The sequence below is a fragment of the Nocardioides hungaricus genome, assembly GCF_054782915.1.
The window spans coordinates 1-110,853 of sequence record NZ_BAAGRO010000003.1 but is presented as its reverse complement, the minus strand read 5'-3'; the positions used below and the strand labels follow the sequence as shown (position 1 = coordinate 110,853).

Below are 110,853 nucleotides of genomic sequence, written 5' to 3'. Positions count from 1 at the left end.
CACTCCGATCGCCGCTGGCGACAAGGTGGTGCTCTGGTACATGTCGGCGAACCGCGACGAGACCGTGTTCACCGACCCCGAGCGGTTCGACGTCACGCGCAATCCGAACCCGCATGTGGCGTTCGGGGGTGGCGGCAGCCACTTCTGTCTCGGCGCGAACCTTGCCCGGGCCGAGGTGCGCGCTCTCCTGGAGCTTCTCCTGGTCCGCGCGCCCGGACTCCGAGTCGCGGGATCTGTGCGCTACGCGGCCAACGACGCGTTCAACGTGGTCGACGAACTCCCGATGACCATCGGCACCTGATCCTCGCGAGCGACGTCGACGAGCCCCGCCCGGCGGAGTTGAGAGCCACCACCAACCGACGACCGGCGCCAGAGAAGAAGCTGCCGTCGTGGCGGGAGGGTCGACCTGCCGTCGCCCGATCTGCAAGGACGACAGTTCTTGCTGCGAAAGCACGAAACCCCCACCGATGAGTGGGGGTCCGCAGCCTCAACGACTCTCGCTGAGTGGCAGGTGAAGGATTCGAACCTTCGAAGGCAAAGCCGACGGATTTACAGTCCGCTCCCATTGGCCGCTCGGGCAACCTGCCGGGGAGTCGCGCCGCGGCCGTTTGGCCCGGCGACGACAAGGCGAAAGAATAGCGCAGCCCATGTGGCGGACGAAAACCAGACCGGAGGAGTGCAGATGGCCGACTCGTCGTTCGACATCGTCAGCAAGATCGACCGCCAGGAGGTCGACAACGCGCTCGGCCAGACCGCGCGCGAGATCGCGACCCGCTTCGACTTCAAGGGGACCGGCGCGACCATCGAGTGGCAGGGCGAGCACGCGATCGAGATCTCCGCGTCCGCCGACGACCGGGCGAACGCCGTACTCGACGTGTTCAAGGGCAAGCTGGTCAAGCGCGACGTCAGCCTCAAGGTCCTCGACGCCTCCGAGCCGCGGCAGTCCGGCCAGCAGAGCAAGATCTCGATCGCGCTCAAGGAGGGCATCTCCTCGGAGAACGCCAAGAAGGTATCCAAGCTGATCCGCGACGAAGGCCCCAAGGGCGTCAAGGCGCAGATCCAGGGCGACGAGCTCCGGGTGTCCTCGAAGAAGCGCGACGACCTGCAGGCCGTGATCGCGCTGGTGAAGGCGCAGGACTACGACTTCGCGGTGCAGTTCACCAACTACCGGTGAGCGAGCGACGGCTCACCCGGTCGCGGCCGCCATCGCCGGGACGGTGGCGGCGCCGGACGCCGGTGTCACCCAGGCCCGGCAGCCCTCCGCGACGCCGAGCTGGCGCGCGTGCGTCCGGGTCAGGACCACGCCGACCTCCTCGCCGTCGTCGGTGAGCACGGTGACCCGCACCTCGAACCCGACTCGCAGCACCCGCGACACCACCCCCTCGGCCGCGCCCGCGAGCTCAGGGGCGAGCGAGATGTGGACGTCGTGCGGTCGCAGCAGTACGCCGTTCAGGCGGGTCGTCTCGCCGAGGAAGCCCATGACGAAGTCGTTGGCCGGCTCGTCGTAGAGCTCGTCGGGCGAGCCGATCTGCTCGACCCGGCCCTCGTTGATCACCACGATCTCGTCGGCGACCTCTAGGGCCTCCTCCTGGTCGTGGGTCACGAAGACCGTGGTCACGTGCACCTCGTCGTGCAGCCGGCGCAGCCAGTCGCGCAGCTCCTTGCGGACCTTCGCGTCCAGCGCGCCGAACGGCTCGTCGAGCAGCAGCACCGTGGGCTCCACGGCCAGCGCCCGGGCCAGCGCCATGCGCTGTCGCTGTCCGCCGGAGAGCTGGGAGGGCAGTCGGTGCGAGAACTGCGAGAGGTGGACGAGCCTGAGCAGCTCGTCGACCCGCTCGGCGACCTCTGCCCTGGGCCTCTTGCGGATCTCCATGCCGAACGCGACGTTCTTCGCGACCGTCAGGTGCTTGAAGACCGCGTAGTGCTGGAACACGAAGCCGACGTTGCGCCGCTGCGGCGGCAGCCTCGTCGCGTCGACGCCCTCGATGCCGACCGTGCCGGCGTCTGCGACCTCCAGGCCGGCGATTACCCGCAGCAGCGTGGACTTGCCGCCGCCGGAGGGGCCGAGGAGCGCGATCAGCCGCCCGGTCGGGATCGAGACGCTGACGTCGTCGAGGGCGACGAAGTCGCCGTACCTCTTGGTGACGTGGGTGATGTCGATGCTCATGCCTGTCTCCTCTTCTCGCGTCGGCGTTCGTCCTCGGCCCGGAGCACGGCGACGACGACCAGGCAGGCGACGCACACCATCACCAGCAGGAAGGCGATCGCGTAGGCCGAGCCCTGGGCGAAGTTCTGGTACTTCTCCTCCACCATCAACGTGGCGGTCTGGGTCTTGCCGCTGATGTTGCTCGACACGACCTTCACCGCGCCGAACTCGCCGACGGACCGGGCGAGGCTGAGCACCACGCCGTACCCGACCGCCCACTTGATGCTGGGCAGCGTGATCCGCCAGAACGTCTGCGGCGCGCTCGCGCCGAGGCTGCGGGCCGCCTGCTCCTGCTCGTCCCCGATCTCCGTGAGCGTCGGGACGACCTCGCGGATCACCAGGGGCAGGGCGACGAAGCAGGTGGCCATGACCAGGCCCGGCGTCGCGAAGACGACCTGGACGCCGCCGTCCTCGAGGCCCTGGCCGAGCCAGCCGTCGCGGCCGTTGTAGACCAGGACCAGCGCCAGGCCGACGACGACGGGCGACACGGACAGCGGGACGTCGACCAGCGCGGACAGCAGCCGCTTGCCCGGGAACCGGTAGCGGACCAGCAGGATCGAGACGGTCACGCCGAAGACGAGGTTGATCGCGACCGCGATGCCGGCCACCTGGGCGGTGAGCAGGAGGGCCGAGACGACGTCCTCGTCGCCGAGCGCGTCCGCCAGGTTCGCCAGGCCGCCCTCGAAGGTACGGCGGACCAGCATGCCCACCGGCCAGGCCACGAGGAAGAGCACGTAGGCGACGGCCACCAGGCGCAGCGTCCAGCGGACGGGGGCCGAGACCTCAACCACGGCGCGACACCCGCCTCGAGACGATGTCGAGCACGACGATCACGAACAGCGCGACCGCGAGCATGACCGAGGCGACGGCCGCGGCCGAGGCGTAGCTGCCGTTCTCGATGAACGACAGCACGCGCACGGAGACGACCTCGGTCTCGTTGGGCCGGTTGCCACTGAGCAGCACCAGCGAGCCGTACTCCGAGATCGCCCGGGCGAAGCTCAGCGCCGCACCGGCCGCGATCGCCGGCACGAGGCTCGGCAGGATGATCCGGCGGAAGATCGTGCTCCGCCCGGCGCCGAGGGAGGCCGCGGCCTCCTCGACGTCGGCCTCGAGCTCCTCCAGCACCGGCTGCACCGCGCGCACCACGAACGGCAGGGTCACGAAGGCGAGCGCCAGCGTGACCGCGCGGGGCGTGAACGCCCAGTGCACGCCGATCGGGCTGTTCGGCCCGTAGAGGGCGAGCAGCACGAGGCCGGCGACCACGGTGGGCAGCGCGAACGGGACGTCGATGACGACGTCGAGGATCACCCTGCCCGGGAACCGGTCGCGGACCAGCACCCAGGCGATGACCGTGCCCATCACGACGTTGACCAGCGTGACCACGATCGACTGGGTCACGGTCAGCCTGAGCGCGCTCCAGGTCTGCGGGTCGCGGAGCACGTCGACGTAGCTGCTCCAGCCACCGGCCGCGGCCGTGGCGACGATCGCCGACAGCGGGACCAGCACGAGCAGGCTGAGCCAGAGCGTCGCGACGCCGAGGCCCAGCCCGGCGGCGGGCGTGAGGGTGGTGCGCGGGGCCGTACGGCGGACGCGGCGGGTCCGGCCCGCGTCCACCGTCGCCCCGGAGAGAGCGCCGGTCACTCCTCGCCCTCCTTGCCGAGGCTCTGCTGGAGCTCGGTCACGATGCCGAGGGGGTTGCCCTCCTGGCCGTCGCCGAAGAACCTGTCGGCGGCCTCGCCCCAGCCACCGAAGTCGTCGATCGTGTACAGCGTCTTCGGGGCCGGGAACGGGTCGCTCGGGTCGTTGGCGCCCTCGACCTCGGGGATGTCGACGCCGTCGACGACCGGGCGGAATCCCGAGGCGGCGTAGTCGGCCTGCGCCTGCGGGCTGGTCATGAACTCCAAGAACGCCTCGGCGGCAGCGCCGGCGTCCTTGGTGACCGCGGCGGGGTTCTCGATGAGCAGCGTCTGCGGCGGGACGACGTAGTCGACGTCCGCGCCGCTCTGCCTGGCGAGGATCGCCTCGTTCTCGTAGGACAGCAGGACGTCGCCGCTGCCGTCGGTGAACGCGGTCGTCGCCTCACGGCCACTGGCGGGCAGCGCGATGGTGTTCTGCAGCAGCTTGGTCAAGAACGCCTTGCCCGCCGCCTCGTCGTCGGTGCCGCGGGTGGCGTAGGCCCAGGCCGCCAGGATGTTCCAGCGCGCCGAGCCGGAGGAGCCCGGGTTGGGCGTGATGATCTCGACGCCGGGCTTCACCAGGTCGTCCCAGGTCCGGATGCCCTCGGGGTTGCCGGCGCGGACCACGAAGACCACCACCGAGGAGGTGGCGATGCCCTTGGTCGGGTTGTCCCTCCAGTCCTCGGCGACCAGGCCCTCGTCCACGAGGCGGGTCACGTCGGTCTCCAGGGAGTAGTGCACGACGTCGGCCGGCGACCCGGCCACGACGGCGCGGCTCTGGTCACCCGAGGCGCCGTACGACGGCTCGAACTGGACGCCGTCGCCGGCGTCGGTGCTCTCGAAGTCCTTGAAGACGGGCTCGTTGGCCGCCTCCATGACCGAGAAGGCACTCAGGTTGATCGTCTCGCCGCCGTCCGAGCCGCTCGAGCTCGAGCATCCGGCCAGGGCCAGCACTCCGGCGGCCGCTGCCGACACGACCCTGGTCGCAGTCTTCATCATCGTCCCCTTCCGGCCCACCACTGTGGACTTTTTGTCTAATGACAATCAGATTACTGCATTTAATCGGCGGAGCCACTCGGGGGCCTGGCGACACGCAGGCCGTGGGTGCGACTCAGCCATCCGCAGTCAGAGACGGCTCCGGTGCGGCCGGGCATCGGACTATCGTGAGAGGCCGTGACCAGGACCCCGCTCGCGGGTGGAACAAGTCCCTCCGCCGTACCGCGAGTACGATCGGCGGCGACGTACCGGGACCGGTCGCGACCGGTGGCACGACGAGCACGACGAGGGAGTGGGCGCGAGGCCGTGGTGAACGAGCAGGGCAAGCAGGTCAAGCAGCTGGATCGGGTGGTGATCCGGTTCGCGGGTGACTCCGGTGATGGGATGCAGTTGACCGGCGATCGGTTCACGCAGGAGTCGGCGGTGTTCGGCAATGATCTGGTGACGCTGCCGAACTTCCCGGCCGAGATCCGGGCGCCGCAGGGCACGCTGCCGGGGGTCTCGTCGTTCCAGGTGCACTTCGCCGACCACGACATCTTGACCGCGGGGGATGCGCCGGACGTGCTGGTGGCGATGAACCCGGCGGCGCTCAAGGCGAATCTGGGCGACCTGCCCAAGGGTGCGACGGTCATCCTCGACACCCACGACTTCACCAAGCGCAACCTCGACAAGGCCGGGTACGACGCCAACCCGCTCGACACTCTCGGCGACGCGAACGACCCGCTGGGCGAGTTCAACGTGCAGCCGGTCGACCTGACCGGGATGACGGTGGCGGCGGTCAAGGAGTTCGGGCTCTCGCGCAAGGACGCGGCCCGGGCGAAGAACATGTTCGCGCTCGGCCTGCTGTCGTGGATGTACGGGCGACCCACCGACCCGACGGTGGCGTTCTTGGAGCGGCGGTTCGCGAAGGTCCCCGAGATCCGCGACGCCAACGTCACGGCGTTCCAGGCGGGCTGGAACTTCGGGGAGACCACCGAGACGTTCGCGGTCCAGTACGAGGTCAAGCCGGCGCCGATGGCGCCGGGGACCTACCGCAACATCACCGGCAACCTGGCGCTCGCCTACGGCCTGATCGCCGGCGGGGTGCGGTCCGGGCTGCCGGTGTTCCTGGGCTCCTACCCGATCACCCCGGCCTCCGACATCCTCCACGAGCTGTCCAAGCACAAGGCGTTCGGGGTGACCACGTTCCAGGCCGAGGACGAGATCGCCGGTGTGGGCGCCGCGATCGGCGCCTCCTTCGCCGGATCCCTCGGGGTGACGACCACCTCGGGTCCGGGGATCGCGCTGAAGTCCGAGGCGATCGGGCTGGCCGTGATGACCGAGCTCCCGCTGGTCGTGGTCGACGTGCAGCGCGGCGGCCCCTCGACCGGCCTGCCGACCAAGACCGAGCAGGCCGACCTGCTGCAGGCGATGTACGGCCGCAACGGCGAGGCACCCGTCCCGATCCTCGCGCCCCAGTCCCCCGGCGACTGCTTCGACGCCGCCTTGGAGGCGGCCCGGATCGCGGTCACCTACCGCACCCCGGTCATGCTGCTCTCCGACGGCTACCTCGCCAACGGCTCCGAGCCCTGGCGGATCCCCGACGTCTCGACAGGGTCCGCCGACCTCCCGAGGATCGACCCCGACTTCGCCCAGCCGCTCAACCAGAACGGGGCGGACGGGGAGGCGTTCCAGCCGTACGCGCGCGACCCCGAGACGCTGGCGCGGCCGTGGGCTCCGCCGGGCGTGGCCGGGCTGGAGCACCGGATCGGGGGCCTGGAGAAGGCCGACATCACCGGCAACATCTCCTACGACCCGGCCAACCACGACTTCATGGTCCGCACCCGGCAGGCCAAGGTGGACCGGATCGCGGAGTCGCTGCCGCCGCTGACCGTCGACGATCCGTCCGGTACGGCGAAGGTGCTGGTCGTCGGGTGGGGCTCGACGTACGGCCCGATCGGCGCCGGCGTGCGCCGGGTCCGCCGGGCCGGCCACCGGGTCGCGCAGGTCCACCTGCGCCACCTCAACCCGTTCCCGAAGGACCTCGGCGAGATCCTGTCCCGCTACGACAAGGTGCTGGTGCCCGAGATGAACCTCGGCCAGCTCTCCCTGCTGCTGCGCGGCAGGTACCTCGTCGACGCGGTCGGCTACAACCAGGTCCGCGGCCTGCCGCTCAAGGCCGCCGACCTCGCCGAGGCCATCGGCGGCCTGGTCGCCGAGGCCGAGGGCATCTCCCCCGAACAGATGCAGACCGACCTCACCACCCCTGCCGAGGAGGCACTGCAGTGAGCACCACCGATCTCGGCCTGCCCGGGCTCCGCTCCGGCGTCGAGCTCGTCCCCCGCGTGGACGAGGGCGACCAGCCACAGACCGGCAAGGACTTCACCTCCGACCAGGAGGTCCGCTGGTGCCCCGGGTGCGGCGACTACGCCGTACTCAAGGCCGTCCAGGGGTTCCTGCCCGACCTCGGGCTGCGCCGGGAGAACATCGTCTTCGTGAGTGGGATCGGCTGCTCCAGCCGGTTCCCCTACTACCTCGACACCTACGGCATGCACTCCATCCACGGCCGCGCGCCGTCGATCGCGACCGGCATCGCCACCGCCCGCTCCGACCTCTCGGTCTGGGTGGTCACCGGCGACGGCGACGCGCTCTCCATCGGCGGCAACCACCTCATCCACGCACTGCGCCGCAACGTGAACATGACCATCCTGCTGTTCAACAACCGGATCTACGGCCTCACCAAGGGCCAGTACTCCCCCACCAGCGAGGTCGGCAAGGTCACCAAGTCCACCCCCCTCGGCTCCCTGGACCACCCGTTCAACCCCGTCTCCCTCGCGCTCGGCGCCGAGGGCACCTTCGTGGCCCGCACCATCGACTCCGACCGCAAGCACCTCACCGCCGTGCTGTCCGCGGCCGCCGCGCACCGCGGCACCTCGCTCGTGGAGATCTACCAGAACTGCCCCATCTTCAACGACGGCGCCTTCGACGCGATCAAGTCCAACGACACCAAGGCCGACGCGATCATCCCGCTGGTCCACGGCGAGCCGATCCGCTTCGGCGCCCCCGACGATTCCGGGGAGGGCGCCAAGGGGCTCGTCCGCGACAGCGAGACCGGCGGCGTCAAGGTCGTGCTCGTGGCCGACGTCGGCGAGGACGCGATCCTCGTCCACAACGCCCACAACCCCGACCCGACCACGGCGTTCGCGATCTCCCGGCTCACCGCCGCCGACTACCTCCACCAGGCGCCCATCGGCATCTTCCGCCAGGTCCAGCGCCCCACCTACGACGACCAGGCCCGCGCCCAGATCGCCACCGCCCACAACACCACCCCCACAGACCCCACCGACCGCCTCGCCGCCCTCATCAACAGCGGCGACACCTGGACCGTCGACTGAGCGGAGACGCGCCAGCGGATCCGCTGGCGGTGGTTGGGCGAGCCGCGCGACCGAGGAACGAGGTCGCGACCGGCGTGTCGAAACCGAGTCGTGCGGTGAAGACCTGGACCCCTATTCTGGCGCGGTGCCAGAAGCGCGTCGGGGATTCGCCTTCGGCGTCGCGGCGTACGTCCTGTGGGGGCTCCTCCCCCTGTACTGGCCGCTGCTCGCGCCCGCCGGCGCCGGCGAGATCCTCGCCCACCGGATCCTGTGGTCGTCGATCACCATGGCGATCGTCGTCGTGGCGCTCCGGCGCACTCGCCGGCTGCGCGCCATCTGGGACGACCGGCGGGTGCGGATCCTGCTGACGACCGCGGCCGCGGTGATCACGGTCAACTGGCTGACCTACATCTGGGGCGTCAACAACGGCCGCGTGGTCGAGACGTCGCTCGGCTACTTCATCAACCCGCTGGTGACCGTGCTGATGGGCGTCCTCGTCCTCGGCGAGCGGCTGCGGCCGCTGCAGTGGGCCGCTCTCGGCCTCGCGGCCGGCGCGGTGGTCGTGCTGACCGTCGACTACGGCCGGCTGCCCTGGGTCGCCCTCGTGCTCGCCTTCTCCTTCGGCAGCTACGGCCTGTGCAAGAAGACCGCGAACGTCGGCGCCACCGAGTCGCTGGCCTACGAGACGGCCGTCATCGCACCCCTCGCGGCGGCGTACCTGCTCTGGCTCGGGGCGACCGGCGGGTCGAGCTTCACCGACCGGGGCACCGGGCCCGCGCTGCTGTTCGTGGCCACCGGTGTCATCACCGCGGTCCCGCTGATCTGCTTCGGCGTGGCCGCGACCCGGGTCTCGATGGTGACGCTCGGCCTGCTGCAGTACCTGGCTCCGGTCCTGCAGTTCGTCCTCGGCGTGCTGTGGTTCCGCGAGGACATGCCGGCCGGCCGCTGGGTCGGCTTCGTGCTGGTGTGGATCGCGCTGGCCATCTTCACCGTCGAGGCGGTCAACCACCGTCGCCGGCAACTCCGGCTCGCCGTCGAGGCGTCCGCCGCGTAGTACGTCCCTCGGTGATCGGGTCGTCCGCCTGTGGGCGGCGTATCAACCCGCGAGAGGCGGACGACCCGGTCAGCTGGAGCGGACGGCGACGATGTCGGCGAACGCCTCGAGGGCGTCGCGGACCGGCCCGGGGGGGACGACGGCGAGCCTGGCCTTGGCCTCCTGGGCCTGCGCGACGACGTAGGCGCGGGCCTCGTCCAGCGCGGGGTGCTTGCGGAGCAGGTCGAGGGCCTCGGCGTGGCGGTCGTCGTCGGCGAGGTCGCCGTCGAGCAGCTCGATCAGGCGCGCGTCGGCGGGGTCGCCGGCGGCCCGGGCCATCAGCACCGGCAGCGTCGGGACGCCCTCGCGGAGGTCGGTGCCGGGGGTCTTGCCGGACTCGCCCGCGTCGGAGGCGACGTCGAGGATGTCGTCGCTGAGCTGGAAGGCCGAGCCGACGATCTCGCCGTACGCCGTGAGCGCCTCCTCGACCTCCCGCGAGGCGCCGCCGAAGCGGGCGCCGTAGCGGGCGGAGGTGGCGATCAACGAGCCGGTCTTGCCGGCGACGACCTCGAGGTGGTGCGCGATCGGGTCCTCGCCGGGACCGGGCGCGACGGTCTCGAGGATCTGCCCCTCGACCAGCCGGGTGAACGTCTCGGCCTGGATGCGGACCGCGTCGGCGCCGAGCCGCGCGGTGAGCTCGGAGGAGCGGGAGAACAGCCAGTCGCCGGTGAGGATCGCGACGTGGTTGCCCCAGCGCAAATGCGCCGCATCGGCACCACGGCGCAGCTCGGCCTCGTCCATGACGTCGTCGTGGTAGAGCGAGGCGAGGTGGGTCAGCTCGACCACGCACGCGGCCGTGATCACGTCCTCGGAGTCCGCGCGGTCGCCGGTCTCGGCCGCCAGCAGCACCAGCAGCGGCCGGAACCGCTTGCCGCCGGCGGCCATCAGGTGGCTCGCGGTCTCGGTGACGAAGCCCGCCCGGCTGACCACGTGGCCGGCCAGCGCCTCCTCCACCACCGCCAGCCGCTCGCGGAGTCGCGAGGCCAGCGCCTCGTCGGTGACGGGGAGGGCCAGGCCGGCGGTACGGGTGGTCACCTGACGAATTGTCCCGCATTCGCCGCGAGGTCGAGAACCGGGCCGGGCACGATGCCCAGGACCAGGGTCGCCGCCGCCCCGACCAGGATGGTCGCAGAGGTCAGCGCCGACGGCTTCGTGACGGTCGCGACCTCGCCGGCCGGAGTCGCGTCGTCGACGAAGAACATCAGCACGATCACCCGGACGTAGAAGAACACCGCCACGATGCTGCACGCGATCGCCGCGACCACCACCGGCCACGCGCCCGCGGAGAGCGCGACCGCGAAGACCGCCCACTTCCCGACGAAGCCCGCGGTCAGCGGGATGCCGGCCATCGAGAGCAGGAAGAACGCGAACAGGCCGGCGACCAGGGGCGAACGGCGGCCGAGCCCGTGCCAGCGGGCGAAGCCGGTGGCCTCGCCGCTGGAGTCGCGGACCAGGGTGACGACCGCGAACGCGCCGATCGTCGCGAAGCCGTACGTGGTCAGGTAGAACAGCACCGCCTGCAGCGAGGTGACCTGGCCGTCGGACAGCTCCGAGGCCTGCTGGACGCCGAGGACGCCGGTGAGCAGGAAGCCGGTGTGCGCGATCGAGGAGTAGGCGAGCATCCGCTTCATGTCGGTCTGCACGACGGCGAGTACGGCGCCCACGACCATCGTCAGGATCGCGACGATCCAGAGCATCGGCTGCCACGACCAGCGCTCGGAGCCGAACGCCACGTAGAAGATGCGCAGCATCGCACCGAACGCGGCGATCTTGGTGCCGGCCGCCATGAACGCCGTGACCGCGGTCGGGGCGCCCTGGTAGACGTCGGGGGTCCAGGCGTGGAACGGCGCGGCGCCGACCTTGAACAGCAGGCCGACGGCGAGCATGCCCAGGCCGATCAGCAGCAGGGTCTGGTTGCCGTCGTCGTTGCGGGTGGCCTCGTTGATCTCGGCGTACCCCATGGAGCCGGCGAAGCCGTAGACCAGCGCGACGCCGTAGGCGAAGAAGCCGGAGGAGAAGGCGCCGAGCAGGAAGTACTTGAGCGCCGCCTCCTGGCTGAGCAGCCGGCGCCGGCGGGCCAGGCCGCACAGCAGGTACAGCGGCAGCGAGAGCACCTCGAGCCCGACGAAGAGCGTGAGGAGGTCGTTCGCGGCGGGGAACAGCATCATGCCGCCGACCGCGAACATCATCAGCGGGAAGACCTCGGTGTGCTCGAGGCCGCGGGTCGAGGCCTGGCGCTCGGCCTCGGTGCCGGGCAGCGCGGCCGCCTGGCCGGCGAAGGCGGTCACGCCGCCCTCGAGCCTGCGCTCGGCGAAGAGCAGCGCGCCGCCGAGCGCGAAGACCAGCACGATGCCCCAGAGGAAGACCGTCGGGCCGTCGACGGTGATCGTGCCCTCCATCCTGATGCCGCCCCTGGCGGCACCGTCGCCGACGGAGCCGAGGTCGGTGGCGAGCCAGACCGTGGCCGCGAGCGCGGCCACCAGGCCGGCGCCGGCGAGGATCGTCTGCACCCGGAACCGCAGCGACCGCGGCACGAACGCCTCGACGAGCACGCCGGCGCAGGCGACACCGAGGACCAGGAGCAGCGGCAGCAGCTGGCCGTACTCGATGGTGGGCTTCACGAAGTCCATCAGTTGCCCTCCTCGGCGGTGTCGGCGGCGGGGACGCTCGGCGCGTCGTCGGAGACGCCGACGCGCGCGAGGACCGTGTCGACGTACGGGTTCGCGGCGTCCAGCAGCGGCATCGGGTAGAGGCCGAAGACCACCAGCGCGACCATCAGGGGTACGACGGCGGCCAGCTCGCGCCGATTGAGGTCCGTCATCCCCTCGTCGGTGGGCACCGGCGGCCCGGTCATCGTGCGCTGGTAGAGCCACAGCACGTAGACCGCGGCCAGCACGATGCCGGTGACGGCGACGACGCCGACCCACCAGTGGTAGTCGAACGCGGCGATCATCACCAGGATCTCGGACACGAACTGGCTCAGGCCGGGCAGGCCGAGGGTGGCCAGGCCGGCGACGAGGAACAGCCCGGCCAGGACGGGCGCGCGGCTCTCGACGCCGGTGATCCGGCTGATCAGCGAGGTGCCCTTGCGTTTGATCAGGTAGCCCGCGATGAGGAACAGCGCGGCGGTGCCGACGCCGTGGTTGACCATGTAGAGGATCGAGCCGGAGGCGCCCTGGCTGGTCAGCGCGAAGATGCCGAGCGTGATGAAGCCGAAGTGGCTGAGCGAGGTCAGGCCGATCAGGCGCAGGATGTCGTCCTGGCCGATCGCGAGGAACGCGCCGTACACGATCGAGATCAGCGCGAGCACGACGACCACCGGCGTCGCCCACTGCGAGGCGTTCGGGAAGAGCCCGAGGCAGAACCGCAGCATGCCGAAGGTGCCGATCTTGTCGAGCACGCAGACCAGCAGCACGCTGGTGCCGGGCGTGGCCTTCTCGGTCGTGTCGGCCAGCCAGGTGTGCAGCGGGAACAGCGGCGCCTTGACCGCGAAGGCGACCATGAAGCCGACGAACAGCCAGCGCTCGGCGTTCGTGCCGAGGTCGAGCTGCTGCAGGTCGCCGATGAGGTACGACGGGCTGCCGGCGTCGGCCGAGACGACGTAGAGCCCGATCACCGCGGCGAGCAGCACCAGGCCGCCGGCGAGCTGGTACATGAGGAACTTCACCGCGGCGTGGGCGCGGCCCTCGCGGCCGTAGCGGCCGATGAGGAAGTACGCCGGGATCAGCGTCGCCTCGAACACCACGTAGAACAAGAAGACGTCGGTGGCGAGGAAGACCGCGAGCGCGAACGCCTCGAGCGCGAGCGCCCACGCGAAGAAGCTCGCCGGGCTGCGGCCGTCGCCCTCGTGCCAGGACGCCACGATCACGATCGGGACGAGCACGACCGTGAGCAGGATCATCAGCAGGCCGAGGCCGTCGACGCCGAGGGCGTAGTGGATGCCGAACGCCGAGATCCAGTCGTAGGTCTCGGTGAGCTGCATCCCCCCGCCGTTGTCGTACTGCAGCGCGATGGCGATGCCGACCAGCAGGGTCAGCAGCGAGACGCCGAGCGCGACCTGCTTGGGCAGGACGGCGTCGCCGCGGCCGCGGCCGAGGAGCGCCGTCACGACCGCGCCGACGAGCGGCACGGCGACCAGGACGGTGAGCCAGGGGAGGTCGTTCATTTCCGGGGTCCCCGTTCAAGGCGGAGCGAAGCGAGCATTCGAATGGGGTGGATCATGAGACGGCCACCGCCAGGAGGGCCGCGAGGACGATCAGGGCGCCGACGAGGAGGGAGAGTGCGTAGGAGCGGACGAAGCCGTTCTGCGCGCGTCGCGCGAAGCCGGCGAGCCCCCCGAGGGCGACCGGGCCGCCGGTGAGGACGCCGTCGACGGCGTACCTGTCGGTGGCGAGCAGCGCGGTGGTGAGGTGCCGGCTCGGGTCGACCACCAGGGCGTCGTTGATCCGGTTGCCGTAGAGCTCCTCGCGCGCGGCGCGGGTCGCGAACGAGACGTCCTGCGGGGCGGTCCGCGGCACCTCCCGCCTGCCGACGAGGAGCCACGCGGTGGCGACGCCGGCGGCGACGACCAGGACCACGATCGAGGTGATCGCGAGCGGCGGGATCGGCGGGGTCTCGTGCGGCGGCGTGCCGACGACGGGCGTCAGGAACTCGACGATCCAGTCGCCGAGCACCATCACGCCGCCGAGCACCGACAGCGCGGCGAGCACGACCAGCGGGACCGTCATCACCGAGGGGGACTCGTGCGGATGGACGTCCTCCTCCCAGCGCTGGTCGGTGAAGAACGTCATCAGCATCATCCGGGTCATGTAGAAGCCGGTGATGCCGGCGCCGAGCAGCGCGAGCAGGCCGACCGGCCAGCTCTGGACGAGGGCGACCTCGATGATCTTGTCCTTGGACCAGAAGCCGGAGAAGCCCGGGAAGCCGATGATCGCGAGGTAGCCCATCGCGAAGGTCAGGAACGTGACCGGCATCAGCCTGCGCAGCCCGCCGTAGTGGCGCATGTCGACGTCGTCGTCCATGCCGTGCATGACCGAGCCGGCGCCGAGGAACATGTTGGCCTTGAAGAAGCCGTGGGTGAGCAGGTGGAAGATCGCGAACGCGTAGCCCGCGACGCCCAGGCCCGCGCCGAGCATCATGTAGCCGATCTGGCTCATCGTGGAGCCGGCGAGCGCCTTCTTGATGTCGTCCTTGGCGCAGCCGATGATCGCGCCCCACAGCAGCGAGATGACCGCGATGACGACCACGACGGTCTGGGCGTCCGGCGCGAGCTCGAAGATGAAGTTGGACCGGACGATCAGGTAGACGCCGGCGGTCACCATCGTCGCCGCGTGGATCAGCGCCGACACCGGGGTCGGGCCCTCCATCGCGTCCAGGAGCCAGGCCTGCAGCGGGAACTGCGCCGACTTGCCGCAGGCGCCGAGCAGGAGCAGCAGGCCGAGGACGGTCAGCTGCGTCTCCGACGCGTTGCCGGCGGCGGCACTGATGGTCGAGAAGCTGGTCGACCCGAACAGCACGAAGAGCATCATGATCGCCAGCGAGAGGCCCATGTCGCCCACCCGGTTGATCACGAACGCCTTCTTGCCGGCCGCGGCCGCGGAGGGCTTGTGCTGCCAGAAGCTGATCAGCAGGTACGACGCCAGGCCGACGCCCTCCCAGCCGAGGAACAGGCCGAGGTAGTTCTCGGACAGCACCAGCATCAGCATCGCCGCGACGAACAGGTTGAGGTAGCCGAAGAACCGGCGGCGTCTCGGGTCGTGTGCCATGTAGCCGATCGAGTAGACGTGGATCAGCGACCCGACGCCGGTGATCAGCAGCAGGAACAGCGCCGACAGCGGGTCGTAGAGCAGGTCCATGCCGACGTCGAGGCGGCCGGTCTGGAACCAGGTGTAGAGCTCCTGGACGACCTGCCGGTCGCCCTCGTCGCGGCCGAGCAGCGAGACGAACATCGCCAGCGAGATCGCGAACGAGCCGATCGGCAGGGCGGTGCCGAGCAGGTGGCCCCACCTGTCGGTGTACCTGCCGCCGATCAGCAGGATCGCCGCACCCGCGAGCGGCAGCGCGATCACCAGCCAGAGCAGGGAGAACACCCCGTCGGCCGACGTGGGGTCGACCACCGGGATGGCGCCCTCTTCGAACGCATACATCGACGCGATCTCCTAGTACTTGAGGAGGCTGGCGTCGTCGACCGAGGCCGAGCGACGGGTCCGGAAGATGGTCATGATGATCGCGAGCCCGATCACGACCTCGGCCGCGGCCACCACCATCACGAAGAAGGCGGCGACCTGGCCGTCGAGGTTGCCGTGCTGCTTGGCGAACGCGACCAGCGCGAGGTTCGTGGCGTTGAGCATCAGCTCGACGCACATGAACACGACGATCGCGTTGCGGCGGGTCAGGACGCCGACGCAGCCGATCGTGAAGAGGATCGCCGAGAGGACGACGTACGCGGTGATGTTCATCGGTGGTCGTCACCCCCGGTGGCGGGCGTCTCCTCGACGGTGGACGCGGGGACGGCGCCCTCGCGGCCGGCGTGCGTCGAGCCGCCGAGCTGGGCCTCGATCTCGTCGACGTCCTCGGCCATCGCCGGCCCCGAGCGCACGGTGCCGCGGGCGGCGAGCACGCGGGAGACCGAGGACTCCGCCGCCGTACCGTCCGGGAGCAGCGCGGGCGTGTCGACCGCGTTGTGGCGGGCGTAGACGCCCGGTGGCGGCAGCGGGCCGAGGTGGGTGCCCTTCTCGGCGTAGTCGCGCACGCGCTGGGCGGCCTGCTCGGCCTGGCCGGCCTTGGGCGTCAGCCGCTCGCGGTGGGCGAGGACCATGGCCCCGACGGCCGCCGTGATGAGCAGGACGCTGGTGATCTCGAAGGCGAAGACGTAGCGCGAGAACAGGATGTTCGCGAGCGCCTGGACGTTGCCGCCGTCGTTCGCGTCGTCGAGCCCGACCGCGGCGCCGAGCGAGATCTGGCCGAGGCCGGCGACGAGCACCAGGCCGAGCAGCAGGCCGCCGACCATCGCCGTCGCGCGCTGGCCGCGGATCGTCTCGACCGTCGAGTCGGAGGCGTCGACGCCGACGAGCATCAGCACGAACAGGAACAGCATCAGGATCGCGCCGGTGTAGACGATGATCTGCACCGCGAACAGGAACGGCGCGTCGAGGCCCGCGTAGAGGAACGCGAGGTTGATCATCACGACCGCCAGCAGCAGCGCGGCGTGCACGGCCTTGCGGACGAACAGGATGCCCAGTGCGGCGAGCACCATGATCGGGGCGAGGATCCAGAACTCGATCACCGGCTCTCGCCTCCCCGGGTCTCGACCGGCTCGACCACCGGCGCCGGCGCGGAGTACTCGCCGCGGTAGTAGGCGCCCTCGTCGTCGCCGAGCCGCATCGGGTGCGGCGGCTGCTCCATGCCCGGCAGCAGCGGGGCGAGCAGGTCCTGCTTCTCGTAGATCAGGTCCGCGCGGTTGGTGTCGGCCAGCTCGTACTCGTTGGTCATCGTGAGCGCCCGGGTCGGGCAGGCCTCGATGCACAGGCCGCACAGGATGCAGCGCAGGTAGTTGATCTGGTAGACGCGGCCGTAGCGCTCACCGGGGCTGAAGCGCCCCTCCCCGTCGGGATCGTCGCTGTTCGACGCGCCCTCGACGTAGATCGCGTCGGCCGGGCAGGCCCAGGCGCAGAGCTCGCAGCCCACGCACTTCTCGAGGCCGTCGGGCCAGCGGTTGAGCTGGTGCCGGCCGTGGAAGCGTGGCGCCGTCGGCATCTTCTCGAAGGGGTACTGCTCGGTGACGACCTTCTTGAACATGGTCCGGAAGGTCACCCCGAACCCGGCGACCGGGTCCCAGAACTGCGCCTTGAGACTCTTGGACTGCTCGTCGGCCATCAGGCGTCCCCTCCCGTGACGGTGGAGCTCGAGGTGAAGGTCAGCGGCTGGGCCGCACCGCGGACGGCGCCGCCGGCCGGCATCGGCGGGACCGGGAAGCCGCCGGTGGCCGGCGCGGCCTCGGGGGCGGCCTCCTCCTCGGCGGCCTTGTCGCCGACGAAGAACAGCACCAGGAAGATCAGCGCGAGCGCGCCGACGCCGATCAGGAGGTACTGCCGGTCGATGCCGCCGTCGAGCGTGACCGAGCGGATCGTGGCGACCGCGACGATCCAGACCAGGGAGATCGGGATCAGCCGCTTCCAGCCGAACGCCATGAACTGGTCGTAGCGCAGCCGCGGCAGCGAGCCGCGCAGCCAGATGAAGATGAAGACGAAGAACATCACCTTGCCGAGGAACCACAGCACCGGCCAGTAGCCCTGGTTGGCGCCCGCCCAGACCTCGTCGATCCAGAACGGCGCGGCCCACCCGCCCAGGAACAGCGTGGTCGCGAGCGCGGACACCGTCGCCATGTTGATGTACTCGGCGAGGAAGAACAGCGCGAACTTCAGCGAGCTGTACTCGGTGTGGAAGCCGCCGACCAGCTCGCCCTCGGCCTCCGGGAGGTCGAACGGCGCGCGGTTGGTCTCGCCGACCATCGAGATCACGTAGATGACGAAGGACGGCACCAGGATCAGGCCGAACCACAGGTCGTCCTGGGCGGCCACGATCTCGGAGGTCGACATCGAGCCGGCGTAGAGGAACACCGCGACCAGCGCGAGGCCCATCGCGACCTCGTAGGAGATCATCTGGGCGCTCGAGCGCAGGCCGCCGAGCAGGGAGTACGTCGAGCCGCTGGACCAGCCGCCGAGCACGATGCCGTAGATGCCGATCGACGCGATCGCCAGCACGAACAGCACGGCGACCGGCATGTCGGTGAGCTGGAGCGGGGTCTCGGTGTCGGTGAACGGGATCGTCACCACCGGGCCGAAGGGGATCACCGCGAACGTCACGAACGCCGCGGTGGCCGAGATGACGGGGGCGATCACGAAGACCACCTTGTCGGCGGCCTTGGGGACGATGTCCTCTTTGAGCGCGAGCTTCACGCCGTCGGCGAGCGACTGGAGCAGGCCGAACGGGCCGTGGACGTTGGGGCCGATGCGGTGCTGCATCCGCGCGACGACGCGGCGCTCCAGCCAGATGTTGAACAGCGTGAGCAGCACGAGGATCAGGAAGATCAGCACGGCCTTGACGATGACGACCCACCAGCTGTCCTGCCCGAACTCGGACAGGTCGTCGGCCATCGGGATCAGCAGGGTGTTCACCGGTCGGCTCCCTTCGTGACCTGCACGCGACTGCCCGGCGAGGCGAGGTCCGCGAGCACGCCGTTGCCGAACGAGTTGGCCGGCACCCACACCACGTCGTCGGCGAGGTCCGCCGGCTCCGCGGGCAGCGTCACCGAGCCGCGGTCACCGGTCAGGGTGACGGTCGGGCCGTGCGCGTCGTACACCGCCCGGCTCAACCGCGCGACCGGCGTACGACCGGTGGCGCGGTAGGCCTTGTCGCCGTCCTGCATCGAGCCGTTGTCGACCATCAGCTTCCACGTCGCGAGCGCGAACCCCCCGGTGGTCGAGACCGTCGAGCCCGCGGCGACGGCGGTGTGCGCGGCGCGGTCGCCGTCCCACGGGCCCATCTCCTCCATCTGGGCGCGGACCTCGGCGACGGTGCGGAAGCCCAGCGGGTGCCCCGTCCCCATCGAGCTCAGCTCCTCGGCGATGCCGGCGAGGATGCGCAGGTCGGGCAGCGAGCTCGCGCTGGAGAACACCGCCTCGAACGGCCGCGGGCGGCCCTCCCAGGTGACGAACGTGCCGGCCTTGTCGGCGACCGGCGCGACCGGGAACACCACGTCGGCGGCGCGGGTCACGTCGGTCTCGCGGACCTCGAGCGCGACGACGAACGACGCCGCGTCGATCGCCGCGCGGGTGGCCGCCGGGTCGGTCGTGTCGTCGGGGTCGACGCCGCCGACGACGAGCCCGCCGAGGGCGCCGTCGGCGAGCGCGGCGACGATCGCGTCGCCGTCGCGTCCGGCCGCGTCGGGCAGGTGCTCGACGCCCCAGGCGGTGGCGGCGTCGACGCGGGCCCGGGCGTCGGCGACCGGGCGGCCTCCGGGCAGCAGGTTCGGCAGGCAGCCGGCCTCGACCGCGCCGCGGTCGCCGGCCCGGCGCGGCACCCAGGCCAGCCGGGCGCCCGTCTTCGCGGCCAGGCTCGCGGCGGCGCTCAGCGCACCGGGCACGGTGGCGAGGCGCTCGCCGACGAGGATCACGGCGTGCTGGTCGACGCCCTGGTCGATCAGCCCGTCGATCGCGGCCGGCTCGTCGCCGGGCGCGGTCGCGATGAGCGTGCCGCGCATCTTCTCCAGACCGCGCGAGGCGTACGGCGCGACGGAGACGACGCGGGTGCCTCCCCCCGGCCGGGTGGAGCCGGCGGCCTTGCGCAGCCGCAGGAAGACCATGCCGGCCTCGTCCTCGGGCTCGAGCCCGGCGAGCACGACGGTGGTGGCCGACTCGAGGTCGGCGTACGAGACGTCGTTTCGCAGCACGACCTCGCTCGCGAGGAACGACGCCTCCTCGGCGGAGTGCGGGCGGGCGCGGAAGTCGATGTCGTTGGTGCCGAGCGCGACCCGGGCGAACGTGCTGTAGGCGTAGGCGTCCTCGGCGGTCAGCCGGCCGCCGGTGAGTACGCCGGTGGCGCCCGCGGCCTGCAGGCCGCGGGCCGCCACGGCGAAGGCCTCGGGCCAGGACGCGGGCCGCAGCTCGCCGTCTCCCCCGTCTTCCACGCGGTCGCGCACCCGCGGGTAGGAGAGCCGGTCGGCCTCGGTCGCGTAGTGGAAGGCGAACCGGTCCTTGTCGGTGATCCACTCCTCGTTGACCTCGGGGTCGTTGCCGGCCAGGCGGCGCATCACCTTGCCCCGCCGGTGGTCGACGCGGATCGCCGAGCCGCAGGCGTCGTGCTCGGCGACGCCCGGCGTGGAGACCAGGTCGAACGGGCGGGAGCGGAAGCGGTAGTCGGCGCTGGTCAGCGCGCCCACCGGGCAGATCTGGATCGTGTTGCCGGAGAAGTAGGAGTCGAACGGCTCGCGCTCGTAGATGCCGACCTGCTGGAGCGCGCCACGCTCGACCAGCGCGATGAACGGGTCGCCGGCGATCTGCTCGGAGAAGCGGGTGCAGCGAGCGCAGAGCACGCAGCGCTCGCGGTCGAGCAGCACCTGCGCGGAGATGTTGATCGGCTTGGGGTAGGTGCGCTTGACGCCCTCGAAGCGGGTCTCGCCGCGGCCGTTGCTCATCGCCTGGTTCTGCAGCGGGCACTCGCCGCCCTTGTCGCAGACCGGGCAGTCCAGCGGGTGGTTGACCAGCAGGAACTCCATGATCCCCTGCTGCGCCTTGTCCGCGACCGGGCTGGTGGCCTGGGTGTTGACGACCATGCCCTCGGCGACCGGCAGCGTGCAGGAGGCCTGCGGCTTGGGGAAGCCGCGGCCGTTGCCGGCGTCGGGGACCTCGACCAGGCACTGGCGGCAGGCGCCGACCGGCGCGAGCAGCGGGTGGTCGCAGAACCGCGGGATCTGCACGCCGACCTGCTCGGCCGCGCGGATCACCAGGGTGTCCTTGGGGACGCTGACCTGGACGCCGTCGATGGTGAGGCTGACGGTGTCCACCTTCTCGGGTGTCTGCGTCATGCGGGTGCCCCCTCCGGTGCGAACAGGGTCGAGGCGGCCGGGTCGAACGGGCAGCCGCCCTGGGCGAGGTGCGCGACGTACTCGTCGCGGAAGTACTGGATCGAGCTCACGATCGGACTGGTCGCGCCGTCGGCGAGCGCGCAGAAGGAGCGGCCGAGGATGTTGTCGCACTGGTCGAGCAGCAGGTCGAGGTCGGCCTCGCTGCCCTGCCCCCTCTCCAGCGCGGACAGCACCTGCACGAGCCACCAGGTGCCCTCGCGGCACGGCGTGCACTTGCCGCAGGACTCGTGCTTGTAGAACTCCGTCCACCGCAGCACGGCGCGCACCACGCAGACGGTGTCGTCGAAGATCTGCAGCGCGCGGGTGCCGAGCATCGAGCCCGCGGCGCCGACGCCCTCGAAGTCGAGGGGTACGTCGAGGTGCTCGGCCGTGAGCAGCGGCGTGCTGGAGCCGCCGGGTGTCCAGAACTTGAGCTCGTGGCCCTCGCGGACGCCGCCGGCCAGGTCGATCAGCGTGCGCAGCGTGATGCCGAGCGGCGCCTCGTACTGGCCGGGCCGCCGCACGTGGCCGGAGAGCGAGAAGATGCCGAAGCCCTTGGACTTCTCGGTGCCCATCGAGGCGAACCAGCCGTGGCCGTGCTCGATGATGCTCGGCACCGACGCGATCGACTCGACGTTGTTGATGACCGTCGGGCTGGCGTAGAGGCCGGCGACCGCGGGGAACGGCGGGCGCAGCCGCGGCTGGCCGCGGCGGCCCTCGAGACCCTCGAGCAGCGCGGTCTCCTCGCCGCAGATGTAGGCACCCGCACCCGCGTGGACCACGACGTCGAGGTCGAAGCCCGAGCCGTGGATGTCCCTGCCGAGATGGCCGGCGGCATAGGCCTCCTCGACCGCGCGCTGCACGCGGCGGATCACGTGGAGCACCTCGCCGCGGATGTAGATGAACGCCTTGTTCGCGCGGATGGCGTAGCTGCTGATGATCACGCCCTCGACCAGGGTGTGCGGGCTGGCCATCATCAGCGGGATGTCCTTGCAGGTGCCCGGCTCGGACTCGTCGGCGTTGACGACGAGGTACTTGGGCTTCGGGTTGCTCTGCGGGATGAAGCCCCACTTCATGCCGGTCGGGAAGCCGGCGCCGCCGCGGCCGCGCAGGCCGGACTCCTTGACCGCCTCGATGACGGCGTCGGGCGCCATCGCGAAGGCCTTGTCGAGCGCCCGGTAGCCGCCGCGGGCCGCGTAGGACGCGAGGGTCCAGGCGCGGTCGTCGCCCCAGTTGGCGGTGAGGACGGGAGACAGCGTCACTTGGAGTCCTCCGTTTCAGTCTCTTGCTGCTGACTCTCGCTCTCGGCGCGGGACGTGTCCGCCTGGGATACGGCCTCGGCCTTGGTGTCAGCCGTACGGCCGCTGCTGGCCCTCTGGCTCGGCGGATCGTCCGGCGAGGGGGCAGTCCAGCCCTTCTCTCGGGCCAGCCTGAGGCCGACCAGCGAGGCCGGGCCGGCGGCCGGGCCGTCGTCGGCGAGGCCGTCGGGGTAGCCGGCGAGCACCCGCTCCGCCTCGCGCCAGGTGACCACGCGCGGGCCGCGGGTCGAGTGGACCTCCCTGCCCTCGCGGAGGTCGTCGACGACCTGTACGGCGGACTGCGGGGTCATGTTGTCCAGGAACTCCCAGTTGACCATCATCACGGGCGCGAAGTCGCAGGCGGCGTTGCACTCGACGTGCTCGAGGGTGATGCTCCGCCTGCCCGGGGCCTCCTCGGTGGTCTCGTCGTTGCCGACGCCCAGATGGTCCTGGAGCCGCTCGAAGATCGCGTCGCCGCCCATCACCGCGCAGAGCGTGTTGGTGCAGACGCCGACGTGGTAGTCGCCGACCGGGCGGCGCTTGTACATCGTGTAGAACGTCGCGACGCCGCTGACATCCGCGGCCGAGATGTCGAGGATCTCGGCGCACGCCTCGATGCCCTCCGGCGTGACCCGGCCCTCGACCGACTGCACGAGGTGCAGCATCGGCAGCAGCCCGGAGCGCGGCTCCGGGTAGCGGGCGGCGATCTCGCGCAGCTCGGCGTACGTCTTGTCGTCGATCACCGGTCGACGCCTCCCATCACGGGGTCGATGGACGCGATCGCGACGATGACGTCGGCGACCATGCCGCCCTCGCTCATCACGCTCGTGGCCTGGAGGTTGGTGAACGACGGGTCGCGGAAGTGCGCCCGGAAAGGGCGGGTGCCGCCGTCGGAGACGACATGCGCGCCGAGCTCGCCGCGCGGCGACTCGACCGGCACGTACGCCTGGCCGGGCGGGACCCGGAAGCCCTCGGTCACCAGCTTGAAGTGGTGGATCAGCGCCTCCATCGACTCGCCCATGATGTGCCGGATGTGGTCCAGGGAGTTGCCCATGCCGTCGCTGCCGATGGCGAGTTGGCTGGGCCAGGCGATCTTCTTGTCCGCGACCATGACCGGGGCGCCGTCCAGCTTCGCGAGCCGCTCGGCGGCCTGCTCGACGATCCTCAGCGACTCCCACATCTCGGCGAGGCGGACCCGGAACCGGCCGTAGGAGTCGGACGTGTCCCACGTCTGCACGTCGAAGTCGTAGGTCTCGTAGCCGCAGTAGGGCTGGGTCTTGCGCAGGTCCCAGGGGTAGCCGGTGCTGCGCAGCACCGGGCCGGACAGGCCGAGCGCGAGGCAGCCCTCGAGGTCGAGGTGGCCCACGCCCTCGAGCCGGGCCTTGAAGATCGGGTTGGCGTTGCAGAGGTCGGCGTACTCCGGGAGCCGCTTGCGCATCAGCGCGATGAAGCCGCGGATCTCGTCGAGCGCGCCGGGCGGCAGGTCCTGCGCGACGCCGCCGGGGCGGATGAACGCGTGGTTCATGCGCAGCCCGGTGATCAGCTCGAACAGGTCGAGCACCAGCTCGCGCTCGCGGAAGCCGATCGTCATCACGGTGAGCGCGCCGATCTCCATGCCGCCGGTCGCGATGGCGACCAGGTGGGAGGAGATCCGGTTGAGCTCCATGAGCAGGACCCGCATCACCTGGGCCTTCTCCGGGACCGAGTCATCTCCTTGGCCATCGATGCCGAGCAGCCGCTCGACGCCGAGCACGTAGGTCGCCTCGTTGTAGAACGGCGAGAGGTAGTCCATCCGGGTGCAGAACGTCGTGCCCTGCGTCCAGGAGCGGAACTCCATGTTCTTCTCGATGCCGGTGTGGAGGTAGCCGACGCCGCAGCGGGCCTCGGTCACCGTCTCGCCCTCGAGCTCGAGGATCAGCCGGAGCACGCCGTGGGTCGACGGGTGCTGCGGGCCCATGTTGACGACGACGCGCTCGTCGGCCTCCTCCGCGAGGCTGTCGACGATCGAGTCCCAGTCCTGCCCGGTGACCGTGAACACCCGGCCCTCGGTCGTCTCGCTGCTGCCGGCGTAGAGGTCCTGGCTCATCAGCTGTAGCTCCTCCGCTGGTCGGGCGGTGGGACCGTGCCCCCCTTGTACTCGACGGGGATGCCGCCGAGGGGGTAGTCCTTGCGCTGTGGGTGACCCGGCCAGTCGTCGGGCATCAGGATGCGGGTGAGCGCGGGGTGGCCGTCGAAGACGAGGCCGAACATGTCGAACGCCTCGCGCTCGTGCCAGTCGTTGGTGGGGTAGACCGACACGATCGACGGCACGTGCGGGTCGGCGTCCGGCGCGGTGACCTCGACGCGGATCCGGCGGTTGTGGGTCATCGACAGCAGGTGGTAGACCGCGTGCAGCTCGCGGCCGGTGTCGTCGGGGTAGTGCACGCCGCTGACGCCGGAGCAGAACTCGAAGCGCAGCCGCGGGTCGTCGCGCAGCACCTTCGCCACGGCGAGCAGGTCCTCGCGCCGGACGTGGAAGGTGATCTCGCCGCGGTGGATCACCACGCGCGGAGCGGCGACCTCCAGCCCGTCGTCGCCTTCCCGTACGTCGACCAGCGCGGCCTCCAGCGCGTCGGCGACCTCGTCGTACCACCCGCCGAACGGGCGCCGCGCGTCGCCGGGGTAGGCGATCGCCTGGGTCAGGCCGCCGTACCCGCTGGTGTCGCCGGTGCCGCGGGCGCCGAACATGCCGTGGCGGACGCCGACCCTTCGGACCTCGCCCGTCGGCGCCGGCACGTTCTCCGGGGTCTCGTCGGTGTGGTCGCGCTCCGTCATCGCAGCTGGCCCCTCATCTCCGAGGTGGGCAGCGCGGCCAGCGCGGCGGTCTCGAGCTCGACGATCTCCTTGGCGCGGTTCGGGCCGAGCTTGGTGTGCTGGACCTGGTCGTGCAGCTTGAGGATCGCGTCGATGAGCATCTCCGGGCGCGGCGGACAGCCGGGGAGGTACATGTCGACGGGGACGACGTGGTCGACGCCCTGGACGATGGCGTAGTTGTTGAACATGCCGCCGCTGCTCGCGCAGACGCCCATCGCCAGCACCCACTTGGGGTTCGGCATCTGGTCGTAGATCTGGCGGAGCACCGGCGCCATCTTCTGGCTCACCCGGCCGGCGACGATCATCAGGTCGGCCTGCCGCGGGCTGGCGCGGAACACCTCCATGCCGAAGCGCGCGAGGTCGTACTTGGGGCCGCCGGTCGTCATCATCTCGATGGCGCAGCAGGCCAGGCCGAAGGTCGCGGGCCAGAACGACGCCTTGCGCATGTAGCCGGCGACGCCCTCGACGGTCGTCAGCAGGACGCCGCTGGGGAGCTTCTCTTCAATTCCCATCGTGGTGACTCCTCAGTCCCAGTCGAGGCCGCCGCGGCGCCATACGTAGGTGTAGGCGATGAACACGGTGGCGATGAACAGGACCATCTCGACCAGCCCGAACAGCGCCATCTGGTCGAACTGCACCGCCCACGGGTAGAGGAAGATGATCTCGATGTCGAAGACGATGAAGAGCATCGCGGTGATGAAGTACTTCACCGGGAACCGGCCGCCGCCGAGCGGCTGCGGCGTGGGCTCGATGCCGCACTCGTAGGAGTCCAGCCGGGCGCGGTTGTAGCGCCGGGGACCGACGGCGGTGCTCATCACCAGGGAGAAGACCGCGAACAACGCGGCCAGGGCGGCCAGTGCCAGCACCGGCGTGTAGAGCTCCATCCCTCGCCTCTCTTCCGAGCCACAGCCGGACCACCCATTGTGACCTTGTGAACCGAATCACTAAGTGGCCCGACCAACATCTAACCACTCTCGAAACGCCCTCGCACCCAGGGGTCGACAACGAGGACCAAGGTCCCGAAATCCGCGCTGACCTGCGGAATTACACAATGGGGACGTGCGCTAATTCGCAGCTGCAGGGGTGGTGGCGCGGTGGAGGGCGACGATGCCGCCGGAGAGGTTGCGCCACTGCGGCGCCTGCCAGCCGGCGGCCGCGATCATCGCGGCCAGGCCGGCCTGGTCGGGCCAGGCCCGGATCGACTCGGCGAGGTACACGTAGGCGTCGGGGGACGACGACAGCGCGCGGGCGATCGGCGGGAGCGCGCGCATGAGGTACTCGACGTACGCCGTGCGGAACGGCGCCCAGGTCGGGTGGCTGAACTCGCAGACGACCAGCCGGCCGCCGGGCCGGGTCACCCGGCGCAGCTCGCGCAGGCCCGCGAGCGGGTCGACGATGTTGCGCAGCCCGAACGAGATCGTCACCGCGTCGAAGGTGCCGTCGGCGAACGGCAGCCGGGTGCCGTCGCCGGCCGTGAACGGCAGGCGCGGCCGGGTCCGCTTGCCGACCCGGAGCATGCCGATCGAGAAGTCGCACGGGACGACGATCGCGCCCCGGTCGGCGAACGGCTGGCTCGACGTGCCGGTGCCGGCGGCCAAGTCGAGCACGCGCTCCCCCGGCCTCGGGTCGACGGCGACGAGTACCGCCTGACGCCACCGGCGGTCCTGCCCGAGCGAGAGGACGTCGTTGGTGACGTCGTAGCGGCGCGCGACGGCATCGAACATCGACCGGACGTCGGAGGGCTGCTTGTCGAGCTCGGCGCGGACCACCCGCAGAGACTACTGGCGGCGACCACTGGCTGCCCCTGGCGTGGTCGGCTACTGGGCGTAGCCCTTCAGGATCGCCCGGGCGAGCGCGACCAGGTCGGCGCCGGCGACCTCGGCGGACTGCACCTGCACGGTGATCCCGCCCTGCGTGAGCTGGCACTGGGTGGACGTCGGGTCGCCGGGACCGGCGTCCTGACTGGTGCCCTGGCTCTGCCCGTAGCTGAGGATGCACGCGGCGCCGTCGATGCTCTCCATGGTGACGCCGCCCGCACCGCCGGTGGACTGCGGATCGGTGAGCGAGCCCGGCGCGAATGCGCCGCCCTCGGCCTGGAACGCCTGCACGAACACCGCCTTGGTGCCGTCGGCGACGTAGCTGCGCGTGACCGCCGGAGCGCCGAGGACCTCGGGCAGCACCTGGTTGCCGTACTCCGTGCTCGCCGCCTGCTGCTTCGCGATGGCGTCGGCCTGCGCGGCCAGGTCGCCGTCCGCGAAGGACGCGGCGAGGTCGGCGGCGGCGTACCCGCCCGGCAGCGTGTCCGGGAGGCTCAGGTCGACCTGCGGCGTGGGCTCCTCCGCCTTGGCCGCCTTCGGCAGCCCGATCGCGAAGGCGGCCATCAGGCCCAGCAGTACGACGCCGACGGCGATGCCCGCCCAGGTGGCGGTGCGGCCGGAGGAAGTGCTCGTGCTCACGCTCCGCGACGCTACCCGTCCGCCCCTCGCCGGGTCCGGTCGGGTCCGTGAGTAGTCTCGGCCCGTGACGTTGACCGTCCGCACCGTCCGCCTCGACCTCGAGGAGGCCACGCGGCTCCTCGACCTGGTCCCCGGCGACCGTCCGGTGACGTGGCTGCGCCGCGGCGACGGCCTGGTGGGGTGGGGTGTCGCCGCCGAGGTGCGCACCCGCGGCGCGACCCGGTTCGCCGACGCGGACAAGTGGTGGCGCGAGACGACCGCTCGCGCGACCGTGGTGGACGAGGTGAACGAGCCCGGATCCGGGCTGGTCTCGTTCGGGACGTTCGCGTTCGCGGACGAGCCGGGCGACCCGGGCGACCCGGGCGGCTCGGTGCTGGTGGTGCCCCAGGTCGTCGTCGGCCGGCGGGGCGGCGTTGCCTGGCTGACCACGGTCGACGTACCGACCCCGTCGCTGTCGGCTGTCGAGCCCCCGGCCGCGCCGGTCGGCGTGAGCTTCGCCGATGGCGCGCTCAACGGCGAGCAGTGGATGTCGGTCGTCGCCGACGCCGTCGCCCGGATCGGCCGTGGCGACCTGGAGAAGGTCGTGCTCGCGCGCGACCTGGTCGCGACCGCCGACGAGCCGATCGACGTGCGCTGGCCGCTGCGGCGGCTGGCCGAGATCTACCCGATGTGCTGGACCTTCCACGTCGACGGCCTGTTCGGCGCGACGCCGGAGATGCTGGTGCGCCGCGAGCGCGGCCTGGTCACCTCCCGCGTGCTGGCGGGCACCATCCGGCGTACCGGCGACGACGAGCGCGACCTCGCGCTGGCCGCCACCCTGGCCCGCTCGTCGAAGGACCTCGAGGAGCACGAGTACGCCGTCCGCTCGGTCGCCGACGCCCTGGAGCCGCACTGCTCCTCGATGAACGTGCCCGAGGCGCCGTTCGTCCTCCACCTGCCCAACGTCATGCACCTGGCGACCGACGTCGCCGGCGTCGTGCACGACGCGGCCACCGTCTCCTCGCTCCAGCTCGCCGAGGCGCTGCACCCCTCCGCGGCCGTCGGCGGCACCCCGACCGCCACCGCCACGGCCCTGATCGCCGAGATCGAGGGCATGGACCGCGACCGCTACGCCGGCCCGGTCGGCTGGATGGACGCCACCGGCGACGGCGAGTGGGGCATCGCGCTGCGCTCGGCCCGCATCGCCGGCTCCACCGTGCGCCTCTTCGCCGGCTGCGGCATCGTCGCCGACTCCGACCCCGAGGCCGAGCTGGCCGAGGCGCAGGCGAAGTTCGTCCCCGTGCGGGACGCGCTGACGGCGGGCTGAGCTGCCTGTCGGTTTCCCCGGTCAGCCGGGGATCCCTGACGTTGTCGGCCGTTGCAACCCCTGACAACGTCAGGGACGGCCTGACCAGTCGCTCACGCGATGCCCAGCGGCTCCCGCCACCGGCCCCGGACGATCTGCCACCCGACGACCCGGCGCTCGGAGATGACGCCGGCGTCGTGGAGTGGGTCGCGGTCGAGGATCGCCTCGACGTCGGCCGCGGACTCGCCCTCCCAGACGAGTACGGCGCCGCCGGCGTCGGTCGGGCCGCTGGCCAGCAGCTGCGGCTGCTCGGCGAGCCAGTCCCGATGGGCCGGGCGGAGGCGGTCGAGGGCCTCGGTCGCGGCGGGGTCGTACTCGTAGGTCGCGCAGAAGATCGCCATGTCACAGATCCTGCCCGGCACCCGGAGCGCGACCGTTGGCGGGTCCGCCGCATGCGAGTCGCCTCGTGGTCACAGGTCCTGCCCGTCCGCGCGGCGGACGTACTCGAGCCCCTCGTTCGGCAGGAACGCGCTCATGTGCGTGTCCACGATGCCCAGGCCGGCCTCGCTGTAGACCCGGTCGTGGATCGCCAGGTTGCGCGGGGCGCGCACGGCGCGCGCGAAGTCGATCGCCTCGGACGCCTTCAGCCACGGCGCGGACACCGGCACGCACAGCACGTCGACGGGCTCGCCGGGCGCGGTGAGGGCGTCGCCCGGGTGGTAGACCCTCGTGCCGCCGAGGTCGAGGACGTAGCCGCTGTTGGCGATCCGCTCGAACTCCGGGTGGATCACGGCGTGCAGCTCGCCGACCGCGCGCACGGGTACGCCGACGTCGAAGGTCTCCCCCGGCGCGACGACGGTCAGCCGGTCGGAGAGCGATGGCGCGTCGGCGCGGATCTTCTCCGCGACGGAGGCGATCGTGAACACCGGCGCGTCTGCGGCCAGCAGGTGGTCGAGCAGGTAGTGGTCGGCGTGCTCGTGGGTGATCAGCACCGCGTCCACGCCGGCGACCGCCTCGGCCTGGCTCCAGACGCCGGGGTCGAGCACGACCGTCGTGCCCTCGTGCTCGATCCGGACGCAGGCATGGCCGAACTTGGTGATCCGCATGGTGCCTACGATGCCACCGTGCCCCGTCCCGACCGGATGACCGTCACCCTGCGCACCGCCGTGCCCGCCGACGCCGCGGCCTGTGCCGCGCTGCACGCCGCCTGCTGGCGCGAGGCCTACGGTCCGTACGTCGACGGCGACCTGCTCGCCGAACGGCTGGCCGACACCGGCCGCTGGATCTCCGCCTGGACGAGGCACCTGGCCCACGGGCCGCCCCGGATGCTGGCCGAGGCGGACGGCGAGCCGGTCGGGTTCTCCGTGGTCGGCCCGAGCCGCGACGAGGACGGCGCGACGCCGTACGAGCTCCATGCGATCTACACCCGCGCGGCCTGGTGGGGCACCGGCCTCGGCCAGCGGCTCTGGGACGCCGTCCGGCCCGACGGGCCGTGCTCGCTGTGGGTGCTGGAGGCCAACGAGCGCGCGCGGGGCTTCTACCGCCGCAACGGGTTCGCGCCCGACGGCGCCCGCGAGCACTACGCGGGCCTGGACGCCTGGGAGATCCGGATGGTGCGATCGTGACCTCCTTCGACCTCTCCGACCCGGCGTTCGACATCACCCAGCAGCGCCCGCCCCACCACGGCTTCGGCGCCGGCATGCACCACTGCCTCGGGCACTTGATCCGCTTCGTGCCGAGCATGTAACGCCGGGTTACCCACTCTTCCCACCAGGTTGCAACACCGTGGGAACAAGCAGTAACCCGGCGTTACATGCGCGCCCAGACCCACCTACGCCGTCAGGTGGTGGACGTAGCACCACCGCCAGTCCTCGCCGGGCTCGGCGGACTGCATGACCGGGTGCCGGGTGTCGTGGAAGTGCTCGGTGGCGTGCTGGAGCGGCGAGGAGTCGCAGCAGCCGACGTTGCCGCACTCCAGGCAGCGGCGCAGCGACACCCACTGGGTGCCGGCGTCCAGGCAGGCTTGGCAGTACGTCGACGGCGCGTCGTCCGACGCCGGGAACCTGTCCAGATCGGCGCAATTGTCCCCGATCTGCCAGCGGCGGGCGGCGTACGACGCTGTCTCGTCGCGCTCCTGCTCGGCGCTGTCGAGCATCGACTCCTCGACGTCGAGCATCGCGAGCACGTCGGCGACCACCTCGGACGGGACGTTGCCGTCGCTGCGGATCTCGAGGATCCGGCGGCGCTCGGCGTCGATCAGCTGGCTGCGGATCCGATAGTAGAGCGCGGCCGGCGACTCCCGGTCGGCCTGGGTGCCGAGCCGCTCCCAGGCGGCGAAGTTGCGCTGGTCCAGCCGCTGCCGGATCAGGTCGACGACACCGGCGTGGTCGTCGTACTCCAGCTCGTCGAGCTCCTCCAGCGCGGCCTTGGACGCCTGCTGGAGCAGGGTCGCGCGGGCGAGCGCGTCGTCCAGGGGGTCGGGCGCGGGGACGCGGAGCCGGCGCGCGAGCATCGGCAGCGAGAGGCCCTGGATGAGCAGCGTCCCGGCCACGACCGTGAACGCGATCATCAGCAGCACCTCGCGGTACTCGGTGTCGACGGGGATGACGAACGCGGCGGCGAGCGTGACGACGCCGCGCATGCCGGCCCAGCCGAGCAGGAACATGAACGACCACGGCGGCGCGCCGTGGCTGGCGTCGGGGTCGCGCGGCCGGCGGAACAGCACCCACCGCGACCCGAGCACCCACACCAGCCGCAGCACGATCACCGCGGCCAGCGTCGCGAGGCACACCGCGACGATCCGGCCGGCGCCCAGGTCGCTGTCGGCGAGGTCCTGGAAGAGCCACTGCGCCTGGAGGCCGATCAGCGCGAAGACGGCGTTCTCGAGCAGGAACGCGATCGTGCGCCAGTTGATCCGCTCCGCGATCCGCGACTGGGCGGTCTGCAGGACCGGCGCCCGGTGGCCGAGCAGCAGGCCGGCCACGACGACCGCGATCACGCCCGAGGCGTGGATCTCCTCCGCGAGGAGGTAGCTGGCGAACGGCACCACCAGCGAGAGCGCGACGTCGACCGCCGGGTCGGTGATCCGGCGGCGGATCCGGGCGACCAGCCAGTACGCCGCCAGTCCGACGGCCGCGCCACCGACGGCCGCCACCACGAAGTCGAGGCCGACTCGCCAGGCCTCGACGCCGACCAGCGTCGCGCCGAGCGCGGTGCGCAGCAGCACCAGCGCGGTGGCGTCGTTGAACAGCGACTCGCCCTCCAGGATCGTGACGATCTTGCGCGGCAGGCCGATGTGGCGGCCGATCGCGGTCGCGGCGACCGCGTCCGGGGGTGCGACCACGGCGCCCACGGCGAACGCCACCGGCCAGGAGATGCCCGGCACCAGCGCGTGCACGAGCACGCCGACGCCGAGGGTCGTGAAGAGCACCAGGCCGACCGAGAGCAGCAGGATCGGGCGCCGGTAGGCGTTGAAGTCCACCAACGACGAGGAGAGTGCGGCGGCGTAGAGCAGCGGCGGCAGCAGCCCGATGAGGACCACCTCGGGCTCGAGGTGGATCTGCGGCACGAACGGCAGGAACGACGCCGCCACGCCGGCGACCACGAGCAGCAGCGGCGCCGGGACCCCGATCCGGCGCGACACCACGACGCCCGCCAGTACGCCGACGGCGAGCGCGATCAGGAAGAGCGCGACGTCCACCGGCCCATTCTCCTATGGCCGCAGTCTCCTACGGGCGCAGGGCGCGGATCCGCTCGTCCAGCTCGCGGCGGTTGTCGCGGCGGACGACGGCCTCGACGACCTCGACGCCGCCGTTGGGGCTGGCGAGGGCCTGCTCGAGCTCGGGCAGGGACGTGACCCGGAGGTGTGGGGTACGCGTGGCGGCGCAGAGGCTCGCGAGGTCGACGCCGTGCGGGGTGCCGAAGAGGCGCTCGTACTGCTCGGCGTACTCCCCCGCGCCCTGCTCCAGCATCGCGAAGATCGAGCCGCCGTCGTCGTTGACCACGACGATCGTCAGGTCGGGCACCGGCTCGCCGGGGCCGACGACGAGGCCGTTGGCGTCGTGCAGGAAGGTCACGTCGCCCATCAGCGCCAGCGCGCGGGTGGAGTCCGAGCGCGCCAGCGCGGCTCCGATCGCGGTGGAGACGGTGCCGTCGATGCCGGCCAGACCGCGGTTGGCGAGCACCTTGCGGCGGGCGCCGACCCGGTAGCGCGGGACCATCAGGTCGAGGTCGCGGATCGGGCTGGACGCGCCCACCACGAGCAGCCCGCCCTCGGGGAGCGCCCGGGCGACCGCGCCGGCGACCTCGTGCGGGGTGAGGTCGGGCTCGGCGGCGAGCAGCGCGTCGAGCCGGCGCGACACGGACCGGTCGGCGGCGTGCCACTCCTCCAGCCAGGCCGGGTCGTCCGGGGTCTCGACCGTCGGCACCACGATCAGCCGCTCGTCGACCGGGAACGGCCGCTCGCTCCAGACGCCGTACGCCGGCGTGTCGATCACCTGGACGTCGGGCCGCGCGAGCAGCCGGCCGACCGGCCGCGACAGGGTGGGGTGGCCGCAGACGACCACCCGCTCGATGCGCTCGCCCAGCTGGGAGGCCAACAGCAGGCGGTAGGTGCGGATCGCGTTCTCGCCGGTGCGCGAGCCGCTGGACGGCTCGGCGAGCAGCGGCCAGTGGGCGTCCTGGGCGAGCACCCGCGCGGGCGGGCCGGCGTCGTCGCCGGCGACCACGACCGTGCGCGGCCCGGTCGGGATCGTCACGTGGATGGCCGGGCGCGCTCGCACGACGCCCGGGCCGGGCGTGACGTCGGGCGTCCACCGGTCCCCGGGCACCAGCGGCTCGTCGAGCGGCACGTTGAGGTGCACCGGCCCGGCGGTGAGCAGGTCCATCGCCCGACTGGCGTCCTGGGTGGCGACCAGCGGCCCGAAGACGCCCACCTGGTCGGTGGTCTGGTTGGCGCTGGTGCCGCGCAGCCGGGCCGGCCGGTCGGCGGTGACGACGACCAGGTCGACATCCGCGTGGGCGGCCTCGAGGACCGCCGGGTGCAGGTTGGCGACGCCGGTGCCGGACGTGCAGACCACCGCCGCGCGGCGGTGGTTGCGCGAGAGCCCGAGCGCGAGGAATCCGGCGGTGCGCTCGTCGATCCGGGTGTGCAGCCGGACCAGGCCGGCCGCGGCGGCGTCGTACGCGGCGAAGGAGAGGGGAGCGTTGCGCGACCCGGGCGCGACCACGATCTCGGTGACGCCGGCCTCGACCAGGGCGGCGACCACCCGGCGGGCCAGCGCGGTGGAGCTCATCGACGCCGATCCTGCCGCACCGCGCGGACCGCGGCGAGCCGGGCCTCCCAGTGCGCCACTCGGTCGGGCTCGGCGGCGACGAACGACTCGTCGACGACCGGCACCCGCACCGGCAGCACGCCGTCGACCGGCAGCAGCGGATCGACCACGACATCGCGCTCGAGCAGCTGCACGGTCGCCAGCCCGCACGCGTAAGGCAGCTCCGGCAGCGCGGCGGCCAGCGCCACCCCGGCCGCGATGCCGACGCTGGTCTCCAGCGCCGACGACACCACCACCGGCAGACCGATGTCCTCGGCGATCCGCAGGCAGGCGCGGACGCCGCCCAGCGGCTGCACCTTGAGCACGGCGACGTCCGCGGCCTCGAGGTCGCGTACGCGGTAGGGGTCAGCCGCGCGGCGGATCGACTCGTCGGCGGCGATCGGCACGTCGACCGCACGGCGTACCGCAGCGAGCTCCTCGACGCTCGCGCACGGCTGCTCGACGTACTCCAACCCTCCGGCGGCGCGGTCGAGCACGGCGATCCGGGCGAGGGCGGTGTCGACGTCCCAGCCGCCGTTGGCGTCGACGCGCACCCGGCCGTCCGGGCCGATCGCGTCGCGCACCGCCTCCAGCCGGGCCTCGTCCCCCGCGAGCGACTGGCCGGGCTCGGCGACCTTCACCTTGGCGGTGCGGCAGCCGCTCTCGCGGACGATCTCATGCGCCCGGTCGGGGTCGACCGCGGGGACGGTCACGTTGACCGGGACGCTCTCGCGCAGTGGCGCGGGCCAGTCACCGGCGGCTGCCTCCTCGGCGCAGCGCAGCCAGGGCTCGGCCACCTCGTCGTCGTACTCCAGGAACGGGCTCCACTCGCCCCAGCCGGACGACCCCCGCAGCAGCACGCCCTCGCGGACCGTGATGCCGCGGAAGCGCGTGCGCATCGGCAGGCTCCAGACCCTCATCGCCGCTCCGTGACGGAGGCTTTCAGCGCGAGCCGGTCGGGCTTGCCGTTGCCGAGCAGCGGGATCGCGTCGAGCACGACCAGTTGCCGAGGCGCCCACGACCGGGGGTGGGCCGCGGCGACCCAGTCGCGGGCCTCGTCGGCGCCGATGCGGCCGACGACGAAGGCCACCACCCGGTGGCCCCACTCCTCGTCCGGCACGCCGACCACCTCGGCGGCCTCGACCGCGGGATGTCGGCGCAATTGCGCCGCTACGGCAGTCGCGGGCACGTTCACCCCCCCGCTGACGACCATGTCGTCGAGCCGGCCGAGCACGCTCAGCCGGCCGTCCTCGTCGAGCCGGCCGGCGTCGGAGGTGCGGAACCAGCCGTCGACGAGCACCTCGGCGGTGCGCTCGGGCTCGCCGTCGTACCCCGCGAAGAGGGTGGGCCCGCCGATCCGGATCCGCCCGTCGGCGTCGAGCGCGACGGCCACGCCGTCGAGCGGGTAGCCGTCGTAGACGCAGCCGCCGGCCGTCTCGGCCGAGCCGTACGTCGCCACGACGTGGACGCCCGCGTCCTCGGCGCGACGCCGCAGCGCGGAGTCGATCGGCCCGCCGCCGAGCAGCACCGTGTGGAGGGCGCGCAGCGAGTCGGCGTCGGTGTCGAGCAACCGGCGCAATTGCGTCGGGACGAGCGACACGAACTCCGCGTCCCGGGCCGCCGCCGCGAAGTCGTCGCCGAGCACCACCGGCGGCTGCCCGGCGACGAGCGACCGGCAGATCACCTGCAGCCCGGCGACGTACGACGCCGGCAGCGCCAGCAGCCAGCGGCCGGTCGCGCCGAGCCGGCGCGCGCTGGCCTCCACCGAGGCCAGCACCGCGGTCCGCGGGAGCAGCACCCGCTTCGGCGCGCCGGTGGACCCGGAGGTCTCGACCACCCAGGGCGCGGGGTCGTCCGCGGCGAGCCACGCCGCCACCCGCTCGATCTCCACCCGGACGAGGCTAGTGGTGCCGCGCAGTGCTTGAATCTCCGGTCGTGGCACCCTCCCATCCTCGGCCAGCACAGTGGCTCGCCGGCGCCCGGCCGCGCACGCTCCCCGCGGCCGTCTCTCCGGTCCTGGCGGGCACCGGCGTTGCGGCGTACGCCGGCCAGAGCGTCTGGTGGAAGGCGCTGCTCGCGCTCGTGGTGTCGCTGGCGTTGCAGGTGGCGGTCAACTACGCGAACGACTACTCCGACGGCGTCCGCGGCACCGACGCCGACCGGGTCGGCCCGATGCGGCTCGTCGGCTCGGGCGCGGCGACGCCAAGGGCGGTGAAGCGGGCGGCGTTCCTGGCCTTCGGGGTCGCGGGCGCCGCCGGCATCGTGCTCGCCGCGACCACGGCCTGGTGGCTGGTGCTGGTCGGGCTGGTCTCGGCGCTGGCGGCGTGGTTCTACACCGGCGGCTCGAGGCCCTACGGCTACCTGGGCCTCGGCGAGGTCATGGTGTTCGTGTTCTTCGGGCTCGTCGCCGTCGTCGGTACGGCGTACGTGCAGACCGAGACCTGGGAGTGGGCGGCATTGGCGGCCGCCGTCGGCGTCGGCGCCCTCGCCTGCGCGATCCTGGTCGCCAACAACCTCCGCGACATCCCCACCGACACCGTCGCCGGCAAGCGGACGCTGGCGGTGCAGCTCGGCGACCGCCGTACCCGCCTCCTCTACGCGCTGCTCGTCGTCCTCGCCGCCGCCGCAGTCGTCGCGGTCGCGGCCGTGACGTCGTGGTGCGCGCTGATCGGGCTCGGGTTCCTGGTGCTCGCCGTGCCCGCGGCCCGCACGGTCCTCGGGGGCGCCACCGGCCCGGGCCTCGTCCCGGTGCTCCAGGAGACCGGCCTCGCCGAGCTGCTCTGGGCGGCCCTGGTCGCCGCCGCGCTGGTGGTCTGCGGCTGAGCCGCGGGCCAGGACTCAGTCCTGATCCTCCTTGGCCTTCATCTCCTCCACCTTCGCGGTCATCCGCTCGGCGCGGCTCTGCACCTGGCGGGCGAGCAGCTCGCGCGGTCGGTTGAGCAGGAAGTACGAGCCGACTCCGCTGACGACCAGCGCGATGATGAGCGCCGCGAGGACGGACACGTCGTCGGTGAACAGGAGCCACAGCCCGACGACGATCCCGAAGGACGCCAGGAACAGCAGTGCACGCAGGCCGGTGTAGATCCAGAACTCCTTCACGGGATTCAGGGTAGGCGTGACCACCGAGTGCCTACTCTGGAGGGGTGCTGAAGCTCCTGCTGCTGGTGATCCTGATCGCGCTCGCCGTCTACCTGACGACGCGCGCGTTCCAGCAGCGCGGCATCGCACCCGCACCCCCACGCCGCGCGCGGCCCCGGCCGCAGCCCCCGCGCATCATCGGCCCCGACGACGACCCCGACTTCCTCCGCGACCTCGACCGCAAGCGCAAGCACCCCGAGGACCCGGAGTGAGCTCCGGGTAGCCGTCGAGTCGGCGCATCTTGCCCGCCGGCGGCGGGCAAGATGCGCCGACTCGGCCCGCGCGGGTCCGGTGCGCCCAGAACGGGCCGGTGGTCAGGGCCGCCTCTCCTCGGGCGCGTCGCCGGCCGAGAACGGCGCGAACTTGTCCTTGAGCGGGATCAGGTCGCCGGCCGGCTCGGAGTAGCTGACCTGGGTGATCCGGTCGCCGACGAAGTGCAGGGAGGTCAGCGAGCACAGCGTGCACTGGCGGCTGCGCGGGTCGTGCAGCTGACGGCGTCCCTCCACGTGGAGGCGCGTGGACCAGATCGGCAGCTGGTGGGAGACGATCACCGCCTCGTGGCCGGCGGCGGCCGCGCGGGCGTCGTACACCGCCGCCATCATCCGGGCGACGATCTCGCGGCTCGGCTCGCCCCACGAAGGGCGGAACGGGTTCCACAGGTAGCGCCACAGCCGGGGGCGCTTGACGATCGTCAGCGCGCCCTCGCCGAAGTTGATGCCCTCGAACCTGTTGGTCGACTCGATCACCCGCTCGTCGGTCACGACCTCCAGGCCGCGCGCCGCGGCCAGCGGCCGGGCGGTCTCCTGGGCGCGCTCGAGCGGCGAGACCCGCAGGTGGGTGATGTCGCGGTCCCCGATCGCGTCGGCGACCTGCTGGGCCATCCGGTTGCCGAGGTCGGAGAGGTGGAACCCGTCGCGGCGCCCGTAGAGGATGCCGCCGGGGTTGTGGACCTCGCCGTGGCGGAGCAGGTGGACGATCGTGTCGGGGGTGGTCACGCGCGCTCCTGGGCGGCGGCCGCGGCGTGCGCGGCGTGGGGTAGCGCGTCGAGCACGGTCTGTACGGCGCGCTCGTCGTGGGCCGAGGACAGGAACCATGCCTCGTACGCCGATGGCGGCAGGTAGACGCCGCGGTCGAGCATCGCGTGGAAGAACGCCGCGTAGGCCCGCTGGTCGGTGGTCGAGGCGTCGTCGAAGTCGCGCACCGACCGATCCGTGAAGAAGACCGAGAACATCGTGCCGGCCGCCTGCACGACGTGCGCGACGCCGGCCCGGCTCAGCTCGTCGGAGGCGGCCGTCTTGACGGTGTCGGCGGCGGCGCCGATGTGGGCGTAGACCTCGTCGGTGGCGAGCCGGAGCGTGGCGAGGCCGGCGGTGGTGGCGATCGGGTTCCCCGACAGCGTGCCGGCCTGGTAGACCGGCCCCTCGGGCGCGAGGTGGCCCATCACGTCGGCCCGGCCGCCGAAGGCCGCGGCCGGGAAGCCGCCGCCCATCACCTTGCCGAAGGTGACCAGGTCGGGGCGCCAGCCCTCGCCGGCGCCGTCCAGGCCCCACTGACCGAGCCGCGACGCGCGGAAGCCGGTCATCACCTCGTCGCTGACGAACAGCGCGCCGTGCCGCCGGCAGGTCTCGGCGAGGAACGCGTTGAAGCCCGGCTGCGGAGGGACGACGCCCATGTTGCCGGGCGCGGCCTCGGTGATCAGGCAGGCGATCCGGTCGCCGTGCTCGGCGAACGCCCTCTCCACCGCGGCCCGGTCGTTGTAGGGCAGCACGAGGGTGAGCGCGGTGGACGAGGCCGGCACGCCCGGCGTACCCGGGAGCGCGAACGTGACCAGCCCGGAGCCGGCCGAGGCCAGCAGCGCGTCGACGTGGCCGTGGTAGCAGCCGGCGAACTTCACGACCACCTCGCGGCCGGTGACGCCGCGGGCCAGCCGGATCGCCGACATGGTGGCCTCGGTGCCGGAGGACACGAGGCGGACCCGCTCGACCGGCGCGCGGGCGACGATCTCCTCGGCGAGCTCGACCTCGGGCTCGGTCGGCGTGCCGTACGACGTGCCGCGGGCGACCGCCGCCGCGACCGCGGCCTGCACCTCGGGGTGGGCGTGGCCGAGCAGCATCGGACCCCACGAGCAGATCAGGTCGACGTACTCGTGGCCGTCGACATCGGTGAGCCAGGCGCCGGAGGCGGACCTGATGAACCGGGGCGTGCCGCCGACGGCGTTGAACGCGCGGACCGGGGAGTTCACCCCGCCCGGGGTCACCGTGCGGGCACGCTCGAAGAGCGCGCGGGAGCGGGCGGTGTCGGCGGTCGGGGCGGGCACCGGCCCATTGTCCCCGAGGCGCCCAGGGGTGGGCGTCGGGGGTCGCGGGCCGCACTGGAACGTGTTTCACCGTCACGAGGACGGGTAGGGGACGTCTCGTGAAAGACGGTCCGAGACACCGAGCGTCGGCGTACCGTAACCGGTGGGTAACCCGCTCGTTGGATCGGGCAGCGCGTGCCGAGGGACACGCGTTCGTTGGTGGACAAGGGAGCGTTGCGTCGATGTCGAAGACCCGTCTCGGTCGCGGCCAGAGGGTTCTGGCCATCGTCCCGCTGGCCGTGCTCTCGGCCGCGTGGACCGCCAGCATCGCCGGCGTGGGCGCCGGCACCGCGTCCGCCGAATCCGACCCCGTCACCCGGCTTCCCGACGGCACCGCCGTCCCGACCGAGGCGATCGAGGCCCCCGCCAGCGTCTCGGCCTCCGGCGGCGTCGCCCCCGGCGTCGACGGCCCGACCGCTCGCGCGGTCGCCACCGCGTCGACGACCGGGATCCCGGCGGCCGCGCTGGCGGCCTACCAGCGCGCCGCGACGGTCATCAACGCCGCCGACAAGTCCTGCAACCTGCCCTGGCAGCTGATCGCGGCGATCGGCCGGGTCGAGTCCGACCACGGCCGCACCAACGGCAACAGCCTCGACGTCAGGGGCGTCGCGCGGCCGGGCATCTACGGCATCGCGCTCGACGGCACCAACGGCACCACCCGGATCCTCGACACCGACGCCGGGCAGTACGACTCGGACGCCAAGTACGACCGGGCGATCGGCCCGATGCAGTTCATCCCGTCCACCTGGTCGGTCGTCGGCGTGGACGCCGACGGCGACGGCCAGCGCAACCCGCAGGACATCGACGACGCCGCCCTCGCCTCGGCCGTCTACCTCTGCTCCGGCGGCGACGACCTGTCGACGGTCCGCGGCCAGCGCGCCTCGGTCTACCGCTACAACAACAGCACCTCGTACGTCGACCTGGTGATGTCGATCTACAGCGCCTACCTCGAGGGCGAGTTCACCTCGGTCCCGAACGGCACCACCTCCGCCGGCTACCTCGTGCCCGCCGAGCCGGCTCCGCAGCAGGACCGCGGCCCGCGGAAGCCGCCGAAGGACCCGCAGTCGAACGGCGGCAGCGACGACGGCGGTGGCGACGGCGGCGAGCAGCCGACCGAGGAGCCCACGCAGGAGCCGACCCAGGAGCCCACCGAGCCGTCCAACCCGCTGCCGGGCGGTGGCGGCGGCGGCCTCCCCCTGCCGTCCCTGCCCCCGCTCCCCTCGACCTCGATCAAGCCGGTCGACGAGATCCTCACCCGGGCCCAGGCGATCGTGCAGTGCACGCTGGACGGCTACATCGACAACATCCTGCGCAGCGACGACCCGTTCGACCGGTGCGTGGCCGACTACCTGGATCGCTGAGCGCCGTCCTGCGGGGGCATCAGCCGGCGCGCAGCAGCCGCGCCGCCTCGGCCGCCCAGTAGGTGAGCACGACGTCGGCGCCGGCGCGGCGGATGGAGAGCAGCGTCTCCAGGATGGCCGGCTCGCGGTCGATCCAGCCGCGCGCGGCGGCGGCCTCGAGCATGGCGTACTCGCCGGAGACGTGGTACGCCGCGACCGGCACGTCGACGGCGTCGCGGACCCGCCGCAGCACGTCGAGGTAGGCCAGCGCCGGCTTCACCATCACGATGTCCGCGCCCTGCTCGACGTCGAGGAGCGCCTCCCGCACGCCCTCCCGGGCGTTGGCGGGGTCCTGCTGGTAGGTCCGCCGGTCCCCGGCCAGCGAGGAGTCGACCGCCTCGCGGAACGGGCCGTAGAAGGCCGAGGCGTACTTCGCGGAATAGGCCAGGATCGACACGTCGGCGAAGCCGGCGCCGTCGAGGGCCGAGCGGACGGCCGCGACCTGGCCGTCCATCATCCCGCTGGGACCGACCATGTCGACCCCGGCCGCCGCCTGGGCGAGCGCCATCTCGGCGTACGCCGCCAGGGTGCGGTCGTTGTCGACGCGGCCGTCCGGCGTCAGCACGCCGCAGTGGCCGTGCGAGGTGAACTCGTCGAGGCACAGGTCGCTCATCACCGTGAGCGCGTCGCCGACCTCGGCGACCACGTCGGCGATCGCGACGTTGAGGATGCCCTCCGGGTCGAGCGCACCCGACCCGAGCTCGTCCTTGGCCGACGGGACGCCGAAGAGCATCACGCCGCCCAGGCCGAGCGACGCGGCCTCCGCGGCGGCTGCCCGCAGCGAGGAGCGGGTGTGCTGGACGACGCCCGGCATCGAGCCGATCGGCCGGGGCTCGGTGAGCCCCTCGCGGACGAAGACCGGCAGCACCAGCTGCCGCGCCTCGACCGCGGTCTCGGCCACCGTCCGGCGCAGCGCCGCGGTGGTGCGCAGCCGCCGCGGCCGGACGATCGGTCCGAGGTCCCCGGGCGAGGAGGTCATCGCGAGGTGCTGGCCTTCCGGCGCGCCGACGGCTTGCGGTCCGACGGCTTCGTGACGGGCTGGCCGGCCTCGAGCATCGCGATCCGGCGCGCGGCGCCGAAGTCGGCGAGCGCGTCGACCAGCGCGTCGACGTCCGGCTCGGGCGCCAGCACGTCGACCCGCAGGCCGTGCTCCTCGGCGGTCTTCGCGGTGGCCGGGCCGATCACCGCGATCACCGTCGCGGGGTGCGGCTTGCCGGCGATGCCGACCAGGTTGCGCACGGTCGAGGACGACGTGAACACGACCGCGTCGAACCGGCCGGTCTTGATCGCGTCGCGAGTCGGGGCCGGCGGCGGCGCCGCGCGGACGGTGCGGTACGCCGTGACGTCGTCGCACTCCCAGCCGAGGTCGATCAGACCGGCGACGAGGTTCTCGGTCGCGATGTCGGCGCGGGGCAGGAAGACCCGGTTGATCGGGTCCAGCAGCTCGTCGTACTCGGGCCAGTCCGCGAGCAGGCCGGCGGCGGACTGCTCGCCCGAGGGCACCAGGTCGGCGCGCAGGCCCCAGTCGGCGATCGCCTGGGCGGTCTTGTCGCCGACGGCGGCGATCTTCAGCCCGGAGAACGCCCGGGCGTCGAGGCCGTACTCCTCGAACTTCTCGCGTACGGCGCGCACCGCGTTGACCGAGGTGAACGCGATCCACTCGTAGCGGCCCTCGACCAGGCCGCGGACGGCCTTGTCCATCTGCTGGGGGTTGCGCGGCGGCTCGACGGAGATCGTCGGCACCTCGTCCGGGACGGCGCCGTAGCCGCGCAGCCGCTGCGACACCGAGCCGGCCTGCTCCTTGGTGCGCGGCACCAGGACGCGCCAGCCGAACAGCGGCTTGGTCTCGAACCACGACAGCTTCTCGCGCAGGTCGACGACGTCGCCGACCACGGTGACCGCCGGCGGGGCCATCCGGGCCGCGCGCGCGTCGGCGGCGATCCGCTCCAGGGTCGAGGTGACCGTCGACTGCTCCGTGGTGGTGCCGACCCGGGTCATCGCGACCGGGGTGTCGGCGGAGCGGCCGGCGGCGACCAGCGCCGTGGCGATGTCGCCGATCTGGCCGACGGCCGAGAGCAGGACCAGCGTGCGCCGGTCTGCGTACTGGCTCCAGTCGACCTTGTCGCCGCAGGTCACGACCGCGACCGCGCGGTGGTCCTTGGTGGTCAGCGGGATGCCGGCGTACGCCGGGACGGCGCTCACCGAGGAGACGCCGGGGACGATCTCGAACGCGATGCCCGCCTTGACGCACGCCTGCGCCTCCTCGGGGCCGGACGCGTAGAGGAACGGGTCGCCGGACATCAGCCGGACCACGCGGAGGCCGCGCTTGGCCTGCCGGACGACGACCTTCGCGCGGGCGGCGTGCGTCAGCGGCTGGCCGTCCTCGCCGAACCCGCCGTCCACGAGCTCCGGGCCGTCCTCGGTCGCGCCGCGCACGGCCCGCACCAGGTCGGCGTGCTCGGGCAGCTCGGTGATCACGACGTCGGCCCGGGCGAGCAGGTCGACGGCGCGCACCGTCAGCAGGTCGGGGTCGCCCGGACCGCTGCCGACGAACGACACCCGGCCCGTGGTGGGACCGGCGGTGATGGTCTTGCGTCGCGTCATGCGTTCTGCCCTCTATCAACTGCTGGTTCTACTGCTGGGTCTGCTACTGGGTCTACTACCGGGTCTACTGGTTCCACGGTCAGCTCCGCCGCCCCGTCGGCGAGCATCTCCTTGGCCAGCCGGGTCCCGACGCCGACGGCGTCGGCGGGGCTCCCGGTGGCGGACATCCGTACGGCGAGCGCCCCGTCGGGCGACAGGGCCACGGCCCGCACCCAGAGCTCCTCGCCCTGCTCGCCCTCGACGACCTCCGCCAGCGCGCCGATCGGCGCGGAGCAGCCGCCCTCGAGGGTGGCCAGGACCGCCCGCTCCGCCTCGACGGCCGCGCGTGCGTGCGGGTCGTCCAGCGCGGCGAGCGCCCCGGCGAGCTCGTCGCCGGCCCGGCACTCGACCGCCAGCGCACCCTGCCCGGGGGCCGGGAGCACCTGCAGCGGGTCGAGCACCTCGGTCGCCTCGTCGAGGCGGCCGAGGCGGGCCAGCCCGGCCCGGGCGAGCACGACGGCGTCGTACTCACCGGAGCGGACCCTGCCGATCCGGGTGTCGACGTTGCCACGGACGCCGACCACGTCCAAGCCGAGGCCGAGCGCGCGCAGCTGGGCGACGCGTCGCGGCGAGCCGGTGCCGACCCGGCTGCCGGCCGGCAGCTCGCCGAGGGTCAGGCCGTCGCGGGCGACCACGACGTCGCGCGGGTCCTCACGGCCGGGGATCGCGGCCAGGGCGATGCCCTCGGCGGCGTACGTCGGGAGGTCCTTGAGCGAGTGCACGGCGACGTCCACGCGGCCCTCGAGCAGCGCGTCGCGCAGGGCGCTCACGAACACCCCGGTGGACGACGAGCCGGCGAGCGGGGTGCCCGCGGCCTGGCTGCGGTCGCCCTCGGTGGCGATCTCGACCAGCTCGACGTCGCGGCCCAGCCGCGCCGCGATCTGGTCGGCGACCAAGCGGGCCTGGGTGGTGGCGAGCGCCGAGGCGCGGGTGCCGATGCGGATCGTCGCGGCGGTCATGGGACCTCCGGCCGGGTGACGGCGTCGACCGCCTCGGGGTCGAGCGCGAACAGCTCGGCCAGCGCGGCGGCGTACGACACGGCGCCGGCCTCGTTGGCGAGCTCCTTGACCCGCACGGTCGGCTGGTGGAGCAGCTTGTCGGCGACCCGGCGCACGGTGTGCAGCACCTCGGCGCGGGTGGCCTCGTCGAGGTCGGGGAGCCGGCCGGCGAGGCGCTCCATCTCGGCGTCGACGACCGAGGTGGCCATCGAGCGGAGCGCGACCACGGTCGGGGTGACGCTGGCCCGGCGGCGGGCGGCGAGGAACGCCGCGACCTCCTGGGCGACGATCCGACGGACCTCGAGGACCTCGCGGCCGGCGTCGGAGTCGCGCAGCTCCTCGGCGAGGTCGGCGAGGTTGACCAGCGTGACGCCGGGCAGCTCGGCGACCTCGGGCTCGACGTCGTGCGGCAGCGCGAGGTCGATGATCGACAGCGAGCGGCCGCCGGCCGCCGCGGACTCGACCATCGGGCGGGTCACCACGACGCCGGTGGAGCCGGTGCAGGAGACGACGACGTCGGCGAGCGCGAGCTCGGCCTCGACGTCGGCGAGGGCGGCCGCGCGGGCGCCGTACTCCCCCGCCAGCCGGTCGGCGTTGCCGGCCGTGCGGTTGGCGACGGTGACGCTGGCGGCGCCGCGGCGGGCGACGGTCGCGGTGGCCAGGCCGGCCATCGCGCCGGCGCCGAGCACCAGCACCCGCCGGCCGGCCAGGTCGCCGACGGCGGCGTGGCTGCGGTCGAGGGCGGCGGTCACCAGGGACGGCGCCGCCCGGTCGATGTCGGTCTCGGCGCGGGCGCGCTTGCCGACCCGCAGCGCCTGCTGGAACAGCACGTTGAGGGCCGGGCCGACGGTGCCGATCTCCTGGCCCGCGCTGAGCGCGTCCCGGGTCTGGCCGAGGATCTGGCCCTCGCCGAGCGCCATCGAGTCGAGCCCGGCGACGACCTGGAAGAGGTGGGAGACCGCGCCGTCGTCGTAGTGGACGTAGAGGTGCGGCAGCATCGCCTCGGTGGACTCGCCGGCGCGCTGCACGAGCAGCCGGGAGACCTCCTCGACGCTGCCGTGGAAGCGGTCCACCTCGGCGTAGATCTCCAGCCGGTTGCAGGTCGCGACCACGGTCGCCTCGGTGACGTGCTCGCAGCCGGCGACGTCGTCGATGAGCTTGTGCACGCCGTCGCCGTCGAGGGCGACCCGCTCCAGCAGCGAGACCGGCGCGGACTTGTGGGAGATGCCGACGACGAGGACACTCATGCGCGTACTCGCTTCGCTCCGTGCGCGCATGAGGCACAGGACACGCTGCACTGAATGGTTCGCTCGCTGCGCTCGCTCACGCGCTCGCCCCCTGACCCTGGCCGGTCTTGCGCTGCTCGTGGTAGGCGAGGATCTGCAGCTCGATGGAGAGGTCGACCTTGCGGACGTCGACCTGCGCGGGGACGCTCAGCACGGTCGGCGCGAAGTTGAGGATGCTGGTGATGCCGCAGGCGACCATCCGGTCCGCGACGTCCTGCGCGGCCAGCGCCGGCGTGGCGATCACGCCGATCGCGACGGCGTGCTCGCGGGCGATCTGCTCGAGCTCGTCGAACGCGCGCACCGGTACGCCGGCGACCACCTCGTCCCGGCGGGCCGGGTCGGCGTCCAGCAGCGCGACCACGCGGAACCCGCGGCTGCGGAAGCCGGAGTAGTTCGCGAGCGCCTGGCCCAGGTTGCCGATGCCGACGATGACGACCGGCCAGTCCTGGGTCACGCCGATCTCGCGGGCGATCTGGTAGCGCAGGTAGTCGGTGTCGTAGCCGACCCCGCGGGTGCCGTAGCTGCCGAGGTAGGAGAGGTCCTTGCGCAGCTTCGCGCTGTTCACCCCCGCCGCCACCGCGAGCTCCTCGCTGGAGCAGGTGCCGATGCCCTGCTCGGACAGCGTGGTGAGGGCCCGGAGGTAGACGGGCAGCCGGGCGACGGTCCCCTCGGGGATGTCCCGAGCGCTCTCGGGGGAGGTCCGTGCGGTCACTGCTGCTCTTTCCATCACCATGGGCTGGGCCGTCGTCGGGCCGGCGTCGTGCTGAGCCCGGCGGCCCGTTCACTGTAGGAGTTTGTGAACGCGAGAACAAAACGAGCGGGGTGGGGTCAGCGAGCCAGGGCCGCCCGCAGCCGCGGCTCGTCGACGCGCCAGAAGTCGTGCTGGCGGCCGTCGACGAGGGTGACCGGGATCTCCTCGCCGTACCTCTCCCGCAGGACGGGGTCGTCGTCGACGGAGAGCTCGACGTACTCCTCGCCGAGGTCGGCGCAGACCCGCTCGATCACCGCGCGGGCGTCGTCGCACAGGTGGCAGCCCGGGCGGGAGTACAGGACGACCCTGGCGGGGGCCGTCACTCGAGGAGCCCCAGGTGGCGCCGGCGCTCGATGCCGCGCAGGCGGCCCTTCTGGACCTTGCCGGTGACGGTCCTGGGCAGCTCGTCGACGACCTCGACGCGTGCGGGCTGCTTGAACCGCGCGAGGCGTACGCCGCAGTGCGCGCGCACCGCCGCGGCGACCGCGGCCGGGTCGGCACCGGGCGCGAGGAGGTAGGCGACCACGGCCTCGCCGGTGTGCTCGTCCTCGACGCCGATCACGGCGACGTCCTCGACCCCGTCGACCTCGGCGATGACGTCCTCGACCTCGGTCGGGTAGACGTTGAACCCGGAGACGATGACGAGCTCCTTGAGCCGGTCGACGAGGAACAGGTCGCCGTCCTCGTCGAGGAAGCCGACGTCGCCCGTCGACCACCAGCCCTCCTCGTCCGGGCCGCCGTCGCCGTCGGGCCAGTAGCCGCTGAACAGGTTGGCGCCGCGGACCTGGATCTCCCCCGGGTCCGCGCCCTCCGGCGTACCGCCCGTCTCGTCGACGAGCCGCAGCTCGACGCCGGGCAGGGCGGCGCCGACCGAGCCGGGCTTGGCCGCGGCGCTGCACAGCGTGCTGGTGACCACCGGCGCGGCCTCGGTGAGCCCGTAGCCCTGGTGCACCGGGATCCCGGTGCGCTCGGTGAACCGCTCGACGACCTCGGCCGACAGCGGCGCCGAGCCCGACAGCACCAGCCGCACCGCACCGAGGTGGACGGCGAGGTCGTCCTCGGCCTGCCAGTAGCCGAACACCGGCGGCGCGATCGGCACCACGCTGCACGCCTCGTCGTCGACGAGCGAGAGCGTCTCGTGGGGGTCGAACCGCTCGACCAGCATCAGCCGCGCCCGGTGGCGGAGTACGCCGCCCAGCACGGCGTTGAGCCCGTAGACGTGGAACAGCGGCAGCACGCCGAGCACGACGTCGTCGCCGTGCATCATCGGCGGCTCGACCGCGGCCACCTGCTCCAGGTTGGCGAGCAGCGCCCGGTGGGTCAGCATCGCGGCGCGCGGGCGGCCCGACGTACCGCTGGTGTAGAGCAGCGCGGCCAGCTTCTCGGGGTCCTGCAGCGGCGGCACCGGCCGGGCGGGCTGCGCGCGGAGCTCGTCGTAGGACGCCTCGCCCACGACCACCACGCGCGGCGGCGCGCCGAGCGAGGACGCCGCCGCGCGCACCGCGTCGGCGGTGGCGGCGTCGGCCACGACGACGCGGGCGCCGGAGTCCTCGAGCATCCGGGCCAGCTCGCCCACGGCGGAGCCGGGGTTGACCGGCACGGCGACGGCCTGGGCGCGGAGCACGCCGAGGTAGGTCGAGACGAACTCGAGCCGGTTGCCCAGCACGAGCATCACCCGCTGTCCGCCGACGACCCCGGCCGCACCGAGCCCGGTCGCGAGCCGGCCGACCTCGTCCTCGAGCCGGGCCCAGGTCAGGGCGCGGCCCCCGGACTCGACGATCGCGAGGCGGTCGGGCTGCTCGGCGGCCGCCGCGGCGACCAGCTCCGCGACGTCACGCACTGCTGACATGGACCGATCCTTCCACAGCGCATTTGCGCTTACGCTTCGAGCGTGACCCCGAAGCGCCCGCGCAACCTCCAGGTGCGGTCCGTGCTGGCCGGCGAGGCCGCCGCGTCGGCGGCCGAGGTCGAGTCGGCGCTCGCGCAGCCCTCGGACACCCAGGCGGCGGCGTTCTTCGACGTCGACAACACCGTCATGCAGGGCGCCAGCATCTTCCACCTCGCCCGGGGCCTGCACCGCCGCAGGTTCTTCACGACCCGCGAGATCGTGGGCGCGGCCTGGAAGCAGGCGTACTTCCGGGTGGTCGGCGTCGAGGACCCCGAGCACGTCGCGGACGCCCGGGCCTCGGCGCTGGGCTTCATCGCCGGCCACACCGTCGCCGAGCTCCAGGAGCTCGGCGAGGAGATCTTCGAGGAGGCGATGGCCGACCGGATCTGGCCCGGCACCCGCGCGCTCGCGCAGTTGCACCTCGACGAGGGGCAGCGGGTCTGGCTGGTCACCGCGGCCCCGATCGAGATCGCCGCGATCATCGCCCGCCGGCTCGGCCTCACCGGCGCCCTCGGCACGGTCGCGGAGCACGTCGACGGCGTCTACACCGGCCGGCTGGTCGGCGACCTGCTGCACGGCCCCGCGAAGGGCGAGGCGGTCCGGGCGCTCGCGGAGCGCGAGGGCCTCGACCTGCGCCGCTGCTCGGCGTACTCCGACTCCTACAACGACCTGCCGATGCTCTCCCTGGTCGGCGACCCGTGCGCGATCAACCCGGACGCGAGGCTGCGCGCGCACGCGCGCGAGCAGGGCTGGCGGATCCGCGACTACCGGACCGGCCGCAAGGCCGTGCGCGCCGGCCTGGTCCTTGGCGCCGCGGCCGGCGCCGCGACGGGGGCCGTGGCGGCCGGCGTCGCACTCCGGGGAAAGCGGCACTGATCGTCCGGTTCCCAGACGCGTAGCCCGCGTTTACGATGGGCAAGGCTTCGGGGGAAGCTTCCTGGGAGGATCTCTGTCCATGTCGTGGGAGGACGGCGACGTCGCGCGCGGGCTGCACGCCCTGCGCCACCTCGTCGCGCAGGCGCTCCTCGGCGAGCGCCCCCACCTCGCCCCCGCGGCGGCCGGGCTCCCCGGCCTGCTTCCCGGGCTGCTCGCGACCGAGGCGGTCGCCAGCGGTCGCAGCACCGCAGACACCGGGTCCGGCACGGGCACCGGCAGCGGCGGCGGGTACGACGACGCCGACCTGGCGGCGTCCTCGGAGGAGGACGCCGCCGAGCGCTCCCGGCTGATCGCGCTGGTCGAGCTGGCCCGGCAGGGCGACTCCGACGCGTTCGGCCTGCTCTACGACCACTACCAGCCGTCGGTCTACCGGTTCCTCTTCTACCGGACCCGCTCCAGCACGCTCGCCGAGGACCTCACCTCGGAGACGTTCTTCCGGGCGCTGCGGAGCATGACCGGCTTCCGCTGGCAGGGCAAGGACTTCGGCGCCTGGCTGATGACCATCGCCCGCAACCTGGCCACCGACCACTTCAAGGCCGGCCGGACCCGCCTCGAGCTCACCACCGAGGACATGGCGCTCCACGACGACGCCACCGACGGACCGGAGTCCACGGTGCTCGCCGGCCTCACCAACGAGATCCTGCTCGCGGCCCTCACCGAGCTCCCGCCCGAGCAGCGCGACTGCCTGGTGATGCGCTTCCTCCAGGGCATGAGCATCGCCGAGACCGCCGCCGTCCTGGGCCGCTCCGACGGCGCGGTGAAGCAGCTCCAGCTGCGCGGGGTGCGCAACCTCGCCAAGCTGATGCCCGAAGGGCTGCGGGACCGATGACGACGACCGGACTCCGCGTAACCCCGCCGCCGCGACCCTCGTTGAGGTCGACATGACATGGGGGTTCCGGGCGCAACGGCGCGCCGACGAGTTCGACGCCCTGGTCGAGGGCCTCTCGACCATCGACCCGACCGCCGGCCGCGACGCCGACCTGCTGGAGCTGGTCGGCGCGCTCCGCGCCACCCCGGAGATCCACGCCCGGCCCGAGTTCGTGGCCGACCTCCGCGTCCGGCTGATGGCCGAGGCCGCGACGGCCCTCGTCCCCGCGGACCTCTCGAGGCTCCGCCTCCCCGAGCGCCGGCCGCGCCGCGAGCGCCGGCTGGCCGCCGTCGTCGGCGGCATCGCCATCGTCGGCGCGACCACCTCCGTCGCGGTCGCCGCCCAGTCCGCGCTCCCCGGCGACACCCTCTACCCGATCAAGCGGGCCATCGAGGGCGCCCACACCGGCCTCTCGGTCGGCGAGGGCAGCAAGGGCACGACCGCGCTCGCGAACGCCGCCAACCGGCTCGCCGAGGTCGAGGCGCTGACCGGCCAGGACGGCGTCGCCGACGACCTCCGGATCGCGCAGACCCTGAACGACTTCACCGATCAGGCCACCCAGGCCTCCGACCTGCTGCTGTCCGACTACGCGAGCAGCGGCGACGGGTCCTCGATCGCCGCGCTGCGCGACTTCTCCTCGACCAGCCTCGACCAGCTCGCCGCGCTCGAGCCGCTGGTGCCGGCCGACGCCCGCGACGAGCTGATCCGCGCCGCCCAGGTGCTGCAGACCATCGACGCCGAGGCCGCCCAGCGCTGCCCGACCTGCGGTGGCGCCCCGATCGACTCGATCCCGCCGGTGCTCGTCAGCGCCGAGCAGGTCTTCGTGCCGGTCGCGCCGAAGCCGAGCGTCGAGCCGGCCGACACCGGGCCCCGTAACCCCGGCAAGCAGGGGGGCACGGGGAACGAGGGGCGGCCCACCCTGCCGAGCGTCGGGCCCGACGACGTCGGCCCCGGCAGCGTGACGAACCCGAGCGCCGGCCCGGGCCTGCCCGACTCCACCACGGTGCGGAACCCGCTCCAGCAGCTGGCCGAGGACCTCACTGGCGGCCTGACCGGTGGGGGCAAGGACAAGCCGTCCGATCGCCCGTCCGTGCCGGTCGTGGGTCCGCTGCTGGGCACCGTCGGCGACCTGCTCGAGTCGATCGTCGACCCGCTGACCGGCCAGGGCGCCGAGGAGCGGTAGCCGTCCGGTCAGTAGTCGTCAGCGGAAGACGGACTGGCGCTCCATCAGCAGCGTGTAGAGCGTCTGCTGGATGGTCTCGCGCACCTGGTCGGTGACGTTGAAGACCAGCATCGGGTCGTCGGCGGCGCCCTCGTCGAGCTCGTCGGTGCGGATCGGCTCGCCGAACTCCAGCAGCCACTTCGACGGCAGCGGCACCAGCCCGAGCGGGCCGAGCAGCGGGAAGAACGGCGTGATCGGGATGTAGGGCAGGCCGAGGAGCCGCGCCAGCGACGGCACGTTGCCGACGAGCGGGTAGATCTCCTCGGCGCCCACGACCGACAGCGGCACGATCGGCACCCCGGTGCGCAGCGCCGCGGAGACGAAGCCGCCGCGGCCGAAGCGCTGGAGCTTGTAGCGCTGGGAGTACGGCTTGCCGATGCCCTTGAAGCCCTCGGGCCAGACGCCGACCAGCTCGCCGCCGCGCAGCATCCGCTCGGCGTCCTCGCCGCACGCCAGGGTGGCGCCGCTCTTGCGGGCGACCGAGCCGACGAACGGCAGCCGGAAGACCAGGTCGGCGCCCAGCGGGCGCAGGAACCGGCCGGTCGACTCGTGGACCGAGAAGAGCGTCATCAGCCCGTCGACCGGGATGGTGCCGGAGTGGTTGGAGACGACCAGCGCCCCGCCCTCGGCGGGGATGTTCTCCGCGCCGCGGACCTCGATGCGGAACCACTTCTCCGCGATCGGGCGCAGCGCGGCCAGCAGGAAGCGCTCGGTGACCTCGGGGTCGAAGCCGTACTCGTCGAGCTCGTAGTCGCCGCTCACCCGGCGGCGCAGGAACGCGAGGAGGCGGGCCAGCTGCGGCTCCCACTGCTCGCCGAACACCTCGCGGGCGGCGTGGTCGATCGCGGCCAGCCAGTCCGAGGCCGGGATGCCTCCGGACGGCTCCCGCTCGGCGACGGTGACCGGGGGACGCGCCGGCTCCGCGGCCGGCGGCGGCACGGCCCTCTTCGGCGGCGCGGCCCTCCTGGCCGGGGGCTTCGGCGCCAGCCCCCGCGCGGCCGACGACGGCTGCGTGCCGGTGCCCCGGCCGGGCCGGCCGCGGGTGCCGATCGGGATGATCTCGGCGTCACCCACGGACGCCACCCCGTTCGGGCTCGGCCGGCTCGGGTTCGGGCAGGCCGGCGGCGACCCGGGCCAGCACCCGCTCGGCGCGGCCGCCGGTCGGCGTCAGGGGGGCGCCGAAGTCGGCGAGCGCGGCCGCGGTGGAGTACGCCGGCTCGAAGCCGAGCTCGGCCCGCATCCGGGTGGTGTCGACGCCGCGGCCGTAGGTGATCAGCGCGAGCAGCTCCGGCGACAGGTCGGTGACCCGGGCCGAGCGCAGCGCGGAGCCGACGCCGCCGACCGCGAACGACGGCAGCGCGACCGCGGCGCGCTGGAGGCGGCGTACCGCCTGGGCGAGCGTCACCACGCCGTCGCCGGCCACGTTGAAGGTGCCGGCGACGTCGGTGGCGACGGCGTGGCGCAGCACGCCGAGGAGGTCCTGCTCGTGCAGGAGCTGGAGGCGGGGGTCGAAGCCGAGGACGGTCGGCACGACCGGGAGCCGGAGGTAGGCCGTGAGCGGGCTGACGACGTGCGGGCCGACCACGTTCGCGGCCCGGACCGTGGTCACCCGGACGTCGGGGCGGCGCCGGGCGAACCCGCGCACGTAGCCCTCGATCTCGGCGAGGTCCTTGGCGTAGCCGGTGCGCGGGGAGCGCCGCGGCTCCATGTCCTCGGTGAACATCGCGGGGTCGCGGCTGCTGGCGCCGTACACCGTGGTCGACGACTTCACCACGAGGGTGCGCAGCCCCGGCGCCTTCTGGCAGGCGGCGAGGAGCTGCATCGTCCCGATGACGTTGAGCTCCTTCATCGTGTGCCGCACGCCGGTGCTGCCGGGGGTGGAGATGACGCTCATGTGGACGACGGTGTCGACGTCCTCCTTGACGATCACCTTGGCGATGACCGGGTTGCGGATGTCGGCACGGACGAAGGAGACGTCGCCGACGTCGCCGCGAGGCGGCACCGCGTCGACGCCGATGACCCGAGTGACGCCCGGGTCGGCCGCGAGCGAGCGCGCGAACCGCCGGCCGAGGTCGCGCGAGACCCCGGTGACCAGGACGACCCTGCCGGCGCTGCCCATGCGGCGTGGCGGCGCGTGCCTACTTGCCGAGCTTGCGACGCTGGACGCGCGTCTTCTTCAGCAGCTTGCGGTGCTTCTTCTTCGCCATGCGCTTGCGGCGCTTCTTGATGACAGAACCCACGGGACACCTTTCGACAGCACTGGGACCGGCCAAGCCTATCCGCAGCGGTCGCTGGCGAAGAATCGCGCCCGTGGGCTCGGCTCAGCCAGCGCTGTAGAAGCTGTTGCGCAGGTACTCGTCGACGTCCTTCTCCAGCACGCGGAAGGAGCGGCCGACCCGGACGGCGGCCAGCTCGCCGTTGTGGACGAGCCGGTAGACCGTCATCTTCGAGACCCGCATCATCGCGGCGACCTCGGCAACGGTCAGGAACTTCGAGTCGGAGATGTCCCCGGAGCTGGTAGCCATCGTGCACCGATACTTTCTGTCTGACGCGCCACCGGCTTCCCCGCACGGTGAGTACACGCGTCGCGCTCAGTGAGAATAGGGCCTGATGTGACTCGTGGGGAAGAGATTGACCAAAGTAACTCACGGGAGACGGCGTGTCCGCTTGCCCTCGACGCTCCGGACCGTCGGCGCCGGTCTAGCGCGCTACGGCAGAGCGGCTACGGCAGCGGGTCGAGCCCGTGCAGCGGGAAGGCGGCGGTCCGGGTCGCGTGGATGGCCCGGTCGAGCCAGGTGTCGGGGTCGTAGCCCTCGCCCCAGTCGCGGTACGCCGGCGTCCGGCCGTCGGTCATCCGGTGCGGCGCTCCCCGGCCCAGGCGGGTGCGGACGTGGTCGCGCCAGCCGTCGGGGGTGTCGGTCAGCGGATCCACCGGGCTGCCGCCGACGATCGCGAGCAGGTGCGTCCAGGCGCGGGGGACCACGTCGACCAGCGCGTAGCCGCCGCCTCCGGTCACCACCCACCTGCCGCCGCACACCTCGTGGGCGAGGTCGTGGAGGGCGAGGTACGCCGCACGCTGCCCGTCCACGGTGAGCATGAGGTGCGCGAGCGGGTCCTCGATGTGGCTGTCGCAGCCGTGCTGGGTGACCAGCACGTCCGGCTTGAACTCGCGCAGCAGCGGGGGCACGACGGCGTGGAAGGCGCGCAGCCAGCCCCCGTCTCCGGTGCCGGGAGGGAGGGCCACGTTGACCGCCGTACCCTCCGCGGCGGGGCCGCCGAGGTCGGCCGGGAAGCCGGTGCCGGGGAACAGCATCTGGCCGGTCTCGTGCAGGGAGATGGTGAGGACCCGCGGGTCGTCCCAGAAGATCCGCTCGACGCCGTCGCCGTGGTGGACGTCGACGTCGACGTAGGCGACCCGCTCGGCGCCCTGGTCGAGCAGGTGCGCGATGCCGACCGCGACGTCGTTGTAGATGCAGAAGCCGCTGGCCCGGTCGCGCATCGCGTGGTGCAGGCCGCCGGCGATGTTGGCGGAGTGCAGCGACTCCCCCGACCAGACCTGGCGGAACGCCTCGACGCTGGCGCCGACGATGTGCGCCGCGGCGTGGTGCATGCCCGGGAAGACCGGGTTGTCGTCGGTGCCGAGCCCGAACCGCTCGTCCGGTGCGGCCCGCAGCACCGCCTCGATCAGCGCGCCGCCGTGGATCCGGGCGATCTCGTCGTCGCTGGCGATCGGCGCCGGCACCTGACGCAGGCGCGCCAGGACGCCGAGGTCCTCGGCCAGCCGCATGGTCAGGTCGACGCGCACCGGCGACATCGGGTGGGAGGGGCCGAAGTCGTACTCGGTCAGGCTGCGGTCGAAGACCACGGTCGCCGGTCCTGGACAGTCGGGCATGCCCGCGACCGTACCGCTACTCTGGGCGGGTGCCGACGCGTCCCCTGTCCTGGTGGCCCGCCTGAGGGCGGACCACCTCCTGACGCGCACGCACGTCACCCACCGGCCGCCCACGGGCGGCCGTTGTCTCTCGGCGTCGGCTCGTGGGCTCTCACCCCTTCGGAGCTCCCATGAACCGACAGCTCTCGCTCCTCACCCCGAGCGGGCACCTCACCCTCGGCAACCTCCTCGGCGCGCTGCGGCCGATGGCCGCCGGCCAGCACGCGGACTGCTTCTACGGCATCGCCGACCTGCATGCGATGACCACGCCCCACGACGCGTCCTCGCTGCGCTCCCTCGTGCAGGAGACCGCCACCCTGATGCTCGCCGCCGGGCTCGGCGAGTCGACGCTGTTCGTGCAGAGCCGGGTGCCGGCGCACACCCAGCTCGCCTACCTGCTCGAGTGCACGGCGTACACCGGCGAGCTGAACCGGATGATCCAGTTCAAGGAGAAGGGTCGTGGTGTCGACGCCGCGCGGGCGTCGCTCTACACCTATCCGGCGCTGATGGCCGCGGACATCCTGCTCTACCGGCCCGAGCAGGTGCCGGTGGGCGCCGACCAGCGCCAGCACGTCGAGCTGACCCGCGACCTGGCGGTCCGCTTCAACCGCACCTACGGGCCGGTGTTCACGGTCCCGGAGATCACGGTGCCCGCCGCCGGGGCGCGGGTGATGCGGCTCGACGACCCGACTCGGAAGATGGGCAAGTCCGACGTCGACGCGGCCGGGGTGGTGCTGCTGCTCGACCCGCCCGACGTCGTACGCCGCAAGGTCTCGCGGGCCGTCACCGACTCCGACACCGGGCCGGACGCGGTGCGGGCGTCGCCGGACAAGCCCGGGGTGTCGAACCTGCTCGACGTCCTGGCGGCCTGCGGCGGCTCGGCGTCGGGGATCACGACGTACGGCGCGCTCAAGCGGGCCGTCACCGACGCGGTGGTGGCGGTGCTCGAGCCGCTGCAGACGCGGTACGCCGAGCTGGCCGGCGACCCGGCGTACGTCACCTCGGTCTTCGACGCCGGTGCCGCGCGCTGCCGCGAGGTCACCGCCCCGGTGCTCGCCTCCGCGCAGGCCGCGATGGGGCTCTGACGCCGGATCCGCGCAGCCCGCCCGGCGATCGTCGCGGGCTCAGGAGCCCTCGGCGAGCGCCCGCGACCGGTCGCGGGCGGCCTCCATGGCGGCGAGGAACGCCGCGCGGACCTTGTGCACCTCGAGCTCGCGCAGCGCGGCGGCGGTGGTGCCGCCGGGCGAGGTGACCTGCTCGCGCAGGACGACGGGGTGGGTGCCGGTCTCGCGGAGCATCTTCGCCGAGCCGACGACGGTCTGGACGACGAGCTCGGTCGCGGTCGCGCGCGGCAGGCCGAGGTGGACGCCGGCCTCGATCATCGACTCGACGACGAAGAAGAGGTAGGCCGGACCGGAGCCGCTGATCGCGGTGACCGCGTCCTGCTGGCGCTCGGGGATCCGCAGCACGTGCCCGGTCGAGGCCAGCAGCGCCTCGGCCTCGGCGAGGTGCTCCTCGGAGCAGTGCGAGCCGGGCGAGATCGCGGCCATGCCCTCGTCGACCAGCGCCGGGGTGTTCGGCATGACCCGGACGACGGCGACGCCGTCGGGCACGCGGGACTCGATGAACGCGGTCGTGATGCCGGCGGCCAGCGACACCACCAGCTGGCCGGGGCGCAGCACGGGGGAGATCTCGTCGAGCAGGTCGGCCATGTCCTGGGGCTTGACGACGAGCGCGAGGGTCTCGGCCTTGCGGGCCGCCTCGACGTTGGTGACCACGGCGACGCCGTACCGCTCCTCAAGCTCGCGGGCGCGCTCGGCGCGCTTCTCGCCGACGAGGAGGTGGTCGACCCGGCGCCCGGCGCGGACCAGCCCGGAGAGCAGGGTCTCCCCCATCACGCCGGCTCCGAGGATCGCGGTCTGCGCCATCTGTTGCACCTAGCTCTTGGAGATCAGGGACCTCAGGAAGAATGTCAGGTTCTGCGGGCGCTCGGCGAGCCTTCTCATCAGGTAGCCGTACCACTCCAGGCCATAGGGCACGTAGACCCGCACGACCTCGCCGGACTCGGCCAGGCGGCGCTGCTCCTCGGGCCGGACGCCGTAGAGCATCTGGAACTCGTAGCTGCCCGGCTCGCGACCGTGGCGGTTCGCCAGCGACGACGCGATCTCGATCATCCGCGGGTCGTGGGTCGCGACCATCGGGTAGCCCTCGCCGGCCAGCAGCACCTTGAGGCAGCGCACGTAGGACCTGTCGATGTCGAGCCGGTCGACGTAGGCGACGTCCTCGGGCTCGAGGTAGGCGCCCTTGCAGATCCGCACCCGCGAGCCCTCGTGGGCGAGCGCGCGGCAGTCGGACTCGGTACGCCGGAGGGCGGCCTGCAGGACCGCGCCGGTCTCCGGGAAGTCCTTGCGCAGCTCGCGGAGGATTGCCAGCGTCGAGTCGGTGGTGGTGTGGTCCTCCATGTCCAGGGTGAGCGTGGTGCCGGCGTTGCGCGCGGCCCGGCAGATAGTGCGGGCGTTCTCCAGCGCGATCTTGTGGCCTCCCCCGAACCCGGCGTCGTCGGGGAGGGAGTGACCGATCGCGCTCAGCTTGACCGACACCTCCGCGCCGCGGGTGAGGCCGCGGGCGGACAGCTGCTTGAGGAGGTCGAGGTACGCCGCGACCGTCGCGTCGGCCTGCTCGGCGTCCAGGGTGTCCTCGCCGAGGAAGTCGAGGGTGACCCGCAGGCCGTCCGCCGCCAGCGCGGCGGTCGCGTCGACGGCGGCCTCGGTGGTCTCGCCGGGGACGTGCCTGCGGACGATGCCGGCGGAGACCGGCATGGTGCTGACCGCCTTCTTCACCAGGCCGCTGCGGGCGAGCAGGAGGAGCGGCTGACGGAGGAGCGACATGCCTCTCAGGCTACGTTCCCGCGCGCCGGTCCCCCATCTCAGGGCGTACGCCGCCGCAGAGTCGCCGCCCCGAGCGCCAGTCCGGCGAGGGCGAACCCCGCGACCACCGCCAGGTCGGCCCAGACGTCGGCCGTCGCGCTGGTCTCGGTGAGCGTGGTCATCGCGTCGACGGCGTAGCTGAGCGGCAGCACGTCGCTGACCCACTCCAGCGCCTGGGGCAGCCGGTCGCGCGGGACGAACAGCCCGCACAGCAGGATCTGCGGGATCACGATCGCGGGCATGAACTGCACCGCCTGGAACTCGGTCTGCGCGAAGGCGCTCACGAGCAGCCCGAGCGCGGTGCCGAGCACGGCATCGACGACGGCGACCACCGTCAGCAGCCAGACCGGGCCGAGCACCTCCAGGTCGAGCAGGCCGACGCTGATCCCGACGGCCAGCGCGGACTGGACGGCGGCGACGACGCCGAACGCGACGCCGTACCCCAGCAGGAAGTCGAGCTTGCCCATCGGCATCGCGAGCAGCCGCTCCAGCGTGCCGCCGCTGCGCTCGCGCAGCGTGGTCACGCTCGTCACGAGGAACATCACGATGAACGGGAACATCGCCAGCAGCGCCGGGCCGACCGCGTCGAAGACCGGGGTGTCGGCGAACATCCACCACAGCAGGGTCATCAGCAGGCACGGCAGGACCAGCAGCATCGCCAGCGTGCGGTGGTCCCGGCGGAGCTGGACCAGCACCCGGGCGGCGACGGCGAAGGTGACGCGCGGGTTCACGCGGCATCCCGCCGCACGATCGCGAGGAATGCCTCCTCGATGGTCGCCGCGCCCGCCTTCTCCTTGATCTCGCCGGGCGTGCCGTCGGCGATGATCCGGCCCTCGCGCATCAGCAGCAGCCGGTCGCAGCGCTCCGCCTCGTCCATGACGTGGCTGGAGACGAACACCGCGGTGCCCTGGTCGGCGAGCTCGTGGAAGAGCCGCCACAGGTCGACCCGCAGCACCGGGTCGAGGCCGACGGTGGGCTCGTCGAGCACGAGCAGGTCCGGCTCGCCGAGCAGCGCGACCGCCAGGCTGACCCGGCTGCGCTGGCCGCCGCTGAGCCGGCCGACCACCCGGTCCCGGTCGCGGCCGAGGTCGACGGCCTCGACGACCCGGGCGACCCGGGCGACGTGGTCGCGGCCGACGCCGAGCACCCGCGCGAAGAACCGGAGGTTCTCCACGACGGTGAGGTCGTCGTACACGCTGGCGGCCTGGGTGACGTACCCGACCCGGGCGCGCAGGCCCCGGCTCCCGGCCTCCTCGCCGAACACCGTGACCGTCCCGTCGTGGACCCGCTGGACGCCGACCAGGCAGCGCAGCAGCGTGGACTTGCCGCAGCCGCTCGGTCCGAGCAGCCCGGTCACGCCCCCGCCGATGGTGAGGTCGAGGTGCTCCAGCGCGCGGCGACCGCCGCGGACGACGCGCAGCCCGCGGATCTCTACGTTATTCATCATGTGTTGAATTATGCGCTCGGGGTCGGGCCGGAGCAAGGGGTTGTCGAGGCGTGCTGCCGCCGTCGGTCGAGCTGTCGGCTTGGGCCGCCACGGCGCTTGACATTGACCCTGCGTCAGGGTCGCAGGCTTCCGTGCATGACTACGGCTGCCATCGAGATCGCCGGGCTCACCAAGGCCTACGGCGACCAGACGGTGCTCAGGGGCGTCGACCTCGCCGTCCCGGCGGGCACCATCCACGCACTCCTGGGATCCAACGGCGCGGGCAAGACGACGGTCGTCAGGATCCTCTCGACGCTCCTGAAGCCGGATGCCGGCACCGCCGTCGTCCACGGCCACGACGTCGCCACCGACGCCGCCGCGGTTCGTGGGTCGATCAGCTTGACCGGGCAGTTCGCCGCCGTCGACGAGGTCCTCACCGGACGGGAGAACCTCGTGCTCATCGCCGAGCTGCGTCGTCTGCCCGGCCCGGGCGAGATCGCCGACGGCCTCCTGTCCCGCTTCGACCTGGTCGAGGCTGGCGCACGCCGGGTAGCGACGTACTCGGGTGGTATGAAGCGGCGCCTCGATATCGCGATGAGTCTGATCGGCGACCCGCCGGTGCTGTTCCTCGACGAGCCGACCACCGGCCTGGACCCCCAGGCCCGGCTCGAGGTCTGGCGGACCGTGGAGGAGCTCGCCGGAGCAGGGACCACGGTGCTGCTCACGACCCAGTACCTCGAGGAGGCTGAGCGCCTTGCCGACCGGATCGCCATCCTGCACGAAGGACGGATCATCGCCGACGACACGCTCGCGGGCCTGACGGCGATGCTGCCGCCGGCCGAGATCGAGTACGTCGAGAAGCAGCCCTCCCTCGAGGAGATCTTCCTGACCATCACCGCCGCCAAGGAGGCCTGACCATGAGCTCGGCGATCCACGACTCGGTCGTCCTCACCCGACGCTCGCTGCGCCACATCGGTCGCAGCCCCGACACCATCATCACCACCGCGATCACGCCGATCGCGATGCTGCTGCTGTTCGTCTACGTGCTCGGCGGCGCGATCGACACCGGCACCGGCTCGGGTGCCTACACCTCGTACCTGCTGCCGGGCATCTTGCTGATGACAATCGCCTCGGGGGTGGCGTACACGGCGTACCGGATGTTCCTCGACGTATCGACTGGCATCGTGGAGCGGTTCCAGTCGATGCCGATCGCGAGGTCCGCCTTCCTGTGGAGCCATGTGCTGACCTCGATGGTCGCCAACGCGATCTCGATCGTGCTGGTCGTGGCCGTCGCCCTCGTCATGGGCTTTCGCACCAGCGCCGGCATCCTGGCCTGGCTCGGCTCGATCGGGATGCTGCTGGTCTTCACCCTGGCGCTGACCTGGCTGGCCATCATCCCGGGCCTGACCGCGAAGACGCCCGACGGCGTGAGCGGCTTCTCCTACCCGCTGATCTTCCTGCCCTTCATCTCCTCGGCGTTCGTGCCCACCGCCTCGATGCCGGGACCTGTGCGGTGGTTCGCCCAGCACCAGCCGGTGACCTCGATCGTGGACACGATCCGGGGACTGTGGACCTCGTCCGGCGTGGGCGAGGACTGGTGGATCGCACTGACCTGGTGCGGGGCGCTGCTCGTGATCTCCCACCTCCTCGCGATGCGTGCCTACCGGCGCAAGGTCGGCTGACGAGGACGTCGGGGATGATGGGGGGCATGCTGACGATCGGTCAGTTGGCGGCCTACGCCGGGGTGAGCGTGCGTACGGTGCGGCACTATCACGCCACCGGGCTGCTGCCCGAGCCCGAGCGCGACCGCTCGGGCTACCGGCGCTACGACGCCGCGGCGGTCGTCGAGCTGATCAGGATCCGCACGCTCGCCAAGGCCGGCGTACCTCTCACCAGGGTGCGGGAGCTGCTCGGAGCCGGCGAGGCCGAGTTCGCCGAGGCGGTCGCCGGCATCGACCGGCGGCTGCGCGCCGAGATCCGCGAGCTCCAGCAGCACCGCCGGCGGATCGCCCGGCTCGCCGTCGGCGAGAGCCTGGCGCTGCCTGCCGAGGCGGTCGCCTACCTCGGCAGCCTGCGCGCGCTCGGCGTACCCGAGCCGATGGTCGAGGCCGAACGCGACGCCTGGATCGTGGTCGCGGCCCGACTGCCCGAGCGGATGCCCTTCTACATGCAGCTCAAGCAGCAGCAGATCGCCGACCCCGGCGTCCAAGAGCTCTACCGCGACCTGGCCCAGGTGATCGGCTGGGCTGCCGACGACCCACGGCTGGTCGGCGTCGTCGACCGCCTCGTCACCCAGTTCGAGGCCGTTCCCGACTCCGTGTGGAGTCAAGACCCGCTCCCCGACGAGCTCGCCGCGCTCCTGGACGGGGTCTTCCTCGACTCCGTGCCCGCCGCCGGTCGGATGCTGGAGCTCCTCGAGGAGCGCGGCTGGACCGGCTGGACCAGCATCCGGCGATCCTCGCCGCATCTCGACGGCACCTGACGCAGATGTCCGCCTGGGGGAACTGGGACAGGTACGTCAGGTGCGCCGGGCCCAGGGTTGTCAGGCGATCCCTGACGTTGTGGGGTGTTGCAACGCCTGACAACGTCAGGTTTCCCCGGTCGACCGGGGAAACCCGCCGTCAGGGCAACGGCCCGGTCAGATAGCGCTGGATCGTCGGGGCGAAGATCGCCACCAGGTCCTCGGCCGGCATGGTGGCGATCGGCTCGATCTCCAGCACGTAGCGGGTGAGGATCAGGCCGATCACCTGGCTGGCGACCAGGGGCATTCGCACCTCGGGACGCTCGATCCCGAGTGCGACGCCGACGGGCAGCAGCACGGCCGGGAGGAAGCCGTCGCGCATCAGCCGCTGCCCGGACGGGTCGAGCATGCTGCGGGCCAGACCGATCAGCGGGAGCCGCAGCTCCGGGTCGTCCCAGACCGACAGGAAGACCCGCAGCATCCGCTCCCCGGCGCCGTCCGGCCCCTCGGCGACCACCCCGGCCAGCCGCTCCCGGGGGTCGACCGGCAGCTCGAGCGCGGCGACGAAGAGGTCGTCCTTGCTGCCGAAGTAGTGGTGCACCAGCGCCGCGTCGACGCCGGCTCCGGCGGCGACCGCGCGGACCGACGTACCGGCGAAGCCCTGCGCGGCGAACAGCGTGCGCGCCGACGCGAGGATCGCGGCCCGGGTGTCGGGCGCCCCCGGACGGCGGCCACGGCGAGGCGGGGCGCTCACGCCGTCCGCTCTGGCCGGGTCCGGTCCAGCGCGGCCCCGATGGGGACGCCGCCCTCGTCCCAGCCGATCCGGGCCTGCTCGATCGCGAGGCCGAGGAAGTAGCGGTCGTCCAGCGTCACGACGCCCTCACCCCCAGGTGCTCGCGCGCGAAGTCCAGCGACTCGCGCAGGTCCGCCTCCCGCTCGGCCGCGTCGCGACACTTGCGGGTGTTGATCTCCAGCACGATCTCCCCGGCGAACCCGACCTTCGCGAGGTGGCGGAGGAACGCCGCCGCGTCCATCGAGCCGCGGCCCGGCACCAGGTGCTCGTCCTTGGCCGAGCCGGTGCCGTCGGTCAGGTGGACGTGCCGCAGCCGGTCGCCGAGCCGCTTGGCCATCAGGATCGGGTCGGACTGGGCGATCGCGGCGTGGGAGAGGTCGATCGTGGTGTTGGCGTAGGACTCCTCGGACGGGTCCCAGCCCGGCAGGTACATCTCCATGCCGCGCCGGGTCGATGCCCGCCAGGGGTACATGTTCTCGACGGCGAACGCGATGCCCGTCGACGCCTCGAGGGCCGCGATTCCCTCGACGAAGCCGGCGGCGTACTGCTTCTGCCAGCGGAACGGCGGGTGCACGACGACCACCTCGGCGCCGACCACCGCGGCCATCTCGGCGGAGCGCTCGAGCTTGCCCCACGGCTCGGTGCCCCAGACCCGCTGGGTGAACAGCAGGCAGGGTGCGTGCACCGCGGTGATCGGGATGGCGTGGTGCTCCGAGAGCTGCCGGACCGCCGACGTCTGCTGGCTGATCGCGTCGATGCCGACCATGACCTCGACGGCGTCGTACCCGAGGGAGGCGGCGTAGCCGAAGGCGTGCGCGGACGACTCGGGGTAGACCGAGACCGTCGAGAGCCCGATGCGCGACGCCATCAGAGGCCGATCGTGATCTGGTCGAGCCGCTCGAGGATCACACCCTCGCGCAGCGCCCACGGGCAGATCTCCAGCGCGGGCAGTCCGAAGATGTCCATCACGGCCTCGGCGACGAGCGCGCCCGGCACCACCTGGTGGCTCCGGCTCGGCGAGACGCCGGGCAGGCCGGCGAGCTCGTCGGGCCGCATGGCGACCAGCTTCGGGATCCACTCGCGCAGCTCGGCGACGGGCAGCGACCGCGCCACCAGCGGGCCCTCGCCGGACGGCGCGGCGCCGCAGATGCGGGCGAGCGAGCGGAGCGTCTTGGAGGTGGCCGCGGCATGGTCGGGAGCGCCGGCCCGCAGCAGGCGCCCGGCGTCGCGGGCGATCTCGGCCCGGATCTCCTTGCGCAGCTGGCGAATCGCGTCCTCGTCGACGGCGCCGTCGGCGAAGTGCTGCCGGGCCAGCCGGGCCGCGCCGAGCGGCAGCGACCAGGCCACGTCGGGCTCCTCGTCCGCGCCGCCGGCGATCTCCAGCGAGCCGCCGCCGACGTCGAAGACGGACAGCCGGCCCGCGGACCAGCCGAGCCAGCGCCGTACGGCGAGGAAGGTCAGCCGCGCCTCGTCCTCGCCCGGCAGCACCGCGATGTCCTGGCTGGTGCGCTCGCGCACCTCGGCCAGCACCGCCTCGGCGTTGACCGCGTCGCGCACCGCGGAGGTGGCGAACGCGAGGATGCCCTCGCTGCCCTTGTCCTCGGCCACGCGCAGTGCCTGCGAGGTGAACGCGCAGAGCGCGTCGATCCCCTGCTGGGACACGGCTCCCGCCTCGTCGAGGTGCTCGGCGAGGCGCAGCGGCTCCTTGTAGGAGTAGGCCGGCAGCGGCGCGGCGCCGCGGTGGGCGTCCACCACGAGCAGGTGTCCGGTGTTGGACCCGATGTCGAGCACGCCCAGACGCATGGCTCCCACGCTACTAGCCGGTTCGGGCGACGTAGGGTTGGTCCGTGCCCGAAGTCGACCTCGTGTTCCCCCGTGCCTTCGTGGAGTTCGTGAACCCGGCCGACGAGACCGAGGTGATGAGGTGCGACCTCACCTGGCTGACGTCGAGCTACACCTGCATCTTCGGCCAGGGCTGCCCGGGCATCTACGCCGACGCACCCGACGTCGGCTGCTGCACGCTCGGCGCGCACTTCGCCGACAAGGACGACGAGAAGCGGGTGGCGGCGTACGTCGAGATGCTCGACGAGAGGCTGTGGCAGCAGAAGCCGCGGGGCAAGGTCCGCAAGCGGGACTGGATCGAGGTCGACGAGGACGGCGAGCGGAAGACCCGCGTCACGACGGTCGACGGCCAGCAGGCGTGCGTGTTCCAGAACCGCCCCGACTTCGCTCCGTCGAAGGGCGGGCCGGAGGGCGGGGGCGGCGCGGGCTGCGCCCTGCACGCACTGGCCTTCGTGCTCGAGAGGAGCCCCGTCGAGACCAAGCCCGACGTGTGCTGGCAGCTGCCGATCCGCCGCACCTTCCGCGAGGTGACGCGCCAGGACGAGACGACGTACACCGAGGTGACGATCACCGAGTACGACCGCCGCGGCTGGGGATCGGGCGGCCACGACCTCGACTGGTACTGCTCGGGCAACACCGAGGCGCACGTCGCCGTCGAGCCCGTCTACGTCACCAACGAGGCCGAGCTCACCGAGCTGATGGGCAAGGCGGCGTACGACGAGCTGGTCCGCCACTGCGAGGCCCACCTCCGCTCGAGATCGGCCCTCGCGCTGCATCCCGCCGATCCGCAGTAGGCGTCTCGACGTCAAGAGACTCCGACCCCGGTGTCGGCGCTTCCTGGGAGAGCACCGAGAATCGACGCATGCGCCTGGACCATCTCTCGTTCGCAGCAGGACCGGATGGCCTCGCCAGCACTGCCCAGCGCATCGGGGGACTGCTCGGCAAGGACTTCGTCGACGGCGGTGTGCACCCCCGCTTCGGGACCCGCAACATGATCCTGCCGCTCGCCGGCGGCACCTACCTCGAGATCGTCGAGGCCCTCGACCACCCCGCGTCGGACAAGGCCCCCTTCGGCCAGGCCGTGAAGGCCCGCTCCGCCCTCGGCGGCGGCTGGCTGGGCTGGGTCGTGGCCGTCGACGACATCACGCCCGTCGAGCGGCGGCTCGGCCGGGAGGCCGCGAAGGGCAACCGGCACCGCCCGGACGGCTCCGAGCTGCTGTGGAAGCAGATCGGCGTCAACGGCCTGATCGCCGACCCGCAGCTGCCGTTCTTCATCCAGTGGCAGAGCCCGGCCGACATGCACCCGAGCGTGGGGGCCGACCCGGCGTACTCCCTGGCCTGCCTGGAGATCGCGGGCGACCCGCAGCGCGTCAGCGAGTGGCTCGGCGAGACCGTCGAGGCGCCGCTGGAGGACGTGAAGGTCGAGTGGGTCGCCCCCAACGGCACCCCCGGGATCCTCGCCTGCCAGGTCCAGACGCCGGCCGGGCTCGTGCGTCTTTGATCTCACCCGGGGCTCGGCCGAGCCCCAACATCTGGCACCACACGGCGACGTACGAGGTCGAGAACCGTGCGGTTGACCCGGATGGGGCGATCGAGGCGGCCATGCGCGCCGTGTCGTCGTGGGAGGGCCGGACGGTGCTCGACGTGGGCTGCGGGACCGGCTTCCACCTGCCGTGGCTCGCGGCGACCGCGGCGTCGGTCATCGGGGTGGAGCCGCACGCCGACCTCGTGGCGCTGGCCCGGCGGCGTACCCGCCGGCTCCCGAACGTCGACGTGCGGCACGGTACGGCGCAGGCGCTGCCGCTCCCGGACGCCTCGGTCGACGTCGTGCACGCCCGGTGGGCCTACTTCTTCGGCCCGGGCTGCGAGCCGGGCCTGGCCGAGCTCGACCGCGTGGTCCGACGCGGCGGCACGGCGTACGTCATCGACAACGACCCGACCCGCTCGACCTTCGGCGGCTGGTTCCGGCGGGGCTACCCGGAGGTCGATCCCGGCGCAATTGCGCTGTTCTGGTCGACGCGCGGCTGGACGCGCACGCCTGTGGACATGCGCTGGGCCTTCGGCTCGCGCGCGGACCTGGAGAGCGTGGTGCGGATCGAGTTCAGCCCGGCGATCGCCGAGGAGGTGCTCGCGTCCCACGAGGGCACCGAGGTCGACTACGCGGTCAACCTCTGGTGGAAGCGGTTCTAGCTCGACCGCCCGGGACGTCGTACGGACAGTGTGTCGCCTTCCACCGTCCGCATGACGTAGCTAGGAGGACCCCCGCATCGCCAGCGTCGGGGTGAGCAGCACGCCGGGGCCGGCGACCGGCGGGCGGCCGAGCATCCCCTCGAGTGCCTTGACGATCTCGACGGCGACCTGCTCCAGCGGCTGGCGCACCGAGGTGAGGCCGGGCGGGACGACCTGGGCGACCTGGGAGTCGTCGAAGCCGACGACCGCGATCTCGCGGCCCGCCGCCATCCCGCGGTCGCGCAGCGTGTGCAGCACGCCCATCGCCAGGGTGTCGGAGGCGCAGACGAACGCCGAGGGGTGCGCCTCGTCGAGCAGCACCGCGCTGGCCTCGCGGCCGCTGGCGACGGTGTCCTCGACGCGCGAGGCGAGCCCGGTGGTCGGGAGGCCGCGCGCGTGCATGGCGCGGGTCCAGCCGGAGCGCCGGTCCTCGCCGATGCGGGAGTCCTTGCGCCAGCCGATCCAGGCGATCCGGTGGTGGCCGCGGTCGATCAGGTGGGTGGTGGCGAGGTCGGTGCCGGCGGCGCCGTCGACGTCCACCCACGCGTGCCCGGCGGCCGGGTTGTCCCAGGGGCGGCCGAAGGCGACGAACGGCGCCCGCCGCTTGTCCAGCCAGGCGGCCTGCGGGTTGCCGAGGTAGGTGTCGGTGACGACGAACGCGTCGACCGCGGTCGACCGCAGCAGGTCGTCGTACCCCGCCAGCGGATCGCGGTGGTCGCCGGCGAACAGCAGGACGTGGTAGCCGGCCTCACGCGAGGTCTCCACCAGCGAGTGCACGAACCGGTCCATGGTCGCGTTGGCGGTGCCCTCCTGGGCCGGGCTGAACCGCATGCCGATCAGGTGGGAGGCGCGGGTGCGCAGGTTGCGCGCGGCGCGGTTCGGCGAGTAGCCGAGCTCGTCGATCGCCTCCAGCACCCGCGCGAGCGTGTCGGCGCGCAGCAGGTCGGGGTTGTTGACCGCGTTCGAGACGGTCTGGCGGGACACGCCCGCGCGCTCGGCGACGTCGGCCAGCGTCGGTGGCGGGGTCAGCCGCCCGGTGCTCCTCGTCAACCCGCCTCCCCTCGACGCTAGATCGATCCAAGGACACCATAGGCGGGGCTGTCGGCGCAGCCGCCTACGGTGTGCGCATGCCGAAGACCCCCCGTCCCGCGTTCCGGTGCTCCGAGTGCGGCTGGGAGACCGCGAAGTGGGTCGGCCGCTGCGGCGAGTGCCAGGCCTGGGGCTCCGTGGCCGAGGCCGCGGCCGCGCCGTCGGGGCGTACGCCGGCGGCGCCCGTCACCCGCCCCGCGGTGCCGATCGGCCAGGTGTCGGTGGAGGACTCGGCGTTCCGCACCAGCGGCGTGCCCGAGCTCGACCGGGTCCTGGGCGGCGGCATCGTGCCCGGTGCCGCGATCCTGCTCGCCGGCGAGCCGGGCGTCGGCAAGAGCACGCTGCTGCTGGAGGTGGCCGCGCAGACCGCGCGCTACCGGCATCGCACGCTCTACGTCACCGGCGAGGAGTCGGCCTCGCAGGTCCGGCTGCGCGCCGACCGCACCGGCGGCGTCCACGACCAGCTCTACCTCGCCGCGGAGACCGACCTCGGCGCCGTACTCACCCACATCGAGGAGGTCCGGCCGACGCTGCTCGTCGTCGACTCGATCCAGACCATCGGCGCGTCCGGCGTCGAGGGCGTGCCCGGCGGCGTCACCCAGGTCAAGGAGGTCGCGGCCGCGCTGGTGCGGGTCGCCAAGACGCGCAACATCACCACGATCATCGTCGGCCACGTCACCAAGGACGGCTCGATCGCCGGCCCGCGGGTGCTCGAGCACGTCGTCGACGTGGTGCTGCACTTCGAGGGCGACCGCGACTCGCGGTTCCGGATGGTGCGCGCGATGAAGAACCGGTTCGGCCCGGTCGACGAGGTCGGCTGCTTCGACCTCGGCTCCGAGGGCATCACCGCGGTGGCCGACCCGACCGGGCTGTTCGTCGAGAGCCACCACGGGCAGGTCCCCGGCACCTGCGTCGCGGTGACGATGGCGGGCCGGCGCCCGATGCTCGCCGAGGTGCAGGCGCTGGTCACCCGCAGCGCCGCGGAGCGACCGCGCCGTACGACGTCCGGCCTCGACGGCTCCCGGGTCGCGATGGTGATGGCGGTGCTGCAGCAGCACTGCGGCGTGCGGCTGCACTCGATGGACGTCTTCGCCTCGACCGTCGGCGGCGCCCGGGTCGGCGAGCCGGCGAGCGACCTCGCGGTGGCAGTGGCGCTGGCCTCGGCCTCCATCGGCCAGCCGGCCCCGCGCGGCGTGGTCGCGATGGGCGAGCTCGGCCTGGCCGGCGAGCTCCGCAGAGTGCGCGACCTGCCGCAACGGGTCGCCGAGGCCGCGCGGCTCGGCTTCCAGGTGGCGGTGGTGCCGACCGAGCCCGGCCGGAGCGGCCCGCGCTCGCCCGAGTCCTGGACGGTGGACGGCATGCGGGTGCTCGACGTACCGGATGTCGGGGCCGCGCTGCGGCTGCTGCACCTGCCCGCCGCGGACGTTCAGCGTCCGCGATCCGTCGGGGACCTCTAGACTCCTCGGGTGCCCACGGATCGCTCGGACGAGACGCTGCGCCTGCGCGCGACCCTCGAGGCCATCGCGCCCGGCACGCCGCTGCGCGACGGCCTCGAGCGGATCCTGCGCGGCCGCACCGGCGCGCTGATCGTGCTCGGCCACGACAAGGTGGTCGACTCGATCTCGACCGGCGGCTTCACCCTCGACGTCCCGTTCACCGCCACCGGCCTGCGCGAGCTGGCCAAGATGGACGGCGCGATCATCGTCGACCGGGACGTCACCCGGATCAGCCGGGCCGCCGTCCACCTGATGCCCGACCACACCATCCCCTCGGAGGAGACCGGCACCCGGCACCGCACCGCCGACCGGGTGGCGCGGCAGACCGGCTTCCCGGTGATCTCGGTGTCGCAGTCGATGCAGATCATCGCGGCGTACGTCGGGGAGACCCGCCACGTCCTCGAGGACTCCGGCCAGATCCTCTCCCGCGCCAACCAGGCGCTCGCGACGCTGGAGCGCTACAAGCTCCGCCTCGACGAGGTGTCCGCGACCCTGTCGGCGCTGGAGATCGAGGACCTAGTGACGGTCCGCGACGTCGCCGTCGTCGCCCAGCGGCTGGAGATGGTGACCCGGATCGCCAGCGAGATCGAGGACTATGTGCTCGAGCTCGGCACCGACGGCCGGCTGCTGTCGCTGCAGCTCGAGGAACTGATCACCGGCGTCGACACCGAGCGCGAGCTGGTGATCCGCGACTACCTGCCGGCCGGCCGTCGGGCCAAGAGCCCCGAGGCGCTGCTCAACCGGCTGGAGTCGCTCTCGTCGACCGAGCTGGTCGACCCGGCCGCCGCCGCCCGGGCCCTCGGCCTCGGCACCGGCGAGCACCTCGACGGCGCGGTCGCCCCGCGCGGCTACCGGCTGCTGGCCAAGGTGCCCCGCCTGCCCACCGCCGTCGTGGACCGGCTGGTCGACCACTTCGGCACGCTCCAGAAGCTGCTCTCCGCCGGCGTCGACGACCTCCAGGCGGTCGACGGCGTCGGCGAGCTGCGCGCCCGCTCGGTCCGCGAGGGCCTCTCCCGGCTCGCCGAGTCGACCATCCTCGAGCGCTACGTGTAGCTCATCTACCGTCGAGACACCCAAATTGGCCCTCTCGGACGGGTGTCGAGGGCCAGTTCGCGTGTCTCGACGCCGAAAGCTCAGTCCGGCTCGACCGCCCCGGACGGGCTCTGCGAGACGACCGGGCGGCCGCTCGGCTTCTGACTCGGCTCGCCTGACGGGCTCTTCGAGGGGCTCTGCGTCGGGCCCTGCGTCGGCTCGGCCGTGCGGGTGATCGTCGCGGCGGTCGGCTTCACCAGCTGGAACTGCACGTTCGCCGGCTCACCGCCGAGCGCGGCGGCGGTGACGTGGTACCAGCCCGGCATCGCCCAGTCGGTCAGCCTGGTGCACTCCTCACCGGAGCGCTTGGCCTCCTTCCAGACGACCTCGACCTTGCTCGTGACGGCCTGGCGGACGACGACCGGCTCCTTCGGGATCGCGGCCGGGCACTGCCGGCTCGACCAGATGGCGTCGCTTCCGGAGGTGATGTCCATCGTCAGCGCGTCGGGGCCGACGTCCCAGGTGCAGGCCGGGCTCTCGAGGGTGCGCAGCTGCAGCACGACCCGGACGTCGCGGCCCGCGACCGCGTCCTCGACCTGCGGCGTGACCGCGATGTCGGCGCCGTCGCACTCACCGACGGGTACGGCGAGGGTCGGCGTCGGGTCGGGCGTCCTCGTCCGCTTCGGCGTCGGGGGAGCCGGGGCGGAGTACGTCGTCGACGGCGTCGTCTCGGCGGCGACCTGCGCCGCCGTGCCGCCCTCGCCCGAGGACGCGTCGCTGCCGTCACCGAGCAGCCGGCCGATCGCGACGACCAGCAGCACCGCCGTACCGAGGACCATCAGCCGGCGCACCCAGTAGACCCGCGCGGGCAGCGGTCCTCGGGTCATCGCCGGCATGCGGCAAACGCTAGTCAGCGCCCGGGGTCAGATGGTGGCGCCACACCGGGCAGGATGGGCGCGACATGAGCGAACTCCACGAGCCGGTGCTGCGCTGGTACGACGCGCACGCCCGCGAGCTGCCCTGGCGCGGCCCGCAGGCGTCCCCCTGGTCGGTGATGGTCTCGGAGTTCATGCTCCAGCAGACGCCGGTCAGCCGGGTGCTGCCGGTCCACGAGCAGTGGCTCGAGCGCTGGCCGACCCCCGCCGCCCTGGCCGCGGAGCCGAGCGGCGAGGCGGTCCGCGCGTGGGGCCGGCTCGGCTACCCGCGCCGGGCGCTGCGGCTGCACGCGGCCGCCACCGCGATCGTCGAGCGGCACGACGGCGAGGTGCCCGCGGCGTACGACGACCTGCTGGCTCTCCCGGGCGTCGGCGACTACACCGCGGCGGCGATCGCGAGCTTCGCGCACGGCCGGCGGCACGTGGTGCTGGACACCAACGTGCGGCGGGTGTTCGCCCGGGCGGTGCAGGGCGTCGAGTTCCCGTCGGCGTCGGTGACCAGGGCCGAGCGCGAGGTCGCCCGTGAGCTGCTGCCCGAGGACGAGGCGACGGCGCCGACCTGGTCGGTCGCCGTGATGGAGCTCGGCGCGCTGGTCTGCACCGCCGCGAGCCCGCGCTGCGGCGCCTGCCCGATCGCCGATCGCTGCGCCTGGCGGGCGGCCGGCCATCCGGCGTACGACGGGCCGCCGCGCAAGGTGCAGACCTGGGCCGGCACCGACCGGCAGTGCCGGGGGCGGCTGCTCGCCGTGCTCCGCGACGGCGACGGCCCGGTGCACCGCAGCCGGCTCGACCTGGCCTGGCACGACGAGACCCAGCGGGTCCGCTGCCTGGCCTCCCTGGTCGAGGACGGGCTGCTGGTCCCCGCCGGCCCGGAGTCCTACGCGCTCCCCTGAGAACGCCGAGTCGGCGCAGTCTCAGCTGAGACTGCGCCGACTCGGCGTTGATCAGACCGTCAGTCCTGGGACCTCGGGACGTCCGAGCCGCTGTCGGAGTCGTCGGGGCCCTCGGAGGAGGCGACCTCGGCGGTCTCGAACGGCGGCAGGTCCGGCAGCGCGCCGACCTTCTGGCCCGCGAAGGTGAAGGTCGCGGTGGGGCCCTCGCCCTCGACGTCCACGAGCACGATCTGGCCGGGGCCGACCTCGCCGTACAGCATCTTCTCGGCGAGCACGTCCTCGATCTCGCGCTGGACGGTACGGCGCAGCGGCCGCGCGCCCAGGACCGGATCGAAGCCCCGCTCGGCGAGCAGGTTCTTCGCGGCCTGGGTGAGCTCCAGCGACATGTCGCGGTCCTTCATCCGGGTCTCCACCGCGGCGATCATGTTGTCGACCATCGCGACGATCTGCTCCTGCGACAGCGGCGGGAACACGATGACCTCGTCGACCCGGTTGAGGAACTCGGGGCGGAAGTGCTGCTTGAGCTCCTCCGACACCTTGTTCTTCATCCGCTCGTAGGAGCCGGCGTCACCGCTCTGCTGGAAGCCGAGGTTGATGCCCTTGGCGATGTCGCGCGTGCCGAGGTTGGTGGTCATGATGATGACGGTGTTCTTGAAGTCGACCACCCGGCCCTGGGAGTCGGTCAGGCGACCCTCCTCCAGGATCTGCAGCAGGCTGTTGAAGATGTCCGGGTGCGCCTTCTCGACCTCGTCGAAGAGCACGACCGAGAACGGCTTGCGCCGCACCTTCTCGGTGAGCTGGCCGCCCTCCTCGTAGCCGACGTAGCCCGGCGGCGAGCCGAAGAGCCGCGAGACGGTGTGCTTCTCGCCGAACTCCGACATGTCGAGCTGGATCAGCGCGTCCTCGTCGCCGAACAGGAACTCCGCCAGCGTCTTGGACAGCCACGTCTTCCCGACCCCGGACGGGCCGGCGAAGATGAACGATCCGCCGGGGCGCTTGGGGTCCTTCAGGCCGGCCCGGGTACGCCGGATGGCGCGGCTGAGGGCCCTGACAGCCTCCTCCTGGCCGATGACGCGCTTGTGGAGCTCGTCCTCCATCTTGAGCAGCCGAGTCGACTCCTCCTCGGAGAGCTTCACGATCGGGATGCCGGTCGCCACGGCCAGCACCTCGGCGATCAGCTCTTCGTCGACCTCCGCGACCTCGTCCATGTCGCCCGCGCGCCACTGCTTCTCGCGCTCGGACTTGCGCTGGATGAGCTGCTTCTCCTCGTCGCGCAGGCGCGCGGCGGCCTCGAAGTCCTGGCCGTCGATCGCGGCCTCCTTGCGCTGGCGCACCTCGCCGATCCGGTCGTCGTACTCGCGCAGGTCGGCGGGCGCCGTCATCCGGCGGATCCGCAGCCGCGAGCCCGCCTCGTCGATCAGGTCGATGGCCTTGTCCGGCAGGAACCGGTCGGAGATGTAGCGGTCGGCCAGGGTCGCCGCCGAGACCAGCGCCTCGTCGGTGATCGTCACGCGGTGGTGCGCCTCGTAGCGGTCGCGCAGGCCCTTGAGCATCTCGATCGTGTGCGCGATCGACGGCTCGGCGACCTGGATCGGCTGGAAGCGACGCTCCAGCGCGGCGTCCTTCTCGAGGTACTTGCGGTACTCGTCGAGGGTGGTCGCGCCGATGGTCTGCAGCTCGCCGCGGGCCAGCATCGGCTTGAGGATGCTCGCCGCGTCGATGGCGCCCTCGGCCGCGCCGGCGCCGACCAGGGTGTGGATCTCGTCGATGAACAGCACGATGTCGCCGCGGGTGCGGATCTCCTTGAGCACCTTCTTCAGGCGCTCCTCGAAGTCGCCGCGGTAGCGCGAGCCGGCGACCAGCGCACCGAGGTCGAGGGTGTAGATCTGCTTGTCCTTGAGCGTCTCGGGGACGTTGCCCTTGACGATGTCCTGCGCGAGACCCTCGACGATGGTCGTCTTGCCGACGCCCGGCTCGCCGATGAGGACCGGGTTGTTCTTGGTACGCCGGGACAGGATCTGCATGACCCGCTCGATCTCCTGCTCCCGGCCGATGACCGGGTCCAGCTTGCCCTCGCGGGCGTCCTGGGTGAGGTTGCGTCCGAACTGGTCGAGCACCAGGGACGACGACGGCGCGTCTCCCCCGGAGGCCCCGGTCGTCGCGGTCGCGCCGGCGGCCTCCTTGCCCTGGAACCCGGAGAGCAGCTGGATGACCTGCTGGCGGACCCGGTTGAGGTCGGCGCCGAGCTTCTGCAGCACCTGGGCGGCGACGCCCTCGCCCTCGCGGATCAGGCCGAGCAGGATGTGCTCGGTGCCGATGTAGGAGTGGCCGAGCTGCAGCGCCTCGCGCAGGGACAGCTCGAGCACCTTCTTGGCGCGGGGCGTGAACGGGATGTGGCCGCTCGGGGCCTGCTGTCCCTGGCCGATGATCTCCTCGACCTGCGCGCGCACGGCCTCCAGCGAGATGTCGAGGCTCTCCAGCGCCTTGGCGGCGACGCCCTCGCCCTCGTGGATGAGGCCGAGCAGGATGTGCTCGGTCCCGATGTAGTTGTGGGAGAGCATGCGGGCCTCCTCCTGGGCCAGCACGACCACCCGGCGGGCTCGGTCAGTGAACCGCTCGAACATGCGCATCGCTCCTGAAACCTCGGTGGGGCTACGGGTACTCCAACCCCGCGACCAGCCTACGCGTTCCCCGATCACGGCCCAGCCAGTCCGCTGAGAGCGAACAGCCCCGAGATGCGCCGAGTCGGCGCAGTCTCTCACTGAGACTGCGCCGACTCGGCGGACGGGCGTCAGTGCGCGGCGTCGTAGGCCTCGCGGACCTCCGCCGACACCCGACCGCGGTCGGGTACGTCGTAGCCGTTGGCGCGCGCCCACTCGCGGACGTCCTTCGCGCTCGGGCCGCTGGTCGCGGCCGCGGAGCGGCGGCCACGACGCGTGGCGGCGCCGACCTTGCGGCCGTGGCCGACATAGCTCGCGAGGGCGTCGCGCAGTTTGCCGGCGTTCTTCTTGTTCAGGTCGATCTCGTACGTCGTGCCGTCCAATCCGAAGGTGACGGTCTCGACGGCCTCACTCCCGTCGATGTCGTCGACCAGGACGATGTTGACCTTCTGCGCCATTTCGAGCCCTCTCGCTCAATTGCGTGTATGACGGAATTCATCATGGCACGCACTTAACGAGAATGCGAATTGCCGAGTCATCTGTTCCGAATGAATGCGAGCTCGAGGCCGCGCAGCGTCAACCACGGCGCGTGGTGCGTGAAACACCGGCACTCCTCGCGCACCAGGCCGGCGAGATATCCGGTGGCGATCACCGCGACGTCCTCGGTTTTCTCCCCGAGCTCGGCGATCATCCGGGCGACAATTCCCTCGACCTGGGCAGCGACCCCGTAAAGCATTCCCGATTGCAGCGCCTCGACGGTGTTCTTCGCAATGACGGCGCGCGGGCGGAGCAATTCGACTTTGCGCAATTGTGCGCCGCGCCGGCCGAGGGCCTCGAGCGAGATCTCGATTCCGGGCGAGATCGCGCCGCCGACGTACTGCCCTTTCGCGTTGACCACGTCGAACGTCGTCGCGGTGCCGCCGAAGTCGACGACGATCGCCGGCCCGCCGTACTCGTGAACCGCGGCGAGCGCGTTGACGATGCGGTCGGTGCCGACCTCGCGCGGGTTGTCCATGAGCACGGGCACGCCGGTGCGCACGCCGGGCTCCACGACCAGGCTCGCGACGTCGGCGAAGTGTCGGGCGAGCATGTCGCGCCACTCGTGCAGGACCGCGGGTACGGTCGCGCAGACCGCGATGCCGTCGACGTCGTCCACCGCGCGCCCGAGGAGTCCGCGCAGCAGCACCGCCCACTCGTCGGAGGTGCGCCGCTCGTCGGTGGCGATCCGCCAGTCGGCGGTCACCTCGCCGTCGGCGACCAGGCCGAGGATCGTGTGGCTGTTGCCGATGTCGGCGGCGAGCAGCGCCACGCGTCAGCCCTCGGAGAGGTCCAGGCCGAGGTCGAAGACCCGGACCGAGTGGGTGAGCGCCCCGACCGAGATGAAGTCGACGCCGGTCTCGGCGACCTCGCGGGCGCGCTCGATGGTGAGCCGGCCGGACGCCTCGAGCGTGGCGCGGCCGGCGGTGATGCGGACCGCCTCGGCCATCGTCGGGGATTCCATGTTGTCGAGCAGGATCTCGGTGCAGCCGGCGTCGAGCAGCTCGCGCAGCTGGTCGAGGTCGGTGACCTCGACCTCGACGCGGAGGTCGGGGTACGCCGCCCGGACGGCCTCGTAGGCCGGCACGACGCCCCCGGCGGCCACGACGTGGTTGTCCTTGACCATCGCCCGGTCGCTGAGGCTGGAACGGTGGTTCACGCCGCCACCGCAGCGCACGGCGTACTTCTGCAGCGCGCGGTAGGTCGGCAGCGTCTTGCGGGTGTCGAGCACCCGGGCCCTCGTGCCCTCGAGCGCCTCGACCCACCGCGCGGTCGCGGTGGCGACGCCGGAGAGGTGGCTGGCGTAGTTGAGCGCGGTGCGCTCGGCGGTGAGCAGGCCGCGGGTCGGGCCGGCGACTCGCATCACCACGTCGCCGGGCCGCACGTGGCTGCCGTCGGGCAGCCGGTCGGTCACCTCGACGCCGTCGCCCATGACCTCGTGGAAGACCAGCGCCGCGATGCCGAGCCCGGCGACCACGCCGGGCTCGCGGGCGGCGAAGACGCCGCGCCCCCGGGCGCTCTCCGCGATCGTCGCGATCGAGGTGACGTCGCCATCGGGCAGGTCCTCGGCGAGCGCCGCGCGCAATTGCGCTGTGATGGCAATCGGGTCGAGCCCCGCGGCGCACAGCTCCCCGACGTACGGCGCGCGGGCGGTCATCGCAGCTCCAGGGTGGTGGCGCCGTCGTCCATGACGGCGTCGAGGTGGCCGGAGAAGCGCAGGTCGTCGCGCTCGGGGAAGTCCTCGCGCCAGTGCGAGCCGCGGGTCTCCTCGCGCAGCGCCGCGGCGTCGGCCAGGGCGATGCTGATCGTGAGCAGGTTGGTGGTCTCCCACGACTGCTGGTCGACGACCTCGGCGCGGCAGCCGGCGAGCTTGTCGAGCAGTCCGGCGGCCTCCTCCAGGCCCGCGGCGTGGCGCAGTACGCCGACCCGCGAGGTCATCACCTGCTGCAGGTCGCGCCGCAGGCCGCCGGGCACCAGGCCGGCCGTGCGGGTGTCGGGCGCGGGCGGCTGGAGCGGACGGAGCTCGCCGGGCAGCACCTCGGCGATCCGGCGCGAGAAGACCAGGCCCTCGAGCAGGGAGTTGGAGGCGAGCCGGTTGGCGCCGTGCACGCCGGAGCAGGCGACCTCGCCGGTGGCGTAGAGGCCGGGCACGCTGCTGCGACCCCACAGGTCGGTGCGGACGCCGCCGGACGCGTAGTGGCACGCGGGCGCGACCGGGATCAGCTCGGTGACCGGTTCGACGCCGTACCGCCGGCAGGTGGCGAGGATCGTCGGGAACCGGCGCTCCCACTTCTCGGCGCCGAAGGCGCGGGCGTCCAGCCACATGTGCGGGCGGCCGGTCTCGACCATCCGGCGGGTGATCGCCTTCGCGACCACGTCGCGCGGGGCTAGGTCGGCCAGCTCGTGCACGCCCGCCATGAGCCGGCTGCCCCCCTCCTCCGGCAGGGCGTCGACCAGGACTGCGCCCTCCCCGCGCACCGCCTCGGAGATCAGCGGCTGCTGGCCGAGCGAGTCGGGCCCGAGGTACATCACCGTCGGGTGGAACTGCACGAACTCCAGGTCGCGCAGCACCGCGCCCGCGCGCAGCGCGACCGCCATGCCGTCGCCGGTGGCGACGGCCGGGTTCGTGGTCTGCGAGAACACCTGCCCGAGTCCGCCGCTGGCGAGCACCACCGCCCGGCAGTGCACCGCGCCGACGCCGTCGCGCTGGCCCTCGCCCATCACGTGCAGGGTGAGGCCCGCGACGCCGCCGTCCTCGGCGAGCAGCAGGTCGACGGCGAGCGCGTGCTGGATCACCTCGATCTCGGGTGCCCGCTCGATCGCGGCGATCAGCGCCCGCTGGATCTCGGCGCCGGTCGCGTCGCCGCCGGCGTGCGCGATCCGGTCGCGGTGGTGGCCACCCTCGCGGGTGAGCGAGAGCTCGCCGTCCGGGTCGTGGTCGAAGTTCGTGCCCAGCGCGATCAGCTCGCGCACGGCGTCCGGCCCCTCGGTCACGAGCACCCGCACCGCATCCCGGTCACAGGCGCCGGCGCCCGCGACCAGGGTGTCCTGCTCGTGCTGTCCGGGGGTGTCGCCGGGGCCGAGCGCGGCGGCGATCCCGCCCTGCGCCCACTGCGTCGAGCCGGCCGCGAGCACGTCCTTGGTGACGACGAGCACCCTGTCGACCCGGCCCCGCAACCGCAGCGCGGCGGTCAGGCCGGCGATGCCCGACCCGACGACGACGACGTCGGCCGTCGTGCTCCAGCCGGGCTCGGGCGCGACCAGGCGGCCGGGGACGCGGCGGACCGGGGAGGGCATTGGCGCAGGTTACCGCTGGGCCAGCTGGTCGCCGCGGACCAGCCCCGCGCCCGCGACCGCCTCGGCCACGTCGTTGCCGGTCGCCAGGATCCTGTTGTCGGCGTCGACGAACACCACCTGCGGCACGAGCTCCCTCGCCGCGGCAGTCTCCAGCTGCCCGTAGCCGATGAGGATCACCAGGTCGCCGGGGTGCACCAGGTGGGCGGCGGCGCCGTTGATCCCGATCACGCCGGAGCCGCGCTCGCCCGCGATCGTGTAGGTCTCGAGCCGGGCGCCGTTGGTGATGTCGACGACGTGCACGAGCTCGCCCGGCAGCAGGTCGGCGGCGTCGAGCAGGTCCTCGTCGACGGTCACCGACCCGACGTAGTGCAGGTCGGCCTGGGTGACCGTGGCGCGGTGGATCTTGCTCTTCATCATGGTGCGCAGCATCAGGGCTTCCCGATCACGAGTGGCATGTTGTCGATGAGACGGGTGGTTCCGATGCGCGCGGCGACGAGCACGCGTGCCTCCGTCCCCGGGGGTACGTCGGACGGCAGCTCGCCGAGGTCCGGGTCGGTGATCACCAGGTAGTCGAGGTCCACGCCCTGGGCGGCGCGCAGCTCGGCCCGCGCCGCGGCGAGAGCTCCCGCCGCGCCGTACCGGGCGCTCTCCTGGGCCGCGCGCAGGACGCGGTTGAGCGCGGCCGCGCTCTCGCGCTGCTCGGCGTCGAGGTAGCGGTTGCGGCTGGAGAGCGCGAGGCCGTCGGCCTCGCGGACGGTCTCGGCGCCGACGACGTCGACGCCCATGCTGAGGTCGAGCACCATCCGGCGGATCAGCGTCAGCTGCTGGTAGTCCTTCTGGCCGAACACCGCGACGTCGGGGCGGACCAGCCCGAACAGCTTGGCGACGACGGTCAGCACGCCGCGGAAGTGGCCCGGGCGGACCTTGCCCTCGAGCACCTTGGCGAGCGGGCCGGGACGGATCGTCACCTGCGGCTCACCGCCGGGGTAGACCTCGTCCACGGAGGGGGCGAACACGATGTCGACGCCCTCGCGCGCGCAGAGCTCCAGGTCCGCGTCGAGGGTGCGCGGGTAGCGGTCGAGGTCCTCGCCCGGGCCGAACTGGAGCGGGTTCACGAACACCGACACCACGACGGGGCCGCTCTGCCCCTCTCTGGCCACCCGCTCGCGGGCGACCCGCATCAGGCTGGCGTGGCCCTCGTGGAGCGCGCCCATCGTCGGCACCAGGCCGACCGGGCCGATCGGGCCGATCGGGCCGTCGGCGTTCGCGAGCAGCGTGGCGAGCTCCTCGCGCGTGGCGGCGAGGACGGGGCCCGAGGTCATCGGCGGCGCGCGGCCTGGAGCCCTGCCGCGCGCTCGGCCCCGTCGATCACGCGCCGCATCGCGTGGGCGCGGATCGGCAGCACCCGACCGTCGGTGACGACCCGGTCGAGGGTGTCGCGGGCCAGGGCGACGTACGACGGCAGCGTGTGCGGCGCGTTGGCGGCGATGTCGGCGAGGTGGGCGCGGACGGTGTTGACGTCGCCGCGCGCGATCGGGCCGGTGAGGGCGGCGTCGCCGTGCTCGAGCGCGTTGTCGAGGGCGGCGGCGAGCAGTGGGCGCAGCGTGCCGGCCGGGTCGTCGGCACCGGCGGCGGCGAGGATCTCCATCGCCTGCGTCACCAGCGTGACCAGGTGGTTGGCGCCGTGCGCGAGACCGGAGTGGTAGAGCGTGCGCATCTGCTCGGGCACCCACATCGGCCGGCCGCCGAGGTCGGCGACCAGGGCCCGCGCGAACGCGCGCTCCTCGTCGCCGGCGGTGAGGCCGAGGACGCAGCCCGGCACACGGTCCAGGTCGAGTGCGGTGCCGGTGAACGTCATCGCGGGGTGCATCGCGACCACGCGCGCGCCGACCCGGCGGGCCGGCTCGAGCACGGCCAGCCCGTGCCGGCCGGAGGTGTGCACGACGTACTGGCCGGGGCGGATCGCGCCGCTGTCGCTGAGCACCGTGACGACGTTCTCGAGCATGTCGTCGGGGACGGTCAGCAGCAGCAGGTCGCAGGAGCGCGCGACGTCGGAGGGCTTCGCGGGCCGGACTCCGGGGAGCAGATCGGCGATGCGGGAGCGGGAGGCGTCGGACTCGCCGGCGGCGGCGACCACGGTGTGGCCCGCGGCCCCGAGGGCGGCGGCCAGGACGGCGCCGACGCGGCCTGCGCCGACGACGCCGATACGGTGCGTCATGGGTGTCGAACCTTACGTTGCAGTCCCTCCGACCACCCCTCGCCGCTGCCGCGGCTCGGGGCCGGTGTGGGTACCGGACGGTGTGCTCGTCGTGTTGCCTGTCTGCCGGGTTGTTCCCCGGCGCCGTCGAGCGTACGCCCCGGTCTGGACCGAGGTAAGGCGCCTCGGGCGTGACGTGCCCGACACGGGGGCGCTATCCCACGTCGAGGGGGCGCGGGGCGCGGGGCAGCCAGTCGTGGGTGACGTGGTCGACGATGTGGACGCCGGCGGGGGCGGCGATCTCGTGTACGCCGGGCGGCACGGTGCCCTCCCGGAGCGCGTGGAAGACCTCCCACTCGCGGCGCTTGCGGCGGTTGCGCCACGACGTCGCGAACGACGCCGGGTCGGTCCAGTGCGCGAACTCCTCGCCGTGGAGGTACTTCAGCTCCACGCACAATCCCTGGGGCAGCGCGATCGAGCGCACGCCGACCGGGGTCGTGCGGATCTCCCACTCGAACGCCTTGGTGTAGACGAAGTCCGGCCCGATCGGGAAGCCCCACTCCTCGGCGTTGCGCCAGCCCAGGTCGAGGTAGCCCGTCGACTCGCTCTCCAGGTACAGCCCGTGCCGCGGCACCCGCACGATCGACTGCACATCGCCGACCTGCCAGCTCAGGTCGCCCATCGACACCTCGCCCTCGGTGGTGAGGACCATGTCGCCGTCCCACTTCCACGAGTAGCGGGTGCCGACCTGCGCGAAGCACCAGTTGTAGAAGTACGACAGCGAGTGCACCGACAGCTCGTGCCGGGCCAGGTGCTCGGCGCCGGCACGCGCGACGGCGAAGGGGTACGACGCCACGCTCAGCCGGTCGGCGTACCCGGCCCGCTCGGCGGTCTCCCGGGCCACGTCGGGCGTGCCGTCCTCGGAGCCGTTGTCGACCAGCAGCACCGCGTCGCAGGCGCGGAGCAGCGGTGGGAGCACGAACGGCAGCGAGGGCGCCTCGTCCTTCACCCGGAGTACGGCGGTGGCGCCGGGGCGCAGCCCCTCCGGCCGGAGCCAGGGCCAGGCGATGTCGAAGTCGGCGTGGCCCTCGAGGTTCCGCAGGCCACCCGCGCTGAGGTGCGCGGTCACCGCGACCGGCCGAGCATCTTCCGCAGCCCCCGGCGGACCGGCGCCGGGACAGCCGCACGCAGGCCGTGCGGGATCTTGTCGGCCCCGGACGGCGCAGGCGCCTCGGGCGCGGTCTTGAGCCGCTGCTGCCGCCTGAGCCGGTGCTCCGCGGCCACCACCGACGAGCGGGAGATGGCCGCGGCCTCCTCGTACAGGTCGACGTACCCCTCCCGGAGCTGGTCGAGCGTCCGGTGCGCCGCCGGGGTGTCGCCGCCGGGGTCGGCGAGCCGGTTGAGCTCCTCCCAGGTCTGGCCGACGAGCTCGTGCAGCCGCGGCGGGAGGCCGAGGTCGTCGAGGGTCTGCGTCATCCGGCGCAGGCTCGGGTCGACGAACCGGTGGCCGTCGCGGATCGCCTCGCTGCGCGCGTGCAGCACGTGCTGGAGCCCGAGCCGCTCGCCGGCCCCCATCACGATCCGGGTCCAGTCGTCGAGCAGGTCGGCGTACCGGACGAAGACCCGGCCGCCGTCGGCGACCGACTCGCGGGTGGCGCGCTCGGTGTGCAGCAGCATGTTCAGCCAGGACGCCGCGAGGTGCGCCGAGCCGAGCCGGTTCTGGTAGTAGGTCTGCTTGCTGCCGACCACCTCGGCGGGCGGGCGCAGCATGGTGGCGAACACCGGCGTCGCGCCGGCGCGGATCGCCGCGACCCGCCAGAGGCCGAGGAACCAGCTCAGCCGCGGGTCCTTCACCACCAGCTCGGGGTTGACCGCGAAGTGCTCCCCGAGCCAGTCGGCGGTGCGGATCCGCTCCTGCTCCCGGGTCGCCACGCGTCCGGTCTCGAACCACGCGTCCGGCCGCGAGTCGCTGACCTGCACGTTGGCCTCGCGGAGCAGCCGGTCGTGGTGCTCGACGACCCACTGCGGCTCGCCGAAGCCCTTGGGGTTGGTCTCGTCGGCGACCACCTCGGGCTGCGGGACGTGGAGGCCCATGATCTTCATCAGCCCGGCCATCGTGCTGGTGCCGCTGCGCCCCGCGCCGGCGACGAAGAGGACCTTCCGCGGGTAGTCGGCGGGCTCGACAGCGGCGGGGTCACTCACGAGGCAGGAGCCTAACCCTCGCTACCGTGGCGACATGAGGCTCGGCCGTCGCACGCAGGTCGTCAGCGTCGTGGTCCCGGTCCACAACGTCGAGGGCTACCTCGCCGAGGCCGTCGACAGCGTCCTCGCGCAGACCCACGCCGAGCTCGACGTGGTGCTCGTCGACGACGGCTCGACCGACGGCTCGGGCGCGATCGCCGACGAGTACGCCGCCCGCGACCCCCGTGTCCGGGTGGTGCACACCGAGAACCGCGGCCTCGGCGCCGCCCGCAACGAGGGCGCGCGGCACGTCCGGGGAGAGCTCCTCGCCTTCGCCGACTCCGACGACGTCGTCCCTCCCGACGCCTACGCGACCCTGGCCCGGGAGCTGCGGCGCACCGGCTCGGACTTCGCGACCGGGTCGGTGGTCCGCCGGGAGGGCGACACGCTGACCGAGCTGCCCTGGATGCGGCGGCTGCACCGCGAGGGCCGGACGCCGCTGGTCGTGGAGGACCACCCCGAGATCCTGGGCGACGTGTTCGCGTGGAACAAGCTGTTCCGCCGCGACTTCTGGGCGGACGCCGGCCTGGCCTGGCCCGAGGGCGTGCGCTACGAGGACCAGCCGACGACGACCGCGGCGTACGTCCGTGCCCGCCAGCTCTCGGTGCTCCCCGACGTCGTCTACCACTGGCGGATCCGGCACGACGGCTCGTCGATCACCCAGCAGCGCTCCTCCCTCGACGACCTGCGCGACCGCTGGACGACCAAGCGGATGTCGCTGGCGACCGTCGCGGACTTCGGGTCGGCGAAGGTCGGCCGGATCTTCCACGACCGGGTGCTGGCCGGCGACCTGCACCGCTACTTCGCCGAGATCCCCGGCTGCTCCGACGCGTGGTGGGACCTGCTGGTCTCCGGCGTCCGCGAGTTCTGGGGCGCCCGCTCGCTCACGCACTCCGGGCTGCCGCCGGTGCACCGGCTGACCGGCTGGCTCGTGGAGATGGGCCGTCGTGAGGACGCCGCCGCCGTGATGGAGTACGCCGCCCGGGTCGGTGGCCCCCTCCCCCAGGTCCGCACCGCGGCCGGTCCGCGGATCGACGTGCCGGTCATCGACCTGGCGAGCGTCGACCCCGCGGCCCTGGCGCTGCGGGACTTCGAGGTGCGGGTCCAGCCGGACGCCTAGCCGAGGAGCCCCTCGTCCTGGAGGAACTGGCGGGCGACGTCCTCGGGCTTCTCCCGGTCGACGGCGACCTGGCCGTTGAGCTCGGTCAGCTTCTCGGTCGTCAGCGCGGCCATCAGGGCGTTGAGCACGTCCGCGACGTCGGGGTTGGCGTCGAGGAACTCGGTCGAGACCGCGGGCACGAGGTTCTGCGCCGGCTGGATCTGCTTGTCGTCCTCGAGCACCACCAGGCCCTGGGAGTCGAGCGTGCCGTCGGTCGTGCTGGTCTCGCCGAGCTGGGACTCGCCGTCGAGCACCGACTGGTAGGTCTGGTCGCTGGCGTAGCCGAGCGGCAGCACCTTGGTGACGTCGATGCCGTACTGGTCGGAGAGGCCGCCCTCGCAGTCGAGCCGGCCCTTGCAGTCCGGCGCCGCCGCGAGCACCACCGAGGCGCCCTCGAGGTCGGAGAGCTTCGTGACGCCCTCGGACTGGGAGTACTCCTTCGTCACGAAGAACGCGTTGGTGTCGGTCGCCGAGGACTGGTCGAGGAGCGTGATGCCCGCGTCGTCGAGCAGCGCCTGGCCCTGCTCGGCCAGCTGCGCGCCGTCGCCGGCGGTGAACGGCTCGGCATCCGCGCCGTTGGCCTTGGCGTTGAGGAAGTTCACGATGCCGCCGACGTACTCCGGGACGACGTCGACGTCGCCGGGGAAGGTCGCCATGTAGGCGTCGCGGGTGTCGACCAGCTTGACGTTGGTCGTGTAGCCGGCGTCGGTGAGGAGCTGGTCGTACATCGCGGCGACGATGGCCGCCTCGGTGAAGCTCTGGCCCGAGATGTTGACCGTGCCCTTGTCGGCCGGGGCCGAGGACTCGTCGCCGCTGCCGCCGGACTCGAGGTCGTCGCCCGCGCAGCCAGTGGCGAGGAGGAGGGAGCCGACGGCGATCACCGCGGCCAAGGAGCGTCGTACCTGCATTGCATCACCTTCTGTGTCCCGCGACGGGTGCCGCGCGTGTCCGGATCCTGCTCACGGCCGACGGGTGTCGGTCGCGTCGGCAACCGTAGACTCGGCCACCGACACTCCCCCAGCACGTTTCGGTGACGATCTGCCGGTCAGGGACCGCTGTACCCCGGCGGCCAGGAACTCAAGCACGAGCGCGACCGCCGCGACCACGATCGCGCCGGCGATGCCCTTGCCGTAGTTGGTGCGGTAGAAGCCGTCGGTGATCACCGTGCCCAGGCCCGGCCCGGCCACCAGCGCCGCGAGCGTCGCGGTCGCCCACACCTGGACCAGCGCCAGCCGCAGGCCGAGTGCCACCAGCGGCGCCGCGAGGGGCAGCTCGACCCGCCAGAACTTCTGGGCGCCGGTCATGCCCATGCCGTCGGCGGACTGACGCACGAACGGCGAGACCTCGCGCATGCCGACGTACGCGTTGGTGATGATCGGCGGGAGCGCGAACAGCGTCAGCGCGATGATCGTAGCCAGGCCGGCGCGGCCGTAGGGTCCGAACGGCGCGGTGCCCGGCCAGCCGGCCGTGACGAGCAGCGCGAGCAGCGCGAACGTCGGGACGGCGCGGCCGACGTTGGAGATGTTGATCGCCAGGAGGCCGCCGCGGCCGAGGTGGCCGAGCCAGAGCGCGAGCGGCAGCCCGAGCGCCGCGGCGACCAGCAGCGCGGTGACGCTGAGCAGCAGCTGCTGGAGGAGCAGCCGGAGCATGCCGGTCGAGCCGGTCCAGCTCGACAGCGTCGTGAGGTACTCCCACGCATCGGCGACGACGGTCATGCGTGGCGCCTCCCGTGGGTCCACGGCGTGACCAGCCACTGGGCGCCGACGATCGCGGCGTCGAGCACCACCGCGAGCAGCACGCACAGGACGGAGGCGGTCACCAGCTCGGCGCGGAAGTTCGTGCTCACGCCGTCCTTGATCAGGTTGCCCAGCCCGCCGTACGCGACCAGGGAGCCGACCGTCGTCAGCGCCACCGTCGAGACGGTCGCGACCCGCAGGCCGGCCATGATCACCGGCGTCGCGAGCGGCAGCTCGACGAGGAACAGCCGCCGGGTGGCGCCGTACCCGAGGCCGGTCGCGGACTCCCGCACCCCCTCCGGTACGGCGCGGAACCCCTCGAGCATGCTCCGCACCAGGATCGTCAGCGCGTAGAGCGCGAGCGAGATGACCACGGTCGCGGCGGACAGGCCGGTGAACGGCACCAGCAACGGCATCAGCGCCAGCGACGGGATCGTGTAGACCGCCGTGGCGACGCCGAGGATCGCGGTCTCCAGCCGGGGCAGCCGGCGCGCGACCAGGGCGAGCGGGAACGCGATGAGGACGCCGAGCAGCACGGCGGCGATCGTGATGCCGAGGTGCTGGACCGTGGCGTCGACGATCTCCCGCTGGTAGTCGCGCACGTACTGCGCGCAGAGCCACTCGTTCGTGAGCCGGCTGTAGCAGCTCGGCTCGGCCGCCGCCGTCGGAGTCCCGAGTAGGGTCACCGCATGGACGGTACCGGCTCGGAGGCTACTGACCCCATGATCCGGCTCTCGGGTGTCGGCAAGACCTACGCCGACGGCACGGTCGCGGTCCACGAGCTGGACCTCGAGGTGGGCCGCGGCGAGCTGGTCTGCCTGGTCGGCCCGTCGGGCTGCGGCAAGTCCACGACGCTGAAGATGGTCAACCGGCTGATCGAGCCCACGACCGGCACGATCGAGATCGACGGCCGCGACGTGACGGACCAGGACCCGGTGCGGCTGCGCCGCGGGATCGGCTACGTGATCCAGCAGGTCGGGCTGTTCCCGCACCAGCGGGTGCTCGCGAACGTGATGACGGTGCCGCTGCTGTACGGCGAGTCGAAGTCGACCGCCCGCGCACGTGCCCTGGAGCTGCTCGAGCTGGTCGGGCTCGACCCGGCGACGTACGCCGACAAGTACCCGCAGCAGCTCTCCGGCGGCCAGCAGCAGCGCGTCGGCGTGGCCCGGGCGCTCGCGGCGAAGCCGCCGGTGCTGCTGATGGACGAGCCGTTCGGGGCGGTGGACCCGGTCGTGCGGCTGCGGCTCCAGGACGAGTTCCTGCGGCTCCAGGACGAGCTCGGCGTCACGGTCGTCTTCGTCACCCACGACATCGACGAGGCGGTGCGCCTCGGCGACCGGGTCGCGGTGTTCGCGACCGGCGGGAGGCTCGCGCAGTACGACACCCCCGCCCGGCTGCTCGGCCGGCCCGCGGACGACTTCGTGGCCGACTTCGTCGGCTCCACCACCGGCCTGCGCCGGCTCCAGGTGATCCCCCTCGACCCGGCCCACGTCGAGCCGCTCGACGGCGTCCGCGCGGGCGACCTGGGCGCGGCGATCGACGCCGACTCCACGCTGGGCGACGCGCTCGCCGTACTGCTCCGCGACGACCGGGGCATGGTCGGCGTCAAGCAGGGTGCGCGGTTCGTCGGCGTGCTCACGCCCGACGGCATCCACCGCGCGCTCCGGGCCGCGCTGGCCGAGATGAGCGAGGTCGGCTGAGGGGCGCGGTGGGGGATTGCCCGAGAAGTCGCCCTCAGCCGACCGGGACGTCCCGGTGCCAGGACTCGGTGACGTACCTGGTCGCCCAGCCCATCGACGTGTAGAGCCCGGCGGCGCCGGTCGGGGAGTCGGCGTCCACCTCGAGGCCGACGCGGTCCCGGCCGCGGCGGGCGGCGTCGGCGACGATCGTGCGCAGCAGCCCCGTGGCGACGCCGCGGCCGCGGGCGGCCTCGAGGACGCCGAGGTAGGCGACGTACGACCCGTCCGGGCCGGTCGCGCTCGCGGAGGCCGTCCCGACCAGCGCCCCGACCGGCCGCGGCCGGCCGCCGTCGGACGCGGCCCCGCCGACGAGCTCGGCCAGCCACCAGTGGTCCCAGCGATGGCCGGGGTCCTCGCGGAGCCGGAAGAGGAACTCCTCGAAGGTCTCCTCGCTGGAGTTGAAGTGGTCGGCGAAGGCGCCCTCCAGCACCTCGTGCAGCTCGCGCAGGTCGCCCTCGTCGGGCATCCCGCCGGAGGCACGCCGGACCAGGCGGAACACCACGCCGCCGTCGGCCCAGCACTCGGGGTCGGGCACCAGGTCGCCCTCGTCCGGGGCGACCGGGCGGCTCATCTGCCACCAGTGCCGGACCCGCTCGAAGCCGGCCCCGGACAGCCACCGGGCCTGGCGCTCGTCGTCCTCGAAGGCGCCGGTGTCGATCTGCTGGGCCGGCAGGCCGCGGGCGGCGCCGACCGAGCGGGCCTGGCCCTCGGCCCATTCGAGGAGCACGTCGGAGCACGCGTCAGTGACGGCGGCGGGGAGGTCGCGCTCGACGACGTGCACGAGGAGCATCCGGCCGACCGAGCGGTCGTGGACGCTGCCCCAGGCGTGGATCTCGCCGTCGGGATCGCGGATCACGACGTTCTCGCGCATCCGCAGCCCGCGCTCGGAGACCTCGACGAGCACGTCGTCCACCCCGGAGCCGGCCCAGCCGCGGCCGTGCCGCTCGTGAGCACGCAGCAGGTGCGTCAGCCGCGCGACGTCGAACCGGTCGGCGGGGTCGGGTACGCCGACCGTCCACCCCGCCGGCAGCGCCGGTCGTTCGCCGAGCGCCTGGTCGGGGTCGCTGTGGAACCGGTTCTCCTCGGGGATCACGGTCCGTAGTGTCCCGCACCCCCCTCGGCGCGGAAACGTGGCGAGAGCCTCAGTACGTGTACTCAGGCGTGCTTGCGCTGCGCCGCCTCGGCGTCGCGCCAGGCCGCGGTGACCGTCTCGAGCTCGGCGCGGACGGCGTCCAGCTCGTGCTCGAGCTCGGCGACCCGCACGGCGGCGGCGACCGCGCGCTCCTCGGCCTCGGCACGGCTCTGCTCGATCCGGACCCCGGCGTCGCGGGCGTGGCGCTCGGCGGCGTCCGCCCGGCGGGCCTCGGCGTTCATCCTCCGGGTCGCCGCGGCGGCGCGGCCCTGCGCGGCGCTCAGCGCGTCCTCGAGCTCGTGGATCGACTGCTCGTGGCGCGCGACGCGGGTGCGCATGGTCTCCGCGAAGGCCTGGTTCTCGGCGGTGCGCGCCGCGGTGACCTCCCGGTAGGCCTGCGCCTGCTCGGCTCGGTCCCGAGCCGACTCGCGGCGGCTGGTGACCAGCTCGGTGTGCGTGATCCGGGTGGCGACCGCACCCAGGGCGACCGCGGCGACCGCCGCGACCGTGACCAGCACCAGCGAGGCGCTGGCGGCCGCCGCGGCCACGAGGGCGGCGGCGACGACGAGGAGGGAGACGGCGACCGTCAGCCGGGTGCTGCGCTGGCGACGCCGGCTGGGCCGACCGGCAGGAGCCTGTGGGGAAGCCATACCAGCAGGTTAGGAGGCTTTCTCGTCGGAACTGACGCGACACGCGCGCTCGAGGGCGATCGACGTGGCGACGACGGCCGCGCCCGCGAGCGCCGCGATCGCGGCACGGAGCACCCGCTGGTCGCCCAGCTCGGTGTCCACGTCGAGCCAGCTCAGCGCGTATCCGGCGTACCCGCCCGCCACCAGCGCGCCCACGAGCGCGCACGAGCGCGCCAGCACCAGGCGGTTCACGGCGCGGTGCGGCTCGATCCGCTCGTGGTGGACGTGCACCGAGCGCCAGGTGAGGTACGCCGTCGCGCCCAGGATCGCCGCGACCAGGACCAGCGCCAGCGGCTGGGCCCAGGTGATCACCGGCGCGGTGCCGCGGGCCCGCTCGGACAGCGGGTGCAGCAGCCAGCCCCCGACCAGGCCGACCACGGCCCAGACCGCGAGGGTCGCCGCGGACGTCGGCCGCAACCGCCGCCCGCCCGGCTCCTCGCCGGACGGGTCCGCGCTCACCGGGAGGTCACTGGATCTCGAGGACCAGGTCGTCGCGCAGCTTCAGGCCGCTCTGGTCGGTCCGCTCCAGCAGGTCGGCCACCGGGCCGAGGCCGGGGAACTCCGCCTCCGGCTCGAGGTCGGCCCACGGCCGCAGCACGAAGGCCCGCTCATGGGCCCGCGGGTGTGGGAGCCGCAACGACTCCTCGTCGCTGCGCCGGTCGCCGACGACGATCAGGTCGACGTCGAGGGTGCGCGGGGCGTTCTTGACCTCGCTGCGCTCGCGCTCGAAGGCGTCCTCGATGGCCAGCGCCCGGTCCATCAGCCGGCTCGCGGCCAGCGTGGTGTCGATGAGCACGACGGCGTTGAGGAAGGTCTTCGCCTCCGGCGGGCAGCCGACCGGGTCGGTCTCGTAGAGCGGCGATACCCCGGTGACCCACACGTCGGGGGTGTCGGCGATCGCGTTGAGGGCGCCCTGCAGGCTCGCCATCCGCTCGCCGAGGTTCGACCCCAGCGCCAGCACCGCGCGTCGGATGGGGCGCATCTCCCCGGTCAGCGTGTCGGTGTCGACGATGTTGGGGTTGGGGGTCTCAGTCACGGGCGGACCTCGCGTTTCCGGGTGATCGTGAGCGCCACGTCCGAGAACGTCGCGTCGATGGGTGCGTCCGGCTTGTGGACCGTCACCCGCACCCATTCAACACGGTCGTCCAAGAGGCAGACGTCCGCGATCCGCTGGGCGAGGGTCTCGATCAGGTCGACCGGATCCTTCTCCACGGCGGCTTTCACCGAGGCCACGAGACTTCCGTAGTCCACGGTGTCGTGCAAGTCGTCGGAGGCCGCCGCCGGGGCCGTGTCGACGCCGAGCACGAGGTCGACGAGGAAGACCTGCCCCGCACGCCTCTCGAACTCGAAGACGCCGTGGTGGCCGTAGCACTCGATGCCGGTCACCGCGAGCTCGTCGGTCACTCTCCCACCTCGTCCCCGTCCAGGCGCTCGACGACGCGCAGGGCGTCCCGAGCGGCGCGTACGTCGTGCACCCGCAGGCCCCACACGCCGAGCCGGGCGAGGTGGACCGTGAGCGCGGTGCTGGCGTGCTCCCGCTGGTCGACCGGCCGGGCCGTGCCGCGCCGGTCGGCGAGGAGCCTACCGAGGAAGGACTTGCGGCTCGCGCCCACCAGGACCGGGTGGCCGAGGCCGAGGACCGGGCCGAGGTCGCGCAGCAGCTCCCAGTTGTGCTCGGGCCGCTTCGCGAAGCCGAGCCCGGGGTCGAGCACGACCTTCCCAGGGTCGACGCCGGCGGCGAGGACCGCCTCGACCCGCGCCGCGAGCTCGTCGCGGACCGCCGCGACCACACCGCCCGGCCCGTCGTACACCGCGAAGTCGCGCATGTGGTCGGCGTGGGCGCGCCAGTGCATCGCGACGTACGTCGCCTCGCGCGCTGCCACCACGTCGAGGATCGCCGGGTCGGCGAGGCCGCCGGACACGTCGTTGACGATCGTGGCGCCGGCGTCGAGCGCCGCGTCCGCGACCTCCGCGCGCATCGTGTCGACCGACACCGTCGCCCCCTCGGCCGCGAGCGCCGCGATGACCGGGACGACCCGGCCGAGCTCGTCGGCGACCAGCGGGCGGGTCGCACCCGGCCGGGTCGACTCGCCGCCGATGTCGACGATGTCGGCGCCGTCCTCGACGAGCTCGCGGCCGTGCTCGATCGCGGCGTCCGGCTCGAGCCATCGGCCCCCGTCGGAGAACGAGTCGGGCGTGACGTTCACGACCCCCATGAGCAACGGAGTCGTCGGCATGGGGCACACGCTAGTGGTCGCCGCTGGGGGCGCCGGCGGAGCCTCGGGGCTCAGCCGTTGCGATGGATGAGCGCCATCGCCTCGGCGCGGGTGGCGGCGTTGCTGCGCATGGTGCCGCGGACCGCGGAGGTGATCGTGCGCGCGCCGGCCTTCTTCACGCCGCGCATCGTCATGCACAGGTGCTCGGCCTCGATCACCACGATCACGCCGCGCGCCTCGAGGACCTCCGTGAGCGCGTCGGCGACCTGGGTGGTCAGCCGCTCCTGGACCTGCGGCCGCTTGGCGTAGACGTCGACCAGTCGGGCCAGCTTGGACAGCCCGGTGATCTTCCCGGTCTCCGCCGGGATGTAGCCGACGTGCGCGACCCCGGTGAACGGCACCAGGTGGTGCTCGCACATCGACCAGAGCTCGATGTCGCGGACCAGCACCATCTCGTCGTGGCCGAGGTCGAACGTCGTCGTCAGCACGTCGGCCGGCTCCATGCGGAGACCGGCGGTGAGCTCGGCGTAGGCCCGCGCGACCCGGGCCGGGGTGTCGTGCAGGCCCTCCCGGTCGGGGTCCTCGCCGATCGCGATCAGCAGCTCGCGGACGGCCGCCTCGGCGCGCGCGTGGTCGAACGGCGGCACATCGGCGGCGGGCCGCCCCTCGTAGCGGATCGGGTCGGTCATCGCACGATCAGGCCGGCGACGGGGGCTCGGGCCGCCGGCCGCCCGGCGACTCGACGCCCGGATCGCCGTGCACGTCGCCGCCCGGACCGGGCGGGGTGAGCACCGCGCCCTTCTCCTCCTGGCCCTGCTCCTCCTGGCCCTGGCCGGCGCCGTTCTGCCCGTTCGCCGCGGCGCTGGCCGCGGCCCGGTCCCTGATCCACTGCGGGATCTCGACCGGCGGGATCGCCGAGGGCACCCGCTGGTCGGAGCCGGTCCACGCCGGGCGCTCCGGGCGCCGGCGCAGCGGCTCGAAGATCCGCGCGACCTGCTCCTTGTCGAGGGTCTCCTTGTCGAACAGCTCGAGCACCAGCGCGTCGAGCACGTCGCGGTTCTCCTCGAGGATCTCGAAGGCCTCCTGGTGCGCGGTCGCGAGGAGCAACTTGGTCTCCTCGTCGACGATCGCGGCGACGTCCTCGGAGTAGTTGCGGGAGTGGCCGAGGTCGCGGCCCAGGAACGGCTCGGAGTTGGACTCGCCGAGCTTGATCGCGCCGAGCCGCTCGGTCATGCCGTACTGGGTGACCATCGCGCGGGCCAGGCTGGTGGCCTTCTCGATGTCGTTGCCGGCGCCCGTGGTGGGGTCGTGGAAGACCATCTCCTCGGCCGCCCGGCCGCCCAGCATGTAGGCGAGCGAGTCGAGCATCTGCGAGCGGGTCTGGGAGTACTTGTCCTCGTCGGGCAGCACCATCGTGTAGCCCAGCGCCCGGCCACGCGGCAGGATCGTGATCTTGTGGACCGGGTCGGTGCCCGGGAGCGCCGCCGCCACCAGGGCGTGGCCGCCCTCGTGGTAGGCCGTGATCAGCTTCTCCTTCTCGCTCATCAGGCGGGTACGCCGCTGCGGGCCGGCGATCACGCGGTCGATGGCCTCGTCCAGCGCCTCGTTGGTGATCAGCTTCTGGTTGCCGCGGGCGGTGAGCAGCGCGGCCTCGTTGAGCACGTTGGCGAGGTCGGCTCCGCTGAAGCCCGGCGTACGGCGGGCGACGGACCGCAGGTCGACCTCCTGGGCCAGCGGCTTGCCGCGCGCGTGCACCTGGAGGATCCGCTCGCGGCCGGAGAGATCGGGGGAGTCGACCTGGATCTGCCGGTCGAAGCGGCCCGGGCGCAGCAGCGCGGGGTCGAGCACGTCGGGCCGGTTCGTGGCCGCGATCAGGATCACGCCGCCGCGGACGTCGAAGCCGTCCATCTCGACCAGCAGCTGGTTCAGGGTCTGCTCGCGCTCGTCGTGGCCGCCGCCCATGCCGGCGCCGCGGTGGCGGCCGACGGCGTCGATCTCGTCGATGAAGACGATCGCCGGCGCGTTCTCCTTCGCCTGCTCGAACAGGTCACGGACGCGGGAGGCACCGACGCCGACGAACATCTCGACGAAGTCGGAGCCGGAGATCGAGTAGAACGGCACGCCGGCCTCGCCGGCGACGGCGCGGGCGAGCAGGGTCTTGCCGGTACCGGGCTGGCCGTAGAGCAGCACGCCCTTGGGGATCTTCGCGCCGACGGCCTGGAACTTCGCGGGCTCCTGGAGGAACTCCTTGATCTCGCCGAGCTCCTCGATCGCCTCGTCGCAGCCGGCGACGTCGGCGAACGTCGTCTTGGGCATGTCCTTGGTGATCAGCTTGGCGCGCGACTTGGCGAACTGCATCACGCCGCGACCGCCGCCGCCCTGCACCTGGTTCATCAGGAACAGGAACAGCAGGATGATCAGCGCGAACGGCAGCAGCGTCGCCAGGATCGAGCCGAGCAGGCTCGGCTTCGGCACCTCGACGGTGTACTTCTCGATGCCGCCGCTGTCGACCTGCTGCTGGACCTCGTCCTTGATGTTCGCCTGGGTGCCGTCGAGCCAGAACGCGGTGACCTTGTCGCCGTTGTCGAGCACGGCCTTGATCTGCTGGTCGCCGGCGTCGACGAAGGTGATCTCCTTCACCTCGCCCTGGGCGATGTAGTCCTGCATCTTCGAGGACTCGATCTCGTCGTACCCGCCGTTCGGGGCGAGGTACTGCAGGGCGAGCAGCACGCCCACCACGGCGAGGACGATCCACAGCCAGGGACCCTTGAATATGCGCTTCACAGGCTTCTCTCGGACGAGCTCATCTGAACGATCGACGGTACACGCGACCGCCGCCTCGTCCCATTGTCGCAGGCGACGCCAGCAGGAGCCCCTTCGTGGTCCGCCCGGTGGTTGAGGAAGGCGCCCTGGCGCCTGTCTCGAAACCACCGAGGTCGTTAGGAATACACCCGCGGCGCCAGCGTGCCGATGTCGCGCAGGTTCCGGTACCGCTCCCGATAGTCCAGGCCGTAGCCGACCACGAACTCGTTGCCCGGAAATGCGCACAGCGTCCCAGCCGACGTACACACAGCCCGACGCAACCCACCAGGCCAGACGACCTCAGGAATACACCCGCGGCGCGAGCGTGCCGATGTCGCGCAGGTTGCGGTACCGCTCCCGGTAGTCGAGGCCGTAGCCGACGACGAACTCGTTGGGGATGTCCCAGCCGACGTACTTCACGTCCATCGGCATGGTGAGCGCCTCCGGCTTGCGCAGCAGCGTGCAGATCTCGACGCTGGCCGGGCCGCGCGAGCTGAGGTTCGAGGTCAGCCAGGAGAGCGTGAGGCCGGTGTCGACGATCTCGTCGACGATGATCACGTGCCGGCCGGAGATGTCGGTGTCGAGGTCCTTGAGGATGCGTACGACGCCGCTGGACTTGGTGCCCGAGCCGTACGACGACACCGCCATCCAGTCCATCTCCAGGTGGCGGGTGAAGCTGCGGGCCAGGTCGGCCATCACCATCACCGCGCCGCGCAGGACGCCGACGATGAGGATGTCCTTGCCGGCGTAGTCGGCCTCGATCTCGGCGGCCAGCTCCCGGAGCCGGCCCTGGATCTGCTCCTCGGTGAAGAGGACGTTGACGAGGTCGTTCTCCACGTGGGACGAGTCCATGGCGCCAGAGCCTAGAGGGCAGAGCCCGGACGCGTGTCAGCGCCCGTTCGCGGTCACCCACAGCTTGAGCCGGACCGGCCGCTTGGACCTCTTGACGGCGTCGTTCCCGCCGAAGCTCACCTGCACCTGGTGGGTGCCCAGCCGGTACCTGCCCAGCTTCAGGACCAGGCGCCCGGCGTTCTCGGCCTTGAGCGGCGAGGACCACGGGTCGTCCCTGTCGACGCGGATCCAGATGTCGCCGCTGACCGGGTCGACGTCCGAGCTGGTCATCGACACGACCAGCCGGGCCCGCTGGCTCGGCTTCACGCTGGCGTCCCTGAACTGCGCCGTCAGGTCCGCCGTGACCTTGCGCTGCAGCGTCATGGTCGTCGTGCCGAGGTCGACCACGGCCCTGTCGGCGACCCTCCCGGTCCGGACCGTCAGCGTCTTGAACGGGTCGTCCCGGTCCGGGGTCGAGAACCGCACGACGTAGCGCGAGCCCGGCTCCAGCCCGTAGAGCCGGAACCAGCCGTTCCCGTCCCGGTAGTCGGGTGCGTAGGTGAGCGCCGTCGCCGCGGGCTCGCCGTCCTCCTGGCCGCGCACGAACGCCTGGACGAGCACGTCGTCCAGGTAGCGCTTGGCGCGGTCCTGCACGTAGCCCTGGATCCACGCCTCGCCGACCCCGGGCCCCTTCGGCGCCTTCAGCACGACCGCGCGCGAGGAGCCGGGACCAGGGGTCGCCGCGGACGCCGGCAGCAGCTGCTGGACGGCGAGCGCGCCGGCCGCGAGGGCGACCGCGGCTGCCAGCGCGGCCGCGACGCGGGTGCGGGACATCATGGGGTGCACATGAGGAGTGTGCCGGCTGGGAGGGGCGCGCGCGGGGCATTCACGAAAACTCGAGTCGTCCCTCGACCCGGGCGCAGCGCACGTGGCCGGGGAGGTCGACCCACTTCTGGCCGTGCCATTCGGTGAGCAGCGCGTCCATCGCGAGCACGTGCTCGTGGAACAGCTCCGACGGCGGGCAGCCGGCCGCGACCGCGGCGAGGCGGAGCACCCGCCGCCGCAGCGGCAGCGGCTGGGCGAGCAGTCCGTCGACCGGGAGGTCGGCCAGGCCGGCGTACGCCGCCTCGGCGAGGTCGTCGAGCAGGTCCGTGTCGGCGCGGAGCTGGTCGGCGGTCCGGGCGAGGGTCTCGGCGATGCCGGGTCCGAGCTGCTCCTCGAGCACCGGCAGCACCGTGCGGCGTACCCGCACGCGGGTGTAGCCGGGGTCGTCGTTGTGCGGGTCGTCCCACCACTCGATGCCCTCGACCCGGCAGGCCGTCACGGTGTCGTCGCGCCCGACGTCGAGCAGGGGCCGGACGAAGCGGTCGAAGGAGCGGCGCATGCCGGCGAGCGAGCGTCCGCCCGAGCCGCGGGCGAGCCCGAGCAGCACGGTCTCGGCCTGGTCGTCGCGGGTGTGCCCGAGCAGTACGGCGGCGGCGTCGAGGCGCTCGCCGACCTCCTCGAGCACGGCGTACCGCGCCTGCCGCGCGGCGGCCTCCGGGCCGAGGCCGGGTGCGTCGACGCGGACCGCCGCGGAGAACGTCTCGTCGGCGCCGAGCGCGGCCATCTGCTCGACGACCCGGCCGGCCTGCGCGGCCGACCCCTCCTGGAGGCCGTGGTCGACGGTCGCGCCGGCGACCCGCCAGCCGGCCCTGCGGCCCTCGAACACGGTCGCGGCGAGCAGCGCGAGCGAGTCCGCGCCCCCGGAGCAGGCGACGACCACGGTACGGCCGGGCTCGACGTGGCCGAGCGAGCGGCGTACGGCCAGGCGGACCGCCGCGACCGCCGGGTGGAGTGTCACAGCACGCGCGAGATCCAGGCCGGCGGGTCGGCGATCTCGGCCTTGGACGGGAGGCTCTCGGGGCGCTCCCAGACGGCGTTGAAATCGGCCATGCCGGCCTTGGCGACGACCGCCCGGACGAACTTCGCGCCGTCGCGGTACTGCGCCATCTTCGCGTCGAGGCCGAGGACCCGGCGCAGCACCCGGTCGAGCGACCCGGTGCCCCTGCGGCGCTTGTTGAAGCGGCTGCGGATCTGCCTGACCGTGGGGATCACGCTCGGGCCGACGCCGTCCATGACCACGTCGGCGTGGCCCTCCAGCAGCGACATGACGCCGGTGACCCGGTCCACGATCTCCCGCTGCTCGGGGGTGCTCATCGTGTCGATGAGGCTCCCCTTCGGGTTGCGTACGGCGTCGAGGAGCCGGCCGAGGCCGTCGTCGAGCAGCCTGGAGGTGTCGAGGCTCTCGGCGATGGCGTGCATCTCGCCGAGCAGGTGGCCGGTCAGCCAGGGCGTCGCGGTGAACTGCACGCGGTGGGTCTCCTCGTGCAGGCAGACCCACAGGCGGAAGTCGGTCGGGTCCACGTCGAGCTCGCGCTCGACGTGGACGACGTTCGGGGCGACCAGCAGCAGCCGGCCGGCGGGCGGGTGGAACGGGTCGAACTGGCCGAGGACCTTGCCGGACAGGAAGCCGAGCAGCGCGCCGACCTCGACGCCGGTCACCCGGGAGCCGACCGCGAGCTGCCAGCCGGACGGCGCGCCCTTCTTCTCGGTGAGCTTGTCGACGACCGGCGTGAGCGCGGTCGCGAACCCGTCGGCGTTGGCGGCGATCCAGCCGGGCCGGTCGACGACGAGCACCGGGGCCGTGCGCTCGCCCGCCTGCAGCCCGGTGAACTCGCGGACCAGCGGCGTCGACCTCGCGGCGCCGGCGCGCAGCTCGTCGACCACGGCGGCGGCCTCGCCGCGCGAGATCTGCGGACCCTCGCCGGCCAGGCGGGAGCCCAGCGAGATCGCGAGGTCCCAGTCGACCATGCTCGAGGCGCCCGACGTCATGGAGCGACCGTACCCGCGGCTCCACAACGGCAGGCGGCGAGCGCGCTGGCCAGGTCGTCCAGCGCGGCCCGGGCGTCGAGGGTGTCCACCAGCGCGATGTCGTCGGCGAGGACGGCGAACGCCATCGGCGACCCCGTCCGGTCGGTGAGGATGCCGGCCAGCCCGCTGATCCCCGACAGGGTGCCGGTCTTGGCGCGGACGAAGCCGCGACCGGTGTCGCCCGCGAACCGCTCGGCGAGCGACCCGGTGAAGCCCGCGACCGGCAGCCCGGTGACGACCGGGCGCAGCGCGGGCCGCTCGGCCGCGAGCGCGAGGACGCCCGTGATCGTGTCGGGGTCGAGGCGGTTGTCGCGGGAGAGCCCGCTGCCGTCGTACACCTCGGCGCCGTCGACCGGGACGCCGAGCCCCTCGAGGGTGCCGAGCACGGCCCGCGTGCCGGCGGCGAACGACCCGGTGCCGCCGACCGCGAGGCCGACCTGGCGGAGGAGCACCTCGGCGGCCTCGTTGTCGCTGGTCTCCAGGGTGTGCTCGACGATCCGGGCCAGCGGGTCGCTCTCGACCTCGGCGAGCGGCTCGGCCGTGGCGGTGGCGGTCCGCTCCTCGGGTACGCCGGCGACCCGGACGCCCGCGGCGCCGAGCGCGTCCGCGAACGCGGTGGCGGCGGTCAGCGCCGGGTCGGCCACGCGCCCGTACCCGCTCTCGTCGCGCCCCTCGTCGACCCACAGCGGCTCGATAGGAGAGACCACGCCGTCGGCAAGGTAGCTGCGCGGCCAGCGCGGGCTCACGGCCGGTCCGGTGAAGAGGCTGGCGTCGTAGCCGACCCGGACCCTGCGCGCCTCCAGTCCGCGGGCGGTCTGCCTCGCCAGCCTGGTCAGGTCGGCCGCGGACAGCAGCGGGTCGCCGCCGCCGACGAGCACCACCCGCCGCGGGCCGTCAGCGACCACCCTCGTGGCGAACGTGCGGTCGGGCCCGAGCACCTCGAGGGCCGCCGCGGTCGTGAGCAGCTTCAGGGTCGAGGCGGGGGTCGCCGTACCCGTGCCGCGGGAGTAGAGGAGCCTGCCGTCGAGCCCGGAGACGGTGGCCAGCACGCGCGACCCGAGGTCGGCGTCGCCGAGGAGCGAGCCGATCGCACGGCGTACCCTCGCGGGGTCGGCGGGGCCGGTCGCGGCCGCGGCCACCGGCTCGGGCGCGGCCGGCGCGGGGAGGTCGAGGCTCTCCGGGATCGGTACGGCGGCCGGCGGCTGCTCCTCCGGTGGCTGCGCCTCCGGCGGGTCGACGGAGAGGACGACGCCGGCCGCGGCGAGGACGCCGAGGACGAGGGCGACGGGCAGCCAGTGGCGTGCGTCACCTCTGCCCACGCTGCACCCCTCGCCGACTCCACGTTTGGAGTCATTGTGCGCGAGACTGGGCGCGGTCCGCCGGGCGGGCCTCTCTCGTGACGATGACGACTGCGGAGGATGACGTGCTCGAGTTCGACGTGCTGGTGGAGATCCCGAAGGGCCAGCGGAACAAGTACGAGGTCGACCACGAGTCCGGCCGGATCCGCCTGGACCGGACGCTCTTCACCTCGACGCAGTACCCCGCCGACTACGGCTACATCGAGAACACCCTCGGCCTCGACGGCGACCCGCTCGACGCGATGGTGATCCTCCAGGAGCCGACCTTCCCCGGCTGCCTGATCCGCTGCCGCGCGATCGGCATGTTCCGCATGACCGACGAGGCCGGCGGCGACGACAAGGTCCTCTGCGTCCCCGCGACCGACCCGCGCCTGGAGCATCTCCGCGACATCTCCCACGTCTCCAAGTTCGACCGCCTGGAGATCCAGCACTTCTTCGAGGTCTACAAGGACCTCGAGCCCGGCAAGTCCGTCGAGGGCGCCGAGTGGGTCGGCCGCACCGAGGCCGAGGCCGAGGTGGAAGCGTCGTTCGTGCGGTTCACGACCGAGGGTCACTGACGCTGTCGGCTCCCTGGATGGATCCCCGGCTGACCGGGGATCCCTGACGTTGTCAGGGGTTGCAACGCCTGACAACGTCAGGAGTCCCCGGCTGACCGGGGATTCCTGCGACACCAGTGACTACCCCACCAACCCCGGCGACCGCAGCATCTCCGGAGGGACCGCCCACGCATCGACGAGGGGTACGGCGATCGGCCGGACCCTGCGGCACAGGTTGTTCACCTCGCGGCTGATCGCCTTCGACCGCGGCACCGTCAGCCGGCCGTGCTCCATGAACCAGGCCCGGTCGGCCTCGATGGTCGAGAGCGCGAACAGGTCGCAGAGCAGGCCGAGGGCGACCCTGTTGCCGTGAGCGCCACCTTGAGCGCCACCTTGAGCGCCACCTTGAGCGCCACCTTGAGCGCCACCGTGAGCGCCACCTTGAGCGCCACCCTCCTCCGGCATCGCCCGCACCCTCTCGACGAACGCCTCGAGCACCAGCCGCTCGACGTGCGCGCTCGCGGCCGCGACGACGTGGTCCTGCACCGAGGAGAAGACCGTGCCCGGGTTCACCCCCTGGTCGATGCCGCGCTTGAGCCGCCGGGCGACGCCGGCGAGCATGTGCTCCTCGCGGAAGCACAGCATCGCGAGCTGGTACTCCGAGTCGAGCAGCCCGGCCTCCTGGTCACCCGGGTCCCCGCCGGGGAGCAGGTCGCGGACCCGCTCGAGCAGCTTGTGGACCGAGGTCCTCTCGATCACGGTCTCGACCGCGAGGTTGGTGACGAACCGGACCATGCCGAGCTGGTCGAGGTCCTCGAACTCGCTCGCGTAGTCGGTGAGCAGCCCCTTCGCCACGAGCTGCAGCAGCACGTGGTTGTCGCCCTCGAAGGTCGTGAAGATGTCGCTGTCGGCCTTGAGCGCGGCGAACCGGTTCACCGACAGGTAGCCCGCGCCGCCGCACGCCTCGCGGCACTCCTGGATCGTCCGCGTCGCGTGCCACGTCCCGAGCGCCTTGGTGCCGGCGGCGCGCGACTCGAGCTCGCGCCGGGTCGCCTCGTCCTCGTCGCCAGGGGACTCATTGCCAGGGGACTGAGCGCCGGAGAACACATCGTGCAATTGCGCCGATACGACATCCTGCGCGAAGTGCAGCGCGTAGGTCCGGGCGACCAGCGGCAGCAGCCGGCGCTGGTGCAGGCCGTAGTCGAGCAGCAGCTCCTCCTCGTCCGAGGTGGCCTCGAACTGGCGCCGCCGCACGGCGTACCGCACCGCGATCGCGAGCGCGACCTTGGCCGCGTTGATGCCGGCGCCGCCGACGCAGACGCGACCCTGCACGAGGGTGCCGAGCATCGTGAAGAACCGGCGGTTCGGGTTCGCGATCGGGCTCTCGTAGACGCCCTCGGGCGTCACGTCCGCGAACCGGTTCAGCAGCGCGGTGCGCGGCACCCGCACGCCGTCGAACCAGATGCGGCCGTTGTCGACGCCGTTCAGCCCCATCTTGCGTCCGTCGTCCTCGATGCGTACGCCGGGCGCCGGCTCGCCGCCGACGCGGATCGGGACCACGAACGCATGCACGCCCTCGGCCGCCCCGCCCACCTCGAGCTGCGCGAACACGACCGCGAGCTCGGCGTGCCTCGCCGCGTTGCCGATGTAGTCCTTGCGGTCCTGCTCGGAGGTCGTGGCGATCACGAACTCCTGCGCCTCGGGGTCGTAGGTCGCGACGGTGCCGAGGGCCTGGACGTTGGAGCCGTGGCCGGTCTCGGTCATCGCGAAGCAGCCCATCAGCCGCCCGCTGATCAGGTCGGCGAGGTAGGCGTCGTGGTGGTGCCTCGACCCGAGCTGGAGGATCGCGCCGCCGAACAGCCCGAACTGCACGCCGACCTTCACGAGCACCGACAGGTCGCCGTAGGCGAGGGTCTCGAAGGCCGCGATCGAGGCGCCGAGGTCGCCGCCGCCGCCGTACTCCTCCGGGAAGCCCATCCCGGTCTGCCCGGTCGCCGCCATCTCGACCACGACCTCGCGCACGCGCTCGCGGAAGTCGTCGATCGACATCTCCTCGGCCTCGTCGAGGATCCGCCCGTACGTGGCGAGGTTGGTGCGGACCAGGTCGCGCACGTCGGCGTACCTCCCGTCGAGCAGGGCGGTCAGCGCCGCGACGTCGACGTCCGGCGTGGTGTCGGGGGCCATGCCTCCCGGTTACCCAGCCCGAACCGGTCCCACGCGGTGATCTGGACCGCTCGGGCCACCGTCAGCGATCCACCGGCACCCTCGACGTGGTCGTCGTCGGGTGCGAGCCCAGCCCGCCCTTGTCGAACCTCTGACCGCTCGCCAGGCCGCCGACGTAGAAGGACACGAAGGCGATCGCCACGCCGGCGATGTCGTCGGCGAGGTAGTGCCAGCCGAAGTAGATCGTGGCGATCACGGTGAGGACGAAGTTGATCCAGAAGACGATCCGGATCCACCTGTTGCGGACGGTGTACTGCACCATCAGCGCCCACAGCAGCGAGATCGCGGTGTGCAGGCTGGCGAAGCCGGCCACGGTCTGGGCCTGGCCGTCGCTCCAGAGGACGCCCTGGCGGGCGTTCATCAGCGACGCCATCAGATCGCGGGTGCCGGTGTTGGCCAGGTCGGCGAACAGCCAGTCGTACTCCAGACCGGGGCCGAGCGTCGGCAGCGCGTAGTAGGAGATCGTGCCGAGCGTCCAGGCGATGCCCTGCGCGGTGACGAACCACCAGCCGTAGGACAGGTTGCGCGACCACACCAGCCAGACGGTGACCAGGATCGCGACCATCGGGATGAACAGCAGGTAGAAGGCGGAGAGGAGCTGCGCGACCACCGTGGTGCCGAGCAGGTCGTGCAGCACCGGACCGGGGTCGCGACCGAAGAAGAGGATCCGGTCGAGCATGCGCAGCTCGCGGTCGTAGGTCGTCCGATCGGTGACCAGCGGCAGGAACGACTTGAGGTTCCGGTAGCTGATGTAGATCACGTAGAAGCAGACGATGCCCAGGATCGCCAGCAGCAACCGCTCGCGGGACCAGTGCTGCTCCCAGCGCTCCCGGATGAGCCCGGGCCACTGCCGGACCCGGCCGCGGGAGATCCACGCCGCGCGCGGCACCAGGTCGAGGAAGAGCGCGCCCAGGCAGAGGATCGGCAGCCGCAGCCACGACGGGCCGAGGAAGCTGCCCTCGGGGTCGATCAGCGGGCGGTCGAGGTACCACGCGGTGATCGCTGCCCACACCAGCATGACCGCCGCGTTCACCACGAGGAGGACGTAGGCGCGGCGATACACGCCCGCCAGTGTAGGGACTCAGCCCCCGGCCGGAGGCACCGCCAGCCGGGATGCGTCCACCGCGATCGCCACCCGGTCGCCCGGCGCGGGGTGGGCGTCGAGCCGCGCGACCGCGTCGACCTCGCCGATCCCGTCGATGTCCACGACCAGCCGGATCTGCTCGGGCGTGGCACGGCCGGAGAGCACGGTGCCCGCCAGCGGACCGGCGTCGGCGACGACCAGCGCGGACCGGCGTACGGCGACCGCGGACGCCGCGGGAAGCCCGGCCGCCCGCAGCAGGACGCCGGCCGCGGCGCCGTCCAGCACCCGCGCGTAGCCGAGGAACAGCGCGGTCTCGGCGTCGGCCGGCGCGCGCCAGACCTCGGCGATCTCGCCCTGCTGCACGATCCGGCCGGCGCGCATCACCGCGAGCCGGTCCGCGACCGCGAACGCCTCCTCCTGGTCGTGGGTGACCATCAGCGCGGTCGTGCCGGCCGCGCGCAGGATGTCGCGCAGGTCGGCGGCCAGCCGCTCGCGCAGGCCGGCGTCGAGCGCGGACAGCGGCTCGTCGAGCAGCAGCAGCCGCGGCTGCACGGCCAGCGACCGCGCGAGCGCGACCCGCTGCCGCTCGCCGCCCGACAGCGTGGCGGGCAGCCGGTCGCCGTACCCCTCCAGGCCCACCAGCGCGAGCAGCTCGCGCACCCGGGCGTCGGCGTGCGGCGTGCGCCGGATCCGCAGCGCGTAGGCGACGTTGCGCGCGACGGTCAGGTGCCCGAAGAGCTGCCCGTCCTGGAACATCAGCGCGAACCCCCGCTTGTGGGTGGGTACGCCGGACAGGTCGGTGCCGTCCCAGGAGATCGCCCCGGCCGCGGTCGGCTCGAGCCCGGCTACGGCGCGCAGCAGCGTGGACTTGCCCGAGCCGCTCGGGCCGAGCACGGCGAGCACCTGGCCGTCCTCGAGGGCGAGCGAGGCGTCGACGACGGCCGGCACGCCGTCGTACGCCACCGTGACCTGGTCGAGCGCCAGCATCAGAAGGCACCCACCGAGGGGACGCGCAGCCGCTCGACCAGCAGCATGACGAGCGCGGTCGTGGCGGCGAGCACGACGGACGCGGCGAGGGCCATGCCGTAGTTCATCGCACCGGGGCGCCCGATCAGGTTGAAGATCACGATCGGCAGGGTCGGGCTGTCCTCCCGCGCGAGGAAAGAGGTGGCGCCGAACTCGCCGAGCGACACCGCGAACGCGAAGCCGGCGGCCGCGAGCAGTGGCTTCCACATCACCGGCAGGTCGACGGTGAGGAAGGCGCGCAGCGGGCCGGCGCCGAGCGACGCGGCGGCCTGGCGCTGCCGGTCGTCGACGCCGCCGAGGACCGGCGCGAGGGTGCGGACGACGAGCGGGAGCGCCACCAGGGCCTGGGCGATCGGCACCAGCAGCGGCGAGTCGCGGAAGTCGACCGGCGGCCGGTCGAGCGTGATCAGGAAGCCGAAGCCCAGCGTCACCGCGGAGACGCCGAGCGGGAGCATGAAGAGGCCGTCGAGCAGGCCGCGCATGCGCCGCTCGGCCCTCGAACGCGAGCGGCGGGTCACCACCACGGCGACCAGCAGGCCGAGCGAGAGCGACATCCAGGTCGCGTCGACCGCGGTCCGCAGCGACGTGACCAGCGCGGTCGTGACCGGCGCCAGCAGCGCCTGCCGCGACCCCTCGGTGTCCAGGGCCCGATAGTTCGCGAGCCCCCAGCCGTCGCCGACCTGCAGCGACCCGGACACCAGCGCCGCGATCGGCAGCCCGACCAGCACCACCACAAGCAGCACCGCGAGCACGCCGGGCCAGTCCCCGCGGGCGACCCGCGGATGTGCCGCGGTGGAGCGCGCCAGGCTCGGATCCGGTACGGCGCGCAGCCGGCTCGTGACGAGCAGCAGCGCCGTGATCGCGAGCAGCTGCACGATCGAGAGCGCCGCGGCCGCCTGCAGATCGAGCAGGTTCGTGGTGAGCAGGTAGATCTCGGTCTCGACCGAGGAGTACCGCAGCCCGCCCAGCGTCAGCACCACCCCGAACGCGGTCGCGCAGAAGAGGAACACCACGCTGGCCGCCGACACGATCGCCGGGCGCAGCATCGGCAGCGTCACCGTTCGCAGCACCTGCGCCGGGCTCGCGCCGAGCGCCGCCGCGGCCTCGGCCGGCCGCGGGTCGAGCGAGGCCCAGGCCGCACCGACCACCCGGATCACGACCGCGACGTTGAAGAACGCCAGGCCCGCGACGATCGCGCCCGCGGACCCGTCGAGGCCGAGGAACCCCAGCGGCCCGGCCTCGCCGATCAGCTCGCGGAAGGCCACGCCGACCACGACGGTCGGCAGCACGAACGGCACCAGCAGCACGGCCCGCAGCGCCCGCCGGCCCGGGAAGGTACGGCGGTGCAGCAGGTGCGCGGCCGGGACCCCGAGCAGCAGCGAGACCGCCGTACCCAGCGAGGCGGACCAGACCGTGAACCAGACGACCCGGCGCACCCGCGGCCGGGCGAGCACCTCCACGACCGCGCCCGGGTCGAGGGCCCCGCCGACGACGAGGCCCTCGGAGATCATCCCGGCGACGGGCAGCACGAAGAACACGCCGAGGACCGCGAGCGGCACGGCGGCGAGCCCGACGAGCGCCAGCATCCGCCTCATCGGGAGGTGATGTCGCTCCACGTGCGCAGCCACTCGTCGCGGTTCTCGCTGATCGCGGCCGGGTCGACCTCCCACGGGTCGGCCGGCTGCCGGGCGAACCTCGCCCACTCGGCCGGCAGCTCGACCGAGGAGTCGACCGGGAAGACGTACATGCTGCTCGGCAGCGCGGCCTGCACGTCCGGGCTCAGCAGGAAGTCCACCAGCGCCCGGGCGCCGTCTGGGTTCTCGGCGCCGGCCAGCACGCCGGCGTACTCCACCTGGCGGAAGCAGGTGTCGAGCAGCGCGCTCGTGGTCGACTTCCCGCCGGCGACGGTGAACGCCGGCGAGGAGTCGTAGGAGAGCACGATCGGCCGGTCGCCCTTGCCGCCGCCCTGGGTGAAGTCGACCTGGTAGGCGTCCGACCACCCCTCGGTCAGCCGGGCGCCGTTGGCCATCAGGTCGGCCCACCAGCCCTGCCAGCCGTCCTCGCCGTACGCCGCGATCGTGGCGAGCAGGAACGCCATGCCCGGCGAGCTCGTGGCCGCGCCCGGGGTGACGAACAGGTCGCGGTACGCCGGGTCGACGAGGTCGTCGAGGGACGCCGGCGGCGCGAGGTCGCGCTGCGCGAACCAGGTGTCGTCGACGTTCACGCACACGCTCGCGTTGTCGACCGGCGTGAGCGCCCGCTCCCCGTCGTCACCGTCGCCGGGCAGCAGGTACTCCTCCGCGCCCGCCGGCAGCTCCGCGGCGTACGGCGCGAAGACCCCCTCCTCCAGCGCGCGCGACGCGAACGTGTTGTCGACGCCGAACGCGACGTCGCCGAGCGGGTCGTCCTTCGTGAGCACCAGCTTGTTGGTGAGCACGCCGGCGTCGCCCGAGGCCCGGATCACCAGCTGGTAGCCCGACTCCTCCTCGAACTGCTTCAGCAGCCTCTTCGGCAGCTTGAACGACTCGTGCGTCACCAGCACGACCCGATCCGAGGCGGGCGCCCCGTCCGCCGTGTCGTCGCCGACCGTCGAGCAGCCCGCGACCAGCGCTCCCGACAGCACGAGGGCAGGCACCAGTACCTGGATGTTTCGCAACTCCGACTCCCTTCGCCGGTGCTAACCGGAGCAGGTTCGTAGGGTCGACGCGCTCGCTGGCGTCCTCTCAGCCGATTGCCTCGGCTCCCCTGTCTGACTCGTCGAGTCTAGTGGTCCCCGCCGGACTGCGTGCGGGGGGACCGACCTTCGCGGCTCAGGCGTTCGTGAGGGCGCGGAGTGGGCAGTCGCACGTCAAGAGAGGCGACAAGGCCCCGCGCCGACGAAACGAGCCGACGAGGAGCGCGTCCTCGTCGTCGTTGCTCGATGGAGGAATGACCAGACCGGCCTCGGGCTGGTGTTGAGATGCGCGAAGGATCGCACGGCTGCCAGCGCCAGACTGTGCATCCACGGAGAGCCAATCGACCCGCTGGAGAAAGTAGCTCCTGCCCTGCCGTCCGCCTCAGTCGTCTGTGGGCGCGAGAGCGGTGGCCAATGAGCCCAGAACGGCATGGTGATGGCGCGTTGTTCGCAACCGTCGCCGCTGCTGGCGTGACGGCGGGGGTCCTGGCCGACTGCGCGCGGGCCCGCCTCAGCGAGCCGGGACGCCGAGCTCGTCGAGTAGTGCGAGCACGCGGCGCTCGATCTCGTCCCGGATCGGGCGGACGTCGGCGACGTCCTGGCCGGCCGGGTCGTCGAGCTTCCAGTCCTCGTACTGCTTGCCGGGGAAGTAGGGGCAGGCGTCCCCGCAGCCCATCGTGACGACGACGTCGGCGGCCTGCACAATCTCGTCGGTCCAGGGCTTGGGGTACTCCTGAGCGATGTCGATGCCGCGTTCGGCCATCGCGCCCACCGCGGCGCGGTTCACCTGCTCACCCGGCTCGGATCCGCCGGACCAGGCGACGGCGCGGTCGCCGGCGTGGTGGTTGAAGAACCCGAGCGCCATCTGGGAACGGCCGGCGTTGTGCACACACAGGAACAGCACGACCGGCTTCCCGTCCCCGCCCTTGCCCTCCACCTTGGCCATCGCCTGCAGCCGCTGCTTGGCGAACCGCTCGGCCAGTAGCGGAAGGAAGTTGACGAGGGTGGCCTTGCCGGCGAACTGGTCGTAGGAGGTGTTCAGGAAGCGCTCGATGGTCTCCTCGTTGAAGGTGCCGTCGAACTCCTGGGCGAGCCGGGCGGCGGCGGTCTTCAGTGCAATCTGCTGGTCGAGGGTGATCTGGGAGTTGGCGGGGGTGCTCACCGGTCGGCTCTCTCGTCGGTTGTGCGGTGCATGATCGGATGGTCAGGAGGCACGGTTGAGTAGGGGGGCGAGCAGGCGCACGCGAGCGGCGAGCTCGTCGTAGGCGCGGTCGAATGCCGCCTTCGTGCCGAGACCCACCGGGTCGGGGATCGACCAGTGGAGCTGGACGGCGGTCCCGAGTTCCTCGTGGGCAAGGTCGCAGACCGTGACGACCAGATCGCCGTCGCTGGCCACCGTGTCGAGATGTTGCGGCCGCACGTCGGGCAGCTCGAGGTGGTGCCGCCGCGCGGCCGCCACCGCGCCGGGGGCGATGCGCTCGGCGGGGTGGGTGCCAGCCGAGGCCGCAGGTATCGGGCTCTCCTCACGCCACATCGCCGCCGCCAGGTGGGAGCGGGCTGTGTTGGCGGTGCAGACGAACACGATCCGCTCCGGAGTCTCGATGGTGGGGGAGCCGAACGGCTCGAAGGCACGACGGACCAACCGCCAGTAGCTACGTCGTCCGTCTCCCTCGGAGCGGTGTCGCTCGATCAGTCCGGCGGTCTGCAGGATCTTGAGGTGGTGGGCGAGCAGGTTCGACGCAGTGCTCAGCCGGTCGGACAGCTCGGTGGAGGCCGCGTCGCCCATCGCCAGGAGATCCACGATCCGCAGGCGCGTGGGATCGGCGAGCGCGGCGTACACCCCCGCTCGTCGCTCTACGTCCGCGATTCGCTCAACTTTCATTGCCTCAAGTTTGACTGAGCAATCGAGGTGCGGTCAAGATGTCCGCCGTGAGCACACCTGGGCTCGACCCCCTGCCCCGCCGGCTTCTCGCGGAGTTCCTCGGCACTGCGCTCCTGGTCGCCGTGGTCGTCGGTTCCGGCATCGCCGCCGAGACGCTCTCACCCGGCAACGTCGGCCTACAGTTGTTGGAGAACTCCACCGCCACCGTGTTCGGACTGACCGTCCTGATCTTGTGGTTCGGGCCAGTCTCGGGCGCCCACTTCAACCCGGTCGTCTCGTTGGCCGACTGGTTCCTCAGCCGTCGCACTCGAAGCGGCCTCTCACTCCCCGACGTCGGTGCCTACGCGGTCGTCCAGATTATCGGTGGTGTCGCGGGTGCCCTACTGGCCAACGTGATGTTCGACGTCGACGCCGGCCTGTCGGCCAAGGACCGCGTCACTGGCGGCCACCTGGTGGCCGAGGTCGTCGCCACCGCCGGGCTGGTCGCGCTCATCTTCGCGCTCGTGCGCACAGGGCGCGGAGCACTCGCCGCGCCGACCGTGGGTGCGTACATCGGCGCGGCTTACTGGTTCACCAGCTCCACGTCCTTCGCCAACCCCGCCGTCACGATCGGCAGAGTCTTTTCCGACACCTTCGCGGGAATCGCACCGGGATCCGCGTCGGCGTTCATCGGCATGCAACTGGTCGGCCTCGGCGTGGCCATCGCGCTCACCCTTGCCCTCTACCCGGACGCCGACTCCAAGGCCGTCGTCGTACCCCACAAGCACTGACCACCCACAGACCCCCGAGACGGGGAGACCCGATGGGGTCGATTGAGCTTGGCAACAGAGACCCGGCTTCTCCGCCGCCCTGCGGGCCCGTCAGCTCGACCTTTGGGTTAGGGAAGCACTGATCAATTCATGGGCGGCGCCAGACGCCGCCCAGGCACGCACGCTGGCTTCGTTGCCGTCGCTCGAAAGACGCCCAGTCTGCCCACGCTCCGGCGCCTCGCCATCGCACGACCTGGACGACGCTGGCATCCACCCGCATCGATCAGCACTTCCCTAGGCGGTGCCCGCCCGGGTTGCGGTCGGGCTGCTCGAGGAGACCGCGTAGCTCGTAGTAGCGCAGGGTCTCCCGGTTCACGCCTGCAGCCTTCGCGACGTCGTTGATCCGCAGGCTCACGCCGACAGCTCCTCGGCTCGCTTGACCAGAGCGTCCAGGATCTCCTGACGGGCCGGTGGCACCGAG

At 72.6% G+C, this 110,853-nt stretch carries 114 protein-coding genes, 1 tRNA gene, 1 pseudogene and 1 riboswitch (1 of these 117 only partly in view); of the genes and pseudogenes, 28 read left to right on the top strand and 88 right to left on the bottom strand.

Annotated features, from left to right (window positions below; translation table 11 throughout):
* On the top strand, positions 1-301 hold the end of the coding sequence (locus tag ACYVKX_RS01595) for a cytochrome P450 (protein WP_460828764.1). The gene continues 902 nt to the left of window position 1, outside the view; 301 of the gene's 1,203 nt are visible here — the last part of the coding sequence; the start codon falls outside the window, past its left edge; it ends in the stop codon at positions 299-301.
* A gap of 204 nt (positions 302-505) precedes the next feature.
* On the opposite strand, the gene ACYVKX_RS01590 is transcribed toward ACYVKX_RS01595, so the two are convergent.
* Positions 506-587, bottom strand: a tRNA-Tyr gene (locus ACYVKX_RS01590).
* Positions 588-682: 95 nt separating this feature from the next.
* On the opposite strand from ACYVKX_RS01590, the gene ACYVKX_RS01585 reads away from it, so the two are divergent.
* Positions 683-1,174, top strand: coding sequence for a YajQ family cyclic di-GMP-binding protein (locus ACYVKX_RS01585; protein WP_460828763.1), 492 nt, complete (start codon positions 683-685; stop codon positions 1,172-1,174).
* Between the two features lie 12 nt (positions 1,175-1,186).
* On the opposite strand, the gene ACYVKX_RS01580 is transcribed toward ACYVKX_RS01585, so the two are convergent.
* The 4 genes from ACYVKX_RS01580 to ACYVKX_RS01565 are packed head-to-tail and all read right to left on the bottom strand — an operon-like array spanning position 1,187 to position 4,878.
* Entirely contained in the window at positions 1,187-2,167 is a 981-nt protein-coding gene (locus tag ACYVKX_RS01580) for a sulfate/molybdate ABC transporter ATP-binding protein (RefSeq protein ID WP_460828762.1), read from the bottom strand.
* Positions 2,164-2,997, bottom strand: coding sequence for a sulfate ABC transporter permease subunit (locus tag ACYVKX_RS01575; protein ID WP_460828761.1), 834 nt, complete (start codon positions 2,995-2,997; stop codon positions 2,164-2,166). The genes ACYVKX_RS01580 and ACYVKX_RS01575 overlap by 4 nt, the downstream gene beginning before the upstream one ends.
* Positions 2,990-3,847, bottom strand: a complete 858-nt coding sequence (gene cysT / locus ACYVKX_RS01570; RefSeq protein WP_460828760.1) for a sulfate ABC transporter permease subunit CysT — start codon at positions 3,845-3,847, stop codon at positions 2,990-2,992. Before cysT ends, ACYVKX_RS01575 begins: the two co-directional genes overlap by 8 nt.
* Complete coding sequence (locus tag ACYVKX_RS01565; protein ID WP_460828759.1) at positions 3,844-4,878, bottom strand: sulfate ABC transporter substrate-binding protein; 1,035 nt, start codon at positions 4,876-4,878, stop codon at positions 3,844-3,846. Before ACYVKX_RS01565 ends, cysT begins: the two co-directional genes overlap by 4 nt.
* Positions 4,879-5,145: 267 nt before the next feature.
* Here ACYVKX_RS01565 and ACYVKX_RS01560 point away from each other — a divergent pair, with 267 nt between their 5' ends.
* The 3 genes from ACYVKX_RS01560 (at position 5,146) to rarD (ending at position 9,285) form a co-directional block, all read left to right on the top strand.
* Positions 5,146-7,146 carry a 2-oxoacid:acceptor oxidoreductase subunit alpha gene (locus ACYVKX_RS01560; protein ID WP_460828784.1) on the top strand — a complete coding sequence of 667 codons (2,001 nt, stop codon included), beginning with the start codon at positions 5,146-5,148 and terminating at the stop codon, positions 7,144-7,146.
* The gene (locus ACYVKX_RS01555; protein WP_460828758.1) at positions 7,143-8,252 is read left to right on the top strand and encodes a 2-oxoacid:ferredoxin oxidoreductase subunit beta; all 1,110 of its coding nucleotides are present in this window, start codon (positions 7,143-7,145) and stop codon (positions 8,250-8,252) included. The genes ACYVKX_RS01560 and ACYVKX_RS01555 overlap by 4 nt, the downstream gene beginning before the upstream one ends.
* 124 nt (positions 8,253-8,376) lie before the next feature.
* Positions 8,377-9,285: an EamA family transporter RarD gene (gene rarD, locus ACYVKX_RS01550; RefSeq protein ID WP_460828757.1), complete on the top strand. Its 909-nt coding sequence runs from the start codon at positions 8,377-8,379 to the stop codon at positions 9,283-9,285.
* A gap of 69 nt (positions 9,286-9,354) precedes the next feature.
* Here the strand turns inward: rarD and ACYVKX_RS01545 are convergent, their stop codons facing one another.
* From ACYVKX_RS01545 to ACYVKX_RS01465, 17 genes are all read right to left on the bottom strand, one after another.
* Positions 9,355-10,359 carry a polyprenyl synthetase family protein gene (locus tag ACYVKX_RS01545; protein ID WP_460828755.1) on the bottom strand — a complete coding sequence of 335 codons (1,005 nt, stop codon included), beginning with the start codon at positions 10,357-10,359 and terminating at the stop codon, positions 9,355-9,357.
* Entirely contained in the window at positions 10,356-11,954 is a 1,599-nt protein-coding gene (gene nuoN, locus ACYVKX_RS01540; RefSeq protein ID WP_460828754.1) for an NADH-quinone oxidoreductase subunit NuoN, read from the bottom strand. Before nuoN ends, ACYVKX_RS01545 begins: the two co-directional genes overlap by 4 nt.
* Positions 11,954-13,489, bottom strand: a complete 1,536-nt coding sequence (locus ACYVKX_RS01535; protein WP_460828753.1) for an NADH-quinone oxidoreductase subunit M — start codon at positions 13,487-13,489, stop codon at positions 11,954-11,956. The genes nuoN and ACYVKX_RS01535 overlap by 1 nt, the downstream gene beginning before the upstream one ends.
* Positions 13,490-13,541: 52 nt before the next feature.
* On the bottom strand, positions 13,542-15,470 hold the full coding sequence (gene nuoL, locus ACYVKX_RS01530) for an NADH-quinone oxidoreductase subunit L (RefSeq protein WP_460828752.1): 1,929 nt from the start codon (positions 15,468-15,470) through the stop codon (positions 13,542-13,544).
* A 12-nt stretch (positions 15,471-15,482) separates the two neighbouring features.
* Positions 15,483-15,782 carry an NADH-quinone oxidoreductase subunit NuoK gene (gene nuoK, locus ACYVKX_RS01525; protein ID WP_460828750.1) on the bottom strand — a complete coding sequence of 100 codons (300 nt, stop codon included), beginning with the start codon at positions 15,780-15,782 and terminating at the stop codon, positions 15,483-15,485.
* Positions 15,779-16,609: an NADH-quinone oxidoreductase subunit J gene (locus ACYVKX_RS01520; RefSeq protein ID WP_460828749.1), complete on the bottom strand. Its 831-nt coding sequence runs from the start codon at positions 16,607-16,609 to the stop codon at positions 15,779-15,781. The genes nuoK and ACYVKX_RS01520 overlap by 4 nt, the downstream gene beginning before the upstream one ends.
* Positions 16,606-17,199 carry an NADH-quinone oxidoreductase subunit NuoI gene (gene nuoI / locus ACYVKX_RS01515; protein ID WP_460828748.1) on the bottom strand — a complete coding sequence of 198 codons (594 nt, stop codon included), beginning with the start codon at positions 17,197-17,199 and terminating at the stop codon, positions 16,606-16,608. The genes ACYVKX_RS01520 and nuoI overlap by 4 nt, the downstream gene beginning before the upstream one ends.
* The gene (gene nuoH / locus ACYVKX_RS01510; protein ID WP_460828746.1) at positions 17,199-18,500 is read right to left on the bottom strand and encodes an NADH-quinone oxidoreductase subunit NuoH; all 1,302 of its coding nucleotides are present in this window, start codon (positions 18,498-18,500) and stop codon (positions 17,199-17,201) included. Before nuoH ends, nuoI begins: the two co-directional genes overlap by 1 nt.
* Positions 18,497-20,908 (bottom strand): NADH-quinone oxidoreductase subunit G, encoded by a 2,412-nt coding sequence (locus ACYVKX_RS01505; RefSeq protein WP_460828744.1) that lies wholly within the window; start codon positions 20,906-20,908, stop codon positions 18,497-18,499. Before ACYVKX_RS01505 ends, nuoH begins: the two co-directional genes overlap by 4 nt.
* Positions 20,905-22,209 (bottom strand): NADH-quinone oxidoreductase subunit NuoF, encoded by a 1,305-nt coding sequence (gene nuoF, locus ACYVKX_RS01500; protein WP_460828743.1) that lies wholly within the window; start codon positions 22,207-22,209, stop codon positions 20,905-20,907. The genes ACYVKX_RS01505 and nuoF overlap by 4 nt, the downstream gene beginning before the upstream one ends.
* On the bottom strand, positions 22,206-22,988 hold the full coding sequence (gene nuoE, locus ACYVKX_RS01495; RefSeq protein ID WP_460828742.1) for an NADH-quinone oxidoreductase subunit NuoE: 783 nt from the start codon (positions 22,986-22,988) through the stop codon (positions 22,206-22,208). The genes nuoF and nuoE overlap by 4 nt, the downstream gene beginning before the upstream one ends.
* The gene (locus ACYVKX_RS01490) at positions 22,985-24,331 is read right to left on the bottom strand and encodes an NADH-quinone oxidoreductase subunit D (RefSeq protein WP_460828741.1); all 1,347 of its coding nucleotides are present in this window, start codon (positions 24,329-24,331) and stop codon (positions 22,985-22,987) included. The genes nuoE and ACYVKX_RS01490 overlap by 4 nt, the downstream gene beginning before the upstream one ends.
* On the bottom strand, positions 24,331-25,059 hold the full coding sequence (locus ACYVKX_RS01485) for an NADH-quinone oxidoreductase subunit C (RefSeq protein WP_460828740.1): 729 nt from the start codon (positions 25,057-25,059) through the stop codon (positions 24,331-24,333). The genes ACYVKX_RS01490 and ACYVKX_RS01485 overlap by 1 nt, the downstream gene beginning before the upstream one ends.
* Positions 25,056-25,610 carry a NuoB/complex I 20 kDa subunit family protein gene (locus ACYVKX_RS01480; RefSeq protein WP_460828739.1) on the bottom strand — a complete coding sequence of 185 codons (555 nt, stop codon included), beginning with the start codon at positions 25,608-25,610 and terminating at the stop codon, positions 25,056-25,058. The genes ACYVKX_RS01485 and ACYVKX_RS01480 overlap by 4 nt, the downstream gene beginning before the upstream one ends.
* Positions 25,611-25,622: 12 nt before the next feature.
* Positions 25,623-25,982, bottom strand: a complete 360-nt coding sequence (locus ACYVKX_RS01475) for an NADH-quinone oxidoreductase subunit A (RefSeq protein ID WP_460828738.1) — start codon at positions 25,980-25,982, stop codon at positions 25,623-25,625.
* Between the two features lie 180 nt (positions 25,983-26,162).
* Positions 26,163-26,867 carry a demethylmenaquinone methyltransferase gene (locus ACYVKX_RS01470; RefSeq protein WP_460828737.1) on the bottom strand — a complete coding sequence of 235 codons (705 nt, stop codon included), beginning with the start codon at positions 26,865-26,867 and terminating at the stop codon, positions 26,163-26,165.
* Between the two features lie 48 nt (positions 26,868-26,915).
* On the bottom strand, positions 26,916-27,554 hold the full coding sequence (locus tag ACYVKX_RS01465; protein WP_460828736.1) for a hypothetical protein: 639 nt from the start codon (positions 27,552-27,554) through the stop codon (positions 26,916-26,918).
* A gap of 64 nt (positions 27,555-27,618) precedes the next feature.
* Between ACYVKX_RS01465 and ACYVKX_RS01460 the strand changes: the two genes are divergently transcribed.
* Positions 27,619-28,860 (top strand): isochorismate synthase, encoded by a 1,242-nt coding sequence (locus ACYVKX_RS01460; RefSeq protein WP_460828735.1) that lies wholly within the window; start codon positions 27,619-27,621, stop codon positions 28,858-28,860.
* Positions 28,861-28,952: 92 nt separating this feature from the next.
* Here the strand turns inward: ACYVKX_RS01460 and ACYVKX_RS01455 are convergent, their stop codons facing one another.
* Positions 28,953-29,240 carry a YciI family protein gene (locus ACYVKX_RS01455; protein WP_460828734.1) on the bottom strand — a complete coding sequence of 96 codons (288 nt, stop codon included), beginning with the start codon at positions 29,238-29,240 and terminating at the stop codon, positions 28,953-28,955.
* Between the two features lie 69 nt (positions 29,241-29,309).
* Positions 29,310-29,945: an MBL fold metallo-hydrolase gene (locus tag ACYVKX_RS01450; protein ID WP_460828733.1), complete on the bottom strand. Its 636-nt coding sequence runs from the start codon at positions 29,943-29,945 to the stop codon at positions 29,310-29,312.
* A gap of 18 nt (positions 29,946-29,963) precedes the next feature.
* On the opposite strand from ACYVKX_RS01450, the gene ACYVKX_RS01445 reads away from it, so the two are divergent.
* A complete protein-coding gene (locus tag ACYVKX_RS01445; RefSeq protein ID WP_460828732.1) occupies positions 29,964-30,464 on the top strand; it encodes a GNAT family N-acetyltransferase in 501 nt (166 codons plus the stop codon).
* The gene (locus ACYVKX_RS01440; RefSeq protein WP_460828731.1) at positions 30,461-30,586 is read left to right on the top strand and encodes a hypothetical protein; all 126 of its coding nucleotides are present in this window, start codon (positions 30,461-30,463) and stop codon (positions 30,584-30,586) included. Before ACYVKX_RS01445 ends, ACYVKX_RS01440 begins: the two co-directional genes overlap by 4 nt.
* 84 nt (positions 30,587-30,670) lie before the next feature.
* On the opposite strand, the gene ACYVKX_RS01435 is transcribed toward ACYVKX_RS01440, so the two are convergent.
* Genes ACYVKX_RS01435 through ACYVKX_RS01420 form a run of 4 tightly spaced genes read right to left on the bottom strand, consistent with a single transcriptional unit; the run spans position 30,671 to position 36,042 of the window.
* Entirely contained in the window at positions 30,671-32,539 is a 1,869-nt protein-coding gene (locus ACYVKX_RS01435) for a Na+/H+ antiporter (RefSeq protein WP_460828730.1), read from the bottom strand.
* A 28-nt stretch (positions 32,540-32,567) separates the two neighbouring features.
* Positions 32,568-34,133, bottom strand: a complete 1,566-nt coding sequence (menD, locus tag ACYVKX_RS01430) for a 2-succinyl-5-enolpyruvyl-6-hydroxy-3-cyclohexene-1-carboxylic-acid synthase (protein ID WP_460828728.1) — start codon at positions 34,131-34,133, stop codon at positions 32,568-32,570.
* A complete protein-coding gene (locus tag ACYVKX_RS01425; RefSeq protein ID WP_460828727.1) occupies positions 34,130-35,071 on the bottom strand; it encodes an o-succinylbenzoate synthase in 942 nt (313 codons plus the stop codon). The genes menD and ACYVKX_RS01425 overlap by 4 nt, the downstream gene beginning before the upstream one ends.
* The gene (locus tag ACYVKX_RS01420; protein WP_460828725.1) at positions 35,068-36,042 is read right to left on the bottom strand and encodes an AMP-binding protein; all 975 of its coding nucleotides are present in this window, start codon (positions 36,040-36,042) and stop codon (positions 35,068-35,070) included. Before ACYVKX_RS01420 ends, ACYVKX_RS01425 begins: the two co-directional genes overlap by 4 nt.
* Before the next feature lie 44 nt (positions 36,043-36,086).
* Here ACYVKX_RS01420 and ACYVKX_RS01415 point away from each other — a divergent pair, with 44 nt between their 5' ends.
* Positions 36,087-36,974: a 1,4-dihydroxy-2-naphthoate polyprenyltransferase gene (locus ACYVKX_RS01415; protein ID WP_460828724.1), complete on the top strand. Its 888-nt coding sequence runs from the start codon at positions 36,087-36,089 to the stop codon at positions 36,972-36,974.
* Positions 36,975-36,989: 15 nt separating this feature from the next.
* On the opposite strand, the gene ACYVKX_RS01410 is transcribed toward ACYVKX_RS01415, so the two are convergent.
* The gene (locus tag ACYVKX_RS01410) at positions 36,990-37,250 is read right to left on the bottom strand and encodes a DUF4229 domain-containing protein (protein WP_460828723.1); all 261 of its coding nucleotides are present in this window, start codon (positions 37,248-37,250) and stop codon (positions 36,990-36,992) included.
* A 44-nt stretch (positions 37,251-37,294) separates the two neighbouring features.
* On the opposite strand from ACYVKX_RS01410, the gene ACYVKX_RS01405 reads away from it, so the two are divergent.
* Positions 37,295-37,501, top strand: coding sequence for a hypothetical protein (locus ACYVKX_RS01405; RefSeq protein ID WP_460828722.1), 207 nt, complete (start codon positions 37,295-37,297; stop codon positions 37,499-37,501).
* Positions 37,502-37,603: 102 nt separating this feature from the next.
* Here ACYVKX_RS01405 and ACYVKX_RS01400 read toward each other — a convergent pair whose 3' ends face one another.
* Positions 37,604-38,284: a histidine phosphatase family protein gene (locus ACYVKX_RS01400; protein ID WP_460828721.1), complete on the bottom strand. Its 681-nt coding sequence runs from the start codon at positions 38,282-38,284 to the stop codon at positions 37,604-37,606.
* Positions 38,281-39,606: a glutamate-1-semialdehyde 2,1-aminomutase gene (hemL, locus tag ACYVKX_RS01395; protein ID WP_460828720.1), complete on the bottom strand. Its 1,326-nt coding sequence runs from the start codon at positions 39,604-39,606 to the stop codon at positions 38,281-38,283. Before hemL ends, ACYVKX_RS01400 begins: the two co-directional genes overlap by 4 nt.
* 221 nt (positions 39,607-39,827) lie before the next feature.
* Between hemL and ACYVKX_RS01390 the strand changes: the two genes are divergently transcribed.
* Positions 39,828-41,006, top strand: coding sequence for a lytic transglycosylase domain-containing protein (locus ACYVKX_RS01390; protein ID WP_460828719.1), 1,179 nt, complete (start codon positions 39,828-39,830; stop codon positions 41,004-41,006).
* A 19-nt stretch (positions 41,007-41,025) separates the two neighbouring features.
* Here ACYVKX_RS01390 and hemB read toward each other — a convergent pair whose 3' ends face one another.
* The 7 genes from hemB to ACYVKX_RS01355 form a co-directional block, all read right to left on the bottom strand.
* On the bottom strand, positions 41,026-42,024 hold the full coding sequence (gene hemB, locus ACYVKX_RS01385; RefSeq protein WP_460828718.1) for a porphobilinogen synthase: 999 nt from the start codon (positions 42,022-42,024) through the stop codon (positions 41,026-41,028).
* Complete coding sequence (locus ACYVKX_RS01380) at positions 42,021-43,649, bottom strand: bifunctional uroporphyrinogen-III C-methyltransferase/uroporphyrinogen-III synthase (RefSeq protein WP_460828717.1); 1,629 nt, start codon at positions 43,647-43,649, stop codon at positions 42,021-42,023. Before ACYVKX_RS01380 ends, hemB begins: the two co-directional genes overlap by 4 nt.
* Positions 43,646-44,647: a hydroxymethylbilane synthase gene (hemC, locus tag ACYVKX_RS01375; RefSeq protein WP_460828716.1), complete on the bottom strand. Its 1,002-nt coding sequence runs from the start codon at positions 44,645-44,647 to the stop codon at positions 43,646-43,648. Before hemC ends, ACYVKX_RS01380 begins: the two co-directional genes overlap by 4 nt.
* Complete coding sequence (locus ACYVKX_RS01370; RefSeq protein ID WP_460828715.1) at positions 44,644-45,933, bottom strand: glutamyl-tRNA reductase; 1,290 nt, start codon at positions 45,931-45,933, stop codon at positions 44,644-44,646. Before ACYVKX_RS01370 ends, hemC begins: the two co-directional genes overlap by 4 nt.
* 76 nt (positions 45,934-46,009) lie before the next feature.
* Positions 46,010-46,699 (bottom strand): redox-sensing transcriptional repressor Rex, encoded by a 690-nt coding sequence (locus ACYVKX_RS01365; protein WP_460828714.1) that lies wholly within the window; start codon positions 46,697-46,699, stop codon positions 46,010-46,012.
* 101 nt (positions 46,700-46,800) lie between these two features.
* Positions 46,801-47,046, bottom strand: a complete 246-nt coding sequence (locus ACYVKX_RS01360) for a glutaredoxin family protein (RefSeq protein WP_460828713.1) — start codon at positions 47,044-47,046, stop codon at positions 46,801-46,803.
* Complete coding sequence (locus ACYVKX_RS01355; RefSeq protein ID WP_460828712.1) at positions 47,043-48,572, bottom strand: class I adenylate-forming enzyme family protein; 1,530 nt, start codon at positions 48,570-48,572, stop codon at positions 47,043-47,045. Before ACYVKX_RS01355 ends, ACYVKX_RS01360 begins: the two co-directional genes overlap by 4 nt.
* Before the next feature lie 42 nt (positions 48,573-48,614).
* Between ACYVKX_RS01355 and ACYVKX_RS01350 the strand changes: the two genes are divergently transcribed.
* The 3 genes from ACYVKX_RS01350 (at position 48,615) to ACYVKX_RS01340 (ending at position 51,598) form a co-directional block, all read left to right on the top strand.
* A complete protein-coding gene (locus ACYVKX_RS01350; protein ID WP_460828711.1) occupies positions 48,615-49,487 on the top strand; it encodes an HAD family hydrolase in 873 nt (290 codons plus the stop codon).
* Between the two features lie 79 nt (positions 49,488-49,566).
* The gene (locus ACYVKX_RS01345) at positions 49,567-50,376 is read left to right on the top strand and encodes a sigma-70 family RNA polymerase sigma factor (RefSeq protein WP_460828710.1); all 810 of its coding nucleotides are present in this window, start codon (positions 49,567-49,569) and stop codon (positions 50,374-50,376) included.
* 52 nt (positions 50,377-50,428) lie between these two features.
* Positions 50,429-51,598: a DUF5667 domain-containing protein gene (locus ACYVKX_RS01340; protein WP_460828709.1), complete on the top strand. Its 1,170-nt coding sequence runs from the start codon at positions 50,429-50,431 to the stop codon at positions 51,596-51,598.
* Positions 51,599-51,616: 18 nt separating this feature from the next.
* Here ACYVKX_RS01340 and ACYVKX_RS01335 read toward each other — a convergent pair whose 3' ends face one another.
* The 5 genes from ACYVKX_RS01335 to ACYVKX_RS01315 all read right to left on the bottom strand — a co-directional run bounded on the left by ACYVKX_RS01335 (position 51,617) and on the right by ACYVKX_RS01315 (position 55,529).
* Entirely contained in the window at positions 51,617-52,711 is a 1,095-nt protein-coding gene (locus ACYVKX_RS01335; RefSeq protein WP_460828708.1) for a lysophospholipid acyltransferase family protein, read from the bottom strand.
* On the bottom strand, positions 52,704-53,756 hold the full coding sequence (locus ACYVKX_RS01330; RefSeq protein WP_460828707.1) for an NAD-dependent epimerase/dehydratase family protein: 1,053 nt from the start codon (positions 53,754-53,756) through the stop codon (positions 52,704-52,706). The genes ACYVKX_RS01335 and ACYVKX_RS01330 overlap by 8 nt, the downstream gene beginning before the upstream one ends.
* Before the next feature lie 19 nt (positions 53,757-53,775).
* Complete coding sequence (locus tag ACYVKX_RS01325; RefSeq protein ID WP_008356322.1) at positions 53,776-53,877, bottom strand: 30S ribosomal protein bS22; 102 nt, start codon at positions 53,875-53,877, stop codon at positions 53,776-53,778.
* A gap of 81 nt (positions 53,878-53,958) precedes the next feature.
* The gene (locus ACYVKX_RS01320) at positions 53,959-54,162 is read right to left on the bottom strand and encodes a helix-turn-helix domain-containing protein (protein ID WP_460828705.1); all 204 of its coding nucleotides are present in this window, start codon (positions 54,160-54,162) and stop codon (positions 53,959-53,961) included.
* 197 nt (positions 54,163-54,359) lie between these two features.
* Positions 54,360-55,529, bottom strand: a complete 1,170-nt coding sequence (locus ACYVKX_RS01315) for an acetoin utilization protein AcuC (RefSeq protein WP_460828704.1) — start codon at positions 55,527-55,529, stop codon at positions 54,360-54,362.
* Between the two features lie 170 nt (positions 55,530-55,699).
* Between ACYVKX_RS01315 and trpS the strand changes: the two genes are divergently transcribed.
* Complete coding sequence (trpS, locus tag ACYVKX_RS01310; RefSeq protein WP_460828703.1) at positions 55,700-56,653, top strand: tryptophan--tRNA ligase; 954 nt, start codon at positions 55,700-55,702, stop codon at positions 56,651-56,653.
* A 39-nt stretch (positions 56,654-56,692) separates the two neighbouring features.
* On the opposite strand, the gene proC is transcribed toward trpS, so the two are convergent.
* From proC to ACYVKX_RS01290, 4 genes are read right to left on the bottom strand one after another with little or no spacing between them, the layout of a single operon-like run.
* Entirely contained in the window at positions 56,693-57,496 is an 804-nt protein-coding gene (gene proC, locus ACYVKX_RS01305) for a pyrroline-5-carboxylate reductase (RefSeq protein WP_460828702.1), read from the bottom strand.
* A gap of 9 nt (positions 57,497-57,505) precedes the next feature.
* Positions 57,506-58,456, bottom strand: coding sequence for a proline dehydrogenase family protein (locus ACYVKX_RS01300; protein WP_460828700.1), 951 nt, complete (start codon positions 58,454-58,456; stop codon positions 57,506-57,508).
* A gap of 38 nt (positions 58,457-58,494) precedes the next feature.
* A complete protein-coding gene (locus ACYVKX_RS01295; protein ID WP_460828699.1) occupies positions 58,495-59,226 on the bottom strand; it encodes an ABC transporter permease in 732 nt (243 codons plus the stop codon).
* Positions 59,223-59,942: an ABC transporter ATP-binding protein gene (locus ACYVKX_RS01290; RefSeq protein WP_460828698.1), complete on the bottom strand. Its 720-nt coding sequence runs from the start codon at positions 59,940-59,942 to the stop codon at positions 59,223-59,225. The genes ACYVKX_RS01295 and ACYVKX_RS01290 overlap by 4 nt, the downstream gene beginning before the upstream one ends.
* A gap of 135 nt (positions 59,943-60,077) precedes the next feature.
* Between ACYVKX_RS01290 and ACYVKX_RS01285 the strand changes: the two genes are divergently transcribed.
* From ACYVKX_RS01285 to ACYVKX_RS01275, 3 genes are read left to right on the top strand one after another with little or no spacing between them, the layout of a single operon-like run.
* Positions 60,078-60,836, top strand: a complete 759-nt coding sequence (locus ACYVKX_RS01285; RefSeq protein ID WP_460828697.1) for an ABC transporter ATP-binding protein — start codon at positions 60,078-60,080, stop codon at positions 60,834-60,836.
* Positions 60,837-60,838: 2 nt separating this feature from the next.
* Entirely contained in the window at positions 60,839-61,603 is a 765-nt protein-coding gene (locus ACYVKX_RS01280; RefSeq protein ID WP_460828696.1) for an ABC transporter permease, read from the top strand.
* Between the two features lie 26 nt (positions 61,604-61,629).
* Positions 61,630-62,403: a helix-turn-helix domain-containing protein gene (locus tag ACYVKX_RS01275; protein ID WP_460828695.1), complete on the top strand. Its 774-nt coding sequence runs from the start codon at positions 61,630-61,632 to the stop codon at positions 62,401-62,403.
* 139 nt (positions 62,404-62,542) lie between these two features.
* Here ACYVKX_RS01275 and ACYVKX_RS01270 read toward each other — a convergent pair whose 3' ends face one another.
* From ACYVKX_RS01270 to ACYVKX_RS01255, 4 genes are read right to left on the bottom strand one after another with little or no spacing between them, the layout of a single operon-like run.
* Entirely contained in the window at positions 62,543-63,136 is a 594-nt protein-coding gene (locus tag ACYVKX_RS01270; RefSeq protein WP_460828694.1) for a TetR/AcrR family transcriptional regulator, read from the bottom strand.
* Positions 63,133-63,255 (bottom strand): hypothetical protein, encoded by a 123-nt coding sequence (locus tag ACYVKX_RS01265; RefSeq protein ID WP_460828693.1) that lies wholly within the window; start codon positions 63,253-63,255, stop codon positions 63,133-63,135. Before ACYVKX_RS01265 ends, ACYVKX_RS01270 begins: the two co-directional genes overlap by 4 nt.
* Positions 63,252-64,043, bottom strand: coding sequence for a sugar phosphate isomerase/epimerase family protein (locus ACYVKX_RS01260; protein WP_460828692.1), 792 nt, complete (start codon positions 64,041-64,043; stop codon positions 63,252-63,254). The genes ACYVKX_RS01265 and ACYVKX_RS01260 overlap by 4 nt, the downstream gene beginning before the upstream one ends.
* On the bottom strand, positions 64,043-64,978 hold the full coding sequence (locus ACYVKX_RS01255; protein ID WP_460828691.1) for a Ppx/GppA family phosphatase: 936 nt from the start codon (positions 64,976-64,978) through the stop codon (positions 64,043-64,045). Before ACYVKX_RS01255 ends, ACYVKX_RS01260 begins: the two co-directional genes overlap by 1 nt.
* A 44-nt stretch (positions 64,979-65,022) precedes the next feature.
* On the opposite strand from ACYVKX_RS01255, the gene ACYVKX_RS01250 reads away from it, so the two are divergent.
* The 3 genes from ACYVKX_RS01250 to ACYVKX_RS01240 all read left to right on the top strand — a co-directional run bounded on the left by ACYVKX_RS01250 (position 65,023) and on the right by ACYVKX_RS01240 (position 67,207).
* On the top strand, positions 65,023-65,811 hold the full coding sequence (locus ACYVKX_RS01250; protein ID WP_460828690.1) for a hypothetical protein: 789 nt from the start codon (positions 65,023-65,025) through the stop codon (positions 65,809-65,811).
* A 68-nt stretch (positions 65,812-65,879) separates the two neighbouring features.
* A complete protein-coding gene (locus ACYVKX_RS01245; protein ID WP_460828689.1) occupies positions 65,880-66,518 on the top strand; it encodes a VOC family protein in 639 nt (212 codons plus the stop codon).
* 101 nt (positions 66,519-66,619) lie between these two features.
* Positions 66,620-67,207, top strand: coding sequence for a class I SAM-dependent methyltransferase (locus ACYVKX_RS01240; protein WP_460828688.1), 588 nt, complete (start codon positions 66,620-66,622; stop codon positions 67,205-67,207).
* A 60-nt stretch (positions 67,208-67,267) separates the two neighbouring features.
* Here the strand turns inward: ACYVKX_RS01240 and ACYVKX_RS01235 are convergent, their stop codons facing one another.
* Entirely contained in the window at positions 67,268-68,296 is a 1,029-nt protein-coding gene (locus tag ACYVKX_RS01235) for a LacI family DNA-binding transcriptional regulator (RefSeq protein WP_460828687.1), read from the bottom strand.
* A gap of 77 nt (positions 68,297-68,373) precedes the next feature.
* Here ACYVKX_RS01235 and radA point away from each other — a divergent pair, with 77 nt between their 5' ends.
* A complete protein-coding gene (gene radA / locus ACYVKX_RS01230; RefSeq protein WP_460828685.1) occupies positions 68,374-69,792 on the top strand; it encodes a DNA repair protein RadA in 1,419 nt (472 codons plus the stop codon).
* A gap of 9 nt (positions 69,793-69,801) precedes the next feature.
* Positions 69,802-70,884, top strand: coding sequence for a DNA integrity scanning diadenylate cyclase DisA (gene disA, locus ACYVKX_RS01225; RefSeq protein ID WP_460828684.1), 1,083 nt, complete (start codon positions 69,802-69,804; stop codon positions 70,882-70,884).
* An 80-nt stretch (positions 70,885-70,964) separates the two neighbouring features.
* On the opposite strand, the gene ACYVKX_RS01220 is transcribed toward disA, so the two are convergent.
* Positions 70,965-71,759: a hypothetical protein gene (locus tag ACYVKX_RS01220; protein ID WP_460828683.1), complete on the bottom strand. Its 795-nt coding sequence runs from the start codon at positions 71,757-71,759 to the stop codon at positions 70,965-70,967.
* Positions 71,760-71,824: 65 nt separating this feature from the next.
* On the opposite strand from ACYVKX_RS01220, the gene ACYVKX_RS01215 reads away from it, so the two are divergent.
* Positions 71,825-72,691, top strand: a complete 867-nt coding sequence (locus ACYVKX_RS01215; protein WP_460828682.1) for an HhH-GPD family protein — start codon at positions 71,825-71,827, stop codon at positions 72,689-72,691.
* Between the two features lie 59 nt (positions 72,692-72,750).
* Here ACYVKX_RS01215 and ACYVKX_RS01210 read toward each other — a convergent pair whose 3' ends face one another.
* The 10 genes from ACYVKX_RS01210 to ACYVKX_RS01165 form a co-directional block, all read right to left on the bottom strand.
* Positions 72,751-75,315 (bottom strand): ATP-dependent Clp protease ATP-binding subunit, encoded by a 2,565-nt coding sequence (locus ACYVKX_RS01210; RefSeq protein ID WP_460828681.1) that lies wholly within the window; start codon positions 75,313-75,315, stop codon positions 72,751-72,753.
* Positions 75,316-75,482: 167 nt separating this feature from the next.
* Positions 75,483-75,809 (bottom strand): histone-like nucleoid-structuring protein Lsr2, encoded by a 327-nt coding sequence (locus ACYVKX_RS01205; protein ID WP_460828680.1) that lies wholly within the window; start codon positions 75,807-75,809, stop codon positions 75,483-75,485.
* A gap of 77 nt (positions 75,810-75,886) precedes the next feature.
* A complete protein-coding gene (locus tag ACYVKX_RS01200; RefSeq protein WP_460828679.1) occupies positions 75,887-76,660 on the bottom strand; it encodes a type III pantothenate kinase in 774 nt (257 codons plus the stop codon).
* Positions 76,661-76,663: 3 nt separating this feature from the next.
* Positions 76,664-77,545 (bottom strand): carboxylating nicotinate-nucleotide diphosphorylase, encoded by an 882-nt coding sequence (nadC, locus tag ACYVKX_RS01195; RefSeq protein WP_460828678.1) that lies wholly within the window; start codon positions 77,543-77,545, stop codon positions 76,664-76,666.
* On the bottom strand, positions 77,542-79,185 hold the full coding sequence (locus tag ACYVKX_RS01190; RefSeq protein WP_460828677.1) for an L-aspartate oxidase: 1,644 nt from the start codon (positions 79,183-79,185) through the stop codon (positions 77,542-77,544). The genes nadC and ACYVKX_RS01190 overlap by 4 nt, the downstream gene beginning before the upstream one ends.
* Positions 79,186-79,194: 9 nt before the next feature.
* Positions 79,195-79,614, bottom strand: a complete 420-nt coding sequence (gene panD / locus ACYVKX_RS01185) for an aspartate 1-decarboxylase (RefSeq protein ID WP_460828676.1) — start codon at positions 79,612-79,614, stop codon at positions 79,195-79,197.
* The gene (panC, locus tag ACYVKX_RS01180; RefSeq protein ID WP_460828675.1) at positions 79,614-80,507 is read right to left on the bottom strand and encodes a pantoate--beta-alanine ligase; all 894 of its coding nucleotides are present in this window, start codon (positions 80,505-80,507) and stop codon (positions 79,614-79,616) included. Before panC ends, panD begins: the two co-directional genes overlap by 1 nt.
* Positions 80,504-81,403 carry a Rossmann-like and DUF2520 domain-containing protein gene (locus ACYVKX_RS01175; RefSeq protein ID WP_460828674.1) on the bottom strand — a complete coding sequence of 300 codons (900 nt, stop codon included), beginning with the start codon at positions 81,401-81,403 and terminating at the stop codon, positions 80,504-80,506. Before ACYVKX_RS01175 ends, panC begins: the two co-directional genes overlap by 4 nt.
* A gap of 193 nt (positions 81,404-81,596) precedes the next feature.
* Complete coding sequence (locus tag ACYVKX_RS01170) at positions 81,597-82,511, bottom strand: hypothetical protein (protein ID WP_460828673.1); 915 nt, start codon at positions 82,509-82,511, stop codon at positions 81,597-81,599.
* Positions 82,508-83,584 (bottom strand): sulfotransferase family protein, encoded by a 1,077-nt coding sequence (locus tag ACYVKX_RS01165; protein ID WP_460828672.1) that lies wholly within the window; start codon positions 83,582-83,584, stop codon positions 82,508-82,510. The genes ACYVKX_RS01170 and ACYVKX_RS01165 overlap by 4 nt, the downstream gene beginning before the upstream one ends.
* A gap of 34 nt (positions 83,585-83,618) precedes the next feature.
* On the opposite strand from ACYVKX_RS01165, the gene ACYVKX_RS01160 reads away from it, so the two are divergent.
* Positions 83,619-84,743 carry a glycosyltransferase family 2 protein gene (locus ACYVKX_RS01160; RefSeq protein ID WP_460828670.1) on the top strand — a complete coding sequence of 375 codons (1,125 nt, stop codon included), beginning with the start codon at positions 83,619-83,621 and terminating at the stop codon, positions 84,741-84,743.
* Here ACYVKX_RS01160 and ACYVKX_RS01155 read toward each other — a convergent pair.
* The 3 genes from ACYVKX_RS01155 to ACYVKX_RS01145 are packed head-to-tail and all read right to left on the bottom strand — an operon-like array spanning position 84,740 to position 87,204.
* Positions 84,740-85,690, bottom strand: coding sequence for an ABC transporter substrate-binding protein (locus ACYVKX_RS01155; RefSeq protein WP_460828669.1), 951 nt, complete (start codon positions 85,688-85,690; stop codon positions 84,740-84,742). The two genes, ACYVKX_RS01160 and ACYVKX_RS01155, sit on opposite strands and share 4 nt — an antisense overlap.
* 51 nt (positions 85,691-85,741) lie before the next feature.
* Positions 85,742-86,497: an ABC transporter permease gene (locus ACYVKX_RS01150; protein ID WP_460828668.1), complete on the bottom strand. Its 756-nt coding sequence runs from the start codon at positions 86,495-86,497 to the stop codon at positions 85,742-85,744.
* A complete protein-coding gene (locus ACYVKX_RS01145; protein WP_460828667.1) occupies positions 86,494-87,204 on the bottom strand; it encodes an ABC transporter permease in 711 nt (236 codons plus the stop codon). Before ACYVKX_RS01145 ends, ACYVKX_RS01150 begins: the two co-directional genes overlap by 4 nt.
* A 3-nt stretch (positions 87,205-87,207) precedes the next feature.
* Between ACYVKX_RS01145 and ACYVKX_RS01140 the strand changes: the two genes are divergently transcribed.
* On the top strand, positions 87,208-88,218 hold the full coding sequence (locus ACYVKX_RS01140) for an ABC transporter ATP-binding protein (protein ID WP_460828666.1): 1,011 nt from the start codon (positions 87,208-87,210) through the stop codon (positions 88,216-88,218).
* Positions 88,219-88,252: 34 nt separating this feature from the next.
* On the opposite strand, the gene ACYVKX_RS01135 is transcribed toward ACYVKX_RS01140, so the two are convergent.
* From ACYVKX_RS01135 to dacB, 14 genes are all read right to left on the bottom strand, one after another.
* A complete protein-coding gene (locus ACYVKX_RS01135; RefSeq protein ID WP_460828664.1) occupies positions 88,253-89,350 on the bottom strand; it encodes a GNAT family N-acetyltransferase in 1,098 nt (365 codons plus the stop codon).
* A 62-nt stretch (positions 89,351-89,412) separates the two neighbouring features.
* The gene (locus tag ACYVKX_RS01130) at positions 89,413-90,039 is read right to left on the bottom strand and encodes a hypothetical protein (RefSeq protein WP_460828663.1); all 627 of its coding nucleotides are present in this window, start codon (positions 90,037-90,039) and stop codon (positions 89,413-89,415) included.
* 9 nt (positions 90,040-90,048) lie between these two features.
* Positions 90,049-90,537 carry a DUF3180 domain-containing protein gene (locus ACYVKX_RS01125; RefSeq protein WP_460828662.1) on the bottom strand — a complete coding sequence of 163 codons (489 nt, stop codon included), beginning with the start codon at positions 90,535-90,537 and terminating at the stop codon, positions 90,049-90,051.
* Between the two features lie 7 nt (positions 90,538-90,544).
* The gene (gene folK / locus ACYVKX_RS01120; protein ID WP_460828661.1) at positions 90,545-91,114 is read right to left on the bottom strand and encodes a 2-amino-4-hydroxy-6-hydroxymethyldihydropteridine diphosphokinase; all 570 of its coding nucleotides are present in this window, start codon (positions 91,112-91,114) and stop codon (positions 90,545-90,547) included.
* Complete coding sequence (gene folB / locus ACYVKX_RS01115; RefSeq protein WP_460828660.1) at positions 91,111-91,482, bottom strand: dihydroneopterin aldolase; 372 nt, start codon at positions 91,480-91,482, stop codon at positions 91,111-91,113. Before folB ends, folK begins: the two co-directional genes overlap by 4 nt.
* On the bottom strand, positions 91,479-92,315 hold the full coding sequence (gene folP / locus ACYVKX_RS01110) for a dihydropteroate synthase (RefSeq protein WP_460828659.1): 837 nt from the start codon (positions 92,313-92,315) through the stop codon (positions 91,479-91,481). Before folP ends, folB begins: the two co-directional genes overlap by 4 nt.
* Before the next feature lie 50 nt (positions 92,316-92,365).
* Positions 92,366-92,983 (bottom strand): GTP cyclohydrolase I FolE, encoded by a 618-nt coding sequence (folE, locus tag ACYVKX_RS01105; RefSeq protein ID WP_460828658.1) that lies wholly within the window; start codon positions 92,981-92,983, stop codon positions 92,366-92,368.
* Between the two features lie 7 nt (positions 92,984-92,990).
* Complete coding sequence (ftsH, locus tag ACYVKX_RS01100; protein ID WP_460828657.1) at positions 92,991-95,078, bottom strand: ATP-dependent zinc metalloprotease FtsH; 2,088 nt, start codon at positions 95,076-95,078, stop codon at positions 92,991-92,993.
* 155 nt (positions 95,079-95,233) lie between these two features.
* Positions 95,234-95,365, bottom strand: a complete 132-nt coding sequence (locus ACYVKX_RS01095) for a hypothetical protein (protein WP_460828656.1) — start codon at positions 95,363-95,365, stop codon at positions 95,234-95,236.
* A gap of 31 nt (positions 95,366-95,396) precedes the next feature.
* A complete protein-coding gene (gene hpt, locus ACYVKX_RS01090) occupies positions 95,397-95,948 on the bottom strand; it encodes a hypoxanthine phosphoribosyltransferase (protein ID WP_460828655.1) in 552 nt (183 codons plus the stop codon).
* A 36-nt stretch (positions 95,949-95,984) separates the two neighbouring features.
* Positions 95,985-96,773 carry a hypothetical protein gene (locus tag ACYVKX_RS01085; protein WP_460828654.1) on the bottom strand — a complete coding sequence of 263 codons (789 nt, stop codon included), beginning with the start codon at positions 96,771-96,773 and terminating at the stop codon, positions 95,985-95,987.
* Positions 96,774-96,813: 40 nt separating this feature from the next.
* Positions 96,814-97,770, bottom strand: a complete 957-nt coding sequence (tilS, locus tag ACYVKX_RS01080; RefSeq protein ID WP_460828653.1) for a tRNA lysidine(34) synthetase TilS — start codon at positions 97,768-97,770, stop codon at positions 96,814-96,816.
* A complete protein-coding gene (locus tag ACYVKX_RS01075; RefSeq protein WP_460828652.1) occupies positions 97,767-98,801 on the bottom strand; it encodes a zinc-dependent metalloprotease in 1,035 nt (344 codons plus the stop codon). The genes tilS and ACYVKX_RS01075 overlap by 4 nt, the downstream gene beginning before the upstream one ends.
* Complete coding sequence (gene dacB / locus ACYVKX_RS01070) at positions 98,798-100,159, bottom strand: D-alanyl-D-alanine carboxypeptidase/D-alanyl-D-alanine endopeptidase (protein WP_460828651.1); 1,362 nt, start codon at positions 100,157-100,159, stop codon at positions 98,798-98,800. The genes ACYVKX_RS01075 and dacB overlap by 4 nt, the downstream gene beginning before the upstream one ends.
* 83 nt (positions 100,160-100,242) lie before the next feature.
* Here dacB and ACYVKX_RS01065 point away from each other — a divergent pair, with 83 nt between their 5' ends.
* Positions 100,243-100,755, top strand: coding sequence for an inorganic diphosphatase (locus tag ACYVKX_RS01065; RefSeq protein ID WP_460828650.1), 513 nt, complete (start codon positions 100,243-100,245; stop codon positions 100,753-100,755).
* A gap of 120 nt (positions 100,756-100,875) precedes the next feature.
* On the opposite strand, the gene ACYVKX_RS01060 is transcribed toward ACYVKX_RS01065, so the two are convergent.
* The 7 genes from ACYVKX_RS01060 to ACYVKX_RS01030 form a co-directional block, all read right to left on the bottom strand.
* Positions 100,876-102,918 (bottom strand): acyl-CoA dehydrogenase family protein, encoded by a 2,043-nt coding sequence (locus ACYVKX_RS01060; protein WP_460828649.1) that lies wholly within the window; start codon positions 102,916-102,918, stop codon positions 100,876-100,878.
* A gap of 61 nt (positions 102,919-102,979) precedes the next feature.
* Positions 102,980-104,020, bottom strand: a complete 1,041-nt coding sequence (locus ACYVKX_RS01055; protein WP_460828648.1) for a phosphatase PAP2 family protein — start codon at positions 104,018-104,020, stop codon at positions 102,980-102,982.
* An 18-nt stretch (positions 104,021-104,038) separates the two neighbouring features.
* Positions 104,039-105,028, bottom strand: coding sequence for an ABC transporter ATP-binding protein (locus ACYVKX_RS01050; protein ID WP_460828647.1), 990 nt, complete (start codon positions 105,026-105,028; stop codon positions 104,039-104,041).
* Entirely contained in the window at positions 105,028-106,662 is a 1,635-nt protein-coding gene (locus ACYVKX_RS01045; RefSeq protein WP_460828646.1) for an ABC transporter permease, read from the bottom strand. Before ACYVKX_RS01045 ends, ACYVKX_RS01050 begins: the two co-directional genes overlap by 1 nt.
* The gene (locus ACYVKX_RS01040) at positions 106,659-107,702 is read right to left on the bottom strand and encodes a thiamine ABC transporter substrate-binding protein (protein WP_460828645.1); all 1,044 of its coding nucleotides are present in this window, start codon (positions 107,700-107,702) and stop codon (positions 106,659-106,661) included. Before ACYVKX_RS01040 ends, ACYVKX_RS01045 begins: the two co-directional genes overlap by 4 nt.
* 11 nt (positions 107,703-107,713) lie before the next feature.
* Positions 107,714-107,824, bottom strand: a riboswitch (TPP riboswitch).
* 428 nt (positions 107,825-108,252) lie between these two features.
* The gene (locus ACYVKX_RS01035; RefSeq protein WP_460828644.1) at positions 108,253-108,903 is read right to left on the bottom strand and encodes an arsenate reductase ArsC; all 651 of its coding nucleotides are present in this window, start codon (positions 108,901-108,903) and stop codon (positions 108,253-108,255) included.
* A 42-nt stretch (positions 108,904-108,945) separates the two neighbouring features.
* Positions 108,946-109,623: a metalloregulator ArsR/SmtB family transcription factor gene (locus tag ACYVKX_RS01030; protein ID WP_460828643.1), complete on the bottom strand. Its 678-nt coding sequence runs from the start codon at positions 109,621-109,623 to the stop codon at positions 108,946-108,948.
* Positions 109,624-109,670: 47 nt separating this feature from the next.
* On the opposite strand from ACYVKX_RS01030, the gene ACYVKX_RS01025 reads away from it, so the two are divergent.
* Positions 109,671-110,393 (top strand): aquaporin, encoded by a 723-nt coding sequence (locus ACYVKX_RS01025; protein ID WP_460828642.1) that lies wholly within the window; start codon positions 109,671-109,673, stop codon positions 110,391-110,393.
* A gap of 274 nt (positions 110,394-110,667) precedes the next feature.
* On the opposite strand, the pseudogene ACYVKX_RS01020 reads toward ACYVKX_RS01025, so the two are convergent.
* Positions 110,668-110,787: pseudogene (locus ACYVKX_RS01020) on the bottom strand (MerR family DNA-binding transcriptional regulator); the annotation flags it as partial.
* Between the last annotated feature and the right edge of the window lie 66 nt (positions 110,788-110,853).

Excerpts from the sequence above, each read along its gene's own strand:
- hemB (WP_460828718.1), bottom strand. The coding sequence starts at position 42,024 with ATGACCTCCTCGCCCGGGGACCTCGGACCGATCGTCCGGCCGCGGCGG.
- ACYVKX_RS01075 (WP_460828652.1), bottom strand. The coding sequence starts at position 98,801 with ATGACGTCGGGCGCCTCGAGCATGGTCGACTGGGACCTCGCGATCTCG.
- ACYVKX_RS01280 (WP_460828696.1), top strand. The coding sequence starts at position 60,839 with ATGAGCTCGGCGATCCACGACTCGGTCGTCCTCACCCGACGCTCGCTG.
- proC (WP_460828702.1), bottom strand. The coding sequence starts at position 57,496 with ATGGCGCAGACCGCGATCCTCGGAGCCGGCGTGATGGGGGAGACCCTG.
- ACYVKX_RS01175 (WP_460828674.1), bottom strand. The coding sequence starts at position 81,403 with ATGACGCACCGTATCGGCGTCGTCGGCGCAGGCCGCGTCGGCGCCGTC.
- ACYVKX_RS01285 (WP_460828697.1), top strand. The coding sequence starts at position 60,078 with ATGACTACGGCTGCCATCGAGATCGCCGGGCTCACCAAGGCCTACGGC.
- hemC (WP_460828716.1), bottom strand. The coding sequence starts at position 44,647 with ATGACCGCCGCGACGATCCGCATCGGCACCCGCGCCTCGGCGCTCGCC.
- ACYVKX_RS01140 (WP_460828666.1), top strand. The coding sequence starts at position 87,208 with ATGGACGGTACCGGCTCGGAGGCTACTGACCCCATGATCCGGCTCTCG.
- ACYVKX_RS01290 (WP_460828698.1), bottom strand. The coding sequence starts at position 59,942 with ATGATGAATAACGTAGAGATCCGCGGGCTGCGCGTCGTCCGCGGCGGT.
- ACYVKX_RS01450 (WP_460828733.1), bottom strand. The coding sequence starts at position 29,945 with ATGCGGATCACCAAGTTCGGCCATGCCTGCGTCCGGATCGAGCACGAG.
- ACYVKX_RS01130 (WP_460828663.1), bottom strand. The coding sequence starts at position 90,039 with ATGGCTTCCCCACAGGCTCCTGCCGGTCGGCCCAGCCGGCGTCGCCAG.
- ACYVKX_RS01320 (WP_460828705.1), bottom strand. The coding sequence starts at position 54,162 with ATGGCTACCAGCTCCGGGGACATCTCCGACTCGAAGTTCCTGACCGTT.
- ACYVKX_RS01060 (WP_460828649.1), bottom strand. The coding sequence starts at position 102,918 with ATGGCCCCCGACACCACGCCGGACGTCGACGTCGCGGCGCTGACCGCC.
- ACYVKX_RS01475 (WP_460828738.1), bottom strand. The coding sequence starts at position 25,982 with ATGGAGCTCTACACGCCGGTGCTGGCACTGGCCGCCCTGGCCGCGTTG.
- ACYVKX_RS01580 (WP_460828762.1), bottom strand. The coding sequence starts at position 2,167 with ATGAGCATCGACATCACCCACGTCACCAAGAGGTACGGCGACTTCGTC.
- radA (WP_460828685.1), top strand. The coding sequence starts at position 68,374 with ATGCCGAAGACCCCCCGTCCCGCGTTCCGGTGCTCCGAGTGCGGCTGG.
- ACYVKX_RS01330 (WP_460828707.1), bottom strand. The coding sequence starts at position 53,756 with ATGGGCAGCGCCGGCAGGGTCGTCCTGGTCACCGGGGTCTCGCGCGAC.
- ACYVKX_RS01355 (WP_460828712.1), bottom strand. The coding sequence starts at position 48,572 with ATGTCAGCAGTGCGTGACGTCGCGGAGCTGGTCGCCGCGGCGGCCGCC.
- ACYVKX_RS01535 (WP_460828753.1), bottom strand. The coding sequence starts at position 13,489 with ATGAACGACCTCCCCTGGCTCACCGTCCTGGTCGCCGTGCCGCTCGTC.
- panD (WP_460828676.1), bottom strand. The coding sequence starts at position 79,614 with ATGCTGCGCACCATGATGAAGAGCAAGATCCACCGCGCCACGGTCACC.
- hpt (WP_460828655.1), bottom strand. The coding sequence starts at position 95,948 with ATGGACTCGTCCCACGTGGAGAACGACCTCGTCAACGTCCTCTTCACC.
- ACYVKX_RS01315 (WP_460828704.1), bottom strand. The coding sequence starts at position 55,529 with ATGCCCGACTGTCCAGGACCGGCGACCGTGGTCTTCGACCGCAGCCTG.
- ACYVKX_RS01260 (WP_460828692.1), bottom strand. The coding sequence starts at position 64,043 with ATGGCGTCGCGCATCGGGCTCTCGACGGTCTCGGTCTACCCCGAGTCG.
- ACYVKX_RS01030 (WP_460828643.1), bottom strand. The coding sequence starts at position 109,623 with ATGAAAGTTGAGCGAATCGCGGACGTAGAGCGACGAGCGGGGGTGTAC.
- ACYVKX_RS01045 (WP_460828646.1), bottom strand. The coding sequence starts at position 106,662 with ATGAGGCGGATGCTGGCGCTCGTCGGGCTCGCCGCCGTGCCGCTCGCG.
- ACYVKX_RS01455 (WP_460828734.1), bottom strand. The coding sequence starts at position 29,240 with ATGGCGATCTTCTGCGCGACCTACGAGTACGACCCCGCCGCGACCGAG.
- ACYVKX_RS01155 (WP_460828669.1), bottom strand. The coding sequence starts at position 85,690 with ATGCAGGTACGACGCTCCTTGGCCGCGGTGATCGCCGTCGGCTCCCTC.
- ACYVKX_RS01255 (WP_460828691.1), bottom strand. The coding sequence starts at position 64,978 with ATGCGTCTGGGCGTGCTCGACATCGGGTCCAACACCGGACACCTGCTC.
- ACYVKX_RS01505 (WP_460828744.1), bottom strand. The coding sequence starts at position 20,908 with ATGACGCAGACACCCGAGAAGGTGGACACCGTCAGCCTCACCATCGAC.
- ACYVKX_RS01340 (WP_460828709.1), top strand. The coding sequence starts at position 50,429 with ATGACATGGGGGTTCCGGGCGCAACGGCGCGCCGACGAGTTCGACGCC.
- ACYVKX_RS01485 (WP_460828740.1), bottom strand. The coding sequence starts at position 25,059 with ATGACGGAGCGCGACCACACCGACGAGACCCCGGAGAACGTGCCGGCG.
- nadC (WP_460828678.1), bottom strand. The coding sequence starts at position 77,545 with ATGACCGCCCGCGCGCCGTACGTCGGGGAGCTGTGCGCCGCGGGGCTC.
- ACYVKX_RS01210 (WP_460828681.1), bottom strand. The coding sequence starts at position 75,315 with ATGTTCGAGCGGTTCACTGACCGAGCCCGCCGGGTGGTCGTGCTGGCC.
- folE (WP_460828658.1), bottom strand. The coding sequence starts at position 92,983 with ATGACCGACCCGATCCGCTACGAGGGGCGGCCCGCCGCCGATGTGCCG.
- ACYVKX_RS01345 (WP_460828710.1), top strand. The coding sequence starts at position 49,567 with ATGTCGTGGGAGGACGGCGACGTCGCGCGCGGGCTGCACGCCCTGCGC.
- ACYVKX_RS01065 (WP_460828650.1), top strand. The coding sequence starts at position 100,243 with ATGACGACTGCGGAGGATGACGTGCTCGAGTTCGACGTGCTGGTGGAG.
- folP (WP_460828659.1), bottom strand. The coding sequence starts at position 92,315 with ATGCCGACGACTCCGTTGCTCATGGGGGTCGTGAACGTCACGCCCGAC.
- ACYVKX_RS01480 (WP_460828739.1), bottom strand. The coding sequence starts at position 25,610 with ATGGGAATTGAAGAGAAGCTCCCCAGCGGCGTCCTGCTGACGACCGTC.
- ACYVKX_RS01150 (WP_460828668.1), bottom strand. The coding sequence starts at position 86,497 with ATGACCGTCGTCGCCGATGCGTGGGAGTACCTCACGACGCTGTCGAGC.
- ACYVKX_RS01425 (WP_460828727.1), bottom strand. The coding sequence starts at position 35,071 with ATGAGGGTCTGGAGCCTGCCGATGCGCACGCGCTTCCGCGGCATCACG.
- ACYVKX_RS01365 (WP_460828714.1), bottom strand. The coding sequence starts at position 46,699 with ATGGAAAGAGCAGCAGTGACCGCACGGACCTCCCCCGAGAGCGCTCGG.
- ACYVKX_RS01300 (WP_460828700.1), bottom strand. The coding sequence starts at position 58,456 with ATGTCGCTCCTCCGTCAGCCGCTCCTCCTGCTCGCCCGCAGCGGCCTG.
- ACYVKX_RS01585 (WP_460828763.1), top strand. The coding sequence starts at position 683 with ATGGCCGACTCGTCGTTCGACATCGTCAGCAAGATCGACCGCCAGGAG.
- ACYVKX_RS01565 (WP_460828759.1), bottom strand. The coding sequence starts at position 4,878 with ATGAAGACTGCGACCAGGGTCGTGTCGGCAGCGGCCGCCGGAGTGCTG.
- ACYVKX_RS01245 (WP_460828689.1), top strand. The coding sequence starts at position 65,880 with ATGCGCCTGGACCATCTCTCGTTCGCAGCAGGACCGGATGGCCTCGCC.
- ACYVKX_RS01380 (WP_460828717.1), bottom strand. The coding sequence starts at position 43,649 with ATGACGCGACGCAAGACCATCACCGCCGGTCCCACCACGGGCCGGGTG.
- ACYVKX_RS01275 (WP_460828695.1), top strand. The coding sequence starts at position 61,630 with ATGCTGACGATCGGTCAGTTGGCGGCCTACGCCGGGGTGAGCGTGCGT.
- ACYVKX_RS01160 (WP_460828670.1), top strand. The coding sequence starts at position 83,619 with ATGAGGCTCGGCCGTCGCACGCAGGTCGTCAGCGTCGTGGTCCCGGTC.
- ACYVKX_RS01215 (WP_460828682.1), top strand. The coding sequence starts at position 71,825 with ATGAGCGAACTCCACGAGCCGGTGCTGCGCTGGTACGACGCGCACGCC.
- ACYVKX_RS01050 (WP_460828647.1), bottom strand. The coding sequence starts at position 105,028 with ATGCTGGCGCTCGACCAGGTCACGGTGGCGTACGACGGCGTGCCGGCC.
- nuoN (WP_460828754.1), bottom strand. The coding sequence starts at position 11,954 with ATGGACTTCGTGAAGCCCACCATCGAGTACGGCCAGCTGCTGCCGCTG.
- trpS (WP_460828703.1), top strand. The coding sequence starts at position 55,700 with ATGAACCGACAGCTCTCGCTCCTCACCCCGAGCGGGCACCTCACCCTC.
- panC (WP_460828675.1), bottom strand. The coding sequence starts at position 80,507 with ATGACCTCGGGCCCCGTCCTCGCCGCCACGCGCGAGGAGCTCGCCACG.
- ACYVKX_RS01205 (WP_460828680.1), bottom strand. The coding sequence starts at position 75,809 with ATGGCGCAGAAGGTCAACATCGTCCTGGTCGACGACATCGACGGGAGT.
- ACYVKX_RS01220 (WP_460828683.1), bottom strand. The coding sequence starts at position 71,759 with ATGCCGGCGATGACCCGAGGACCGCTGCCCGCGCGGGTCTACTGGGTG.
- ACYVKX_RS01240 (WP_460828688.1), top strand. The coding sequence starts at position 66,620 with ATGCGCGCCGTGTCGTCGTGGGAGGGCCGGACGGTGCTCGACGTGGGC.
- ACYVKX_RS01390 (WP_460828719.1), top strand. The coding sequence starts at position 39,828 with ATGTCGAAGACCCGTCTCGGTCGCGGCCAGAGGGTTCTGGCCATCGTC.
- nuoI (WP_460828748.1), bottom strand. The coding sequence starts at position 17,199 with ATGGCCGACGAGCAGTCCAAGAGTCTCAAGGCGCAGTTCTGGGACCCG.
- ACYVKX_RS01190 (WP_460828677.1), bottom strand. The coding sequence starts at position 79,185 with ATGCCCTCCCCGGTCCGCCGCGTCCCCGGCCGCCTGGTCGCGCCCGAG.
- nuoL (WP_460828752.1), bottom strand. The coding sequence starts at position 15,470 with ATGTATGCGTTCGAAGAGGGCGCCATCCCGGTGGTCGACCCCACGTCG.
- menD (WP_460828728.1), bottom strand. The coding sequence starts at position 34,133 with ATGAGCTCCACCGCGCTGGCCCGCCGGGTGGTCGCCGCCCTGGTCGAG.
- ACYVKX_RS01490 (WP_460828741.1), bottom strand. The coding sequence starts at position 24,331 with ATGAGCCAGGACCTCTACGCCGGCAGCAGCGAGACGACCGAGGGCCGG.
- nuoK (WP_460828750.1), bottom strand. The coding sequence starts at position 15,782 with ATGAACATCACCGCGTACGTCGTCCTCTCGGCGATCCTCTTCACGATC.
- ACYVKX_RS01370 (WP_460828715.1), bottom strand. The coding sequence starts at position 45,933 with ATGAGTGTCCTCGTCGTCGGCATCTCCCACAAGTCCGCGCCGGTCTCG.